The sequence below is a fragment of the Streptomyces sp. BBFR102 genome (genome assembly GCF_051397025.1).
Classification (GTDB): Bacteria; Actinomycetota; Actinomycetes; order Streptomycetales; family Streptomycetaceae; genus Streptomyces.
This window is the reverse complement of the sequence record NZ_CP195757.1, coordinates 2476826-2592168: the sequence shown is the minus strand read 5'-3', so window position 1 is coordinate 2592168 and position 115343 is coordinate 2476826. Positions and strand designations below refer to the sequence as shown.

General features: G+C 74.3%; 89 protein-coding genes, 1 tRNA gene and 3 pseudogenes (2 of these 93 running past the window's edge). 49 read left to right on the top strand and 44 right to left on the bottom strand.

The window, feature by feature from the left end:
• From ACSLIC_RS11500 to ACSLIC_RS11460, 9 genes are all read left to right on the top strand, one after another.
• A protein-coding gene (locus ACSLIC_RS11500; protein WP_436737580.1) for an ATP-binding protein crosses the window boundary here: on the top strand, nucleotides 1-356 show its 3' portion. Its footprint begins 73 nt before the window's first position; the window shows 356 of its 429 coding nt (coding positions 74-429); its start codon lies off the left edge, out of view; its stop codon occupies nucleotides 354-356.
• Nucleotides 357-603: 247 nt separating this feature from the next.
• Entirely contained in the window at nucleotides 604-1179 is a 576-nt protein-coding gene (locus ACSLIC_RS11495) for a small secreted protein (protein ID WP_436737579.1), read from the top strand.
• A 296-nt stretch (nucleotides 1180-1475) separates the two neighbouring features.
• Nucleotides 1476-3029, top strand: coding sequence for a DUF7059 domain-containing protein (locus tag ACSLIC_RS11490; RefSeq protein WP_436737578.1), 1554 nt, complete (start codon nucleotides 1476-1478; stop codon nucleotides 3027-3029).
• Nucleotides 3030-3874: 845 nt separating this feature from the next.
• Complete coding sequence (topA, locus tag ACSLIC_RS11485; protein ID WP_436737577.1) at nucleotides 3875-6727, top strand: type I DNA topoisomerase; 2853 nt, start codon at nucleotides 3875-3877, stop codon at nucleotides 6725-6727.
• Between the two features lie 509 nt (nucleotides 6728-7236).
• Nucleotides 7237-10584: a dTMP kinase gene (gene tmk / locus ACSLIC_RS11480; RefSeq protein WP_436737576.1), complete on the top strand. Its 3348-nt coding sequence runs from the start codon at nucleotides 7237-7239 to the stop codon at nucleotides 10582-10584.
• 233 nt (nucleotides 10585-10817) lie between these two features.
• Nucleotides 10818-12029: a DNA polymerase III subunit delta' gene (locus ACSLIC_RS11475; RefSeq protein ID WP_436740349.1), complete on the top strand. Its 1212-nt coding sequence runs from the start codon at nucleotides 10818-10820 to the stop codon at nucleotides 12027-12029.
• A 116-nt stretch (nucleotides 12030-12145) separates the two neighbouring features.
• Nucleotides 12146-13729, top strand: coding sequence for an alpha/beta hydrolase (locus ACSLIC_RS11470; protein ID WP_436737575.1), 1584 nt, complete (start codon nucleotides 12146-12148; stop codon nucleotides 13727-13729).
• Between the two features lie 138 nt (nucleotides 13730-13867).
• Nucleotides 13868-13941, top strand: a tRNA-Thr gene (locus ACSLIC_RS11465).
• A gap of 402 nt (nucleotides 13942-14343) precedes the next feature.
• The gene (locus ACSLIC_RS11460; RefSeq protein WP_436737574.1) at nucleotides 14344-15201 is read left to right on the top strand and encodes a DMT family transporter; all 858 of its coding nucleotides are present in this window, start codon (nucleotides 14344-14346) and stop codon (nucleotides 15199-15201) included.
• Nucleotides 15202-15225: 24 nt separating this feature from the next.
• On the opposite strand, the gene ACSLIC_RS11455 is transcribed toward ACSLIC_RS11460, so the two are convergent.
• The 3 genes from ACSLIC_RS11455 to ACSLIC_RS11445 all read right to left on the bottom strand — a co-directional run bounded on the left by ACSLIC_RS11455 (nucleotide 15226) and on the right by ACSLIC_RS11445 (nucleotide 17436).
• Nucleotides 15226-16185: a D-2-hydroxyacid dehydrogenase family protein gene (locus tag ACSLIC_RS11455; RefSeq protein ID WP_436737573.1), complete on the bottom strand. Its 960-nt coding sequence runs from the start codon at nucleotides 16183-16185 to the stop codon at nucleotides 15226-15228.
• A gap of 41 nt (nucleotides 16186-16226) precedes the next feature.
• Nucleotides 16227-16853 carry an RraA family protein gene (locus ACSLIC_RS11450; RefSeq protein ID WP_436737572.1) on the bottom strand — a complete coding sequence of 209 codons (627 nt, stop codon included), beginning with the start codon at nucleotides 16851-16853 and terminating at the stop codon, nucleotides 16227-16229.
• Nucleotides 16854-16962: 109 nt separating this feature from the next.
• Nucleotides 16963-17436: a VOC family protein gene (locus ACSLIC_RS11445; RefSeq protein ID WP_436737571.1), complete on the bottom strand. Its 474-nt coding sequence runs from the start codon at nucleotides 17434-17436 to the stop codon at nucleotides 16963-16965.
• A 151-nt stretch (nucleotides 17437-17587) separates the two neighbouring features.
• Here ACSLIC_RS11445 and ACSLIC_RS11440 point away from each other — a divergent pair, with 151 nt between their 5' ends.
• Nucleotides 17588-18085 carry an N-acetyltransferase family protein gene (locus tag ACSLIC_RS11440; RefSeq protein ID WP_436737570.1) on the top strand — a complete coding sequence of 166 codons (498 nt, stop codon included), beginning with the start codon at nucleotides 17588-17590 and terminating at the stop codon, nucleotides 18083-18085.
• 20 nt (nucleotides 18086-18105) lie between these two features.
• Nucleotides 18106-18318, top strand: coding sequence for a hypothetical protein (locus tag ACSLIC_RS11435; protein WP_436737569.1), 213 nt, complete (start codon nucleotides 18106-18108; stop codon nucleotides 18316-18318).
• A 62-nt stretch (nucleotides 18319-18380) separates the two neighbouring features.
• On the opposite strand, the gene ACSLIC_RS11430 is transcribed toward ACSLIC_RS11435, so the two are convergent.
• The 10 genes from ACSLIC_RS11430 to ACSLIC_RS11385 all read right to left on the bottom strand — a co-directional run bounded on the left by ACSLIC_RS11430 (nucleotide 18381) and on the right by ACSLIC_RS11385 (nucleotide 27760).
• On the bottom strand, nucleotides 18381-19745 hold the full coding sequence (locus ACSLIC_RS11430; protein WP_436737568.1) for a carboxyl transferase domain-containing protein: 1365 nt from the start codon (nucleotides 19743-19745) through the stop codon (nucleotides 18381-18383).
• The gene (locus ACSLIC_RS11425; RefSeq protein ID WP_436740348.1) at nucleotides 19738-21210 is read right to left on the bottom strand and encodes an acyl-CoA synthetase; all 1473 of its coding nucleotides are present in this window, start codon (nucleotides 21208-21210) and stop codon (nucleotides 19738-19740) included. The genes ACSLIC_RS11430 and ACSLIC_RS11425 overlap by 8 nt, the downstream gene beginning before the upstream one ends.
• A 648-nt stretch (nucleotides 21211-21858) precedes the next feature.
• Nucleotides 21859-22941, bottom strand: coding sequence for a DUF2776 family protein (locus ACSLIC_RS11420; protein ID WP_436737567.1), 1083 nt, complete (start codon nucleotides 22939-22941; stop codon nucleotides 21859-21861).
• 132 nt (nucleotides 22942-23073) lie between these two features.
• Entirely contained in the window at nucleotides 23074-23424 is a 351-nt protein-coding gene (locus tag ACSLIC_RS11415) for a PRC-barrel domain containing protein (protein WP_436737566.1), read from the bottom strand.
• 97 nt (nucleotides 23425-23521) lie between these two features.
• Nucleotides 23522-24202: a hypothetical protein gene (locus ACSLIC_RS11410; RefSeq protein WP_436737565.1), complete on the bottom strand. Its 681-nt coding sequence runs from the start codon at nucleotides 24200-24202 to the stop codon at nucleotides 23522-23524.
• Nucleotides 24199-24885 (bottom strand): hypothetical protein, encoded by a 687-nt coding sequence (locus ACSLIC_RS11405; RefSeq protein WP_436737564.1) that lies wholly within the window; start codon nucleotides 24883-24885, stop codon nucleotides 24199-24201. Before ACSLIC_RS11405 ends, ACSLIC_RS11410 begins: the two co-directional genes overlap by 4 nt.
• Nucleotides 24875-25243 (bottom strand): hypothetical protein, encoded by a 369-nt coding sequence (locus ACSLIC_RS11400; RefSeq protein ID WP_436737563.1) that lies wholly within the window; start codon nucleotides 25241-25243, stop codon nucleotides 24875-24877. Before ACSLIC_RS11400 ends, ACSLIC_RS11405 begins: the two co-directional genes overlap by 11 nt.
• Before the next feature lie 50 nt (nucleotides 25244-25293).
• Nucleotides 25294-26553 (bottom strand): hypothetical protein, encoded by a 1260-nt coding sequence (locus ACSLIC_RS11395; protein WP_436737562.1) that lies wholly within the window; start codon nucleotides 26551-26553, stop codon nucleotides 25294-25296.
• A gap of 117 nt (nucleotides 26554-26670) precedes the next feature.
• Nucleotides 26671-26958: a hypothetical protein gene (locus tag ACSLIC_RS11390; RefSeq protein WP_436737561.1), complete on the bottom strand. Its 288-nt coding sequence runs from the start codon at nucleotides 26956-26958 to the stop codon at nucleotides 26671-26673.
• A 115-nt stretch (nucleotides 26959-27073) separates the two neighbouring features.
• A complete protein-coding gene (locus tag ACSLIC_RS11385; protein WP_436740347.1) occupies nucleotides 27074-27760 on the bottom strand; it encodes a class I SAM-dependent methyltransferase in 687 nt (228 codons plus the stop codon).
• Between the two features lie 311 nt (nucleotides 27761-28071).
• Here ACSLIC_RS11385 and ACSLIC_RS11380 point away from each other — a divergent pair, with 311 nt between their 5' ends.
• Together ACSLIC_RS11380 and ACSLIC_RS11375 are read left to right on the top strand one after the other, a co-directional pair.
• Nucleotides 28072-29358: an NAD(P)/FAD-dependent oxidoreductase gene (locus ACSLIC_RS11380; protein WP_436737560.1), complete on the top strand. Its 1287-nt coding sequence runs from the start codon at nucleotides 28072-28074 to the stop codon at nucleotides 29356-29358.
• Between the two features lie 129 nt (nucleotides 29359-29487).
• Complete coding sequence (locus ACSLIC_RS11375; protein WP_436737559.1) at nucleotides 29488-30201, top strand: type 1 glutamine amidotransferase; 714 nt, start codon at nucleotides 29488-29490, stop codon at nucleotides 30199-30201.
• A 215-nt stretch (nucleotides 30202-30416) separates the two neighbouring features.
• On the opposite strand, the gene ACSLIC_RS11370 is transcribed toward ACSLIC_RS11375, so the two are convergent.
• The 3 genes from ACSLIC_RS11370 to ACSLIC_RS11360 all read right to left on the bottom strand — a co-directional run bounded on the left by ACSLIC_RS11370 (nucleotide 30417) and on the right by ACSLIC_RS11360 (nucleotide 33663).
• Nucleotides 30417-31250, bottom strand: coding sequence for a phosphotransferase enzyme family protein (locus tag ACSLIC_RS11370; RefSeq protein WP_436740346.1), 834 nt, complete (start codon nucleotides 31248-31250; stop codon nucleotides 30417-30419).
• 53 nt (nucleotides 31251-31303) lie between these two features.
• Complete coding sequence (hutU, locus tag ACSLIC_RS11365) at nucleotides 31304-32968, bottom strand: urocanate hydratase (protein ID WP_436737558.1); 1665 nt, start codon at nucleotides 32966-32968, stop codon at nucleotides 31304-31306.
• Nucleotides 32969-33084: 116 nt separating this feature from the next.
• Nucleotides 33085-33663: a TetR/AcrR family transcriptional regulator gene (locus ACSLIC_RS11360; protein ID WP_436737557.1), complete on the bottom strand. Its 579-nt coding sequence runs from the start codon at nucleotides 33661-33663 to the stop codon at nucleotides 33085-33087.
• 71 nt (nucleotides 33664-33734) lie between these two features.
• On the opposite strand from ACSLIC_RS11360, the gene ACSLIC_RS11355 reads away from it, so the two are divergent.
• The 3 genes and pseudogenes from ACSLIC_RS11355 (at nucleotide 33735) to ACSLIC_RS11345 (ending at nucleotide 36015) form a co-directional block, all read left to right on the top strand.
• A complete protein-coding gene (locus ACSLIC_RS11355; protein WP_436737556.1) occupies nucleotides 33735-34649 on the top strand; it encodes an NADP-dependent oxidoreductase in 915 nt (304 codons plus the stop codon).
• Between the two features lie 138 nt (nucleotides 34650-34787).
• A pseudogene (locus ACSLIC_RS11350) lies at nucleotides 34788-35078 on the top strand (diguanylate cyclase); the annotation flags it as partial.
• 127 nt (nucleotides 35079-35205) lie between these two features.
• Complete coding sequence (locus ACSLIC_RS11345; RefSeq protein ID WP_436737555.1) at nucleotides 35206-36015, top strand: SAM-dependent methyltransferase; 810 nt, start codon at nucleotides 35206-35208, stop codon at nucleotides 36013-36015.
• A 15-nt stretch (nucleotides 36016-36030) separates the two neighbouring features.
• Here ACSLIC_RS11345 and ACSLIC_RS11340 read toward each other — a convergent pair whose 3' ends face one another.
• Complete coding sequence (locus tag ACSLIC_RS11340) at nucleotides 36031-36831, bottom strand: IclR family transcriptional regulator (RefSeq protein ID WP_436737554.1); 801 nt, start codon at nucleotides 36829-36831, stop codon at nucleotides 36031-36033.
• A 321-nt stretch (nucleotides 36832-37152) separates the two neighbouring features.
• Between ACSLIC_RS11340 and ACSLIC_RS11335 the strand changes: the two genes are divergently transcribed.
• Nucleotides 37153-37710, top strand: a complete 558-nt coding sequence (locus ACSLIC_RS11335; protein WP_436737553.1) for a Dps family protein — start codon at nucleotides 37153-37155, stop codon at nucleotides 37708-37710.
• A gap of 56 nt (nucleotides 37711-37766) precedes the next feature.
• Entirely contained in the window at nucleotides 37767-38270 is a 504-nt protein-coding gene (locus tag ACSLIC_RS11330) for a TspO/MBR family protein (RefSeq protein WP_436737552.1), read from the top strand.
• 5 nt (nucleotides 38271-38275) lie between these two features.
• Here the strand turns inward: ACSLIC_RS11330 and ACSLIC_RS11325 are convergent, their stop codons facing one another.
• A complete protein-coding gene (locus ACSLIC_RS11325; protein WP_436737551.1) occupies nucleotides 38276-38728 on the bottom strand; it encodes a DNA-binding protein in 453 nt (150 codons plus the stop codon).
• 121 nt (nucleotides 38729-38849) lie between these two features.
• Entirely contained in the window at nucleotides 38850-39914 is a 1065-nt protein-coding gene (locus ACSLIC_RS11320; RefSeq protein ID WP_436737550.1) for a DUF2804 domain-containing protein, read from the bottom strand.
• Nucleotides 39915-40281: 367 nt separating this feature from the next.
• Here ACSLIC_RS11320 and ACSLIC_RS11315 point away from each other — a divergent pair.
• Nucleotides 40282-40485 (top strand): annotated as a pseudogene (locus ACSLIC_RS11315) (HAD family hydrolase); the annotation flags it as partial.
• 40 nt (nucleotides 40486-40525) lie between these two features.
• Here the strand turns inward: ACSLIC_RS11315 and ACSLIC_RS11310 are convergent.
• Nucleotides 40526-41674, bottom strand: a complete 1149-nt coding sequence (locus ACSLIC_RS11310; RefSeq protein WP_436737549.1) for an FAD-dependent oxidoreductase — start codon at nucleotides 41672-41674, stop codon at nucleotides 40526-40528.
• A 186-nt stretch (nucleotides 41675-41860) separates the two neighbouring features.
• On the opposite strand from ACSLIC_RS11310, the gene ACSLIC_RS11305 reads away from it, so the two are divergent.
• Nucleotides 41861-42502, top strand: coding sequence for a TetR/AcrR family transcriptional regulator (locus tag ACSLIC_RS11305; RefSeq protein ID WP_436737548.1), 642 nt, complete (start codon nucleotides 41861-41863; stop codon nucleotides 42500-42502).
• 233 nt (nucleotides 42503-42735) lie between these two features.
• Here the strand turns inward: ACSLIC_RS11305 and ACSLIC_RS11300 are convergent, their stop codons facing one another.
• From ACSLIC_RS11300 to ACSLIC_RS11280, 5 genes are all read right to left on the bottom strand, one after another.
• Entirely contained in the window at nucleotides 42736-43353 is a 618-nt protein-coding gene (locus ACSLIC_RS11300) for a DUF4232 domain-containing protein (RefSeq protein ID WP_436737547.1), read from the bottom strand.
• A gap of 464 nt (nucleotides 43354-43817) precedes the next feature.
• A complete protein-coding gene (locus tag ACSLIC_RS11295; protein ID WP_436737546.1) occupies nucleotides 43818-43976 on the bottom strand; it encodes a hypothetical protein in 159 nt (52 codons plus the stop codon).
• Nucleotides 43973-44419, bottom strand: coding sequence for a hypothetical protein (locus ACSLIC_RS11290; RefSeq protein WP_436737545.1), 447 nt, complete (start codon nucleotides 44417-44419; stop codon nucleotides 43973-43975). Before ACSLIC_RS11290 ends, ACSLIC_RS11295 begins: the two co-directional genes overlap by 4 nt.
• A complete protein-coding gene (locus ACSLIC_RS11285) occupies nucleotides 44416-44571 on the bottom strand; it encodes a hypothetical protein (protein WP_436737544.1) in 156 nt (51 codons plus the stop codon). Before ACSLIC_RS11285 ends, ACSLIC_RS11290 begins: the two co-directional genes overlap by 4 nt.
• Nucleotides 44568-44759, bottom strand: a complete 192-nt coding sequence (locus ACSLIC_RS11280; protein ID WP_436737543.1) for a hypothetical protein — start codon at nucleotides 44757-44759, stop codon at nucleotides 44568-44570. Before ACSLIC_RS11280 ends, ACSLIC_RS11285 begins: the two co-directional genes overlap by 4 nt.
• A gap of 105 nt (nucleotides 44760-44864) precedes the next feature.
• Between ACSLIC_RS11280 and ACSLIC_RS11275 the strand changes: the two genes are divergently transcribed.
• The 6 genes from ACSLIC_RS11275 to ACSLIC_RS11250 all read left to right on the top strand — a co-directional run bounded on the left by ACSLIC_RS11275 (nucleotide 44865) and on the right by ACSLIC_RS11250 (nucleotide 46917).
• On the top strand, nucleotides 44865-45701 hold the full coding sequence (locus tag ACSLIC_RS11275; RefSeq protein WP_436737542.1) for a helix-turn-helix domain-containing protein: 837 nt from the start codon (nucleotides 44865-44867) through the stop codon (nucleotides 45699-45701).
• A complete protein-coding gene (locus ACSLIC_RS11270) occupies nucleotides 45698-45907 on the top strand; it encodes a DUF397 domain-containing protein (RefSeq protein WP_436737541.1) in 210 nt (69 codons plus the stop codon). Before ACSLIC_RS11275 ends, ACSLIC_RS11270 begins: the two co-directional genes overlap by 4 nt.
• A gap of 161 nt (nucleotides 45908-46068) precedes the next feature.
• Nucleotides 46069-46263, top strand: coding sequence for a DUF397 domain-containing protein (locus ACSLIC_RS11265; RefSeq protein ID WP_436737540.1), 195 nt, complete (start codon nucleotides 46069-46071; stop codon nucleotides 46261-46263).
• Nucleotides 46264-46283: 20 nt separating this feature from the next.
• The gene (locus ACSLIC_RS11260; protein ID WP_436737539.1) at nucleotides 46284-46481 is read left to right on the top strand and encodes a DUF397 domain-containing protein; all 198 of its coding nucleotides are present in this window, start codon (nucleotides 46284-46286) and stop codon (nucleotides 46479-46481) included.
• A gap of 20 nt (nucleotides 46482-46501) precedes the next feature.
• Nucleotides 46502-46699: a DUF397 domain-containing protein gene (locus ACSLIC_RS11255; protein WP_436737538.1), complete on the top strand. Its 198-nt coding sequence runs from the start codon at nucleotides 46502-46504 to the stop codon at nucleotides 46697-46699.
• Nucleotides 46700-46719: 20 nt separating this feature from the next.
• Nucleotides 46720-46917, top strand: a complete 198-nt coding sequence (locus ACSLIC_RS11250; protein ID WP_436737537.1) for a DUF397 domain-containing protein — start codon at nucleotides 46720-46722, stop codon at nucleotides 46915-46917.
• A gap of 199 nt (nucleotides 46918-47116) precedes the next feature.
• On the opposite strand, the gene ACSLIC_RS11245 is transcribed toward ACSLIC_RS11250, so the two are convergent.
• From ACSLIC_RS11245 to ACSLIC_RS11235, 3 genes are all read right to left on the bottom strand, one after another.
• Nucleotides 47117-47782 carry a class I SAM-dependent methyltransferase gene (locus ACSLIC_RS11245; protein WP_436737536.1) on the bottom strand — a complete coding sequence of 222 codons (666 nt, stop codon included), beginning with the start codon at nucleotides 47780-47782 and terminating at the stop codon, nucleotides 47117-47119.
• Nucleotides 47783-48218: 436 nt separating this feature from the next.
• Complete coding sequence (locus tag ACSLIC_RS11240) at nucleotides 48219-48602, bottom strand: GNAT family N-acetyltransferase (protein ID WP_436737535.1); 384 nt, start codon at nucleotides 48600-48602, stop codon at nucleotides 48219-48221.
• Between the two features lie 387 nt (nucleotides 48603-48989).
• Nucleotides 48990-49625: a hypothetical protein gene (locus ACSLIC_RS11235; protein WP_436737534.1), complete on the bottom strand. Its 636-nt coding sequence runs from the start codon at nucleotides 49623-49625 to the stop codon at nucleotides 48990-48992.
• 284 nt (nucleotides 49626-49909) lie between these two features.
• Between ACSLIC_RS11235 and ACSLIC_RS11230 the strand changes: the two genes are divergently transcribed.
• A complete protein-coding gene (locus ACSLIC_RS11230; RefSeq protein WP_003948971.1) occupies nucleotides 49910-50305 on the top strand; it encodes a BlaI/MecI/CopY family transcriptional regulator in 396 nt (131 codons plus the stop codon).
• A 1-nt stretch (nucleotide 50306) separates the two neighbouring features.
• Nucleotides 50307-51239: a M56 family metallopeptidase gene (locus tag ACSLIC_RS11225; protein WP_436737533.1), complete on the top strand. Its 933-nt coding sequence runs from the start codon at nucleotides 50307-50309 to the stop codon at nucleotides 51237-51239.
• Nucleotides 51240-51736: 497 nt separating this feature from the next.
• Here ACSLIC_RS11225 and ACSLIC_RS11220 read toward each other — a convergent pair whose 3' ends face one another.
• The 4 genes from ACSLIC_RS11220 to ACSLIC_RS11205 form a co-directional block, all read right to left on the bottom strand.
• Nucleotides 51737-52963, bottom strand: coding sequence for a phthiocerol/phthiodiolone dimycocerosyl transferase family protein (locus ACSLIC_RS11220; RefSeq protein ID WP_436737532.1), 1227 nt, complete (start codon nucleotides 52961-52963; stop codon nucleotides 51737-51739).
• A gap of 473 nt (nucleotides 52964-53436) precedes the next feature.
• The gene (locus ACSLIC_RS11215) at nucleotides 53437-55122 is read right to left on the bottom strand and encodes a bifunctional 3'-5' exonuclease/DNA polymerase (RefSeq protein ID WP_436737531.1); all 1686 of its coding nucleotides are present in this window, start codon (nucleotides 55120-55122) and stop codon (nucleotides 53437-53439) included.
• Between the two features lie 502 nt (nucleotides 55123-55624).
• Nucleotides 55625-56776, bottom strand: a complete 1152-nt coding sequence (locus ACSLIC_RS11210; RefSeq protein WP_436737530.1) for a winged helix DNA-binding domain-containing protein — start codon at nucleotides 56774-56776, stop codon at nucleotides 55625-55627.
• A 134-nt stretch (nucleotides 56777-56910) separates the two neighbouring features.
• Nucleotides 56911-58170, bottom strand: a complete 1260-nt coding sequence (locus ACSLIC_RS11205; RefSeq protein ID WP_436737529.1) for an esterase/lipase family protein — start codon at nucleotides 58168-58170, stop codon at nucleotides 56911-56913.
• Nucleotides 58171-58448: 278 nt separating this feature from the next.
• Between ACSLIC_RS11205 and ACSLIC_RS11200 the strand changes: the two genes are divergently transcribed.
• Entirely contained in the window at nucleotides 58449-59687 is a 1239-nt protein-coding gene (locus ACSLIC_RS11200; RefSeq protein ID WP_436737528.1) for a DUF2786 domain-containing protein, read from the top strand.
• A 106-nt stretch (nucleotides 59688-59793) separates the two neighbouring features.
• Nucleotides 59794-62091 (top strand): FUSC family protein, encoded by a 2298-nt coding sequence (locus ACSLIC_RS11195; RefSeq protein ID WP_436737527.1) that lies wholly within the window; start codon nucleotides 59794-59796, stop codon nucleotides 62089-62091.
• Here the strand turns inward: ACSLIC_RS11195 and ACSLIC_RS11190 are convergent.
• Complete coding sequence (locus ACSLIC_RS11190) at nucleotides 62078-62626, bottom strand: hypothetical protein (RefSeq protein WP_436737526.1); 549 nt, start codon at nucleotides 62624-62626, stop codon at nucleotides 62078-62080. The two genes, ACSLIC_RS11195 and ACSLIC_RS11190, sit on opposite strands and share 14 nt — an antisense overlap.
• A 367-nt stretch (nucleotides 62627-62993) precedes the next feature.
• Here ACSLIC_RS11190 and ACSLIC_RS11185 point away from each other — a divergent pair, with 367 nt between their 5' ends.
• Complete coding sequence (locus tag ACSLIC_RS11185; protein WP_436737525.1) at nucleotides 62994-63236, top strand: DUF397 domain-containing protein; 243 nt, start codon at nucleotides 62994-62996, stop codon at nucleotides 63234-63236.
• Nucleotides 63237-63280: 44 nt separating this feature from the next.
• Here the strand turns inward: ACSLIC_RS11185 and ACSLIC_RS11180 are convergent, their stop codons facing one another.
• The gene (locus tag ACSLIC_RS11180; RefSeq protein WP_436737524.1) at nucleotides 63281-63760 is read right to left on the bottom strand and encodes an ATP-binding protein; all 480 of its coding nucleotides are present in this window, start codon (nucleotides 63758-63760) and stop codon (nucleotides 63281-63283) included.
• Nucleotides 63761-64032: 272 nt separating this feature from the next.
• Here ACSLIC_RS11180 and ACSLIC_RS11175 point away from each other — a divergent pair, with 272 nt between their 5' ends.
• From ACSLIC_RS11175 to ACSLIC_RS11150, 6 genes and pseudogenes are all read left to right on the top strand, one after another.
• Nucleotides 64033-64896 carry a helix-turn-helix domain-containing protein gene (locus ACSLIC_RS11175; protein ID WP_436737523.1) on the top strand — a complete coding sequence of 288 codons (864 nt, stop codon included), beginning with the start codon at nucleotides 64033-64035 and terminating at the stop codon, nucleotides 64894-64896.
• A gap of 126 nt (nucleotides 64897-65022) precedes the next feature.
• Nucleotides 65023-66528 (top strand): aldehyde dehydrogenase family protein, encoded by a 1506-nt coding sequence (locus tag ACSLIC_RS11170; RefSeq protein WP_436737522.1) that lies wholly within the window; start codon nucleotides 65023-65025, stop codon nucleotides 66526-66528.
• Nucleotides 66529-66694: 166 nt separating this feature from the next.
• Nucleotides 66695-67249 (top strand): DinB family protein, encoded by a 555-nt coding sequence (locus ACSLIC_RS11165; protein WP_436737521.1) that lies wholly within the window; start codon nucleotides 66695-66697, stop codon nucleotides 67247-67249.
• Nucleotides 67250-67354: 105 nt separating this feature from the next.
• Nucleotides 67355-67981 (top strand): PadR family transcriptional regulator, encoded by a 627-nt coding sequence (locus ACSLIC_RS11160; RefSeq protein WP_436737520.1) that lies wholly within the window; start codon nucleotides 67355-67357, stop codon nucleotides 67979-67981.
• A gap of 51 nt (nucleotides 67982-68032) precedes the next feature.
• Nucleotides 68033-68346 (top strand): annotated as a pseudogene (locus tag ACSLIC_RS11155) (MerR family transcriptional regulator); the annotation flags it as partial.
• Nucleotides 68347-68441: 95 nt separating this feature from the next.
• Complete coding sequence (locus ACSLIC_RS11150) at nucleotides 68442-69131, top strand: DedA family protein (protein ID WP_436737519.1); 690 nt, start codon at nucleotides 68442-68444, stop codon at nucleotides 69129-69131.
• A 63-nt stretch (nucleotides 69132-69194) separates the two neighbouring features.
• On the opposite strand, the gene ACSLIC_RS11145 is transcribed toward ACSLIC_RS11150, so the two are convergent.
• Both ACSLIC_RS11145 and ACSLIC_RS11140 read right to left on the bottom strand, forming a co-directional pair.
• Nucleotides 69195-70841: a threonine/serine exporter family protein gene (locus ACSLIC_RS11145; protein WP_436737518.1), complete on the bottom strand. Its 1647-nt coding sequence runs from the start codon at nucleotides 70839-70841 to the stop codon at nucleotides 69195-69197.
• 238 nt (nucleotides 70842-71079) lie between these two features.
• The gene (locus ACSLIC_RS11140) at nucleotides 71080-71568 is read right to left on the bottom strand and encodes an inorganic diphosphatase (RefSeq protein WP_436740345.1); all 489 of its coding nucleotides are present in this window, start codon (nucleotides 71566-71568) and stop codon (nucleotides 71080-71082) included.
• Nucleotides 71569-71704: 136 nt separating this feature from the next.
• On the opposite strand from ACSLIC_RS11140, the gene dacB reads away from it, so the two are divergent.
• The 6 genes from dacB (at nucleotide 71705) to folE (ending at nucleotide 80727) form a co-directional block, all read left to right on the top strand.
• Nucleotides 71705-73234 carry a D-alanyl-D-alanine carboxypeptidase/D-alanyl-D-alanine endopeptidase gene (gene dacB, locus ACSLIC_RS11135; protein ID WP_436737517.1) on the top strand — a complete coding sequence of 510 codons (1530 nt, stop codon included), beginning with the start codon at nucleotides 71705-71707 and terminating at the stop codon, nucleotides 73232-73234.
• 1152 nt (nucleotides 73235-74386) lie between these two features.
• On the top strand, nucleotides 74387-75586 hold the full coding sequence (locus ACSLIC_RS11130; protein ID WP_436737516.1) for a zinc-dependent metalloprotease: 1200 nt from the start codon (nucleotides 74387-74389) through the stop codon (nucleotides 75584-75586).
• A gap of 174 nt (nucleotides 75587-75760) precedes the next feature.
• Nucleotides 75761-76969, top strand: a complete 1209-nt coding sequence (gene tilS / locus ACSLIC_RS11125) for a tRNA lysidine(34) synthetase TilS (RefSeq protein WP_436737515.1) — start codon at nucleotides 75761-75763, stop codon at nucleotides 76967-76969.
• Between the two features lie 111 nt (nucleotides 76970-77080).
• Nucleotides 77081-77620, top strand: coding sequence for a hypoxanthine phosphoribosyltransferase (gene hpt / locus ACSLIC_RS11120; protein WP_436737514.1), 540 nt, complete (start codon nucleotides 77081-77083; stop codon nucleotides 77618-77620).
• A 325-nt stretch (nucleotides 77621-77945) separates the two neighbouring features.
• Nucleotides 77946-79976, top strand: coding sequence for an ATP-dependent zinc metalloprotease FtsH (gene ftsH, locus ACSLIC_RS11115; RefSeq protein WP_436740344.1), 2031 nt, complete (start codon nucleotides 77946-77948; stop codon nucleotides 79974-79976).
• Between the two features lie 145 nt (nucleotides 79977-80121).
• Nucleotides 80122-80727, top strand: coding sequence for a GTP cyclohydrolase I FolE (gene folE / locus ACSLIC_RS11110; RefSeq protein WP_436737513.1), 606 nt, complete (start codon nucleotides 80122-80124; stop codon nucleotides 80725-80727).
• 86 nt (nucleotides 80728-80813) lie between these two features.
• Here the strand turns inward: folE and ACSLIC_RS11105 are convergent, their stop codons facing one another.
• The 6 genes from ACSLIC_RS11105 to ACSLIC_RS11080 form a co-directional block, all read right to left on the bottom strand.
• Nucleotides 80814-81299 (bottom strand): DUF3180 domain-containing protein, encoded by a 486-nt coding sequence (locus tag ACSLIC_RS11105; RefSeq protein WP_436737512.1) that lies wholly within the window; start codon nucleotides 81297-81299, stop codon nucleotides 80814-80816.
• Between the two features lie 140 nt (nucleotides 81300-81439).
• Nucleotides 81440-82039 carry a 2-amino-4-hydroxy-6-hydroxymethyldihydropteridine diphosphokinase gene (folK, locus tag ACSLIC_RS11100; protein WP_436737511.1) on the bottom strand — a complete coding sequence of 200 codons (600 nt, stop codon included), beginning with the start codon at nucleotides 82037-82039 and terminating at the stop codon, nucleotides 81440-81442.
• Nucleotides 82036-82395, bottom strand: coding sequence for a dihydroneopterin aldolase (gene folB, locus ACSLIC_RS11095; protein ID WP_436737510.1), 360 nt, complete (start codon nucleotides 82393-82395; stop codon nucleotides 82036-82038). Before folB ends, folK begins: the two co-directional genes overlap by 4 nt.
• Before the next feature lie 249 nt (nucleotides 82396-82644).
• Nucleotides 82645-83109 (bottom strand): nuclear transport factor 2 family protein, encoded by a 465-nt coding sequence (locus ACSLIC_RS11090; protein WP_436737509.1) that lies wholly within the window; start codon nucleotides 83107-83109, stop codon nucleotides 82645-82647.
• A 71-nt stretch (nucleotides 83110-83180) separates the two neighbouring features.
• Nucleotides 83181-84041 (bottom strand): dihydropteroate synthase, encoded by an 861-nt coding sequence (folP, locus tag ACSLIC_RS11085; RefSeq protein WP_436737508.1) that lies wholly within the window; start codon nucleotides 84039-84041, stop codon nucleotides 83181-83183.
• A gap of 80 nt (nucleotides 84042-84121) precedes the next feature.
• Nucleotides 84122-85288 (bottom strand): ABC transporter ATP-binding protein, encoded by a 1167-nt coding sequence (locus ACSLIC_RS11080; RefSeq protein WP_436737507.1) that lies wholly within the window; start codon nucleotides 85286-85288, stop codon nucleotides 84122-84124.
• A 257-nt stretch (nucleotides 85289-85545) separates the two neighbouring features.
• Between ACSLIC_RS11080 and ACSLIC_RS11075 the strand changes: the two genes are divergently transcribed.
• From ACSLIC_RS11075 to ACSLIC_RS11050, 6 genes are all read left to right on the top strand, one after another.
• The gene (locus tag ACSLIC_RS11075) at nucleotides 85546-86262 is read left to right on the top strand and encodes an ABC transporter permease (protein ID WP_436737506.1); all 717 of its coding nucleotides are present in this window, start codon (nucleotides 85546-85548) and stop codon (nucleotides 86260-86262) included.
• Nucleotides 86259-87020 (top strand): ABC transporter permease, encoded by a 762-nt coding sequence (locus ACSLIC_RS11070; RefSeq protein WP_436737505.1) that lies wholly within the window; start codon nucleotides 86259-86261, stop codon nucleotides 87018-87020. Before ACSLIC_RS11075 ends, ACSLIC_RS11070 begins: the two co-directional genes overlap by 4 nt.
• A 78-nt stretch (nucleotides 87021-87098) precedes the next feature.
• Nucleotides 87099-88088 (top strand): ABC transporter substrate-binding protein, encoded by a 990-nt coding sequence (locus ACSLIC_RS11065; protein WP_436737504.1) that lies wholly within the window; start codon nucleotides 87099-87101, stop codon nucleotides 88086-88088.
• Between the two features lie 280 nt (nucleotides 88089-88368).
• Nucleotides 88369-89514, top strand: coding sequence for a hypothetical protein (locus ACSLIC_RS11060; RefSeq protein WP_436737503.1), 1146 nt, complete (start codon nucleotides 88369-88371; stop codon nucleotides 89512-89514).
• A gap of 280 nt (nucleotides 89515-89794) precedes the next feature.
• Entirely contained in the window at nucleotides 89795-91366 is a 1572-nt protein-coding gene (locus tag ACSLIC_RS11055) for an MFS transporter (protein WP_436737502.1), read from the top strand.
• Between the two features lie 91 nt (nucleotides 91367-91457).
• Entirely contained in the window at nucleotides 91458-91766 is a 309-nt protein-coding gene (locus ACSLIC_RS11050) for a hypothetical protein (protein WP_436740343.1), read from the top strand.
• Between the two features lie 507 nt (nucleotides 91767-92273).
• On the opposite strand, the gene ACSLIC_RS11045 is transcribed toward ACSLIC_RS11050, so the two are convergent.
• Together ACSLIC_RS11045 and ACSLIC_RS11040 are read right to left on the bottom strand one after the other, a co-directional pair.
• On the bottom strand, nucleotides 92274-104624 hold the full coding sequence (locus tag ACSLIC_RS11045; RefSeq protein ID WP_436737501.1) for an amino acid adenylation domain-containing protein: 12351 nt from the start codon (nucleotides 104622-104624) through the stop codon (nucleotides 92274-92276).
• A 56-nt stretch (nucleotides 104625-104680) separates the two neighbouring features.
• On the bottom strand, nucleotides 104681-115343 hold the end of the coding sequence (locus ACSLIC_RS11040) for a non-ribosomal peptide synthase/polyketide synthase (RefSeq protein WP_436737500.1). 12434 nt of this gene lie beyond the right edge of the window; the window shows 10663 of its 23097 coding nt (coding positions 12435-23097); the start codon falls outside the window, past its right edge; its stop codon occupies nucleotides 104681-104683.

Below are 115343 nucleotides of genomic sequence, written 5' to 3'. Positions count from 1 at the left end.
TGGCGCGCCGCGCCGGGGTGGCGGACGCGGCCCTCGACGAGGTGCGGCTCGCCGTCGGCGAGGCGTGCACCCGTGCCGTCGGGCTGCACCAGCTCCACGAGGTGGCCGAGCCGGTGCAGGTGCGGCTGATCGAGGACGGGAAGCAGTTCTCCATCGAGGTGGTGGACGAGGCGCCGCACGCGGTGCCCACCGACATCGAGGCCGGTACGGCGGGGCTGCCCGTCACCGAGGACCCCGAGGGCGAGGACGAGATGGGGCTCGCCGTCATCAGCGGCCTCGTCGACGACGTCCAGGTGAAGACGGGCGAGTCCGGCGGGATGATCCGGATGTCCTGGCCGACCGCCATCCTCGCCTGAGTCCGGCCCGCGCACCGTTGCGCACCCCCGCTGACCTGCGTGATCCTCCCGCCGCACGGTCAACCGCCTTCGTATGTGCGGAGTTTGACGGCGTGAGGGTTCCCGGTGGAGGAGTGCGGGGTTCGTGAGCCTTGTCTCTCTTGGGCCAAAGGGCTTCAAAAGGGCAGGTATCGGACGCTCGCGTGAGGGTTGGTGCCCGGGGGCCGTGTAAGTTCCGGGGCCGAGAGCCACGGAAGGGACCAATCCGGTGAACAAGAAGCTCGCAGCCGCACTGTCCGGCGGTGCGGTACTGGCGATGGCGCTGACGGGATGCGGCGACGACAAGGAAGAGAAGCTCGACGCGTGGGCCAAGCAGGTCTGCGACGACGTGCAGCCGCAGGCCAAGAAGATCTCGGACGCCAACGCCGCGATCCAGGAGCAGACCTCGGACAACAGCAGTCCTGAGGATGTCCAGAAGACGGACTCGAAGGCGTTCGGGGACATGTCGGCCGCCTACAAGGCGATCGGTTCCGCGGTGAAGAAGGCCGGAGCCCCGCCGGTCGACGACGGCGAGAAGACGAAGAACGACGCCGTGAAGGAGCTCAACGGTATCTCGGCCGCGTACGGCGACCTGAAGAAGCAGGTCGCCGACCTCGACACCGGCGACCAGGGCGAGTTCGCGGACGGCCTCAAGGACATCGCCGGCGAGCTGTCGAAGATCAGCAAGAACGGCAACGAGGCGCTGGAGAAGCTCCAGTCCGGCGAGGTCGGCGAGGCGATGAAGAACCAGGCGTCCTGCAAGAGCTCCACGGCGTCATCGGCTCCGTCGCCCTCGGGGGCCTGAGCGGACGCCACCGGGCGACGTCCTCGGGCGGTATCCGAGCGGCTTCCCCCAAGGCTTCGGGTCTTGGCGGAGTCGCTCGCCTCGCGCCGGACGGAGAGCCAGGTCCCGCCCCGTCATGACGCGTGGGGCAGACGGTGCTTGACGCCCTCGGGGGCAGGCGGGCCCCGGGCCGCTCGGGCACCGTCGGGCTGGGCGCACCGTTCTGACGGCGTCGGCCGCCGGGCCCCGGGACCGGTCTCCACCCCGCCCCGGCCCCCTTGCCGCAGCGGGCGCCCCCCAGCCCTCACAATGGACGGGTGAGTACCCCCAGTCTTCCCCTGACCGACCGCTCCGACCTGGCCCCGCGCCTGCGGACCGCCTTCCTCGACGCCGACTTCACCGCCGACGGGCTCCTGGAACGGCTGGGCGCCCCGGCGTACGCGGCGCTCGCGCGCGCGGAGGCGGTGCCCGCGCTGCGCGCGACCCGGGGCGGGACCCCGCTCGACACACTGGTCCGCCTCTTCCTCCTCCAGCGTCCCGTCACCCCGGCAGAGGCCGAGGCGGCGCTGCCCGGCGGACTGCTCGGCGACGCCGTGGACGGCCGGTGGCTGCGCAGGGAAGCGGCCGGGGAGGCCGGGGGCGAGGTGGTCCGCGCCGTGATCGACGTGCGGCCCTACGGTGGGCCCGACGGCCAGGACTGGTTCATCGCCTCGGACCTCGGCTGCGCGGTCGGCGGAGCGGGCGGCATCGGCAGCGCCGCCGAGGGTGTCGTCCTCGGTGTGGGCGGCGCCTCCACGACGCTGGCCGGGCTCACCGTGCGCGGCCCCGTGGGAGACGCCCTCGACCTGGGCACCGGCTCCGGAATCCAGGCGCTGCACGCCTCCGTCGACGCCACCCGGGTCACCGCGACCGACCTCAACCCGCGCGCCCTGCGCTTCACCGCGCTGACCCTCGCGCTCTCCGGCGCCCCCGAGGCGGAACTCCTCGAAGGCTCCCTGTTCGAGCCGGTCGCCGAACGCCGCTACGACCTGATCGTCTCCAACCCGCCCTTCGTCATCTCCCCGGGTGCCCGCCTCACCTACCGGGACGGCGGGATGGGCGGGGACGAACTGTGCCGCACGCTCGTCCAGCAGGCGGGGGACCGGCTCAACGAAGGGGGCTACGCGCACTTCCTGGCCAACTGGGAGCACGTCGACGGGGAGGAGTGGAGTGACCGGCTCCGCTCCTGGGTGCCCGCGGGCTGCGACGCCTGGATCGTGCAGCGCGAGGTGCAGGACATCACCCAGTACGCCGAACTGTGGCTGCGGGACGCCGGGGACCACCGCACCGACCCGGAGACCTACGCGGCCAGGTACGAGGCGTGGCTGGACGAGTTCGAGGCGCGGAACACCAAGGCGGTCGGCTTCGGCTGGATCACGCTCCGCCGCAGGGACGCGGCCGAGCCGTCGATCCTCGTGGAGGAGTGGCCGCACCCCGTCGAGCAGCCGCTCGGCGAGACCGTCCGCGCCCACTTCGCCCGCCAGGACTACCTGCGCGCGCACGACGACGCGGCCCTGCTCGCCGGGCACTTCACCCTCGCCCCGGAGGTCGTCCAGGAGCAGATCGGCCTGCCCGGCGCCGAGGACCCCGAGCACGTGGTGCTGCGCCAGCACCGCGGCATGCGCCGGGCCACCCAGGTCGACACGGTCGGCGCCGGCTTCGCCGGGGTCTGCGACGGCTCGCTGAGCGCCGGGCGCATCCTCGACGCCATCGCCCAGCTCATCGGCGAGGACCCGGTGCGCCTGCGCGACCAGACACCCGCGCAGATCCGGCTCCTCGTGGAGCAGGGCTTCCTGGTGCCGGTGGCCGAGGGGACGCGGGCCGGGGCGTAGCCGCCCGGTCCGTCCCGGGCGCACGGGCCGCTTCCGCCGGATGACGTACGCCCGTGTCGTACGTCCGGGGGGCCTGGCGTGCCGCGCGCTCGGGCGACACGCGGTACCGGCCGGGAGTTCACCTCGGCTGCCCCGGGCGTCGTACGCGGGTGTCGGCCTCCTGGTCCCGGCGCCGCTCCGACGGCCCGGTGGGACAAGGGGGAGCAGGTCACGGACGAGGCGGCCGGGGTGTCGCAGGGAGGCGTGGTCGGCGCTGCCGGGCGGGCCGCTCGCCACGCCCGGGGGCGGCGGTGGCGCCCAGCCGCTGGGGAACCTGGGCGAGGCGACCCCGGCCGCCTTCGCCGGAGCGGTGTTCGCGCTGTTCGCGGCTGGGGCTGCTGGCCCGGACAGCGGTTCGGGCGCGGGCGTCGCCGGCCCGCCTACGAGCGGGCCGCTCCCGGCGCCTCGGCGGCCGTCGCGGCGCCGGGAGCGGTGGCGGCGCCGGCACTCCGCTGCGGTGCCTCGGCCGGGTCTGGCCGCCCGGAACGCTCCGGCCCGGCGTCGTCGCCTCCCGGCTGGGTCCGGGGACGGCCCGTTCCGTAGCCCTCGGCCGTCGGCGCCCCGCCCTCGCGCCGGCCCGGAAGCATACCCGTCGGCCCCGTCCCGATCTGCGGCGAATGGCCAGGTCGGTACTCCGGGCGGCAGGAACGGACGGAGTCGGGTTACCGTTCCAGTGGCCGGGGTGGGCTTTTCCCGTGAGACACCGGGACGGGATGTACCGTCACACTCCGCAGAGCAAACCCGGCCCCCATCCCGGAACCACGGGCTCGGGAAGGATTCAGTGTCGACCGGAGAGAAGAGCCACGTTGTCCCCGACCAGCGAGACCGCAGAGGGCGGCCGCCGCCTCGTCATCGTCGAGTCGCCCGCCAAGGCGAAGACGATCAAGGGCTACCTCGGCCCCGGCTACACCGTCGAGGCGAGCGTCGGACACATCCGTGACCTTCCGAACGGCGCCGCCGAGGTGCCGGAGAAGTACACGGGCGAGGTCCGTCGGCTCGGCGTCGACGTCGAGCACGACTTCCAGCCCGTCTACGTGGTCAACGCGGACAAGAAGGCGCAGGTCAGGAAGCTCAAGGAGCTGATGGCCGAGTCGGACGAACTCTTCCTCGCCACCGATGAGGACCGCGAGGGCGAGGCCATCGCGTGGCACCTCCAGGAAGTGCTGAAGCCGAAGATCCCCGTCCACCGCATGGTCTTCCACGAGATCACCAAAGACGCGATCCGGGCCGCCGTCGCCAACCCCCGCGAGCTGAACAAGAAGCTGGTCGACGCCCAGGAGACCCGCCGCATCCTCGACCGCCTCTACGGCTACGAGGTCTCGCCGGTCCTGTGGAAGAAGGTCATGCCGCGCCTGTCGGCGGGGCGCGTCCAGTCGGTGGCCACCCGCCTCGTCGTCGAGCGGGAGCGCGAGCGCATCGCCTTCCGCACCGCCGAGTACTGGGACCTGACCGGCACCTTCGGCACCGGCCGGGGCGGTGGCAGCAGCGATCCCGCGCAGCTCGTCGCCCGCCTCAGCGCCGTCGACGGCAAGCGGATCGCGCAGGGCCGCGACTTCAACTCCGTCGGGCAGCTCAAGTCCGACACCCTCCACCTCGACGAGGCGGGCGCCCGCGCGCTGGCCGACTCCCTCGCCGACTCCTCCTTCGCGGTCCGCTCGGTCGAGTCGAAGCCGTACCGCCGTTCGCCGTACGCGCCGTTCCGGACGACGACGCTCCAGCAGGAGGCGAGCCGCAAGCTCGGCTTCGGCGCCAAGGCCACCATGCAGGTCGCCCAGAAGCTGTACGAGAACGGCTTCATCACCTACATGCGCACGGACTCCACGACGCTCTCCGAGACGGCGGTCGGCGCGGCCCGGGCGCAGGTCACGCAGTTGTACGGGGCGGACTACCTGCCCGACAAGCCGCGTACCTACGCCGGCAAGGTGAAGAACGCGCAGGAGGCGCACGAGGCGATCCGTCCTTCCGGCGACCGCTTCCGCACGCCCGCCGAAACGGGTCTGACCGGTGACCAGTTCCGGCTCTACGAGCTGATCTGGAAGCGGACCGTCGCCTCCCAGATGAAGGACGCCGTCGGCAACTCGGTCACCGTGAAGATCGGCGGGCGCTCCGCCGACGGGCGCGACGCCGAGTTCTCCGCCTCCGGAAAGACCCTCACCTTCCACGGCTTCCTCAAGGCGTACGTCGAGGGCGCCGACGACCCCAACGCCGAGCTGGACGACCGCGAGCGGCGGCTGCCGCAGGTCGGCGAGGGCGACCCGCTGGCCGCCGACGCGATGAGCGTCGACGGCCACGCCACCAAGCCGCCCGCCCGCTACACCGAGGCGTCGCTGGTCAAGGAGCTGGAGGAGCGCGAGATCGGCCGTCCGTCGACGTACGCGTCGATCCTCGGAACGATCCTCGACCGCGGGTACGTCTTCAAGAAGGGGACAGCGCTCGTCCCGTCCTTCCTCTCCTTCGCCGTGGTCAACCTGCTGGAGAAGCACTTCGGCCGGCTCGTCGACTACGACTTCACCGCCCGCATGGAGGACGACCTCGACCGCATCGCGCGCGGCGAGGCCCAGGCCGTGCCGTGGCTTCGCCGCTTCTACTTCGGTGAGGGCGACGCCGCCGCCGGTGCCGCCTCCGCCGCGGGCAACGGCGACGGCGACCACCTCGGTGGCCTCAAGGAACTCGTCACCGACCTCGGCGCCATCGACGCCCGGGAGATCTCGTCCTTCCCGGTCAGCGACGACATCAAGCTGCGCGTCGGCCGGTACGGGCCGTACATCGAGCGGGGCGAGAAGGACGCCGAGAACCACCAGCGCGCCGACATCCCCGAGGACCTCGCGCCCGACGAGCTGACCGTCGAGCTGGCCGAGGAACTGCTGGCCAAGCCCAGTGGCGACTTCGAGCTGGGCACCGACCCGGAGACGGGCCACCCGATCGTGGCCAAGGACGGGCGGTACGGGCCGTACGTCACCGAGGTGCTGCCCGAGGGCACGCCGAAGACCGGCAAGAACGCGGTCAAGCCGCGCACCGCCTCGCTCTTCAAGTCGATGAGCCTGGACACGGTGACGCTCGCGGACGCCTTGAAGCTGATGTCGCTGCCGCGCGTCGTCGGTACCGACACCGAGGGCGTCGAGATCACCGCGCAGAACGGCCGCTACGGCCCGTACCTGAAGAAGGGGACGGACTCGCGGTCGCTGGAGAGTGAGGAGCAGCTCTTCACCATCACGGTCGACGAGGCCCTCGCGATCTACGCCCAGCCCAAGCAGCGCGGTCGCGCCGCCGCCAAGCCGCCGCTGAAGGAACTGGGCGAGGACCCGGTCAGCAAGCGTCCCGTGGTGGTCAAGGACGGCCGCTTCGGCGCCTACGTCACCGACGGCGAGACCAACGCGACCCTGCGGGCCGCCGACAGCGTCGAGGAGATCACGCCCGAGCGCGGCTACGAGCTGCTGGCGGAGAAGCGGGCGCGCGGCCCGGTCAAGAAGACCGCCAAGAAGGCCCCGGCGAAGAAGACGACCGCCAAGAAGGCGCCCGCCAAGACCGCCGCCGCGAAGAAGACCGCGGGGACGGCCAAGGCGGCGGCGAAGAAGACGACGACGGCCAAGAAGACCGCCGCCAAGAAGACGACGGCGAAGAAGAGCACCGGAAGCGGGGCCGGCGCCGGCGAGGAGTGAGCCCCCGGGCCGGACGCGGGCGGGGTCCGGGTGACCTCGCTCCGGCCGCCCACGGGTGCGGAAACGTCCCGCCCCTTCCGCCGACCGGGCCGCGCCCGGCCCGACGGGAGACGCGTGAGGGGCGCGAACGGTTGTTCTATCAGGTGCGGTGTGCGCCTGTCCGGGTCGAATGCGCTCGTGCGCCGCCCCGCTCCGTGATCTTTCGGGGCGGGGCGGTTTTCGTTCAGGCGTGCGAGGGGCAGGTGTCCACCAGCGAGTGGTCACGGAGCGTGAGGGAGGGGGCTGGGCCCGTGTGAGGCGGTGGGGTGCGTCGAAGGCTGAGCGGTGAAGCGGGGAAGTGCGGTCGTGCGGGTGGATCACGGGTCCCCCGGAGTGCGGAGGTGTGCGCGGGTGGCGAGGAGTGCGAGGGTGGCGCCGATTGTCGGCATGGGGCGGTTTTGGACCAGGTCGGACGGTCGTATGTTCGGGCGGGCCGACCGGGTGGCGAACGAGCGGGCTAGGCTGGCGGGATGACGCGAGCCGAGCAGCCAACGGTCGTGAACCCGGCCCCCGACGACGCCCTGGTCGCAGATTCCCGAGAGCGCGCCGTGCGCGCCCTGCTGCGTTTCCGCCCCCTCAAGCAGCTGTGGAGCGCCCAGCTGGTGGGAGGCGCCGGCGATGTCCTTGCCCTCTTCGTGCTGGTGGTGCTGGCCTTCCACACCTCGCTGGCGCAAGGGGCGTTCGGCGGCGGTTACCAGGGCGCGGCCTTCACCGTCAGCGTCGTCCTGGGCGTCCGCGTCCTCGCGACCCTGCTCTTCGGTGCGGTCCTGCTCGGCCCGGTCAGCTCACTGACGGCGCCCGGCGGCCCGCTCGACCGCCGCTGGACGATGGTGGTCGCCGACGGCCTGCGGGCCGCCCTGCTGATCGTCGCGCCGCTCTGGATCGACTGGACCCCGGACACGGCGCTGGCCACCCTTCTGGTGACGGTCTTCGTCCTCGGCGTCGCCGAACGCTTCTGGACGGTCTGCCGGGAGGGCGCGGCCCCCGCGCTGCTGCCCGTCCCGGCCCTCGGCGCCGACGCCGTGCGCCCGCTGCCGGACCGCTCCGACGCCCTGCACCGGCTCTTCCTGCGCACCGCCTTCGTCGCGGTGCCGCTGGCCGCCGCCCTGCTGGTCGCGGTCACCCTGGTGGAGAACCTGCTGGCCACCGGCGTCGGCTGGTTCGCCACCCACCAGGTCGCCCTCGCCTCGTACGTCGCGGCCGGCCTGTTCGCCGCCTCCCTCTCCGTCGTGTACTTCCTGACGCTGCCCGGCACCCGGACGCCGCGCGCCCGCTCCCCGCTGGAGGGGCTGCGCCGTCCGAAGACGGGCAGCGGCGCCGACCGGGGCCGCACCGGCACCATCCGCCTGCTGGTCATCGGCTGCGCCGCGGTCACCGCCGCCATCTCCGGCGCCGTCGCCGTCGCCGTGATCCACGCCAAGGACCTCGACGGCGGGCCCGTCCTCTTCGGCCTCTTCGTCCTCGCCCTCACCGGCGGTACGGGGACCGGTGTCCGCGGCGCCGCGCGCGTGCTGCCGGCGCTCTCCCGGCGCCGGCTGCTGGCGCTCGCCGTCGCGCTGACCGGTGTCGCCCTGCTCGCCGCCGGGCTGGTGCCGGACGTCACGACCGTGCTGCTCCTGCTGCTGCTCGCCGGCTTCGCCGCCGGCGTCGCGGCCCACTGCGGGCACACCCTGATCGACCAGGAGACGGAGGAGTTCCGCAGGGCGCGCCAGGGCGAGCACCTCCAGGCCGTGGTCCGGCTGACCCTCGCCGTCTCCGTGCTCGCCGCCCCGCTCATCGCGGGCGGCATCGGCCGTCACCGGGTCGAGGCCGGGAAGTTCGTCTTCGCCCACGGCGGCGCCGCCTTCACGCTGATGCTGCTCGGCGCCCTGCTGCTGCCGGTCGCCGCCGTCCTCCTCGCCAAGGCCGACGACCGGCAGGGCGTCCCGCTCCGCCGCGACCTGCGGGACGCGTTGCGCGGCGACGACCCGGCCACCGCGCCCGCCGCCACCGGCTTCTTCGTCGCCCTGGAGGGCGGTGACGGCGCCGGCAAGTCCACCCAGGCCGAGGCGCTCGCCGAGTGGATCAGGGCCAAGGGCCACGAGGTCGTCGTGACGCGCGAGCCGGGGGCCACCCCGATCGGCAAGCGGCTGCGCGCGATCCTCCTCGACGTCTCCAGTGCCGGGCTCTCGCACCGTGCCGAGGCCCTGCTCTACGCGGCCGACCGCGCCGAGCACGTCGACACCGTCGTCCGTCCCGCGCTGGAGCGCGGTGCCGTCGTCATCTCCGACCGCTACATCGATTCCTCGGTCGCCTACCAGGGCGCCGGGCGCGACCTCGCGCCCACCGAGATCGCCCGGATCTCCCGTTGGGCCACCGGCGGCCTCGTCCCGCACCTCACGGTGCTGCTCGACGTCTCCCCGGAGACGGCCCGCGAGCGGTTCACCGAGGCGCCGGACCGGCTGGAGTCCGAGCCCGCCGCCTTCCACCAGCGGGTACGGGCCGGATTCCTCACCCTGGCCGCCGCCGACCAGGACCGCTACCTCGTGGTCGACGCCGGCCAGCAGCCCGAGGACGTCACCACCGTCATCCGGCACCGCCTGGACCAGCTGCTCCCTCTCTCCGAGGCCGAGGTCAAGGCCCAGGAGGAGGCCCGTCGCGCCGCCGAGGAGGAGGCCCGCCGCAAGGCGGAGGAGGAGGCCGCGCGCAAGGCCGAGGAGGAGCGCCTGGAGCGGGAGCGCCAGGAGCAGCTCGCCCGGCTGCGCGCCGAGGAGGAGGAACGCAAGAAGCGCGAGCTGGAGGAGGCCAAGCGGCTGGAGGCGGAGCGGCAGGCCGAGCGCCAGGCCGAGGAGGTCCGCCGCCGCGCCGAGGAGGCCGAGCGTCGCGCCGAGGAGGAGCGTGCCCGGCTCCGCGCCGAGGAGGAACTGCGCGCCGCCGAACAGGAGCGGCTGCGCCTGCGCAAGGTCGAGGAGGAGCGGCTCCGCAAGGAGGCCGAGGAGCGCCGCCGCGAGAAGCAGCGCGAGGCGGAGGAGGCACTGCTCCGCGCCGAGGAGGCCCGCCGCAGGGCCGAGGAGGAGGCCGCGCGCAGGGCCGAGGAGGAGGCCAGGGTCCGGGCCGAGGAAGCTCGTCGCCAGGCCGAGCGGGAAGCGGCGCTGCGCGCCGAAGCCTCCCAGGCCGACAACGAGATGACCGTCCCCACCCCCGTGCACTCCCTCCGCAAGCCGAAGGCGCCTGAGGAAGGGGAGCAGGGCCCGGCCCACTCCCTCACCAAGGACGACCGGAACGAGGAGCGTTCCGGCTACTCCTTCACCAAGGCCGATCGGGACGAGGAGCGTTCCGGCTACTCCTTCACCAAGGCCGATCGGGACGAAGAGCGTTCCGCCCACTCCCTCACCAAGGACGACGACCGGCGCCCCCGGCCGGCCGAGCCTTGGGACAACGAGGAGACGGCGGTCCTGCCGCAGGCCCCCGCCCCGTCCGACGCCGAGGAGACCGCCGTCATCCCCCAGGTCCCGGAGCCGGGCACCGGGGACGACGAGGAGACCAAGGTGTTCCCCCGCGTCTCCGAGAGCGGCCGGCCCGGTCCGGACGCGCCGACCGACCGCGTGCCCCCGGGCTACTTCCGGGACGACGCGACGGACACCGCCCGCAACGCCGCCCCCGGCGAGAACGAGCGCACCCGCGAGCTGCCCCAGATCGACCCGAACGCGCCTCGCCCGCGCCCCGACTGGGCGGAGGAGACCCCCCTCGACGACCTCCCCAGCCTGGCCGACGAACTCCTCGGCCCGCACGACGGCGGCGACGAGGACGACCTGCGCGGGGGGCGGGGCCGGAGGTAGGCCGGGTTCGTTCACGCGCTCGCCCCGCGGGAGCGGTGCCGGCGCGTGGCAGCCGGGCCGGCGGTCTGCCCGGTCCGGCTCCCCGGGGACGGCGCTCCGGCTCGTGGTCCGCCCAGGGCCCGTCCCGGCCGCGTTCCGGCATTTGGGCCCTGTCGGTCGTGTCGCGGAGAATGGGGCTGGCGAGCCCGGTGGTGGGCTCGTCCGGTGGGGCGGATGTGGATGGAGGCGTGCCGATGTCGGTGTGGGACGACCTGGTGGGCCAGGAGCGGGTGGTCGGGCAGCTCGACGCGGCCGCCCGTGACGCCGACGCCTACGTGACGGCGGCGGCCACGGGCAGTCCGCTGCCCGAGGCGTCCCGGATGACGCACGCCTGGCTGTTCACCGGGCCGCCCGGAGCGGGCAGGGCCGACGCGGCGCGGGCCTTCGCCGCCGCCCTCCAGTGCACCAGCCCGGACCGGGCCCTGCCGGGCGGCACCCCTGGCTGCGGCTTCTGCGACGGCTGCCACACCAGCCTCATCGGCACCCACGCCGATGTGGACGTCGTCCGCACCGACCTGCTCTCCATCGGCGTGAAGGAGACCCGCGACCTGGTCCGGCGCTCCCAGATGTCGCCGGCCGGAGGGCGTTGGCAGGTGATCGTCCTGGAGGACGCCGACCGCCTCACCGAAGGCGCGGGGAACGTCCTGCTCAAGGCCGTCGAGGAGCCGGCCTCGCGCACGGTCTGGCTGCTCTGCGCCCCCTCGCTGGAGGACGTGCTGCCGACGATCCGGTCGCGTTCGCGGCACCTCTCGCTGCGTACGCCGCCGGTGGAGGCCGTGGCCGACATCCTGGTCCGGCGCGACGGGGTCGACCCGGTGCTGGCCGCCTCCGTCGCGCGGGCCACGCAGGGACACATCGACCGCGCCCGCCGCCTGGCCACCGACGAGCGGGCCCGCGCGCGCCGGGCAGCCGTCCTCAAGCTGCCGCTGCGCGTCGGCGACGTGGGCGCGGGGCTGCGGGCCGCGCAGGAGCTGATCGACGCGGCGGGCGAGGACTCCAAGCAGGCGGCCACGGAGACCGACGAGAAGGAGACCGAGGCGCTGCGGACCGCCCTCGGCGGGCAGAGCGGCGGCCGGATGCCTCGCGGTACCGCCGGTGCCATGAAGGAGCTGGAGGAGAAGCAGAAGCGCCGACGCACCCGTTCCCAGCGCGACAGCCTCGATCTGGCCCTGGTGGACCTCACCGGCTTCTACCGCGATGTCCTGGCCCTCCAGTTCGGCTCCGCCCCGGAGGCGGTCGCCAACGTCGAGTTCCGCGACGCCCTGGAGCGGATCGCCGAGGACAGCACCCCCGTCGCCACCCTCCGCCGGATCGAGGCCATCGCCGCCTGCCGTGAGGCCCTCGACCGGAACGTGGCGCCCCTCTTGGCCGTCGAGGCGATGGCCATGGCGCTGAGGGCCGGGTAGCGCATCCCCTGAACGGGTGGTTTGGCTGACGGCCGGCCCGAGTTGAAGGGGTTCCGCCTCCCGCTCGCCCGTCACGCATAGTAGTCAAGTCTGTGCGTACCGTTAGAGTCGGATGCATGGAGAACCGCCGCGCCCGTCCCCCTGCCCGCCTCTCGTCGCGCCGCCCCCTGGTCGCCGCGTTCCTCGCCGCAGCCGTCGCCCTCGTGCCGGGGTGCAGCGCGGAGAGCACCACGGCAGACGCCTCCGGCGGCACCGTCCTCGCCGCCCTCCCCAAGGCGATCCCCGATGCCCTCGCCCCCTTCTACGGGCAGCGGCCGGCCTGGCGGAGCTGCGAGGGCGCCGGCATGGAAGAGTTCGAGTGCGCCCGGCTCAAGGCGCCCCTGGACTACGAGAACCCGACGGCCGGCACCCTCGACCTGGCGCTCTCCCGCAAGAAGGCGACCGGCCCCGGCGCCCGCCTCGGCTCCCTCCTCGTCAACCCGGGCGGCCCCGGCGGCTCCGCCATCGGATATCTCCAGTCGTACGCGGCCCTCGGCTATCCGGCACCGGTCCGTGCCCGGTACGACATGGTGGCCGTCGACCCGCGCGGCGTCGCCGACAGCGAGCCCGTCACCTGCCTCGACGGCCCCGCGATGGACGCGCACACCGCCACGGACGCCACCCCGGACACCCCGGCGGAGCGGCGGACGCTGGTCTCCGCCTTCCGGAAGTACGGCAAGGGGTGCCAGGCGGACTCGGGCAAGACCCTCGGCCACGTCTCCACCGTCGAGTCCGCCCGCGATCTGGACCTGGTCCGCTCGGCCCTCGGCGACGAGAAGCTGACCTACGTCGGCGCCTCGTACGGGACCTTCCTCGGCGCCACCTACGCCGGGCTGTACCCGCACCGCGTCGGCCGCCTGGTCCTCGACGGCGCCATGGACCCCACCCTCGACGCCCGCCGGCTCAACCTCGAACAGACCGCCGGGTTCGACACCGCCTTCACCGCCTTCGCCAAGGACTGCGCTCGGCGGAAGGACTGCCCCCTCGGCGCCGGCGACCCCCGGAGTGCCGGGCGGAACCTCACCGCGTTCTTCGACAAGCTCGACGCCGACCCGCTCCCCACCGGGGAGGGGCGAGCCCTCCCCGAGTCGCTCGCCACCATGGGCGTCGTCGCCGCCCTCTACGACGAGGCCGGCTGGCCTCAGCTGCGTACCGCGCTGACCAGTGCCATGAAGGACCGCGACGGCAACGCCCTGCTCGCCCTCTCCGACCTCTACTACGAACGCGATGCCGACGGCGGCTACCAGAACCTCATGTCCGCCAACGCCGCCGTCAACTGCCTCGACCTCCCCCCTGCCTTCGCCACCCCTCAGGAGGTCGAAGCGGCCCTGCCCGAGTTCCGCGAGGCGTCCCCCGTCTTCGGCGAGGGCTTCGCCTGGGCCTCGCTGAACTGCGCCCAGTGGCCCACCCCCGCCACCTCGGCCCCGCACCGCATCGAGGCGCCGGGCGCGGCGCCCATCGTGGTCGTCGGCACCACCCGCGACCCGGCCACCCCGTACCGCTGGGCCGAGGGACTCGCCTCCCAGCTCGACTCCGCCACCCTCCTCACCTACGACGGCGACGGCCACACCGCCTACGGCCGGGGCAGCGACTGCGTCGACACCGCCATCAACACCTACCTCCTGAAGGGCACCCCGCCCCGCGAAGGCACCCGCTGCTGACCTCAGGACCGGGCCACGGACCGGACCCCTCGGGGCCCGGTCCGTGGCACCCTCGGGAACCCTGTAGACTGAACGTCGCTGCAGATGCGAACCTCTTCCCCGGAGACGGGACCCGAAGGGGTTCTTCTTCCGTAGCTTGCCGCCTTAGCTCAGATGGCCAGAGCAACGCACTCGTAATGCGTAGGTCTCGGGTTCGAATCCCGAAGGCGGCTCCGGAGAACCCCAGGACTCACTCGCCGTGACCTGGGGTTCTTCCTTGTCTCCTTTCTCGCCTGGTGTCGCGGCGAGTTGCTTGGAGTTGGCCGCCGGTCGGGTGAGGGGCCGTAAGGCCGGGCGAGCGGGGGCTGCCCCGGGGTGTTGGGTGGGGTGTCTGACGTGTTCGGCGCGGGCTCGGGGCTCTCGCCGGTCATCTGCCCCGGCGCACTCGGTCCGCCGCGCGCACGCGGGGGAGAACCTGTCCGCGTCGGTGGGCCGACGGAGGCTCGTGGAAGGGGCCTGCCCGGTGGCCGAGCCCGGCTTCACAGCCGGGTGAGGCCGGGCTTGCCCCCTGCTCCGATCGGCGGCAATCCCCCGCGCCCGGGGAGGGGCCGTCCCGGGCAGGGCACGGATCACCCATGGTCGTCCTCGCTGTTCTCTTCGCCGTACTCGGTGCCGCCAGTAACGCCGCCGGTACCGCCTTCCAGCGGAAGGCCGCCGCGCGGGTGGCCTCCGGCGGGGGGTGGCGGCTCCTGCGTCAGCTGGCGCGGCAGCCGGTGTGGCTGCTGGGGATCGCGGGGGTCGTCGGGGCGGCGCTGTTCCAGGCGCTGGCGCTGTTCAACGGGCCGATGGCGCTGGTGCAGCCGGTGTTCGTGCTGGAGTTGCCGTTCGCGTTGCTGATCGGGGTGCCGTTGTTGCACCGGCGGCTGCCGCGTGAGGGGTGGTGGGCGGTGGCCGCGGTGGTGGCGGGGCTGGTCGTGGTGCTGGGTGCGGCGGCGCCGTCCGGGGCGCGTACCGACGCGCCGATGACGCGGTGGATTCCGGTGCTGGCGGGGTGTCTGGGGGCGATGGCGCTGGCGGTGGTGGCGTCGCGGGCGAGCCGGTCGCCGCTGTTCCGCGCGGCGGCGCTCGGGAGCGCGGCGGCCGTGGGCAACGCCCTGACGGCGGCGCTGCTGAAGTCCGCGACGGGCACCCTCGCCGACGACGGGCTCGTGGCGTTCCTCACCACCTGGCAGACGTACGGCTTCGCGCTGACCGGGGTGGCGGCGGTGCTGCTGCTGGAGAACGCCCTGCAGGCCGGGCCGCTCGCCGCCGCTCAGCCGGCGCTGACCATCGGGGACGCCTCGGTGAGTCTCCTGCTCGGCATCGTCGTCTTCGACGAGAGCGTGCGCGGCGGCTGGTGGGTGGTGCCGGAGCTGGCGGGGGCGGCGCTGATCGCCTGGGGCGTGTGGGAGCTGACCCGGGCCGTGCCCCACCTGCGGGACCTGACCGGGTGACAGGGGCACGGGCCGTGCGGGCCCTCAGCCGAGGAGGCGTACCGGGGCGCCGTCGAGGTGGGCGGCGATGTCCTCGACGGCCTCGCGGTAGTACGTGGCGTAGGTGTTCTCGGTGACGTAGCCGAGGTGCGGGGTGGCCAGGAGGCGGGGCGTGGTGCGGACCGGGTCGTCGGCCGGGAGGGGTTCGGTGGGGAAGACGTCGAGGCCGGCGCCGGCGATGCGGCCCGCGCGCAGGGCGGCGAGGAGGGCGTCGTGGTCGACCAGGGCGGCGCGGGAGGTGTTGACGACGTACGCGGTGGGCTTCAGGAGGGCCAGTTCGCGGGCGCCGATGAGGCCCCGGGTGCGCTCGCCCAGTTTCAGGTGGAGGGTGACCACGTCGCTCTCGGACAGCAGTTCGGGCAGGTCGGCGGCGAGGCGGACGCCGTGGGCGGCGGCGCGCTCCTCGGTGAGGTTCTGGCTCCAGGCGGCGACCTCCATGCCGAAGGCGGCGCCGATCCGGGCGACCTCGGAGCCGATCCGGCCCAGGCCCACCACGCCGAGGCGGCGCCCGCGCAGGTCGGTGCCGAGGGTGGACTGCCAGGGGCCGCCGGTGCGCAGGGCGGTGTTCTCCGCGACCAGGTTGCGGGCGAGTCCGAGGATCAGGGCCCAGGTCAGCTCGACCGGCGGGACCAGGGAGCTGGCGGTGCCGCAGACGGTGACGCCGTGGGCGCGGGCGGCCGCGAGGTCGATCACCGAGTTGCGCATGCCGGAGGCGACCAGCAGCCGCAGGCGGGGGAGGCGGGCGAAGAGCGAGGCGGGGAAGGGGACGCGTTCGCGCAGGGTGACGACGATGTCGAAGTCGGCTAGGGCCGCCGCGAGTTCGTCCTCGGTGGAGTGATGGGTGGGGAAGACGGTCAGTTCGACGCGGTCCAGGACGGGGGACCAGTCGGCGGCCGAGGTGGCGACCCCCTGGTAGTCGTCCAGCAGGGCACAGCGCAGTGGCATGAGGGGCTCCGTTCGGGCACGCGGGACTTCGGACCAGCCGCTCAGCCCGTGAAGCCCTGGGCGTCGAGGGCCTGCTGGATGCGGGCGCGGTGGTCGGCCTCCCAGGCGTCGAGGGACTGGGCCGCCTCCTTCGCCTCCTTGGCGCGGGCGGCTTGGAGCACCTCGTCCTGGCGGTCGGCGGGGACCACGACGACGCCCTCCTCGTCGGCGACGACCAGGTCGCCGCCGCGCACGGTCACGCCGCCGCAGCGCACTTCCCCGTTGAGCGGAGCCGCCGTCTTCTTGGTGCCGGGCTTGGGCACGACGCCCCGGGCGAAGACGGGGAAGCCCGAGGCGCGGATCTCGGCCAGGTCGCGGACGACCCCGTCCACCACGAAGGCGGCGATGCCCCGGCGCTGGGCGACGGCGCAGACGTTGCCGCCGGCCACCGCGTACTCGGTGCCGCCGCCCTCGACCACCACCACCGAACCGGGCGCCGCCCGGTAGATCGCCGCGTGCAGCATCAGCTGGTCGCCGGGGGCGCAGCGGACCGTGAAGGCGGGACCGGCGACCCTCGGCGGTGTCGGCCAGAGCGTCCGCACTCCGAAGTCCATGATCTGCTCGCGGCCGAGGAGGTCGGCGAGGGTGGTCGGGGAGACGTCGTTCAGGGGGCCGGGTGCGGCGGGCATGGCTTCCTCCAGGACGGGCGGGCATGTGCGGCGTGGCGAGGCAGGGCCGGGCCCGCGCCGGGCGCCAGCGTACGGAGCGCGGGCCGGGCTGTCACCGGGTTCGGGTCGGTCAGCGGGTCGCTCCGTCCGCTCCTCCCGCAGCGGCCAGGCGCTCCGCGATCTGCTCCGGGGTGAGGTCCTCCAGGTGTGTGAGGAAGATCCACAGGTGGCCGAAGGGGTCGCGGAGCAGCGCGGTGCGGTCGCCGTGGAACTGGTCGGCGGGGCCCTCCAGCAGCTCGGCCCCCGCGGCGGTGGCCCGCGCGGTGACGCCGTCCACGTCGGGGACGTAGACGTGCAGGATGACGGGGGTGGCGCCGAGCGCGGCCGGGGAGCGCAGGTCGCCGCGGGCGTCGCTCAGCATCAGGAGGGCGCCGCAGACGGTGAGTTCGGCGTGCACCACCTCCCCTTCGGCGCCGTCGAGGCGGAAGCGCGGCTCGGCGCCGAAGGCCCGCTCGTAGAAGGCGAGGGCCGCTTCGGCGTCGTCGACGAGGAGGTGCGGGACCACGGCGTGGCGGTAGGGGGCGGGGACGGCGGCGACGGGCATGGCGGGCTCCTCGTGGTGGGGACGGCTGGTGTCGTGTCCGGCCGACCGTAGGAACTCAAGCGGAGTCGAGGTCAAGGGCGGGGCGCGGCGCAGGGCCCGGCCCGGGGAAAAGCCGTGGACCGCCCGGGGGCGGGGAGGCGAGGATGGCCGGATGCTGATCCGTGAGGCCCGTACCGAGGACTGGGCCGCCGTCTGGCCGTTCTTCGAGCGCATCGTCCGCGCGGGCGAGACCTTCACCTACCCGCTCGACCTGTCCCGTGAGGACGCCGAGGGCTGGTGGCTGGTGCGGGCGCCGAGCCGCACCGTGGTCGCCGTGGACGACGCCGGGACCGTCCTCGGCACCGCCAAGATGAACCGCAACCACCTGGGAAACGGCGGCCACATCGCCAGCGCCAGCTACATGGTCGACCCCGCGCACGGCGGCCGTGGTGTGGGCCGTGCGCTCTGTGAGTACACGATCGACTGGGCGCGGGCGGAGGGGTACCGGGCGATGCAGTTCAACGCCGTGGTGGAGACCAACACCCGCGCGGTGAAGCTGTACGAGTCCCTCGGCTTCGAGGTGCTGGGCACGCTGCCCGAGGGGTTCCGGCATCCGGCCGAGGGCTATGTGGGGCTGCACATCATGCACCGCCCGCTGGTGGAGGACTGAAGCCCCCGCTGGACTCTCCCTTGTCCTCGGCCTCGGCCGTTCCGCGTCGAGCCGGGCCCGCCCGGCGGTGGATCACCGAGGCGGGAGGCGCGGCCCGCGCCGGCCCCCAGGCCCGGTCCCCGCAAGGGCGCGCCGAGACGCACGCGGGCACCACCGACGCCGACCGCGCGACGCCCCTGCGCGTGCTGATGCGGCTCACGCACAACGCAGTGGCCACCGTCCCCGTCCTCTGACGCCCGCCGAGGCAAGGGGTACGCGCGGGCCGCCCGCCCCGGGCGCCCGCGCGTACCCGTTCCTACGCCGACCCCGGTACGACCCCTCGTGCCACCCCCAGCTCCACCGCGTCCTGTGGCCGCAGCCGCAGCGCGTCGGCGGTGGCCGGGACCTCCTCGGGGGGCCGCTTGAGGATGGCGGCGGCCAGTTCGGGGGCGATGACCGAGAAGTAGCTGTCGGGGGTGACCCAGAGGTGGCCGGGGGCGGCCAGGGCGAGGGCGCCCCCGGAGCCGCCCTCGCCGATGAGCAGCGAGGTGACCGGGACCCCGGCCTCGGCGACGGCGGCGAAGAGGTCGGCGATGGCCGGGCCCGCGCCGCCCTGCTCGGCGGCGGCGTCGTTGGCGGCGCCCGGGGTGTCGAGGAGGGTGAGGACGGGGATGCCGAGCCGGTCGGCGGTGCGGACCAGGCGGGCGGCGGTGCGGAATCCGGCGGGCCGGGTGGCGGTGCCGCACTGGGCGGCGTAGGCGACGGTCCGGCCGTCACGGTGGCCGAAGCCGCAGCGCATGCCCGGGTCGGTGCCGCCGCTCCGGTCGCCCCGGATCTCCTCTCGCCAGTCGAAGTAGGCATCCAAGTAGGCGCCTGCGCGCGGGCGTTCGGGGGAGCGGGCGCGGCGGACGGCTTCGGTGCCGTCGGCCGGGAGGGGGCCGGCGGCCAGGGCGTGCGGTGGTGCGGCCCGGCGGGCGGGTGCGGGCGGGGCGGCGAGCAGGGCCAGCCACCGGCCGAGGGCGTTCGGCAGGTCGGCAGGTTCGGTGAGGGCGTCGAGGTGCCCGGCGGCGTACTGGCCCTCGGCGGTGTACGCCCAGGGCTCGGCGCCGGCGGGGCGGACCCGGGAGCCGGCGAAGCCGACCTGGGCGCCGGGCAGGGCGAGGACCACGTCGGCGCCGGCCGCCAGGGTGGCCCAGCCGCCACCGGTGGTGGGGTCGCGGACCACCGCGATCTGCGGGAGTCCGGCGCGCCGGGTGAGGACGGTCTGCCGGGCCACACGCTGGAGCTGGGTGAGTGCGCGCGTCCCCTCCTGCATGCGGCTGCCGCCGGTCGCCACCAGGGAGACGACGGGCAGGCGGTGGGCGCGGGCATGTGCGTACGCCGCCTCGATACGGTCGCCGGTCGCCTCGCCGAGCGATCCGCCGAGGAAGCCGAACTCGAAGGCGATCAGGACGGCTTCGCGGGCCGGCACGTCCGCTGCTCCCGCCCCCACCCGGGCGGTGGCGCAGACGACGGACTCGCGCTCGCCGGTGCGTTCGCGGGCCCGGCTCCGTGCGGCCCCGTAGCCGGGCCACTCCAGCGGCCCGTCCGTGAACTCCGGACCGAGGAAGCCCAGTTCGACGTAGTCCGGGTCCAGGGAGGCGAGCAGGGCGCGGGTGGTGAGGGCGTCGCGGTCAGCCATGCAGGGCCCGCTTCATGATCTTGCCCATGTCGTTGCGCGGCAGGGCGTCGAGGTAGCGGACGACGCGGGGGCGCTTGTGCGGGGCGAGCTGGCGGGCCACGTGGTCGGCGACCGCCTGTTCGTCCAGCGGGCCGCCGTCGGTGACCAGCCAGGCGACGACGCGTTCGCCGAGGTCCGGGTCGGGCTCCCCGGTGACGGCGGCCTCGCGGACGCCGGGGAAGCCGAGCAGGGCGTTCTCGATCTCGCCCGCGCCGATCTTGTAGCCGCCGGACTTGATGAGGTCGGTGGCGCGGCGGCCGACGATCCGCACGTATCCGTCGGGCTCGCGGACCGCCATGTCGCCGGTGCGGAACCAGTCGCCGTCGAACGCCTCGGCGGTGGCGTCGGGCCGGTTCAGGTACTCCGTGAAGAGGTTCGGGCCGCGCACCTGGATCTCGCCGACGCTCTCGCCGTCCCACCGCGCGATCTGCGTACCGTCGTCCTCGACCAGCCGCAGCGCGACCCCGGGCAGCGGCACACCGACGGTGCCGGGGCGGGGTTCGCCGTCGGCGCGGACGCTGGTGTTCATCAGGGTCTCGCTCATCCCGTACCGCTCGACGACCCGGCGGCCGGTGGCGGCGGCGATGCGCTCCTGGTCGTGGACGGGGAGCGCGGCCGAACCGGAGACCAGCAGCCGTGCCTTGGCGAGGGCGGCGGCGAGTGCCCGGTCGCCGGTGGCCTCCTCGGCGATCCGGTGGTACATCGTCGGGACGCCGAACAGCATCGTCGCCCCGTCCTCCAGTGCCCGGCGCACCCCGTCCGTGGAGAAGCGGACCAGGTGGACCAGGGAGCCGCCGCGCCGCAGCGGGCCGAGGACGCCCAGGATCAGGCCGTGCACGTGGAAGAGGGGCAGGCCGTGCACGAGGGTGTCGTCGGCCGTCCACTGCCAGGCGTCCGCGAGCGCGTCGAGCGTGCTGGTCAGGGCGCGCCGGGGCAGGACCACGCCCTTGGGCGGGCCGGTGGTGCCCGAGGTGTAGACGATCAGCGCGGGCGCCTCGGGGCCCGGCTCGGCCGGCAGCGCCACCGAGCGCGGTACGGCGTCGGGGTCGGTCGCCACGTCCCGGCGCGCCAGCCCCGCCAGCTCCCCGGGCAGCGTCTCGCCGGGCGCGGCCAGCACCAGCGCCGGGTCGCTGTCCGCGAGGATGTGCGCCAGCTCGCGCGCCCCCGCCTTCGGATTGAGCGGTACGGCGGCCACCCCGGCGAGCAGCGCCGCGACCACCGCCACCCCGGTCTCCAGGCTCGGCGTCGCCCAGACGGCGACCCGGCGGCCGTGCGGCAGTTCACGGGCGAGCGCCCCGGCGAGGCGGGCGACCTGGCCGTGGTCCAGCGCGCGGTCGCCGAAGCGCAGGGCGGGCTTCGGCGGGGCCGGCGGGGCGTGCAGCGCCGGGAAGAGGGTGGCCGTCTCGGGTGCGGCGGGCGAGGTCACGGTCACGGGCGGTTCTCCTCGGGGTCGGGTGCGGTGGGGCCGCGCCGGTCGGGGCGGGCGGGGACGCCCTGGCCGGGCGGCGCCTCCTGAGCAGGGTTACCCAGGGCGGAGGCCGGGCACCACCAGCACCGGCCAGAGCACGACCGGGGCCGGCACGGAGACGGCCCCGGTCGTACGGCGTCAGCGGGTGGAGGAAGCGCTCGCGGTCGGTCCCCCCGGCGGCGGCCGGCACGACGCGCCGTCGGCCGAGAAGGGCCGGTGTCGACCACGGCGGCCGACACCGGGAGCGCCGCCCACCATCCCGGGCCATCCCGGTCTCGTCCTGCTCAGGAAGGGCACGGCGAGCGGGGCGGGCGGGCCGGACCCCGCCCTCCGCAGTCTCCTCGTATCCCAGGTCCCGCCCGGGCGACCGCCAGTCCGACCGCCAGGCCGACCGCCAGTCCGACCAGAGCGACGAGCGGCAGCGCGGCGATGCGAGGTTGGCGAAGGGGTGGGCGAGGAGGAGGGTGGCCGGGCCGCACCGGACCACCGAGAGCACCGCGCATCCCTCCGCCGGGGCGGGCCCGTACGGGTGGTGGCGAGGGGGCGGTTGCCGGAGTGGGAGCCGGGGGAGCGCTGAGCGCGGCTCCCCGTCCCGCGCCGCGGTCTCTACGAGGCCGTGTCGCCCTCGTCCTGATCACCGCTCGTTCCGCTCTCCAGGATGGAGACGATGGAGAAGAGCGAGAAGCAGATGCAGCCGAGCCCGGTCAGGACGCGCGCTCCGACGAGCACCGCGCTGTCGGCCGACTCGAAGAGGAAGGCCATGAGGAACAGGCACAGCAGAGCCGTGCCCACCGGGATCAGCGGAACCCGGTTGGCCAGGGGAGCCGTGCGCCGCCAGACGAGGGCGAGCAGCAGGACCTTGCTGAGGATGCTCCAGCAGACGAGCCCCAGCCCGATGAGCACGAACCCCGCGGACAACTGGGAGGACCGGCTGTGCGTGGCGACGACGACCAGGCCGAAGACGATGCCGACGGCTCCCATGACGGCGGCGGAGACGGGCCAGAGCACGCGCTCCCGGGGCGCGTAGGTGTTCTGGATCTGTCGCAGGATGCTCGCCACCAGGCCGATCAGGCAGGTGCAGACGAGCGCCAGGCCCACCATCACGTGGCCCGCGGTGAAGCGGCCGTTCGCGGCCCCGCCACCCCCGCCGGCCAGCAGGGTGAAGGCCCACGCCCAGGTGGCCAGGGCCGCGAGGACGGGGAGCGCCAGCAGGACGCGGGCGGCGGACGCGCTGAACGGCGCCGGTGAGCGCGGCGGGGAGCCCTCGGGCAGCGCCGAGTTCTCGGTGATCAGGAGGAACCGGGTGGAGCTCGTGGCCACACTTGAGACGCACACGCAGATCATGGAGACGCCGAAGACGACGTGTCCGGCGACGAAGTCGGGCGGCGGCCTGGGGCTCTCGGTGAGCAGGGACAGGCTGTAGCCCATGGTGGCGCCGCTGACCGCGAAGCCGAACACGGGGTACAGCCAGCGGTCCGCCGTGGTGTACCGGCCGATGAGCTGCCTGATGATGGTGGCCGCCGTGGCGAACAGGCAGAGGCAGATCGCCGCCAGGGAGACGAGCACCAGACCCGCCACCCGGGCGGACGGCCCCGACGCGTGGGACAGCACGTACCCGCCCAGCCCCGCCGACACCCCGGCCATCAGTACGGGGATGGCACGGAAGAGGACACTGATTCTGTAGTCCATCGAGCCTCCAATATCGGCGCGGCGTCAGCTCATCATCGGACGGAGCCGACCAGGCCGCCACAGGAAGCCCGGCCGCGACGGCGGGCCCCCGTCCCCGGTACGTGACCTGAGCGGGCTGCCGGTCCCCGGTCCTCAGCGCCGGGCCAGCCGCCGGCTGTGGCCCACGCCGAACTCCAGGCCGTAGTGGTCGAAGATGCCCTGCTCCTGCTCGGCGAGGAGTTCGCCGTCGGTGCTGATGCCCGGGGCGTCCTTCACCAGCTGCTTGGGCCAGGCCAGCTTCACGTACGACGGGGAGACGACCGCCTTCTCCAGGGGCGCGAAGGTGATGCGCCTGCGGGTGGGCAGCCCGGTGACGATGCCGATGAAGAACGGGCGGTCGCTGACGGTGTCCACGTACACCGACTCCAGGGTGCCGATCTTGTGGCCCTCGGAGTCGACGACGCTGTGGTCCCGCCAGTCCCTGATGTTCTCCGCCTCGATCATGGGGGCACTCCTCGTCGTCCGGGTCGCGGTGCTGCCGACATCGTGCCCCGCCGGGACCGCTCGTTACCGGGATGCGCCCGGAAGGAGGACGGCGCGCTCACGGGACGAAGATCCGCAGCGCCCGGGCCAGTTCCTCCACGTCCTCGGCCGCGTCGAGCAGCTGGGCCGTGTCCTCGGTGACGGTCCACAGGACGACCGAGACGGGAGGTTCCTCGACCTGCCAGGCATAGCGCAGGCAGCCGAAGAGCCGGGTGGGGTGGTCCGGCTGGGGGATGTAGCGGAACGTGGACAGGCCGGCGCCGAGATGGGGAGAGGGGAAGGGGCTCACCACCGGGGGCTCCACCGCCTCCGGGTCGTCGGCCAGCGTCAGCGACCGCAGGGTCTCCTCGCGCGCGCCGGACGAGGGGCGGACCAGCGCGAGGAGGGGCAGCGGGATGTCGGCCGGGTGGGCCAGGCGCAGGAACAGCTCGTTGCCCGAGCCCACCGGGCAGAACGTGTCGGCGCACCGCTCCAGCGTCATCGCCGTGAACGCGACTCCGGCTCGGCCTGGGTCCAGGCCGCTGTCCTCCCACAGATCCCTGGCCTCCCGCCGGCACCAGGCCCCGATGTCCCGCCAGTCCTCGTACGTGTCAGGGTCACGAGGCGGGAGGTGCACCCACCGGTCCCAGTCGAGGTGCTCCGTGTCGAGGACGGCGTGGAAGCCGTGGTGGCCGTACTCGGCCGGGGCGCCGCCACCGCAGGAGCCGGCGGAGCCGGAAAGACCGCCGTACGTCGTCACGTGTACCTCCACCGGAAGGTCTCCATCAGGGCGTCGAACCAGGTGACGAGCGCCTCGGCCAGCTCGTCCCCGGGGTCGCCGGCGCCCACCGTGGAGAAGGCGGCGACGAACCAACGCGCCGGGTCTCCCGGCACGGAGGCGATGTACTCCACCCTGCGGGCGGCCGGGTCGGCCCCGCGCGCGGGATCGGCGGCGGCCACGTACTCCCTCCGTACGGCGAGGGCCCCGTCGATCTCACCCGAGCTGAGATCCGTCTCCCCGACCGCCGCGGGGGCGTCGCGGGCCAGTAACCGCACCGCGACCTCGGTCGGGGGGGCGGATGCGCCGCCGCCCTGCCGCCGGGGCCGGGGCAGCAGGGCCTCGGACACCACGACGGAGGCCCCCAGATTCGTCTCCCCGACCGGCCGCACCGGCAGGTACACGTCCAGCGCGCGCCCCCGCCGGGCCTCCGCGACCGCGGCGCGGAACCGCCGCTCCAGCTCCCGCTTGTACGGCCCCACCGTGTCGGGCGGCACCTCCGGCGAGATCCGCGCGAACGCCTCGCGCAGGATGCGCCGTACGGCTTCCTCGGTGCCTTGACGCAGGGGGACCTGCTCCCAGGGGGAGGGGAGAATCAGGCGGTAGCCGGTGGCGATCTCCCCGGGCTGCCGGGCCGCTGTCATGTCGGTACGGTCAGCGGACAACGCTGCGCTCCTTCAGGTACATGACCGAAAGGGTGAGCAGGCCGGTCGAGCCGGCTGCTGCGGCCACCCACAGAATCAGCTTTCCGGCGAAAATCGCCCCGATCAGACCGTATGTGAGATAGAACAGCATTCCTCCTCCCAGGATGATGACGTGGTGATTCAGCTCTCTTCTTTGTGTCGGATTTCTGGCGAGGAGTGGGGGGATTACTGACGTGATTGAGGCCACTGACCACTCCCAGGTCGGGAATGCGAGGATCTGGCGGTCCAAGAGGTCCTCGGTCATCATGGGAAAGGTCAGGCGCAATAGTGCGACGATCAGGCACCACTTGAAAATGAGCGCCCACCGGTCGATGTTCATCGTGTTCTTCTGTGAATGGGGTCTCACGGGCCACCTCTCCATTCTCGGGATTACCACTGGGACGTTCCAGGAATGGGGGACGTCGCCGTTTCCTTGACGCCTGGGTAGGCGTCTGTAGCGTTCTCTAGCGCCTTGTCTGAAAGGTCCAGCCCTGCGCTGCCGAGCCAGGCTCCCTGGTTCAGTAGTGCGTAACGCTCCGCCTTGCGGGCGTTTTCTTCGATTTGGGCGTTCCCGGGATGCGTGTTCCGCAGCCTCTCGATGTCTTTGAGCTGACTTCCCAACGTCTTGTCTCCGAGTGCGCGAAGCTCTTCTTTCCGCGTGATCTCGGGCAGCTCTGCTTCCTTCACCTCATTCGCCGCGTTCTTCCCTGCTCTGCGGTTTTCCTCTTCCATTCGGAGTCGGCGAGCGCGATTTTTCTTGCGCTGGTTTCCTGAGGTTCCGCCGCGTTTGCGCTCTCCCCGTGCGGCGGCTTGCCGGGCGCCCTTGTTCGCTTCCGAAGCCGCGCTGGAAGCCCTTCCCTTGGCCAAGCCGGCAGCCGTGTTCCGGGAGTTCTTCTGTAGGCCGGCGATGGCCTTTGCCGCCTTGGTGCCCACCCTGGCCAGTTTGAGGGCGCCCAGATCCATGACCACGTTGAGCCAAGAACCGTTCCCTGTGGCGGCCTGGAGGATGTTGATCAGCATGATCGCGCCCGTGAGGGCGATGACGATCCCGCCGACGAACGGAAGGGCGAGGGCAACGAAGCTCAAGGCGGTGCACGCCCAGCTGGCGATCTCCGCGAACTTGCTCAACCACTCCGCGTCCGCGACCCAGCCCTTGATGTCGTTCCACCAGCTGTCCTTCATGTCGTCGTCGATGGAGGAGCGGATCTTGCGGGCGTAGTGGGCGGCGCGTTCCTGGTAGTCGGATTCGGCCGATTCCAGGCGGGTGTGGGCGTCTTGGAGGTCCTCCTCGGCCTGCGTGAGGCGGGGGTCCTCCTTCGGGGGGTCGGCGGGCTTCTCGGCCGACTTGCCGGTGGAGGGGCGGGGCGGGGCGTCGGCGCGTGACGTGTGGGCGTCGATGGCGCGTTGGGCTTCCCTGGCGTCGCGGAGGGCGCGGTCGGCACGCTTCTGGAACTCTTCGAGGTCCTCGGCCCAGCCGCCGAGGTGGCCTTTGACCTCGCGGTAGCGGTCTTCGGCGAGGTCGAGTTTGCGGCCGAGGCCGCGGGCGTTGTCGGCCAGTTCGTCGGCGTACTTGCCCTTGAGGTTGTCGGCGTCCGCCATGGCGGCGAGGGAGGCCGCCTGGGTGCGCAGGTACTCGGCGATCTTCTTCATGTGCTTGACCTGGCGGCGCACGCCGTCCGGATCACCGGGGACGGGGTCGCCCTCGCGGAGCGGGGTCCAGTCGCGGGGCCTAGCCACGGGAACCTCCCGTGCTGGTCGGCGCGGGCATCACTTCCCGCCCCTCCCCGCCTTGGCCAGTTCGTCATCCAGGTTCTTGAAGGCGTCCCGGGTGCCCTTGACCATCTTGCCGACCTCGGTGAGGGATTCGAGGAGTCGTTTCCGGTTGTCGTCCCAGTTGTCGATGAACTCGCCCATCGCCTTCTGGAGATCGGCGGCACCGACATCGGCGCGGATGTCCTCCTTCCACTCGCCCAGGCCCTCGAATTCGTCGCGTAACGCGCGCAGTTGCCTGTTGGACTGGCTGAGCAGACGGAAATCGACCGTCAGGTCCGGCATGTGCTCCTCCTTCGCTACTCCGCCCCGGACGGGCCGACGCAGAGTAGCGGAGGGTGCACGCCGTGTGTCAACGCCCCTGCGGGAGGAGGAGTTTCCGTGACGAAGGGGGCGAGGTCTACTCCGGCTTCGCCGGTAGCGCCCGTACCCAGATCCGGTCCTCCGTCAGGTAGGCGTCGACTTCGAGGCCGACCTCGGCGAGGGCGTCCTCGAACTGCCGGCGGGTCATCGGGCGGGAGAGGAAGGTCTGGGTCCACTCGGCGTCGGGGAAGACGTACTCGCAGCGGACCTGGTGGACGCCGTCGCCGATCGGCTCGTCGGCGGTGATGCGGACGGTGAAGCCCGCCGGGTCGACCCGCTCGCGGGGGACGTCGGTGTGGTAGTCCTCGCCCTCCCGCTGGATGAGGACCATCCCGCCGGGTGCGAGGTGGCGCAGGCAGGTGCGGAGCAGGCCGCGCCGCACCTCGGCGTCGCCCGCGTGCACCAGGAACGAGGCGAGGAGGACGACGTCGAAGGTCTCGCCGAGGTCCAGCCGCTCGATGGGGCTGCACACCGCGCGCGCCCCTCGGATGTGGTCGGTCATCTCAGCCGACTCGTCCACCGCCGTCACCGTGAACCCGCGCTCCAGCAGCGGATGCGTCATCCGCCCCACGCCGCACCCCAGTTCCAGGATGCGCGCCCCGGCGGGCACTGCTGCTGCGATGATGTCCGGCTCCGCGCCGACCGGCAGCCGGGTGTACAGCTCGACGGCGCACCCGTCAGGCGTGATCGCGCCCGGTCCGGTCCCCTGATAGCCCTTGCGCATCTTGGTTTCCATGGTTCTCGAACGCCTAACGCTCAGGGGGGAGTTCCCCGCTGGACGGGCGAGCGGCGGCACGGTGGACAGGCCGTGGTGAGCGGCCGGTGAGTGCTAGGGGCCGGCCCCGCCGCCCGCGCGGATCTCGCACGATTGTTCGATAGCGTGCGGAGCTCATGGAGTGGCACTGGCGTCAGGCACGGCCCGGCGGGGACCGCTCCGTGGGGGCTGGTGCCCGGTCCCCGATGGCGTGGAGGGTGGAGTCACCCTCCGAAGCCGCCCGGAATGCACCCCCGGGGGAGCGGGCATAGCGTTGAGGTATGGCAGAGACGTACGAGGTCATCGTCGTGGGAGGCGGCTTCGCGGGAATCGAAGCCGCCAAGAAGCTCGGCCGTGCGGGGGTGCGGACCCTCCTGGTGGATGTGCACGGGTACCACCAGTTCCAGCCCTTGCTGTACCAGTTGGCCACCGCCCAGATCGGGGTGTCCGAGCTGGCCCGGCCGCTGCGGTCGATCTTCCGCAACCAGCCGTCGGTCCGGGTGCTCACCGCCAGGGTGACCGCCGTCGACCCACGCCGCCGCGCCGTCACCGTCACCGACGGGACCGTGTACGAGGCCGACGACGCGCTGATCGTCGCCTGCGGTGCCGAGGCCAACTTCTTCGACACCCCGGGCGCCCGCGAGAACGCCTACCCCCTGTACTCCGCCACCGACGCCACCCGGCTCGGCTCCGAGCTGGTGGCCCTGCTGGACCAGGCCGACAAGGACACCGAGCAGAAGTCGATGAGCGTGGCCGTGGTCGGGGCCGGCCCCACCGGGGTGGAGACCGCCGGGGCCATCGCCGACGCCATCAACTACGTCGTCCCCAAGCTCTTCGCGGGCGGTCTCGCCAAGCGGTGCTCGGTCGCCCTGGTGGACATGGTCGACCGGACCCTCGGCGGCTTCAGCGAGAAGTCCCAGGCGTACGCGGCCAGTCGCCTGGTCGAGCGCGGGGTGCGGCTCAAGCTCGGCTCCGCCGTCACCGAGGTCCGCGAGGACGGGATCAGCTTCGCCGACGGCGCCTCCCTCGACACCGACCTGGTCATCTGGGCCGGCGGCCTGAAGGCCGGGCCGCTGCTCCGCGACTCGGGGATGCCGCAGGGGCGCGGCGGGCGCATCGACGTCGCCAAGGACCTCACCGTGCCGGGCTACGAAGGGGTGTACGTCCTCGGCGACGCCGCCAACATCACCGACGACCGGGACGAGCGGCTGCCCCAGCTCGGCTCCGTCGCCAAGCAGTCCGGAGCCTGGGCGGCCCGCAACATCCTCGCCCAGCGGGCCGGACGGCCGACCGAGCCGTTCGGGTACAAGGACCGCGGCTACATGGCGATGATCGGGCGCGGCTCGGCCGTCGCCGAACTCGGGCGCTCCCGGCGGCTGGTGCGCGGGCCCGCCGCCTTCCTGGTCTGGCTCGCCGTCCACCTGACGTTGCTCTCCGGCGCCAGCCAGAAGGCGCGCGCCCTGGTGTCGTGGATCTTCGCCTACCTGAGCCACAGCCGGCAGCACGTCTTCGTCGGCAGCCCCGAACAGGCGGCCGTCCAGGAAAGCGCCGACCGGCCCGCCGCCTGAGCGGACCGCCCTGAACCGGCCCGCCCTGTGACGGTGGCGGGTACCGGGGCGCACGCGGCCGGGGGTGGACTCCTCCGGCCGCGCCGCTGTGTACTGGGCGGCCGGGCAGCGGCGAAGGGGTACGCGGGCGTGACGACGACGGCGACGGCACTGGTCATCCAGAACTTCCCGCGCGGCGGGCCCGGCCGGTGGGAGCCCTGGCTGACGGCGGCCGGGGTCACCCCGGTCCTCGTGCGGGCGTACGACGGGGAGCCCGTGCCCCGGCGGCTGGAGCACGCCGCCCTCGTCGTCCTCGGCGGGGGCTACCTCCCCGACGAGGACGAGCGCGCGCCCTGGCTCCCCGCCACCCGCGCGCTGGCCCGGCAGGCCCTGGACGGCGGTGTGCCGTACTTCGGGATCTGCCTCGGCGGGCAGCTCCTGGCCCAGGTCGCGGGCGGCGAGGTGCGCGGCGAGCACGGGACGCCCGAATTCGGCTCGACCCGGCTGCGGCTGCGCCCCGAGGCCGCCGGGGACCCGCTCTTCGCCGGACTTCCGCCTTCGCCCACCGCGATCCAGAACCACGTGGACGCCGTCACCCGCCTGCCCGACGGCGCTCACTGGCTGGCCGAGAGCGGGAACTGCCCGTACCAGGCGTTCCGGGTGGGCGAGCGGGCCTGGGGCGTCCAGTTCCACCCCGAGGCGGAGGCGTCCGGCCTCCTGCGCTGGAACGAGGAGCGGCTGCGACGGTACGGCTACGAGCGGGAGGCCCTGCACCGGGCCGCGCTGGCGGACGAGGCGGGGGCGGTGGGGGTGTGGGGTGAGGTGGCGGCGCGGTTCGCGGGGGTGGTCCGGGGGCGCGGGTGAAGGGGCGGCCCTGGACGGGCTGGAGGCCGGCTCCCTCCCATCCCGGCCGACGAGTTCGGGCCCGCGGGAAGGCGGGGCGTGGCGAAGGGCCCGGCCGCGGTGCTCGTGCCCCGCGGTGCCCGCGCGCTGCGCTGCCCGTACCCGGCGGCGGCCCGCCCGGGTGGAGGGGCCGCCAGTCATCAGGTGTCCGTTTACGCGACTGACGAAGAGCCGGGTCAATTCTCCGTGGCCGCCGCCCTGATCCGGCCGAGCTGTTCCAGGCCCAGCCGGTGGCCGTCCGGGAAGAGGTCCTCGCGGTCCCAGCGCCACACCGTCACGATCGCCAGCACGAGGAGTCGGCAACGGCGCAGCAACTCCGCGTCCACGCCCGGGTAATGGGCCCCAACCCCCTCGGGGGCGTGGGCGAGGTCGAACTCGACCGGGCCCCGGCAGCAGGTCTCCCAGTCGATGAAGAGCGGTCCGGCCTCGGTGGCGAGCACGTTGCCCGGGTGCGGTTCGCCGTGCAGCAGCTGTTCGGGGGCGCCGCGTGCGGCGATCCACTCCGCCGTGCCGCCCAGCGTCTCCTGGAGCAGGGCCCGGTCCGCGGGGGTGAGGCCGGGGGTGCGGCCGTGGTCGGCCAGGAAGCGCCGCGCCCGCTCGACCCGCTCGGTGAACCGGGGTGCGGGGGCGTCCACGTGGCGCATCCCGGCGTGCAGCCGGGCCAGCGCGCGGGCGAACCCGGCCGGCCGGACCTCGTACGGCGCCACCGGCGCGTAGAAGGTCCACAGGGTGATGACGAAGCCGTCCCGCTCGTGGGCGCGCGGCTCCACCCGGGGGTCCGGCGCGCCCACCGGGCAGCCGGCCGCGGCGAGCCGCCGCGCGAGGCCCACCTCGAACGCGGCGACCTGGTCGGCCACGGGAGCCACCCGCGCCACGGTGTCGGCGGGCAGCAGCCGCAGGGTCAGCTTGTTCGAGTCGTGCAGCACCGCCGCCTCGTCGGCGGGCAGGCCGAGCGAAGCGGCGAGCGACGTGGCCGCGGCCACCGCGCGTACGGCCTCGGGCTCCCGCACCGGCTCCGCCCCCTCTCCTTCGACGCGTCCACTCTGCCCGCCGGCGAGGTGGGTCACTCCTCGTTCATCGGCACCCGTACCCCGCGCTCCCGCGCCACCTCGCTCGCGTGCGGGTAGCCCGCGTCGGTGTGGCGCAGGACGCCCATGGCGGGGTCGTTGGTGAGGACCCGCTCCAGCTTGGCGGCGGCCAGTTCGGTGCCGTCGGCGACGCAGACCTGCCCGGCGTGGATCGAGCGGCCCATGCCGACGCCGCCGCCGTGGTGCAGGGAGACCCAGGTGGCGCCGGAGGCGGTGTTGACCAGGGCGTTGAGCAGGGGCCAGTCGGCGATGGCGTCGGAGCCGTCGAGCATGGACTCGGTCTCGCGGTACGGCGAGGCGACCGAACCGGAGTCGAGGTGGTCGCGGCCCAGCACGATCGGGGCGGAGAGTTCGCCGGAGGCGACCATCTCGTTGAAGCGCAGTCCCGCGCGGTGGCGTTCGCCGTAGCCGAGCCAGCAGATGCGGGCGGGCAGGCCCTCGTAGGTGACGCGTTCGCCGGCCAGCTTCAGCCAGCGGTGCAGGTGGGTGTTGTCGGGGAAGAGCTCGACGAGCGCGCGGTCGGTCGCCTCGATGTCCTTCGGGTCGCCGGAGAGCGCCGCCCAGCGGAACGGGCCGCGCCCCTCCTCGAAGAGCGGCCGGATGTAGGCGGGGACGAAGCCGGGGAAGGCGAACGCCCGGTCGTAGCCGCCCTTGCGGGCCTCGTCGCGGATCGAGTTGCCGTAGTCGAAGACCTCGGCGCCCGCGTCCTGGAAGCCGACCATCGCCGCCACGTGCCGCGCCATGGAGGCGCGGGCCCGCTCGGTGAAGGCGGCCGGTTCGGCGGCGGCCAGCGCGCGCCACTCCTCGACCGTGACGCCCTCGGGCAGGTAGGCGAGCGGGTCGTGGGCCGAGGTCTGGTCGGTGACGACGTCGACGGGGGCGCCCCGGCGCAGCAGTTCGGGGAAGACCTCGGCGGCGTTCCCGGCCAGGCCGACCGAGAGCGGGCGGCGGGCGTCGCGGGCCTCGGTGGCCAGGCGCAGGGCGTGGTCCAGGTCGTCGGCGACCACGTCCAGGTAGCGGCGTTCCAGGCGGCGGGCGATGCGGGTGGGGTCGGCCTCGACGCAGAGGGCGGCGCCGTCGTTCATGGTGACGGCGAGCGGCTGGGCGCCGCCCATGCCGCCGAGCCCGGCGGTGAGGGTGAGGGTTCCGGCGAGCGTCCCGCCGAACCGCTTGCGGGCGACGGCGCCGAAGGTCTCGAAGGTGCCCTGGAGGATGCCCTGGCTGCCGATGTAGATCCACGAACCGGCCGTCATCTGGCCGTACATGATCAGCCCGCGCTGCTCCAGGCTGCGGAACTCCTCCCAGTTGGCCCAGTCGCCGACCAGGTGCGAGTTGGCGATGAGCACACGCGGCGCCCACGGGCTGGTGCGCAGCACCCCGACGGGCTTGCCGGACTGCACGAGCAGCGTCTCGTCGTCCTTCAGCGTGCGCAGGGTGCGCACGATCGCGTGGTACGCCTCCCAGCTCCGGGCCGCCTTGCCGGTACCGCCGTAGACCACCAGTTCCTCGGGGTGCTCGGCCACCTCCGGGTCGAGGTTGTTCATCAGCATCCTGAGCGCGCCCTCCTGCTCCCAGCCCAGGCAGCTGAGCGTGGTGCCGCGGGCGGCGCGGACGGGGGAGTACGGGGGAACGGTGCTCACTGCTGCCTCCTGGGGTGGGCCGGGCGGACCGGGCCTCCCCATGACAGGGCGCGGCGGCGGACCGGACCAGAGGGCGCGCCGCGAAATCTCGGATACGAGACGGGTGCCCCCGGCGGCTACGGCCGGCCCGCTCCCGCCGCCGCCCAGGCCGCCCCGATCATCGCGAAGAGCTCGTCCAGCGCGGCCCCGGGCTCGCCCGCGTCGCGGGCCAGTGCGTAGGCGTCGACGGTGAAGGCGGCCAGGGCGCGGCAGGCGGTCGCGCTCCCGGCCCGGGCCTCGGTGAGGGCGGTGGCCAGCGCGTCGGCGTGGCGCTGCCGCATGGCCGCCTCGTACTGGCGCAGGGCGGGGGTGGTGTCGATCAGGTGGTACACGGGGGCGGCCTCGTCCGAGGAGCAGTGCCGGACCAGCGCCTCGACCTCGCAGCGCAGGGCGGGGACGAGCGGGGTGTCCGGGGACATCCCGGTGACGGCCCCGGTGAGGCGGCGCGCGAAGCCGGCGTCCTCCGCGAAGACCAGGGCCTCCTTGGCCGGGAAGTGCGAGAAGAGCGTGGTGACGGCGACGTCCGCCTCGGCGGCCACCTCGCGGATGCCCACCTCCTCGTAGCCGCGCTCCAGGAAGAGCCGCCGGGCGGCGTCGGCGATCTTCTGGCGGGTCGCGGCCTTCTTGCGTTCGCGGCGTCCGGTCGGCTCGGGCATGGACCGTACGCTATCAGCCATGAAAACGTAGCGGCTCCATAAAGCTATCCGTTAGTGTTACGTTCCCCGGCATGAGAAAAGTGAGCTTCGCCGCGTACGGCGGCCCCGAGGTGCTGCGCCTGACCGAGGCCGAGGAGCCCCACGCGGGCCCCGGCCGGATACGGATCGCCGTGCGGGCGGCCGGGGTGAACCCGGTCGACTGGCGCATCCGCGAGGGCCAGAAGTTGGGCGCGCACCCGCCCGCCCCGCTGCCCGCCGGGCTCGGACTGGACGCCGCAGGTGTCGTGGACGAGGTGGGCGAGGGCGTCGAAGGGGTACGGCCCGGGGACCGGGTGTTCGGCGAAGGCGAAGAGACCTACGCGGAGTTCGCCGTGCTGTCGGCCTGGGCCCTGATGCCCGAGGGGCTCTCCTTCGCCGAGGCGGCCGGCTACCCCTCGGTCATGGAGACCGCCCTGCGCGTCCTCGGCGAGGTCGGGGTCCGCCCCGGGCAGCGGCTGCTGGTGAGCGGTGCCGCGGGCGGGGTCGGGTCGGCGGTGCTCCAGGTCGCCCGCGCCCGGGGCATCGCCGTGACCGGCACCGCCGGGCCCGCCAACCAGGAGTACCTGCGGAGCCTGGGCGCCGACGCCACGACGTACGGCCCGGGGTGGGCCGGGCGGGTGCGGCGACTCGGCCCCGTGGACGCGGCCCTGGACGTGGCCGGGGCCGGAGTGGTCCGGGAGTTGGTCGGGCTGACCGGGGAGGCGGGCCGGGTCGTCTCCATCGCGGACCTGACGGCGCCGGAGCAGGGGGTGCGGTTCTCCGGGGCGGCGGGCGACGTGTGGGCCGCGCTCGACACGACCGCGGCCATGCTCCGCCGGGGTGAGCTGCACATTCCGGTGACCCGGGCGTATGCGCTCGCCGAGGCCGCCCGGGCCCACGCCGACAGCCAGGCCGGGCACACGCGGGGGCGCCGGGTCCTGCTGGTCGGGGCGGGGAGCCCCGGCTGAGGCGCCGGCCCCGCGCATGCCCAGATGGGCCGGGGCGGGTGACTCCGGCGTCGCGGAGGAGCGGCTTCCTCCTGCGTGCCGCCGGGAGGAACTCTGCCGCGGCCCGGTCGGCGGTGCCGCAGGGCGAAGGAGGCAGCGGTGACCGCCAGCGACCGCCTCCTGAGGCGGTACGAGGCGCTTCTCGGTGCCGTGCCGCAGCCCGTCTGGACGCCCTCCGCCGACGGGGTCGCCACCGCACTGGTCTGCGGTGAGGTGCAGGAGAAGCTGTGGCACCCCGGCGAGGACGGCTCGTGGAACGACGCCGTCCATCCCGAGGACCGGGACGGGCTGCGACGCGAGTGGCTCCGGGCCACCCGGGAGCGGACCCCCCTTGGCGGAACTGGTCAAGAGGCTGCTGCCGCCGGTGCGGAGCCGCCTCGACGACATCGCCGTCATCGCCCTCCAGGTACAGGAGGAACGGTGAACTCCGGCCAACCGGCGCGTACATGCTGCCACGCTCCGGGGAGAGGCAGGGGAAGATGACCCCACGCACGTGTTCGACCGAAAGGGACGCCACATGAACACCTCGGACCCGCGCCCGAGCGGACTGGTGACCTCCCGAGCCCACTCCGCCCGCGTCTACGACTACATCCTCGGCGGCAAGGACCACTACCCGGTCGACGCCGAAGCCGGCGAGGCGATGCGCCGGCACTGGCCCGCGCTCCCCGTCCACATGCGGGAGAACCGCCGGTTCATGCACCGCGCGGGCCGGTACCTCGCCGAGGAGCACGGCGTCCGCCAGTTCCTCGACATCGGCACCGGCCTGCCGACCTCGCCCAACCTCCACGAGGTGGTGCAAGAGGTCGCCCCCGAGTCGCACGTGGTCTACGTCGACAACGACCCCATCGTGCTGGCCCACGCCCGCGCCCTGCTCCGCAGCTCGCCCGAGGGCGCCACGGCGTACGTGGACGCCGACATGCACGACCCGGACGCCGTCCTCGACAGCCCCGAGTTCCGCGACCTCATCGACCTGGACGAGCCGGTCGGCCTGATGATCATCGGCGTCATGCACTTCATCCTGCCCCCGGAGGACCGCCGCCTGGTCGCCCGGCTCCTTGAGCCGCTGCCCTCCGGCAGCTACCTGGCCATGACCATCGGCACCGCCGACTTCGCCCCCGAGGAGGTGGGCCGGGTCGCCGAGGAGTACCAGCAGCAGAGCATGCCCATGGCCCTGCGCGACCTGGCCACCGCCACCTCCTTCTTCGACGGCATGGAGCTGCTCGACCCGGGCGTCACCCAGGTCCACACCTGGCGCCCCGGCCCCGAGCAGGAGGGCGTCGAGGGCCGCGACATCGCCATGTACGGGGCCGTCGCCCGCAAGCCCTAGAACAGGGCCCGCCCCTCACCCCGCCCCGGGCGCCCGCCCCGACACCGCCGAGGTCAGCCGCGCCGCCGCCCGGCCCAGTTCCTCCCGTACCCGCTCGGGGTCGTGCGGCGCGTAATGGCGGCGCCAGGTGGTGGAGAGGGCGGCGACCGGGTGGCCGTGGTGGTCGAAGACGGCCGTGCCCAGCGAGCGCAGCCCCTCCGAGACGAGTTCGGTCTCCTCCGACCAGCCGCGGGCCCGGTCGGCGGCGAGCAGGTCGAGGAGTTCGGCGAGCGAGCGCGGGCCCCGGCCGGTCCGGGTGATGAGGTCGCCGGGGCGCGGGTAGAGGGCGCGGACCTGCGCCTCGGGGAGGTGGGCGAGGACCGCCCGGCCGCTCGCGGTCAGGTGGGCGGGCAGGCGGACGCCGATGTCGGTGACGAGCGCGGTGCCGGCGGCGGAGGCGCGCGGCGGGCGCTCCTTGAGCAGGTAGACCGTCTCGGCGCCGTAGACCACCCCGAGGTGCACGGTCTGCCCGAGCCGCCCCGCCAGCCGCCGCACCACCGGCCGGGCCAGCCGCTCCAGCGGCTCGTGCCGCAGAGAGGCCGACCCGATCTCGAACGCCGCCGCCCCGAGGCCGTACGCCCGCTCCCCGGGCAGATAGGTCACGAACCCGCGCTCCGCCAGCACCGCGAGAATGTGATACGCCGACGACCGGGGCATCCCCAACTCCCGTGCCAGCGTGGCCGCCCGCACCGGACCGGTACGCCCGGCGAGGTGCGACAGGATGTCGAGGGCGCGGCCGACGGCGGGGGAGGCGCTGGAGGCGGGGGACGGGGTCAAGGCGGGCTCCGGAGCTGGGTGGTCGGGGACCAGCATGGCCGCCCCGGGGCCGGAACGCACGGGCTCGGTGGCAAGGTCCCTTCCGCCCCGCCCCGCCCCGCCCCGTCCCGGGCGAGGACGGTCGCCCCGCCCCGCCCGGCACTCCGGCGCCTCCCCCGCATGGCGTCAACGCCGTGTCTTCGCTGTCACTCCGTCGAGTGGGCGTGCGGTGGGCCGGGGGCGCACGGGGAACAGAGAGAGACCACCAGCTCACCTCCGCCGGCCGCCCCCGAGGGCCCGGTGGCGCCTCTTCCCATCCCTCAGACGGACGGACGACACCCGATGGCGACCGACACCACCCCCCGCTCCACCGCCCCCGGCCTGACGGCCGAGCAGGGCCGCAGACTCATCGACCTGCTGCGCCTCAGGCTCTACGCGCTCAACGACCTCCACCTGACGCTGAAACACATCCACTGGAACGTGGTCGGTCCGCACTTCGTCGCCGTCCACGAGTTGCTCGAACCGCAGGTCGACCGGGTCCGCGAGATGGCCGACGACGTGGCCGAGCGGATCGCGGCGCTCGGCGGCGTCGCCAAGGGCACGCCCGGCGCGCTGGTCTCCGCCCGCACCGGGGAGGACCGCAGCATCGGCCGCGGCGAGGCCCTCGCCCACCTCGGCGCCCTGGACGGCGTCTACACCGGCGTCGTCGAGGACGTCCGCGAGGCCGTCGCGCGAGCAGGAGAAATCGACCCGGCCACCGCGGAGCTGCTCGGCGAGCAGCTTTGCGGCCTGGAGCGGTTCCAGTGGTTCGTCCGCGCCCACCTGGAGGCCTCCGGCGGCTCGCCGCGTACCTCCGGGGCCGCCGACGGGAGGTCGGCCGCCGAGCGCGCCACCGACTGACAGCCCGGCCGGGCGCAGACCGCGCGCCGTGACGCTCCCGCAGACAGGAGGCCCCTGTGGCAGCCAGCTCCCGCCGCCCCCCGCCGGCCGACCGCGCGGGCGGCTGGCCGCTCCTGCTGGGGTTCCTGATCCTCTGCTACGCCGTGGCGGCCGTCGGCGGCCTCGTCTCCAGCGACGCCGACCAGGTCTACGCCGCTCTCGACCGCCCGGCCTGGGCCCCGCCCTCCTGGCTCTTCGGCCCGGTCTGGACGGTGCTCTACGCCACCGTCGCCGTCGCCGGCTGGCTCGTCGCCCGCACCAGCCGCCCCGGCCGCCGCCGCGCCATGACGGCCTGGTCGCTCCAGCTCGCCCTCAACCTCGCCTGGACGCCCCTCTTCTTCAACGCCGGCCGGTACGGCCTCGCCTTCGCCGACATCGCCCTGCTGACGGCGGCCGTCCTCGCGACGGTCCTGCTCTTCCTCCGCGTCGACCGCCGCGCCGCCACCCTGCTCCTGCCCTACCTGTGCTGGGTGGCGTTCGCGGGGGCGCTGAACTGGTCGATCTGGGTGAAGAACGGGTGAGGGGCCTACTCCTCCTCTCCGGCCGCCCGCCCCATCAGCCGCTCGTACCGCTGCCGGGCCGCCTGCGGGGTGCCGAGGCCGAGGCCGAAGGCGATCTCCTGCCAGGTCATGCCACGGCCTCGGGCCATGCGGATGAGGCCGGTCTCCAGGTCGTCCAGGTCGGCGCGGGCGCTGGGGACGAGGGTGAGGGCGGCGGTGACGTCGGCCTGGTCCACCTCCGGCTCGTCCCCCTCCGGCAGGGCGGTGCCGCTGAGCAGGTAGGAGACGAGGCGGACGGCCTCGTGCGGGCCGATCACCGAGGGGTGCACCTGGCGGCGCCGCTGCTCGTCGGTGGCGGCGTGCCGTTCGGCGACGCGGAAGAGCGCGGCGTGCACGCGGCGCGAGCGCGCCAGCTCGGCGTTGGGGGCGGTGAAGGGGGCGTCGGGGTCGGGCTGCGGGGAATCCGGGTTCTCTGCCATGAGGTCAGGGTGCGACACGCATTTCGTGTTGTCAACTATCCGTGTTGAACGGAGTGTTCACAACGCTGGTCGCGGGCGTCCACCCCTGTACCCGATGCCGGGCCCGCCCCCGGGTCGCCCGTCACCAGCGCATGCGTACGTCCTCCGCCCAGCCCAGGAGCCGCTGGACGGAGACCCGCTCGCCCGCGTCCGTGCGGACGGTGCCGTTCCAGTGGCCGAAGCACTGGTCGGTGTGGTTCGACAGCGGGCCCGCGTCGGTCCGGGTGACCCGGTCGTGGAGCGGGGTGAAGGTGAGGTCGACCTGGTCCGAGCCGGGGGTGCGGACCCGCCAGGGGGCCAGCGGCTCCGCCAGGTCGTAGGACCAGGTCAGCTCCTCTCCGAGTTTGGAGAGCCGGCCGTCCACGCAGAGGGCGTTCTCGGTGGCGCCGGTCCCGGCGGTCCACCGTCCGCCGAACTGGAGCCCCACCGTCCGCCCGTCGGTACGTCCCGAGCCCGCCCCCCAGTTCCAGTGCGCCACCCGCGGCCAGCGCCCGCGCCCGTGGTCCAGGACCGCCCAGGAGTCGCCGGCCGCGAACGGCAGCACCCGCCCCCCGACGCGGACGTGGCCGTGGGCCGGGAGCGCCGTCTGCTTCGAGGTGTACTGGAAGCGGTCCGCGCCCCAGGGCACCACCACCGACAGGGTCTCGTGCCCCTCGGGCAGCGCCGCGTACACGTCCACCTCCACCTGTTCCCCGGTGCCGGGGGCCAGGCAGCGGGCGGTCAGCCGGGTGCCGGCGCCCTCACGCCGGATGCCGACGCGGACCTGGTCGCGTACCGGCCGCGCCGGGCCGACGGTGACGTCGTGGCCGCCGAAGGGGCCGGGGGCGCCCGCGATGGCCTCGGGCAGCGGGGTGCCGGGGCCGCCCGGCCGCAGCGCGGTCCGCTCGATCTCCCGCCCGCCCGGGCCGAGTTCGAGGACGTACACGGTGTCCAGGCGCAGGAAGTCCAGGTCGCTGACGGTCAGCGCCACCAGGTGGGTGGGGGTGGTGACGCACCAGTACTCCCAGCGCTTGGTCCGCCCCCAGCCGCGCAGGTTGGCCCGGTGCAGTGGCCGCCGCGACCAGCCGACCGCCTCCGGCGCCAACGTGCCGTCGGGACGGCACAGGTCGACAGGTCCATGGGTGAGTTCGCGTTCGTGGGTCGTCATGAGGCGCAGGGTACGGGCCGAGCGCGGCCTGAGACGCCGAAGCCTGCCGCTGAACAGGGGAGTTGGACCATGGCCGAGCCGACCGAGTGGGTGGCCGGGGCGACGAGCGCGACCGGGTGACCGGGTGGTGGAACACGGTGCGGCCGTCCGCACCGGAGTGCGGTCACCGTCTGTCACCGCGCCGACGGCCGTCGCCTCCGGCGAGAGCTACGGCGCGGAGCAAGGGGGTGTGCACGATGGCCTCCGATCAGGGTGGGGGTGCGGGGCTCGGGCCAGAGGACGGGGGCGGATGCGGCCTGGCCGGGCTGCCGGGGTGGGCCGGGTCGTGGGTGAGCCGCTGTCAGGGATGCGTCGGTATGGTCGGCGGATGATCCATACCTTCGCGTTCGACGTGGGCGAGACCCTGGTACGGGACGACCGCTACCGGGGGGCGTGGGCCGACTGGCTGGGCGTACCCCGGCACACCGTGTCGGCGCTCGTCGGCGCAGTCGTCGCGTGTGGACAGGACAATGCGAAGGCGCTGCGGCTCATCCGGCCCGGCATCGACCTGGGCGCCGCCTACCGGGCGAGGGGACGTACGTAGGTCTGAGCCGACGGCCCAGGCTCCGGTCTCAGTCACTCGGCCCGCCTGTGCGTCCTCCGCTCCCAGCGGCACCGTGCGGCTCGTCGGACACCAGCCCGTCCGCAGCCCCGTCGAGAAGGGACTGCATGGCGTGGGAGCGGGGGAACATCGCCTGCTCGTAGGCGTGGACGGCGGCGGCGAGCGTGGGGTGGCGGGTGACGGCGAGAGCGAGTTCGGCGGCGTCGAGGAGGGCGAGGTTGACGCCGACGCCGAGCGGGGGCATGAGGTGGGCGGCGTCTCCCAGGAGGGTGACGGTGGGGGAGGGGGCCCAGGTGTGGGGGACGGGGAGGGCGTGGAGGGGGCGGTCGACGTACGGGCCGTCGTTGTCGGTGAGGACGCGGCGCAGGTGGGGGGACCAGGCGCGGTAGCGGTCCAGGAGGAGGGCGCGGAGGCCGTCGGTGTCCTGGGGACTGAGGCCGGCCTCGGTCAGCCAGTCGGCGGGGACGCGCTGGACGAGGTACACGCGGATGTGGTCGCCGCCGTTGCGCTGGGCGAACATGCCGCGGGCGCCGTCGGCCGCGGCGGCGCTGCCCTGGCCGACGAGTGCGGCGATCTTCGGGTGCCGCCGGTCCACGTCGTGGAACCAGGCTTCGAGGAAGCTGACGCCGGTGTACTGCGGGACGGCCTGCGAGACGGCGCGGCGGACTGTGGACCAGGCGCCGTCGGCGCCGATGACGAGGTCGGCCTCGGCGGTGGTGCCGTCGGCGAAGTGCAGGGTGCGGGGGCCCTGTTCGGGTCCGGACACGGACCGCAGGGTGTGGCCCCAGCGGACGGTACCCGGCCGGAGGGAGCTGAGGAGGAGGCCGCGCAGGAGGCCGCGGTCGATCTCGGGTCGGTGCCGGTCGTGCTCCTCGGGGACGGCATGGAAGCGGATCGTGCCGTCGGCCGCGTCGAGCTGGCGCATCTCCTGGCCTTCGGGGCGCGAGAGCCGGTGGAACTCTCCCAGCAGACCGGCTTCCTTGAGGGCGAACTGGCCGTCGTCCTCGTGGAGATCGAGTGTGCCGCCCTGGTCTCGGGCGTCGGGCCCGGTGTCGCGGTCGTGGACCGTGACGGGGATGCCGTGCCGCTGGAGGATGCGGGCGCAGGTCAGGCCGCCGGGGCCGGCGCCGATGACGGCGATGCGGGGGGTGGGGTTCATGGGCGGGTGTCCTTCTCGTCACGCGACCGGCCGGTCGCGGGCATGGCCGACCACGCCATCGGCGGAGTCGAGGAGGGGCGGGGCCGAGCAGAGCCGTACGGCCGCTGCCTCAGAAAAGCACACCGGATAAATAAGTGCAACGACTCAACTTTTGAAGTTGGGCAACCTGGGGGGTAGGTTGCTGATATGCCTGAGCCCGAGCCTCACTCCCGCGACGCCGCCGACTCGCCCGCTGGCGCCCCCGCCCCCGCGGTGCCGGGGCGCCGGGAACGCAAGAAGGCCGCCACCCGGCGGGCCATCGCCGACGCCGCGTTGCGCCTGTTCCTGGAGCGGGGCTACGACGACGTCGGCATCAGGGAGATCGCGGACGCCGCCGACGTCTCCACCACCACGCTCTTCAAGCACTTCCCCGTGAAGGAGGCCCTGGTCTTCGACGAGGAGGCGGACCTGGAGGCCGGCCTGATCGCCGCCGTACGCGAGCGGGCCCCCGGGCAGTCCATCCCCGCCGCACTGCGTGAGCACGCCCTGCGCCACCGCCGGGCGGTCGGCGGCGATCCGCGGTTTTCGTCCTTCCTCGACCTGGTCGACAGCACCCCGGCCCTGCGCGACTACCACCAGGCCATGTGGCTGCGCCACGCGGAGGCCCTGGCGCGGGCCGTCGCCGAGGAGAGCGGACTGCCCGCCGGCGACCCGGCCTGCGCCGCCCTCGCTCACTTCGCCCTCGAAGCCCCCCACGCCGCCCGTGGGCACGAGGACCCCGGCGCCGTCCTCGACCGAGCCTTCGACCTGCTCGACAGTGGCTGGCGGGGCCTGGGGCGCGGCGCCTGATCCGACGCGTACGGCCTGCGCGCGGGGCACTGCCCGCCGCCCGGTCAAGGGCTCCTTCACCGACGCCGGCAGGGGCGGCGACACGTGCCGGGTCGAGCGGTTCGGCGAGGGGCTGGGGCATGTGGCCGACTGCGAGCAGCGTCCCTGACGTGGGCGGCGCGGGGCGGACCCGTACTTCTCCGGAAGCCGCCGGCCCGAGGCGGCGGGTGAACGGGTCCGCTTCCCGCCCGGCCTCACTGCTTTCCGGTTCCGACCGGGTCGATCACGACCTCGTCCGAGCTGGAGTGGTCGGTGACGGGCACGTTGATCTTGGTCGGGATGGTCTTGGAGTGGGTCTCGTTGGGCGGGGTGACGACGAGCTGGGTGATGTCGACGCCGGAGCCGCCGGAGTTGTTGGCCGGGTAGTGGAGGGTGGCGCGGGTCGACTCGCCGGTCTTGAGGACGACGGACGGGGCGGCCAGGTCGCTGCGGTTGGCGTTGACGCCGCCCGGGCCGCTGTCGACCTTGAGGTCGACGCCCGGGAAGCCCTTGAGGGAGCAGGCGTCGCCGGTGTTCTTGAAGGCGATCTGCAGGGTGCCCTCGCCCATGCCGGGGGCGCTGGAGATGTCGAGGTTGTCGGTCTTGCAGGGGCCGGTGTTGATCTGGCCGCCGCCGCTGCCCTCGTCGGCGCCGGTGTCGTCACCGGGCGCCTCCTTGCCCGCGTCCCCGGACGAACCGCCCTTGGCCCCGTCCGGGGAGGCCGGGGTGGCGGCGCCGTTGGCACCCGCCGCGATGTCGTCGCCCTGGCAGGCGGTGAGGCTGAGCCCGGCGACGAGGGCCAGAGCGGCGAGGGTGATCTTCTGAGCGCGCATCGGTCGATCCTTGGGGGTCGTGGCGTGCTCGCCGTGAGCGAGCCTTCCTGATCACGTAGACCCACCGCGCGCCCCGAGCCGTTCCACCCGACGGCTTCTTCGCACGTGGCTGTTACACGCACACAGTTCCTGTTACGGGGTCACGGGCGGCGCGCCGGGTGGCGCGCGTCCCGTGTGCGGGCTGCGCGGGGTGACCGTGGGCGGGGGGCATGGCGAACCAGTGCCGGAGCGGGGGCTCCTTCGTCGGGGCCGTGGTCCTGACCGATATCCGGGCGCGGATGGTCGACCAGGGCGTCGGCGTCGTGAGCCGGTGGTTCCCCGGCGGGAAGTGCGGTGGCTGATGCCCCTGTGGGCGGTCATCTATGCCGTGTGCCCCTGGCGTGTCGCCGGGTTCGTCGTGGCGCTGGCCGCGATCGTGTGCGGGTACGAGGTGGGGGAGCGGTGGGCTCGGCGGCCTCGCGGTCTCAGAGTTCGGTGATCTCGTGGAGTCTGCCGCAGGCGAGCATGGGGCAGCGGACGTAGCGAGGGGTGGTCGGGGTGTCGGGTTCGGGGGCGGGGAGGGGCTCGGGCTCGTCGGGCTGGTCGGGCTGGTTGTTGTCGGGGGTGGGGTTCGGCTGGGTCATGGGTGGCTCCTGGGGGTGGGTGGGGCCGTCCGGCCGCCGCCGTCACGCGGGCGGCCGGACGGGGTGGAGGGGGTGTGCAGGGGGCGGGCGGTGAGCTGGTACCAGGTCGGGCCTTGGCGGGCGGTGAAGTGGTAGGGGTAGTCGGTGGTCAGGCGGTCGGTGGCTTCCTCGGCGTAGTCGGGGTCGGCTGCCCAGAAGCGGAGTTGGGTGGGGGCGTGTTCGGTGGTGGGGGGTGCCGGGCGCAGGGCGCCGGTGGGTAGGCGGGTGGTGTGGGGGTCGGGGTCGAGGGCGTCGGCGAGGCGGTGGGCCTGGTGGCGCAGCCAGCGCAGGGCGAGGCGGCGGTTGGGGGTGACGGTCCCGCGGAGGAACACGGAGGAGGCGGCTGCGCCGCCGTGGACCTCGACGAGGTATGCGACGCCCGTCGGTGTGCGGGTGTCGGTCATATGGCGCGGCGGAGCCAGCGGCGCAGGCGGTTCTCCTCGGTGACGCGGGCGCGCAGGCTCCGCATCTGAGGGGATTCCTCGTCGGGTTCGCCGGGTTCGCCGGGCTCGTCCGGTTCGCCGGGGGAGGGGTCCGGCGGGGTGGGGGTGGTCACCGGGGCTCCGGGGCCACGCAATCGGCTGAGTCCTGGTGGTGTCTGAGCAGGACGCGGCAGTCGGTCGCCCTGCTCCAGTCCCGTTCGGCGTTGGCCGCCGCCTCGCCGTGCCGGTACTCCTCGCAGGTGCGGCAGACGAGGCGGGCAGTTGCCGCGTTCCCGTCCGGGGCAACGCTGTTTCCAGGCATGCTTGTTCCTCTCTGTAGCTGTTCCGCTACCGGGAGCACTCAGGCTGACCCAGTGTCGCCGTGCGATCAACGTGACAGTTGGGAACGGAAGGTTGGTGATGCTCCTTGAACCGCAAGGAGCTGGCTCCGGAAAGCAGCCCGCAGGCTGCCTATGGCGCGCATTTGCGCAAGGTGAGAGAGGGTTTTGCCTGGACACAGCAGGAAGTGGCCGACAAGGTCGAATATGCCAGCTCGCATATGTCGGCCGTGGAAACCGGTCGGAAGTCTCCGACCTTGCGTCTATCGCGCCGTTTGGATCGCGCCTTCGGCATATCGGAGCGCGGGGAGTCCTTCGAGCGCATGTGGCGCGAGATGAAGCGGGGCAGCCTGCTGGAGGGCTTCCCGGAGTACGTGGGGTACGAGGCGCGGGCGGTGGAGCTTCGCCTCTATGAGATCGGGATCATCCCCGGCCTGCTCCAGACCCCCGAGTACGCGAAGGTGCTGGCCGACAGCGCTGTCCGGCGGGGCACCATCACGCCCGAACAAGGCGCCGAACGCGTCCAGTTCCTGGCCGAGCGGCAAGCGGCGTTGGCCAGGGAGCGTCCTCCCATGGTGTTCGTGACCATGGATGAGAGCTGCATCCGCCGCAACGTCGGAGGGCGAGATGTCATGGACGCCCAGTTGGAGAGTCTTGTGGCGTTCGCGGAGCTGCCGAACACGTTGTTGCAGGTGGCTCCGTTCGATATAGGGGAACGGCGGCCCTTCAACCTCCCGGTCTACATCCTGACCATGCCTGATCGGTCACTGATGTCCTATGCGGAGTCGCAGGCGCAAGGGCATTTCGAGCGTGAAGGAACGAGCGTCATAAGCATGCTGACGGAGTACCATCAGCTACAGGCCGAGGCGCTGTGTCAGGCAGCCTCCGTGGCCATGATCAAGCAGCTCAGAAAGGGCACCCTGTGACGTCCGCATCCCCCCGCTGGTTCAAGTCCTCGTACAGCGACAACGGCGGCGCCTGCGTGGAGGTCGCCACGAACCTCGTTGCCTCGCGCGGTACCGTCCCCGTCCGTGATTCGAAGGTCGTGAGTGGCCCGGTGCTGGACGTTCGGGCCGCCGCGTTCTCCTCCTTCGTGGCGGGCGTCAAGGCGGGCGAGTTCCGCTCGGCCTGACCTCGGCGAACAGCGCTCAAGGAAGCCCCGTCCACCTCCCGTTGCGGGAGGAGTGGCGGGGCTCCTCGCTGTTTCGGCCATGGTGCGGAGGCGCCCTCGCGCGGGGCGGAGGTGCGGCTTACGCTCGGCGGACGAGCAGCCGTCTGCGAAGGGGTACCTCCATGGCGCACACGTCCCCGCGTTGGTTCACGTCCTCGTACAGCAACAACGGCGGCGCCTGTGTGGAGGTGGCTACCAACTTGGCCGCGTCGCAGGGCGTCGTCCCCGTCCGGGATTCGAAGGACCGGGGTGGTCCGGTGCTGGAGGTGCCGGTCGCGGCGTTCGCTGCGTTCGTGTCCATGGTTCGGCAGCCGTGACGACGGAAAGGCAGAAGCCTGTGACGACGACCGCATCCCCCCGCTGGTTCACGTCCTCGTACAGCAACAACGGCGGCGACTGCGTGGAGGTGGCCGCCAACTTGGCCGCCTCGCAGGGCGTCGTCCCCGTCCGGGACTCGAAGGACCGGGGCGGTCCGGTATTGGAGGTGCCGGTCGCCGCGTTCGCGGCGTTCGTGTCCATGGTTCGGCAGCCGTGACGACGGAAGGGCAGCAGCCTGTGACGACGACCGCGTCCCCCCGCTGGTTCACGTCCTCGTACAGCAACAACGGTGGCAACTGTGTGGAGGTGGCCGCCAACTTGGCCGCCTCGCAGGGCGTCGTCCCCGTCCGGGACTCGAAGGACCGGGGCGGTCCGGTATTGGCGGTGCCGGTCGCAGCGTTCGCGGCGTTCGTGTCCATGGTCCGGCAGCCGTGACGACGGAAAGGCAGAAGCCTGTGACGACGACCGCATCCCCCCGCTGGTTCACGTCCTCGTACAGCAACAACGGCGGCGACTGCGTGGAGGTGGCTACCAACTTGGCCGCCTCGCAGGGCGTCGTCCCCGTCCGGGACTCGAAGGACCGGGGCGGTCCGGTGCTGGAGGTGCCGGTCGCGGCGTTCGCGGCGTTCGTGTCCATGGTCCGGCGGTCGTGAGGGCGAAGGGGCGCCCGTGACGGCCGGACGCCACCCCGCGTACGGGGCGGACCCGGTCGCCATCCCGAATTCCGTGGGCGCTTGCTGACCACCCGCACCCGGGGGCCCGCGACTCCGCCCGGCTCCGGGGCCTGGACCTGCTGGCATCGGCCGACCAGGTCGACGGGTTCGTATCGAGGAGTGTCCGGCGCGAGTGCGGTCAGGCGTCGTCGACCGGGGTCTTCCGCGCCAGCAGGTGGACCTCGCGGAACGGGCGGCGGTCGGTGGGCAGGGGCTCGCGGATCATGCGGGCCGTCTCGGTCAGGCCCCTCTCGCGGAGCAGGGCCGAGAGGTGGTCGGGGCACCAGCGGTAGGCGGGGGCGACCGCGTGGTCGAAGAGCTGGGTGCGGTGGTCGGGGGACTCGCTGGCCCAGAAGCCGACCAGGAGATGGCCGCCGGGAGCGAGCACCCGCGCGAACTCGTCCAGTACGGCCGGGAGTTCGTTCGGCGGGGTGTGGATGACCGACCAGCGCGAGAGGACGCCGGACAGGGTGGCGTCCGGAAGGTCCAGGGCGGCCATCGAGCCGACGTCGAACCGGAGTTCCGGATGGTCCGCGCGGGCCAGGCCGATCATCGCCGGGGAGGCGTCGACACCGCGTACCACCAGGTCCAGGCTCGCGAGGTGGGCGGTGACGTGGCCGGGCCCGCACCCCAGGTCCGCCACCTCGGCGCCCCCGCCCTCCCCGCGTACGGCTTCGGCGAAGGCGGCCAGCATGGCGCGGTCCAGGGGGGCGTCGCGCAGGGAGTCGTGGAAGAGCCGGGCGTAGGTGTCGGCGGCGGCGTCGTAGGCGGCGCGGGTGGCGGTGAGGGAGTCGGAGGCGGTCATGCCGGGGAGCGTAGTGCGGGGGCGCTTCCCGGGGGGGTGCGTGCCGGAAGCCGGAGGTCCCGGTGGGGCGGGCGGCCCCAGGGGTCCGGCGGGGGCGATCGTCGGCCGGCAGGTGTCCGAGACGCGGCAACGGCCGTGCGTAGTAATGGGTTTGGGGGCGATGCGCGTGGCCGGTCGGGTGTCGGAACGCGGGCCGAGTGGCCTCGCGCAGAGGGTGGTCCGACGCTGTTCGCGCCGTGCGGTCGCGGAGCGCGGCGCGGGCCACGTACCGGCGCCGTCAGGCGGCACCTCGCAGTGGGGTCCGGCGGCGGAGATGCGGCGGGGAGGAACTCCGTCGGGCCGTCCGGCCCGGACTCGGCGGGCAGGCGGCGCGATCGCCAGGGCCGGAGGCCGTCCGGCACGGCTCATGGACGGCGACCCCTCGGCGCGGCGCCGTTCAGCCCTCGTCCCGCAGGTGTGCGCACCCCGGCCGGGCCGCCGGGAAGTCGATGCCCGTCTCCTCCGTGGCCGCGGCGAAGAAGGCGCGGCCCTGGCCGGTCTGGCGGGAGGTGGTCCAGGCAAGGGCGAGGTCGTCCGGGAGGATGCGGTGCAGGGCCTCACGGGCCAGGCCCTGGCCCTGCCAGGACGGGGCGACGGTGACCGATGCGACGTGGCCGGTGCCGCAGGCCCGGCAGAGGCGGAACTCGATCTTTCCGATCTCGCGGTCCGCGCCGTCCCGGATGACGAGTTCGCGCGGGCCCGCCGGGTCGTCGGCGGGGGTTGCCCGGAAGGCCGGGGCGGCGCCCGACTCGGGTCTGGTGGAGCGGGGGTGTCGCGTCACGGACGGCTCCCGGCCTCGGCCCGGAGGGTCCCGTCTCCGGGGAATGCGGCGGCCCCTTGCCGGCCGACGTGAGTTCTACACTACTGTAGAGACTTACGTCGGCACAGGACCGCGATCCGGACCTGTGCCCCCTCGGCGCTGCCCCGGCACCGCCGACCCCGGCTTCGGACCGACGGAGCGCGTCCGGCACCGCACGGCCCGGACGCCGCCCCCCGGTCCGCGACCCGGCGCCAGGGACCTTCTGACGGCGGCCACCCGGCCGTGGTCCCCGGCGCCTCCAGGTCCCGCACCCCGTCCGCGGGACCACCGGCGGGGACCTCGTTCACGACCAGGACGAGGTCCCCGCCGGCCTTTTCCCGCCCGGTCGCCCCGCCGGCCCGGTTCCGCTCAGACGAGGTCCGGCACGGTCTCGGAGGGGTTGGTCGACCAGTTGGTGACGATCGGCTTGTCCACGTCGGCCGGCTCCGGAAGCTTCAGCTGCTCGGGGTTGGGGTCGTCGTCGCTGACCGAGATGATGACGTGGTCGAACTCGATGCCCGATTCCGCGTTGGTCGTCTTGGGGCTGATCCCGGTGTACGCCACGGCGGAGCCCGACAGCTTGATCGGGTCCTCCCCGCCCTGGCCGACCGGGGAGGCGACGCCCTCGGGGTTGGACCCGAAGGCGACGGCCGGGGTGTTGACGGTCAGCAGGCAGGTGATGCCCGACTTGGCCTTGGCGGTGACCTGGTAGTAACCGCCCGCCTGGGTCTTGGTGGTGATGCCGAAGTCCAGGTCGTTGGTGCCGCAGGACTGCATGACGCCCCCCTTGCCGGCGCCGGACCCCTCGCCGCCCGCTTCCGAACCCCCCTTGTCGCCCGCTTCGGAACCGCCCTTGCCGGAGTCCGCGCCGGTCGAGGCGGCGTCGGTGGGCGGGAGCGCGCCGTTGTCCTCGGGGCCGCAGGCGGCGGTCGTCGCGGCGAGGGCGGTCACTGCGGTCACGGCCAGGACGAGGCGGACGGAACGGGTGGCGAGGCGTGAACGCATGGTGGTCTCCAGCGGCTTGCGGGTGCGGTGTCTCTGCTGACTCCCAGGACACTACGGGCGGGGCGGTGCCGGAACGATCCCGTACATGTCCTGGTCTTGTTGCAACACGAAGGTTGCGCCTCCGGGTGTGTTGATCACGTGAACGTGCCCCGCCGGGCCGGAGGCCGAAGTCTCCTCCCGGGCCGCCGTCGAGGCGCGGTCGCCCGACACGTACCCGTCACGCCCGCCCATCCTGGAGAATGGGGACCGACGGTCCGACGGGCCGGACAACGGGAGGTGGCCGCATGGCCGAGGTGAACGCACAGGGCGGTCGGCGCCGAGGCCAGGGCGAACTGGAGGCGCAGGTCCTCGCCGTGCTGCACACGGCGGACGAGCCCGTCTCGGCCGCCTGGGTCCGCGAACGCCTCGGCGGCGACCTCGCGTACACCACGGTCATGACCATCCTGTCGCGGCTCGGCGCCAAGAACGCCGTCACCCGTGAACGCTCCGGCCGCGCCTTCCTGTGGACCGCCGCCGCCGACGAGGCCGGGCTCGCCGCGCTGCGCATGCGCCGCGTCCTGGACGGCGAACGCGACCGCGACGCCGTTCTCACCAGCTTCGTCTCCTCGCTCTCCGGTGACGACGAGCGACTTCTGCGGGCCCTGCTGGAGAGCGCCCGGGGCGACACCGACGGCGGCTGACATGGGGCTCTTCGTCTTCCTCCCGCTGATCCTGCCGCTCACCGCGCACCCCATAGCCCGCCTCGCCGAGCAGCACCTCCACCCGCGCACCGGCACCCGGCTGCTCGCCGCGCTGAGCCTGGTCCTCGCCGTGTGCAGCACCCTCTGCCTCGCCCTGCTCGTCGTCGCCGGAACGGCCCGCCTCCCCGGCAACCCGCTGCCCGACGCCTGGGCCGCCCCCGAGGTCCGCGCCGTCGTCCCCTACGACGAGGTGACCGGCAGCGCCGCCCTGGTCGCCCTCCTCGCCGCGCTCACCGCCTGCGCCCTCGCCCTCGTCCGCGAGGCCCGGCTGCGGTTGCGCACCCGCCGCGCCCTGGCGGGGCTGCCCGGCGAGCGCCCCGCCGTCCTGCCCGACCCCGAGCCGTACGCCTACGCGCTGCCCGGCAGGCCCGGTCGCATCGTGGTCTCCCGGGCCATGCTGGAGAGCCTCGACGCGGACGAGCGGTACGCCCTGCTCGCCCACGAACAGGCCCACCTCGACGGCCGCCACCACCGGCTGCTGCTCGCCGTCCGCCTCGCCGCCTGCCTCAACCCGCTGCTGCGCCCGCTGCGTTCCGCCGTCGCCTACGGGGCCGAGCGCTGGGCCGACGAGGAGGCCGCCCTCGCCGTCGGCGACCGCCGCCTCACCGCCCGCGCCGTCGGCCGGGCCGCGCTCAGCACGCGTTCCGGCCCCGCCTTCGGGCTGGCCTTCGCCGAGGCCGTCCCCGGACCCGTACCGCGCCGGGTCGCCGCACTGCTGGGCCCCGCCCCCTCGCCCCGGCGCCTGCCGCCCGCCATGACCCGGCCGGGGCTCGCCTTCCTCATGGCCACCACGGGGGCGGCGGCCTCCGCCGCCTCCTCGGCCAACGCGGCGCTGACCCTGCTGCTCGTCCTCAAAGCGGCGACGCCGCTGTAGAGCCGCCCCCCGCCGACCCCGGCTCGTCGGCCGGGCGCTGTCTTCGGCCGCGCCGGTCCCGACCTCCGCCGCCCCCGGGAGCGCCCGCCGGAGCCGCGTGCGCGCGTGCGGGGTACGTGCCCCCGCACGGCAGCCCCGGCAGGCCGAGGGCGACGTCGGTGAACGGGACGACGTGCTCGCCGCGGGGGAGCGCAACGGGCCGGCCCGACCGCCGCGCGGCACGAGCCGACCCGTCCCAGGCGCCCGGGTTCGTCGACGAGCACCACACCGCCGCGCACAGCAGGAACCGGGCGAACGGAACGCCGGGCCGCCGAGCCGGCCGGGAGGACCCGGCAGATCCATGAGGACTCCGAGGGACTACGGCCCGCCGCGCGGGCACGCCGTTCCCCCGAGTGCGCAACACGTCGGCCGCGAGAGAGCCGGGCGGCCGAGGCCCGAGACCGGCCCGGTCACGTCGCACCGGCCCGGGCTTCCCCCGCCGCGGCCCGGCCGCCGCGCTACCCGGCCAGGTGGCGGAGGGAGGCGGACACCTGGTCGCGCAGTTCCTCGATCTGGGCGTCGGTGTACCAGGCCCTGCTGTAGGTGAGGTCGACGGCCAGTCGTGCCCGGTAGCGGCTGACGACGGCGAAGACCATCGGTACGTGGCCGAGCGGGGCCAGGCGCACGTCGGTGATCCGCAGGCCCTCGGGCAGGACGGGTTCGGCGATGGCGCCCACGTTGGTGATGACGAGGCTGGGCGGGTGCTGGTCGAGCATGTAGGGGAAGGCCGCCAGTTCCATCGCCGCGGCACCACTGTCCAGATCGGCCCGCAGCTGGGCGGCGAGACCCCGCCCGACCACGGCGGGCTGGTCCCGCTCGCCGACCTCCAGGCGGATGGAGGTGGTGGTCGCCGCGGACTGGAGGACCTCGGCCGGCAAGGGCGGGACGAGCCGTCGGCGCATGTCGACCGCGGTGGTGCACAGCAGGCGCGCCGGGCCTGCCCCCGCCGGCAGCAGGGAGCGCAGACTGGTCAGCAGGACGCCCGAGACCAGGGAGTTGACCGAGAGCGAGGCATCCCGCGCGCACCGCACCAGGCTCCCGCAGCGGTCCTCGTCGAGCTCGACGCCGAGGACGCGGAAACTCAGGTCCTCCCCGGGGCCCCCGTCGGCGGCGGCGAGGGCGGGTACGAGCGCGGGAGGGCTCTCGGTGTCCAGCCGCGCGCGCTCCGCGACGAAGTCCCGGACCTGCGCCGGGGTGAAGCGAGCGGCGAGCAGGTCGTCCAGGGAGGGCCCCAGTGCCGGCTGGATCAGGCCGGTGAGGAAGGGACGGCCGGTGGCCAGGGCGGCGTACGTCTCCCACAGCCGGTGGTGGAGGGACAGGTAGCTCATCCCGTCGACGAAGGCCCGTGGCAGGGTCATCACCACCCGGGTACGTTCCCGCCCGCGTACGACGGTCGTCCGCAGGAGCGGCCCCCGGTCCCAGGCGAGAGGCGCGTTGATCTCCTCGTCGACATCGCTACCGTGCCCCAGGACCGGCCCTGGGTCCGCGTCGCGGACCTGGACCAGAGGCTGGCCCCCGGGGCCCTGGGTGATCTTTCCGGCGAGCAGCGGGGTACGGTCCCGCAGGTGGGTCAGGGCCTGTGCGAGGACGGCCTCGTCCAGCTCGCCCTCCACCTCGCAGGACAGGACGACCCGGACCCCGGCCGCGGCGATGGCCGCCTCGTGCGGCGCGAGCAAGCGTTCCATGACGCTCCCTTCGTAGGACCGCTGCACCATCGCGCGGCAGCGCGGCGCTGCGAAGCCGAAGAGCCGAACTCCCCCCGGACGGATGAACCACCCGGAAGAAGGACACCGGCCCACCCACACCGGCCACCCCGCTACGGGGCGCCCTACAGGCCCGACGGCCGACCGCCCCGGACTCCGGCCACAGACAGCCCGGCCGGCCATAGCGACAACCCGGTCGGCCACAGAGCAGCCTGGTCGGCCACTGCGACAACTCGGTCGGCCACAGAGACAGCCTGATCGGCCACTGACAGCCCGGCCGGCGTTTGAGGCCAGTCGGTGACCGTGGCGGTCGTAGCGGGCCCTGGCCACTGACAGCCCGGCCGGCGTTTGAGGCCAGTCGGTGACCGTGGCGGTCGTAGCGGACCCTGGCCACTGACAGCCCGGCCGGCGCTTGAGGCCAACGAGCCGGGCCGGCAAGTGAGGCCAGACCCCCCTTACTTGGCGTCGGCGTAGCAGCCGACCACGGCCGTGGTGAAGGGGAAGCGGACCGGGACGTCACCGAAGCAGACCGCGGTGGCCCGGTGCGAGGCGTCGGCGATGGCGGAGACCACCGAGGGAGCCTCCTCCTGGGGGCAGTGCACGATCACCTCGTCGTGCTGGAAGAAGACCAGCTCGGCCCGGAGCGGGGCGAGGGAGCCGCGAAGGGCGGCGAGCAGGAGCAGGGCCCAGTCGGCGGCGCTGCCCTGCACCACGAAGTTCCGGGTGAAGCGGCCCCGGGCGCGGGCGCCGGACGAGGCCCCAGGGACGGACCCGACCGGGTCCCCCTCGGGCAGCGCGTCGGGGATACCGGCCTCCTCGGCGGGGTCGCCCGGCGCGGTGGCGGGCGGGCAGGTCCGGCCGAGCCAGGTGCGGACGAGGCGGCCCTCCTCCCCGGCGCGGGCCGCCTCGTCCACATAACCGACGGCGGTGGGGAAGCGGCGGCGCAGAGCGGCCAGGTTCTTCAGACCGTCGCCGGAGGTCTGGCCGTAGACCGCGCCGAGCACGGCCAGTTTGGCGAGGTCGCGGTCGCCCTGGAAGGCCCGGTCGGAGACGGCCTGGTAGAGGTCGTCCGGCCGGGAGGCCACCTCCATCAGGGCGCGGTCGCCGGAGACGGCGGCGAGGACGCGCGGCTCCAGTTGGTCGGCGTCGGCGACGACGAGCCGCCAGCCCGGGTCCGCGACGACGGCCCTGCGGATCACCTTCGGGATCTGCAGGGCGCCGCCGCCGTTGGTCGCCCAGCGGCCGCTGACGGTGCCGCCCGGCAGGTAGGAGGGGCGGAACCGGCCGTCCCGCACCCAGTCGGCCAGCCACTGCCAGCCGTGCGCCACCCAGATCCGGTACAGCCTCTTGTGGGCCAGGAGCGGGGCGACCGCCGGGTGGTCGATCTTCTCCAGCTCCCAGCGGCGGGTGGAGGCGACCTTGATCCCGGCGCGGGCGAAGGCCCGCACCACGTCGGCCGGCAGCTCGGGCCGCACCCGGTGGCCGAAGGCCGCCGAGACCTCGTCGGCCAGCTCGGCCAGCCGCCGGGGCTCACCCGAGCCGCCGTACCGCTCGCCGAGCAGTTCGCGCAGGACCTCGCGGTGGGTCTCCTCCTGCCAGGGCAGGCCCGCCGCCGCCATCTCGGCCGCGACCAGGGCCCCCGCCGACTCGCTCGCGGTCAGCAGCCGCATCCGGCCGGGGTGGACCGCCTGTTCGTGGCGGCGGAGCTGCCCGGCGTAGACCTCGGCGAGGTCGGCGAGGCGCACCGGTACCGGCTGCGGCTCGAAGAGGGAGGACTGCGCACCGGCGCCGGGCTCGGCCGCGCGGGGCGGCGGGTCGGGCGGCACCGGCGTGCCCCGCAGCCGGGCGAGGCCGGCCGCCGCCGAGTGCGGCTCGCCGAGCCGGCCCTCGTGGCCGAGCAGGAGGGTCTCGGCGGCCTCCACGTCGTAACACCGCTCGACGCGGACGCCCGCGCGGAGCAGCTGCGGATAGATCCCGGCCGTGGCCCGCCAGACCCAGCGGGCGGCGCCGGGCCGGGAGCGGACCGCCTCGGCGGGCGCCTCCTCCCGGACGACCGGGCCCGCGAGCGTGCCGTCGGGGGCGAGCGGCGCCACCTCCGCACCGCCGCCCTCGGTCTCGGCCACCATCCATCGCTCGCTCATGCGTGCGATTCTCGCACCGGGGGCCGACAGAGCCTCGTGGCGCGCCGACGGGCCGTGGCAGTGGACCTTGAGGGTAGGCCCTCGCAGGGTTCGCGCGGAGGGTCGGCGAGGCGGGAAGAGTGGCCGGAGCGAGGGCCGGGTGCCGGAGGCCGGGGAGGAAGTCGTGGCGCGGGACCGTATCGGAGCGGCTGCGCTGTCGGCGGCGGGCGCCTCGCCGGTCGAGTCCTCGATGTGGTCGCGCGGGACCTGCGCGGCCGGGTCGACGCCCGGAACATTTGCTTCCTCTTCCGCGACGCCGTCGGCCGGCACGGTGCGGGTCGCCGAGGAGACCGTCGCCGGGTCCTGGTCACCGCCGCCGAGCACCGCGCCAGGTGCTCCGCACCCCGACACCGCCGCGGTCGACGAGGCCGGCGGCGGCCGGCTCGCCGGCGACGCCACCGTGCTGTGTCCGGACTGGCACGGCCCCGCCCGGGAGCCGTCGCCCGGACGGGACCCGGCGAGGTCACAGCCGCCGCACCTCCCCGCCCTCGGGCAGCTTCGCCCACCAGTGGCCGTAGCGCCGGTACGCGGTCGTGTCGCGGGCCGCGAGGAGGGCGGTCAGGGAGTGGGCCTCGGTGGTGAGGGCGTCCCAGGTGGCGGAGGAGAGGGGGTGGAAGGCGGTGGCCTCGACGCCGGTGCCGTCCTCCGCCGGGCGCCAGACGCCCGCGACCTCGCCGTCGACCAGAAGCGTGGGCAGCACGTCGCCGTTGCGGCGGATCACCAGCGGGCGGTAGGCCGGGGGGATCACCCGGGAGCGGTCGGCGTAGGCCAGCAGAAGGCTGTCCCACATGCCGAGGAGGCGTGGCGGGGCCGGAGTGCCGGCGGGCGGGCGGGGGGCGCCCGGCAGGTCGAAGTACGGGGTTCCGCCCGGGCCCGGGAGCTGTTCGACGGCCTCGCCGAGGGCGGCCAGGGCCTGGCGTACGGCGGTTCTGCGGACCAGGGCGAACTGGGCCACGTCGGCCACACAGGCGGGGCCGAAGCCGGAGAGGTAGCGCAGGATCAGGGCGCGAAGGGCCTCCTGGACATGGGGGTCGGTGTCGGCCCGGGTGGGGAGCGAGTCGACCCCGGCGGCGACGAAGGAGGGGCGCTGCCCGAAGGTCCAGGGTGATTCGGTGGGGGCGTGGTGGAGCGGTGCGTACCCTTTCAGCCCCCACCAGGCGCCGTCCCGCTTCTCGGCCCCGACCTGGGCTTCGACCCAGGCCCGCAGCTCGGCGGAGGTGCGCGGGGTACGGGCGAACTCCAGCAGCGCCGGGAGCAGGCGGGCCGCGTCCGCCGGGGTCAGGCCGGCGTCGGCGAACCGCGCGCCGAGCCGGGCGCCGTACAGCGTCGGCTGCATCGCCGCGCGGAAGGGCGCGTAGTCCTCGGCGTGCACGGCGTGCAGGGTGATCCGCATCAGCGTCGCCTTGACGACCGTCCGGCCGGCGAACGCGGCGTCGAGCCCGGCCGGGTCGAAGCCGCTGAGCCGGTTCCACAGGGCGACGTACGGGGAGGCCGGGTGCTGGGCCTGGAGCGCCACCACCTGCCGGATGCCGTCGGCTACGGACAAGGGGCGCCGGGCCAGGAGGAGTTGGCGGCTCAGGCTGGCGCGGTTGAGGTCTCGCGTGGTGAGGGGCACGAGGCGGATTGTGCCGGTCGGGACTGACAGACCCGCCCCCTCGCGGGGGTCGCGGGGGCGCGGGCCGTCGGGCGGCGGGAGGGGTCGCGTCGTCCCGCCGCCCCCCTGCTGCCGCCCCGAGGCTCGGCCCGCGCTCAGAACCGGTCGATCAGCCAGGCGCCCAGCTCCTCGGTGATCCTGGTGTGCGGCTCGTTCTCCGAAGCGCAGCGGTAGTCGTCGAAGTCGCTCTCCTGGGGGTCGGTCTTGTCGATGGCGGTGTGGAGCAGCTCCGTGGTGTCGAGGTCGCGGACCGAGACGGCGCTGACGGCGGGGACGAAGCAGACGGCGGGGACGGGTGCTTCGGCGCCGGCCAGGGGAAGGGCGTTCAGCGCGGCGGCGGCGACGGAGAAGGAGGCGAGGGTGGAGCCGGGGGCACCGTCGCACTCGGGGAGGTCGTCCGTGGTGGCCGTCTCGTCCTCGCCGAGCAGGGCGCGGAGTTCGGCGACCACGGCGCCCGCGCCCTCCCGCTGGGTGTGCAGCACGGTGCGCGGCAGGACCGGGCCCGTGGAGCGGAGGGCGGGGACGCCCGCCTCGACGCCGTTCCCGCTGCCGTCGCCGCGGCCGTTGGCGACGGCGAGCAGACGGGGCCTGCGCGGCCAGCCGCCGACCCGCTCCAGCTCGGCGAGGAACTCCTCGCGCTCCGTCGTCACCTCGGCGGGTGCCCGCACGGATTCGAGGTGGCGCCAGAGCATCTGCTTGGCGGCGGGGCTGTTGATCAGGTCCGAGAGGGCCCTGTTGTACGGGTCGAGCTGCTTGAGGTAGTGGGCGAACGCCTGGAGACCGATCGGCACCCAGGCCCCGCGGTGCGGGGTGTCCCAGGAGAAGTAGGTGGCCGTCTGATGGTCGATCCGCTGGTGCTCCAGTTTGGCCAGGGCGTACCGGGTGACGAGGCCGCCCATGCCGAAGCCGCCGACCACCAGGGGCGTGCCGCCCACCCGCTGGGCGATGGCGCGCAGGACCGCCTCGCCGGCGAAGCGGGCGTTCTGCGTGATGGAGGCGCTGCGGTCGCCCCAGCCGAGCACGATCACGTCCCGGCCGCGCCGGCGCAGCTCGCCGAGGAAGGGGTACGCGCCCCTCTCCAGGTCGTCGTGGAGTCCGTCGAGCGAGCTGTGGCCAAAGTCGAAGCCGTCGGCCAGCAGGACGGGGCGGACCAGGCTTCGGTTGCCCTCGCCGTAGTAGATCCAGGCGGTCGCCTCGTGGACCGGGTGGCCGTCGGCGTCCTCCTTCACGACCCGGCCGAAGTGCCAGGTCTCGTCCGGTGCGGGCGCGGCCGGCGGGACGGCCGCGCCCAGGGAGCGCACCAGGCCGATGGTGCCGACGGCCTGCTCCGACTGCTCGGCGCTCTGCTCGCTCACGGGGACTCCTCTCCGCGCGCCCGGTCGTGCGACCGGTTCGCACGGTTGTGCGGTGATCGTTCGGGGAGATCCTGTGCGGCCCCGGCGCCCCTCATCCCTCTTCGGTCCCCGGTCCACCGGATGGGGGGAAACCGGGGTGTTCGGGTTTGGCGGCGCGCGCCCCGAGCGGGAGCGGTGCGCGCCCGGAGCCCGGGGCGGGGCGGGGTGGCCGCTCTGGGACCATGGACCCGTACGCCCCCGACCGGCGGGAGAGCGCGCGGACGAGGTGGAGCGGAGCCATGGGCGGCAACGGACGGGGCGGGAGCGGCGCGCGGGACGGCGGTCGCACCGCTGCCGAGTCGGACACCCCCGTTTCCCGCGCCCTGGGCGCCGCCCTCTACAGCGACGCCGACGACGACGCCGCCCTCGACACCGGTGCCTCCCTGCTGGCCGCCGCCGACCCCGACGCGGCCGGGCGGGAGCTGCTGCGGCGCGGCGAGGAGTACGTCCGCCTGGCCTGGGAGCGGGGCTGGCTCCCCGCCGACCTCGACCGGGAGGCCCGCCGCCAGGGACTCGACGAGGCCGCCCGCACCGCCCTGGCCGAGTTGGCCGCCGCCGAACTGGCCCGCTACGGCAACGGCCTCACCCCCCTCTGGCGCCGCCAGCTCGACGCCCTCTCCGCCCCCGCCTGGGCCGGGACCGGCGGCCGGGACCGGTTCGCCCGTGCCACCGCCGTGCTCCAGGCGCTGCGCATGCTGCTCCGGCTGCCCGCCCTCGAACCCCTCGGCCCGCCGCCGGGCACCCGCCCGGCCGCCGCGCCGCCCCCCGCCCCCGGCGGCGCCCCCGGGGACCGCATGCTCGGCCGTATCCGGGCCCTGCTGGCCAAGGCGGAGGCGACCGGCTACCCGCCGGAGGCGGAGGCGCTGACCGCCAAGGCACAGGAACTGATGGCCCGGCACAGCGTCGACGAGGCCCAGCTGTCGGCGGGCCGGGCCGGGGGCGCGGACGCGCCGGGCGCGCGCCGGATCTCGGTCGACCCGCCGTACGAGACGGCCAAGGCGATCCTGCTGGACGCGGTCGCCCGGGCCAACCGCTGCCAGGCCGTGTGGAACGAGGAGCTGGCCTTCTCCACCGTGGTCGGCCACGAGGCGGACCTGGAGCCGGCCGAACTGCTCTACACCTCGCTGCTGGTGCAGGCGGCCACCGCGATGAGCCGCGCCGAGGCCGCGCAGCGGGCCGGGGGACGCAAGCGGACCAAGACGTTCCGCCAGTCGTTCATGCTGGCCTACGCCCACCGCCTCGGCGACCGGCTCGCCGAGACCGCCCGCACCGCCACCGAGACCCTGGCCGCCGCCGACCTGCTGCCCGTCCTCGCCACCCGCGACCTCGCCGTCACCGAGGAGACCCGCCGCCTCTTCCCCCGGACCACCACCACCCGCGTACGCGGCGCCGACGACCGGGCCGGCTGGGACGACGGCACCCGCGCCGCCGACCGGGCGGGCGTCGACGGACACCGGGGCCGCATCGACCGGGGCTGAACGGGTACGCGCCGGACGTGAGCGCCTCAGCCCGACCCGGCGTACGCCTCCGGTGCCCCCGCGCCGTTCCGCGCGGACGGGACCGCCTGCGCCTACGCTCGGACGCATGAGCTGGCTCTCGGCGCTGGGCCACACCGCGCGGGCGGGGTTCGCGGTGGAGCGGCCCAGGCTGGAGCCGCTGGGCGCGCTGCGCGGCGCCGCCGGGCTCGCCTTCGTCATCGGGATCAGCCTCTGGCTCTTCTCCCCGGCCGTCGCCGCCAGCTCCGCCTTCGGCGCCTACCAGGCCGCCGTCGCCACCTACCAGCGCAGCTGGCGACCGCGCCCGCAGCTCGCCCTGATCTCCGGCGCCACCCTCGGCGTCAGCACCTTCCTCGGCTACCTGTCCGCCTCCCACCTGGTCCTCTTCCTCGCCCTGCTGGCCACCTGGGCGTTCCTGGCGGGGATGAGCTGGGCGGCCGGGCCGACCGTCGGCGTGATGGCCTCCTCCAACCTGGCGATCACGCTCATCACCATCACGCTGCCCAGCTCCGTCGCCGAGGCGGCCGGGCACGCGGCGATGAGCCTCTTCGGCGGCCTCGTGCAGGCCGCGCTGCTCGTGCTGTTCCCGTTCCGCCGCTGGCGGCCGCACCGCGACGCCCTCGCCGACGCGCTCGCCGCCGAGGCCGACTACGCCCGCAGGCTCCGTCACGACCCGCACGCCGACTTCGACCCCGAACCCCTCATGGAGGCCCGCGAGGCCGCCCAGCTGACCGCCCGCCAGCACCGCCGCCGCCCCGCCCAGCTCTCCGGCGCCCGCGGGCTCGCCGAACGCCTCCGACCCGTCCTCGCCTCCCTCGCCGACCCGGCGCTCGGCGCCCCCGCCGAGGGGCCCGAACGCGACCGGGTCCGCGAACTGCTCGCCGCCGCCGCGGCCGTGCTGGACGCCGCCGCCCGCGCCGTGCGCCGGGGCACGCCGCTGGCCCTGGACGCTCCCTCGGTGGCGGCCCTGCGCACCCCGGACACGGGGGACGTCCTCACCGGGCCCGCCCGGCGCGCCGCGCTCCGGCTCAAGGCGCTGCTCGGCGACGTCATCGAGACGGCCGACCCGGCCGGCCGCTCCACCGCCGCCCCCGACGCGCCCGCGCAGGCCGCCGCCCGCGCCGACGCCGTCCGCGAGGAGGCCACCCTCGCCACCCTCGCCCGTACCCAGGAGCCCGCCGCCGTCCAGCGGCCACCGGCCCCGGGCGCGCACGCGGCCCCGCCCGGCCCGGACGAGCCGCCGTACCCCGTCGAACCGGCCGAACCTCCCACCCCCGCCGTGCTGCACAGGCCCGGCCTGATCGGCCTGGTCCCGGTGGTGGTCCGCAGCATGCGGGACGAGCTGCGGCCGGACTCGGCCATCCTGCGGCACGCGATCCGGGTCACCGCCGTCGCGCTCCTCGGCTACCTGATCGGCTCCCTGGTCGGCTCCCTGCTGTCCTTCGGCCACGGCTACTGGGCGCCGCTGGCCGCCGTCATGGTGATGCGGCCCGACTTCTCCCGTACGTACTCCCGGGCCGTGGCCCGCTTCGGCGGCACCCTGCTCGGAGTCTTCGCCGCCACCGGCATCGTCCAGCTGACCGAGCCGAGCGTGCGTGTCTCGGCGCTGCTCGCGGTGGTCTGCGCGGCGCTGATGTACCTGCTGATGCGGACCGGCTACGCGGTCGGCCAGTTCTTCGTCTCCGGCTACGTGGTCTTCCTGCTCGGCATGGGCGGCGAGGAGTGGACCCAGACCGTGCCCGAGCGGGTCGTGCTGACCCTGATCGGCGGCATCCTCGCGATGGCCTCGTACGCCGTCTTCCCGGCCTGGGAGACACCCCGGCTGCGGACCCTGCTCGCCGACTGGCTGACCGCCGCCGGGCGTTACGCCGCCGAGGTGGTCGAGCGGTACGCCACCCCGTCCGGGCCCGACGACGCGCGGGTGCGCCAGGCGCTCCTGGAGGCCCGGGCGGCGCACACGGCCTGGCAGGAGGCGCTGGCCCGGGCCGCGCACGAGCCGGTGCGCAGCCGGGGCCTGTCGCGGACCTCGGCCGACGACGCCGAGGAGGCGATCGGGGCGTTCTCCCGGGCCGCGATGCTGATGGAGGCCCACCTGCCGGAGCGCGGCGCCGTTCCCGTACCGGCCGCCCAGCGGCTCGCGCACGCCCTGCGGGCCACCACCGAGCGGGGCGCACGGGACCTCAGGGACCGCCGGGTGCCGCAGTGGGACGAGGTCCGCGCGGCGCTCGCGGCGTGGGACGGCGAGGGCGTGCCGGACCGGGTGGTGCGCCGGGGCGCGGGCATGCTGCTGGCCGCGCTGGAGCAGGTCTCCGAGGCGGCCGAGGAGTCCCCGCCGTTCACCGGGCCCCGCCCGGGGGAGGGCCCGCCGGTCGCTACTGGGTCGTGACGTCGCCCGTCGGCAGGTCCGAGGGCAGTTCGGTGGGCAGGCCCGAGGGCAGCTCGGTGGGCAGGCCCGAGGGCAGCCCCTCGGGCAGGGTGCCCGGGTCGACGCGGCGGAAGGTGTCCTCGCCCGCCGCCGTCCAGGAGACGGTCAGCGTGTCGCCACCGGCGCCCAGTTCGGCCTTGCCCTGGGCGCGGTCGGTGCTGCCGTCGGCGCACTTCAGGCTGATCGCCCCGGCCTGGTAGGTGCCCGCGCAGCTGCCCTGGCCGATGGTGGCGGCCTGGTTCCCGGCGATCGTGAGGACGAGCGCCTTGCCGCCGACGGTGGCCTGCCAGGCGCCCTCGGCGGAGCCGGGCGCGGGGGTGGCGCCGCCGGCGTCGGAGCCGCCCGTGCCGCCGCCGGCGTCGGAGTCCGAGCCGTGGCTGTCGCCCTTGTGCTTGCCGGTGCCGCCGCCGGAGCTGCCACCGTCGCTGCCGCAGCCGGTGAGCAGGAGCAGGGCGGTCGCCGAGGCGGCGACGGAGACCCGGAGCAACTTGCGCATGACATTTCCCCCTGGAAAGAAGCCGTGGTGACACCCCGTCGAAGTGGAGTCCCACAGGGTGCCGGACACCGGGGAGGGTCCACCGGCGCCCGGCGCGGCGTCAAGCCGGGGGCGCCGCGCCCGGAGGTTCACGCCCGAGCAGGGACGGTTCCGTAACCGTGGGACCACCCCTCGTGCACGTGCATCTGCCCATGCATCCGCAGGTGAACCCCGCTATGATCCGAAGCAGTTCAGACTCATGAGGACACGTCGCGAGCCGCCCTTCCCGACCGGCCACCCCGCGTCCGCGACGGCGTACCCGACCAGTTCACGACCCGCCTCACCGCCCGGTCCGGGCCGAGCCGAGGCGCCACGGGGGAGCGATCCAGTGCACCACGTGTACAACGGCATGGCGGCCAGCGAACTCCACGGCGCGGCCTGGCAGAAGAGCAGACACAGCAATTCGCAGGGCTCGTGCGTCGAGTTCGCGAAGCTGCCCGGCGGCGGCGTCGCCGTCCGCAACTCCCGGCATCCCGAAGGCCCGGCGCTGGTCTACACGCGCGCGGAGATCGAGGCGATGCTGCTCGGCGTCAAGGACGGGGAGTTCGACCACCTGATCGCCGGGGGCTGACGGGCTGGGGCCGATCCGCCCGACAGGACCTAGGGGTCCGGCGCTCACACCTCGAAGAGCGCCCAGACGACCTTCCCGTCGAGCTGCCCCGCCAGCGGGTGCCAGCCCCAGGCGTCGCTGAAGGAGTCGACGAGGAACAGGCCGCGGCCCGACTCCGCGTCGAAGTCCTCCGGCGGGCGGGCCGCCGGCGTCCCCGTGCTGGGGTCGCGCACGGCGCACACCAGGCGGCTCTCGCAGGCCATCAGGTGGAGCCGGACCGGAGGGTCGTCGGGGCGCGGGGTGTCCGCGGGCAGCGCGTGCCGCAGGGCGTTGGTGACGAGTTCGGAGACGACCAGGGCGATGTCGTCGAAGCGCTTGTCGTTCTCCCACTCCGCGAGGGTCCGCCGGGTGAACGCCCGTGCGCCGCCCACCGCTTCGTAACGGGCCGGGAGCGCGCAGGAGGCGGCGTACCGGACGTTCGAGGGGTCGAGTGGGGGAAGCCCCTGCCTCAACGGCGCGAGCATGGTCGATCCATCCGTCCCCATGCGAGGCACTCCCCGGTTTCGCGGTGCGTAGCGATATGGCGGTGGTGCGCGAGCCATCGTGGCGAATGCGGGGAGCAGATGCAAGGGCAGATGCACGTGCACGCGCCGGATTCGGGGCTCCTGCGGGCGTTGCCCACGATTTCTTCCCGTGGCTGTTTCGCGCCCCTCGTGTGGAGCCGCCCCGCTCCTGTCTGTTTCCGTAACCGAACGCGTACACCCCGGAGGTTTTAGTGGCAGACTGCGGAACCCTGAACGATGGGGAGGGCTGAGAGGTGACCGCAGGCGAGTCCGGAGGCTCGGTGGTGCGGCGCATCCTGCTCGGGTCGCAGCTCAGGCGGCTACGAGAGGGACGCGGCATCACACGGGAGGCGGCCGGCTACTCGATCCGCGCCTCCGAATCGAAGATCAGCCGCATGGAGTTGGGACGGGTGAGCTTCAAGGCGAGGGACGTCGAGGACCTGCTGACCCTGTACGGGGTCGCCGACGGCGCCGAGCGCGCCGCCCTGCTCGATCTGGCCCGGGAGGCCAACGTCGCGGGCTGGTGGCACAGTTACTCCGACGTCCTGCCCGGCTGGTTCCAGACATACGTGGGCCTGGAGGGCGCCGCGTCGCTGATCCGGGTCTACGAGGTGCAGTTCGTCCACGGCCTGCTCCAGACCGAGGCGTACGCGCACGCGGTGGTCGAGCGCGGTATGCCCGGGGCGAGCGCCGCCGAGATCGACCGGCGGGTCGCGCTCCGCCTGGAGCGGCAGAAGCTGCTCGTCTCCGAGCGTGCCCCCGGCTTCCACGTCGTCCTCGACGAGGCCGCGCTGCGCCGCCCGTACGGCGACCGGGCCGTGATGCGCGAGCAGTTGGAGCACCTGATAGAGATCAGCGAGCGGCCCAACGTCACCCTCCAGGTGATGCCGTTCAGCTTCGGCGGCCACGCCGGGGAGTCCGGCGCCTTCGCCCTGCTGCGCTTCCCCGAGTCGGACCTCTCCGACGTCGTCTACCTGGAACAGCTGACCAGCGCCCTCTACCTCGACAAGCGCGAGGAGGTCGCCCAGTACGAGAAGGCCATGGAGCGGCTCCAGCGGGACAGCCCGGACCCCGACCGCACCCGGGATCTGCTGCGCGGACTGGTCCAACTCACTTGACACGGCCGTACGATGACCGCGTGCGAGGGTGGGCGGGGCCCGGCCGCGCACACCGGCACTGGGCACGACCGGCGCCCGCGCTGCGGCACGGGCCCGGTGAACTTCGCGTCAGCGGATAGGGATCACATGTCCGACTCCACCGTCCCCGCAGGGGCCGCAGCACCCGGCCCCGGCTTCGCCGACTTCGGCCGGCTCGCCCACCAGTACATCGACGGGCGGTGGCGGACCGGCACCGGCTCCTGGGACATCATCGACTTCAACCCGTACAACGGGGAGAAGCTGGCCGCCGTCACCGTGGCCACCGTCTCCGAGGTCGACGAGGCGTACCGCGCCGCCGAGCGCGCGCAGAAGTCGTGGGCCGCCGCCGGGCCGCACGTCCGCCGGGCGGTGCTGGAGAAGGCGCTGCGCATCACCGAGGAGCACACCGGGGACATCGTCGAGGCGATGTGCGAGGAGCAGGGCGCGACCCGCTCCAAGGCACGCCACGAGGTCGAGACGGCGGTCGAGTTCCTGCGGGAGGCGATCCGGCTGACGGTGCGCCCCGAGGGCGTCATCGTGCCGGCTTCGCAGCGCAGCCGGGAGAACCGCGTCTACCGGCTGCCCGTCGGCGTGGTGGGGGTCATCAGCCCGTTCAACTTCCCGTTCCTGGTCGCGCTGAAGTCCGTCGCCCCCGCGCTGGCGCTGGGCAACGCGGTGGTCGTCAAGCCCAACCAGAACACCCCGGTGGTCGGCGGCGGGCTCATCGCCCGCATCTTCGAGGAGGCCGGGCTGCCGGCCGGGCTCCTCAACATCGTGGTCACCGACATCGCCGAGATCGGTGACGCCCTCATCGCCCACCCCGTGCCCCGGGTCATCTCCTTCTCCGGCTCCGAACGGGTCGGGCGGCACGTCGCCGCGGTCGCCGCGAGCCACCTCAAGCGGACCGTGCTGGAACTGAGCGGCAACAGCGCGCTGGTCGTCCTCGCCGACGCCGACGTGGACTACGCGGTCGACGCCGCCGTCTTCAGCCGCTTCGTCTACCAGGGACAGGTCTGCATGGCGGCCAACCGCGTCCTGGTCGACCGGGCGGTGGAGGCCGAGTTCACCGAGAAGTTCACCGCCCGGGTACAGGCGCTGCGCACCGGCGACCCACGCGAGACGGAGACCGATCTCGGCCCGGTCATCAGCGACTTCCAGGCCGACGCGCTGAGCGCCACCGTCGAGCGGGCACTGGCCGAGGGCGCCACCGCCCTGGTCCGCGGCCGCACCCTCGGCAACCTGGTCGAGCCGACCGTGCTGACCGGGGTGCCCGCCGACTCGGCCCTGCTCCACCAGGAGATCTTCGGCCCCGTCGTCGTCCTGGTCCCCTTCGACGGCGACGACGAGGCGGTCCGCATCGCCAACGACACGCCCTACGGGCTGAGCGGCGCCGTGCACACCGCCGACGCCGAGCGCGGGGTGGACTTCGCCCACCGCGTCGAGACCGGGATGATCCACGTCAACGACTCGACCGTGCAGGACGACCCGCAGGTCGCCTTCGGCGGCGAGAAGGCCAGCGGCTCCGGCCGGCTCAACGGCGAGGCGGCCGTGGAGGTGTTCACCACCCAGAAGTGGATCTCCGTGCAGCACGGCCGGAGCGTCTTCCCCTTCTGATCCCCGCCGGGCCGCTCCTGATCCCGTCGGGGTCGGCCCTTCGGGGGGTTTACGCACGGCCTGTGCCCCGACGCGGACCGCCGCTGTCCGCGTTCCCCGCCACGATGGAGGTGTCCGCAGGAGCCCCGTACGAGGCGGGGCCGGGCACTTCGAAAGGCGGCTGCTCATGGTGGTGCACGTGGACCCCGAGGCGCGGGGCGACGAGCGGGGCGCGCTGCTGGCATTCCTCGACGCGGAGCGGGGCGGCGTCCGGCGGGCCCTGCTCGGGCTGAGCGACGAGGCCGCCGCGACGCGGCCGAGCGCCAGTGAGCTGTCCCTCGCCGGGCTGCTCAAGCACGTCCGGCTGACCGAGCAGGGCTGGCTCGCCCTGGCTGCGGGGAGCACCCCGGCACCGGCCGAGGGCGGGACGTACGCGGACGAGGAGCACGGCTTCGAGCTGGCCGGCGAGGAGACGGTCGCCTCCGAACTGGCCGCCTGGGACGCGGTGGCCCGCCGGACCGAGGAGTTCATCCGCGGCGCCGAGTTGCTGGACGCCACCTTCCCGCTTCCCGAGGCGCCCTGGTTCCCGCCGGGCCAGCAGGTCTCGCTGCGCTGGCTGCTGCTGCGCCTGATCACCGAGATGTCCCGGCACGCGGGCCACGCCGACATCATCCGGGAGAGCCTGGACGGGGCGACCGCCTTCGCGCTGGTGGCCCGGGAGCGGGGCGAGGAATGGGGGTAGCTGGCACAGGGGCGCCGCTCTGCCCTCCCGGACCGGGCTCCCGTACCCTGGTCGAGATCGGCCAGGTCGGGCCCGGTCCGGGCTCCGCGAGAGGGGGTGCGGCGCATGTCGGCGATCCGGATGCTGGTGCTGGGCGCGGTGCGCCAGCACGGGCGCGCCCACGGCTACCAGGTCCGCAACGACCTGGAGTACTGGGGCGCCCACGAGTGGTCCAACGCCAAGCCCGGCTCGATCTACCACGCGCTCAAACAGATGGCCAAGCAAGGGCTGCTGACCGCCCACGAGACGGAGCCGTCCACGGCGGGCGGCCCGCCGCGCACCGAGTACTCGGTCACCGGCGAGGGCGAGCAGGAATTCTTCCGCCTGCTGCGGGCCGCGCTCACCGGCTACGACCAGAAGCCCGACCTGCTCTCCGCCGCGCTCGGCTTCCTCGTCGACCTGGAGCGGGACGAGGCGGCCCGGCTGCTGAGGGAGCGGCTGCGCTCCATCGAGGAGTGGCGCCGCTCGGTGGCCGAGTACTGGACGCCCGAGGACGGGCCCGAGTCGATCGGCCACATCGGCGAGATCATGAACCTCTGGGTGCACTCCGCCGACTCCGGCGCCGAGTGGACCCGCGGCCTCATCGGCCGCATCGAGGCCGGGGCGTACACCTTCGCCGGGGAGGGCGAGCCGTTCCGCGGCGTCCTCGCCGAGGGGCAGCCCAACCCGTACGCGACCGAGGGCGATCCGTAGGGCCCGCCGCCCGCCCCGGGGGAGCGGCGGGGTGGGGCGCCGGCCGGAGACGTGGGCTTCCCGCTGGACGAGATCGCCGCCATGCTCGACGACCCCGACGCCGACTCCCGATGCCCACCTGCGGCGTCAGCACGCCCTGCTCACCGATGGCCGAGGCCGACGCCCCCGAGGCGCTGGACGCCGCCGAGGACCACCGCCGGTACATCGACAGCGCCCACTACCCGGGCGACGCCCGGGCACACACCTGCCTGGCCGACATGTACGTGGCCGACCCGCGCTCCACCGCCACGTACGAGGCCGTCCACCCCGGCCTCGCCCTGTACCTGCACGACGCGATCCACGCCCACGCCCGCCGTACGGAGTAAAGGAAGGGTAAGGGCGCGGCACGGGCCGGGGGCGGGGCGTTGGTAGTTTGGTCGGCTGTACCGTCCCGCCCCGCCCACCCCAGGAGTCCGGAACAGTGAATACGCTTGCGCTCGGCCCGAGCTGGCTGGACCCGGACTACCTGCTCAACCAGTTCGGCATCTACGGCCTGCTGCTCATCGTCTTCGCCGAGTCCGGCCTGCTCATCGGCTTCTTCCTGCCCGGCGACTCGCTGCTCTTCACCACCGGGCTGCTCATCACCACCAGCCAGCTGAAGTTCCCGCTCTGGCTCGCCATCGTGCTGATCTGTGTCGCCGCCATCGTCGGCGACCAGGCCGGCTACCTCTTCGGCAAGAAGGTCGGGCCCGCGCTCTTCAAGCGGCCCGACTCGCGCCTGTTCAAGCAGGAGAACGTCACCAAGGCCAGCGAGTTCTTCGAGAAGCACGGCCCGAAGTCGCTGGTCCTGGCCCGCTTCGTGCCGATCGTGCGGACCTTCACGCCGATCATCGCGGGCGTCAGCTCCATGCGGTACCGCTCGTTCATCACCTTCAACATCATCGGCGGCGTCCTCTGGGGCGCCGGTGTGACGCTGCTCGGGGCGTGGCTCGGCCGGATCGCGTTCGTCCGCGAGAACATCGAGGCCATGCTGATCCTGATCGTGCTCATCTCGGTCGTGCCGATCATCATCGAGTTCGTCAAGGCGCGCGGCCAGAACAAGCGCGCCGCCGCGGCCGGCCCGGACGCCGACCCGACGCCGCCGCAGCGCGGCCGTCACGCCAAGCGCTGACCGGCGGCCGGAGACGAAAGGGGGCGCCCCCAGGCCCGGGGCGCCCCCTTTCGGCGTACCGGATCAGAAGCCGCGGGTCCGCTTGGCCGCGCGGCGGGTGGCCGCCTCGGGACCGCCGGGCACCCGCAGGAAGAGCCGGGCCGTCTCACCGCCGAGGTTCACCCCGATGGCGATGGCCATGGCCAGCGCGATGGCGGTGCTCAGCGAGGAGAGGCCGGTGCTGACGTCGCCCTGGACGATGCCGAGCAGCCCGTAGTAGGTCGCCGAACCGGGCAGCAGCGGCCCGATCGCCGCCGTCACGTACGGCAGCGCCGAGGCGAACTGGATGCGCGAGAGCAACTGGCCGAAGAGGCCGACCAGGCCGGCGGCGACCGCGGTCGAGGCGACGGGGGAGATGTCCCCGGCGAAGTGCATCGCACCGTAGACCGTCCAGGCGACGCCGCCGTTGAGCGTCACCAGCAGCACCGTCGAACGCTCCTGCTGGAGCAGGACGGCGAAGGCCAGGGTCAGCGCCATCGCCGCGACGATCTGGAGCGGCGGCCGTTCCACCGACAGCAGCGCCTCCCGCGGCTGGAGCTGCGCGCCGAGCTGCACGCCCACGTAGAGCATCACCAGGACGCCGACCACGATGCCGACGAAGAGGTACATGACCTCCAGGAGGCGGGCGGCGGCGGTGATGTAGTAGCCGGTCAGGCCGTCCTGCACACCCGCGACCAGGGCGCGTCCGGGCAGCAGGGCGAAGAGGCCACCGGTGATGACGGCGGAGGCGCGTACCTCCACGTGGGCGAGCTGGAGGGCGATCCCTATCGCGGCGGGCGGCATCGCGGCCACCGCGAACTGGTAGAACTCCGGCAGCCCGCGCCCGGCGAAGACCCACGCCATCCGGTCACCGAGGATGGCGCCGAGCGCAGCCGCCACGAAGACCACGAGGCCGCCGCCGACCAGCATCGAGGCACCACCGGCCAGCAGCCCGGCCGCCAGCGTCAGCGCCCAGGTGTCGAACGGGTGCCGGTTCCTGCGGATCTCCGCCAGCCGCCGGTACGCCTCCTCCAGCGAGACCTCGGCGTCGTCCGAGCTGAGGTCGTCCACCAGTTGGAAGACCGCCGCCAGCCGCGTGTAGTCCGTCCCGCGCCGGCGCACCGTCCGGGAAGCCGTCAGCGGGTCGTCGACCAGCGAGGGCTGGTACGAGATGGAGAGCAGGGTGAAGGTGACGTTCGGCTCGCAGCGGTCCAGGCCGTAGCTCCGGCAGACCGCGAACATGGCCGCCTCGACGTCCTCGGCGCCCTCGCCGCCGGCCAGCAGCAGCTCGCCGATACGCAGCGTCAGGTCCAGCACGCGCGGGACGGCCGGGCTGGAGTCGTCGGACTTCTGGGCGAGGTCGGGCGCCGGACGCTCGGCGACGGGCAGCCGGATCATCGCCCGCATCCGGTCCTGCCAGGGGCTGTTCTTGGTCAGCCGCACCATCGGTATGCCCTGCGCGGGCGTGAAGGCGGGGGGCGCGCTGCGCGCGTCGTAGGTGGCCGGCGGGGTGAACGCCGAACGCTCGGTGTCGGCGGCGGGCAGCGCCGTCAGCCCCTCGGGCAGGGCGAACTCCGAGGTGATCTGCGACTCGCTCTCGGGGCCCTGCGACTGCGGAACCCCCTGGGGAGGGGTGAAGGCGCTGCGTGCCTCGTCCGACTGCGCCTTGCGGTCGTCCGCGTCCTCCGTCACCTGCTCCGCCTCGCTCCTCGCGTCCTGCCCGGACGGCCCACCGCGCCCGCCCGCACGGTGCCCGTGATGCCCAGTATGCGCACCGTGAAGCGGCGCGCACCCACGGCCCTCCTACCTTGGCCCGCGGCCGTGAAACCCGCGACCGCGCGATGCCCGCGCACACGGCGACGGGCGGCGCCCTCCCGAGGGGGAGTGTGCCGCCCGTCGCTCACCGGGCCGCCGGCGCGGCCCGCGCGGTTCAGTGACCGGCTTCCTTGGCCCGCTGGTACGAGCGCTCGATCTCGGCCTCGGCCTCGGCGCGGCCGACCCAGTCGGCGCCCTCGACGGACTTGCCGGGCTCCAGGTCCTTGTAGACCTCGAAGAAGTGCTGGATCTCCAGGCGGTCGAACTCCGAGACGTCCTGGATGTCCTGGAGGTGGTCCACCCGGGGGTCGCCCGCGGGGACGCAGAGCAGCTTGTCGTCGCCGCCGGCCTCGTCGGTCATGCGGAACATGCCGATGACGCGGCAGGAGATGAGGCAGCCCGGGAAGGTCGGGTCGTCCAGCAGGACCAGCGCGTCCAGCGGGTCGCCGTCCTCGCCGAGGGTGTCCTCGACGAAGCCGTAGTCGGCCGGGTAGCTGGTCGAGGTGAAGAGGCGACGGTCCAGGCGAATCCGGCCGGTCTCGTGGTCGACCTCGTACTTGTTCCGCGAACCCTTCGGAATCTCGATCGTGACGTCGAACTCCACCGGTGGCTCCTCCATGCTCATACAACGAGTGATCTGCGGTCCTCCCCCGGGCAGACGGGCTGCCATGCTCGCGGCAAGACGCAGTGGTTAAGTGTCCCTCACGCAGGTGGGTGATCGCGAAAGGGGCTGGTGCGGGGTGTCCGGGCGCGGTGGGTGGCGGCTCAAGACCTGGCAGTTCACGGCGGCAGCCGCCGTGGGGGGCCTGGCCCTGGCGAGCGCGGCCGCGGCCGCCGCAGGTCCCTGGGACTCCGGCGGTCAGCGTACGGCCGAGAGCCGCCGGGCCGGCCTTCCTCCGGGCACGGGTGACGGGGATCACCGTACGGAGGCGAGGGGTCCGCTTCCCTCCGGTTCCGACCCGGTCACGCCCGAGGCCGCCGAGGTGCTGGCCCCGCTGGAGACGGGCGCCCTCGCGCCGCGCTCGGGACAGGGCGCCCGCGAGGCGGCAGCCGGACGGGCCCCGGCGCCCACCGCCGCCTCGCTCAAGGGGGTCCTGGAACCGCTGCTGAAGGCCCGGGGGCTCGGCCCCGGCGCCACCGCCTCCGTGGTGGACGCCGCGACCGGCAAGGAGGTCTACGGACACGCCGCGAAGACCGCCATGGTCCCCGCCTCCACCGTCAAGATCGCCACCGGCACCGCGGCCCTCAGCGTCCTCGGCCCCGACCACCGCATCCGCACCACCGTGGTCGCCGAACCCGGGCCCGGCTACGAGGACGGAGCCCCGCCCGAGCGGATCGTCCTGGTCGGCGGCGGCGACCCGACGCTCACCGCCCGCGCCGAGGCCGAGGGCAACGCCTCCCTGCGCACGCTCGCCGACCGCACCGCCACCGCCCTCAAGAAGCGCGGCGCCCGCACCATCCGGCTCGCCTACGACACCTCCGCCTACAGCGGACCCGCTCTGCACCCCATCGGCCCCAACGAGAACATCGCGCCGGTCAGCGCCCTGATGGCCGACGAGGGGCGGCTCGACGACTCCAGCAGCGGCCCCGCGCCCCGCACCGCCCGGCCGGCCCCCGACGCCGCCGACGCCTTCGCCGGGTTCCTCGCCGACCGGGGGGTGAAGGTCGAGGGCGCCGTGGGCCAGGCCGTCGCCACCGACCAGGCCGAGGAACTGGCCGACGTCCGCTCGGCCACCCTCTCCGCCCTGGTCGAACGGATGCTGACGCACTCCGACAACGACATCGCCGAGGCCCTGGCCCGTCAGACGGCCCTCGCCGCCGGCGCCAAGGCCGACTTCGCCGGTGCCGAACGCGAGACCCGCCGTGCGCTGGGCCGGCTCGGCCTGCCGCTCGACGGGGCCCGCTTCGCCGACGGCAGCGGACTCGACCGCGCGGACCGCGTCACCGCCCGCCTCCTCACCTCCCTGCTCACCCGCGCCGCCCACACCGACCACCCCGAACTCCGCCCGGTCCTCACCGGCCTGCCCGTGGCCGGTTTCAGCGGGACCCTCGCGGGGCGTTACTCCGGTGCCGACGCGGCCGACGGCATCGGCGTCGTCCGCGCCAAGACCGGCACCCTCACCGGCGTCAACACCCTCGCCGGAACCGTCGTCGACGCCGACGGGCGCCTCCTCGCCTTCTCCTTCCTCGCCGGCACCACTGCGGACCCCGCCGCCGCCCAGACCACCCTCGACCGCCTCGCGTCCGCCCTGGCCCGCTGCGGCTGCTGACCCGCCTCCCGGCTCAGGGGCACTCCACGACCCCGGCCGCCCGCCACCGGGCCGCTCCGCCCACCCCCGACCCCGCCCGACCCCGCAAGCCCGGCCGGGCCCCGGCCGGGCCGTCCTCGGCCGAGCCCCGCCCCGATCTACCGCTCCTTGCCCGTGCCGACCCACGCTGGCCTCAAGCGCCGGCCGGGCTGCCTTCAACTGGGCTCCGCCCCGACTGTGCCGCCTTCTGCCCGTGCCGGTCACTGATTGGCCTCAAGCGCCGGCCGGGCTGGGGTGGCCGGGGTGTGGCTGGGCTGTCGTCCACCCGCGCCTCCTTGCCCGTGGCGGTCACTGATTGGCCTCAAGCGCCGGCCGGGCTGTGGGGGTTCGCGGTTCGTTCGTCGTGTTGGTCGGGCGTGGCCGTGCCGGGGTACCTCCTCACAAACTGCCGGGTGCGGGGACAGTCGCTTCAAGACGGGCTCGGGGCAGTTTGCTGCGGGGGCACCCCGGCACGACCCCGCCCTTGCGTTTCGTCGGCGTCGTCCCGCCGGTGGGAGGAGAAAAGACAGACCGTCCCCGAGGAGTCTTTGTGGCCTGCCGAGGGGAGGACGGTGGTCACCGTGGCGAACAGAACAATCGGGGACGGCCTCCTCCGCCCACCGGCGGTTGGCCGCGTACGAGACCGTGGGGTGGGGTCGTGTCGGGGTGCCCCCGCAGCAAACTGCCGCCAACCCGTCATGCTCCAACTGTCCCCGCACCTGGCAGTTTGTGAGGAGGTACCGCGGCGCGGCGCCGCCCCACCCACGTACCGGAGGAACCGCGAACCCCTATAGCCCGGCCGGCGTTTGAGGCCATCGGTGACCGGCACGGTCAAGGAGGCGCGGGTGGACGACAGCCCAGCCACACCCCGGCCACCCCAGCCCGGCCGGCGCTTGAGGCCATCGGTGACCGGAACGGTCAGAAGGCGGCAGATCGGGGCGGAGCCCAGCCGAGTCCCAGCCCGGCCGGCGCTGAGGCCAGTCGGCGACCGGCACGGGCGACCCGGAGCCCGGCCAAGGACGGCCCAGCCGGGCCAGAACCCCGTCCCGCCGAGGGACGACAGGACGGCCCAGCCGGGCCAAACCCCCGCCCCACCGGGGGCCGCCAGGCCCCCTGAGCACGTACGGTTGACCCATGACGAGCATCGGTGGTGCGGAGATGGTCGACTGGAAGCTCGCGGTCGCGACGGGGAGCAGGCTCGCCCGCCCGGGGCCGGAGATCAGCCGCGACGAGGCTCGTGAGGTCGTCGCGGAGCTGCGCGGGCACGCGATCGCGGCCGAGGCGCACGTGCGCGCGTTCACCGGGATGGCCACGGCGGAGGGGCACGACACCCCGGTGCTGGTGGTGGACCGACCGGGGTGGATCGAGGCCAACGTGGCCGGGTTCCGCTCACTGCTCAAGCCGCTGATGGCGAAGATGCGCGCCCGCCGGGGCAACGGCCCGGGCGGCGTGATCGCGGGAGCGGTCGGCGGCAAGGTCACCGGTGTGGAGCTGGGCGTGCTGCTGTCGTTCCTGTCCTCGCGGGTGCTGGGCCAGTACGAGACGTTCGCCCCGGCCTCCCGGGAGCTGCCCGGCGCCCCGGACGGCGGTGGCCGCCTGCTCCTGGTGGCGCCCAACATCGTCCACGTCGAGCGGGAGCTGGGCGTGGACCCGCACGACTTCCGGCTCTGGGTCTGCCTGCACGAGGAGACGCACCGCACCCAGTTCACCGCCGTCCCCTGGCTCCGGGACCACCTGGAGGCGGAGATCCAGGCGTTCCTGGCGGAGACCGACGTCGACGCCGGCACGCTGCTGGAGCGGCTCTCGGACGCCGTCCAGGCATTCACGGGGGGCCGTCGCGAGGAGACCGGGACCGCAGGGACCACCGCCACCACCGGTACGGAGACCGACCCCGGCGCGCGCTCCGGCGCGCACGCCCCGGACGGGGGCACCGAAGGCCGCAGCCTGGTCGACCTCGTCCAGACCCCGGCCCAGCGCGAGATCCTGGCCCGGGTCACCGCCGTGATGTCCCTCCTGGAGGGGCACGCCGACTACGTGATGGACGGCGTCGGCCCGCAGATCGTGCCCTCGGTCGTGGAGATCCGCGAGAAGTTCCAGCGCCGCCGCGCCGCCGGGGCCAACCGCCTCGACCAGATCCTGCGCAGGCTCCTGGGGCTGGACGCCAAGCTCCGCCAGTACCGGGACGGCGAGCGGTTCGTGCGCGCGGTCGTCGAGGAGGTCGGCATGGAGGGCTTCAACCGGGTCTGGACCTCGCCCAACACCCTCCCCACGGCCAACGAGATCACTCACCCCGCCGAGTGGATCGCCCGCGTGCACCGCACCCCGGAAGCGTGACCCGGCGCGACCGTGTGACAGGCGTACGCCCCCGTAATCACCCGTCCGAGGGACCGTGGGGTGGCTCACGGGCGTGCGATGCTCAGGGAATGCCCGGCTTCTGTCACCATCTACGCACGCTGAGTGACGGCAGCTGAGCCCCCGCCCCCGAAAACTTCATGAAGGGAACCGGACATGGGTCCCCATCCAGCGGTCGCGGCGATACGCCTCGCGGTCCGCCGCGTCCTGAACGACCTCCTCACCGAACACCCCCAGCCCCTCACGGGGCAGCCGGGCCGCCCGCCCCGCGCCGAACTGCTCGAACGGGTCGGCCGTGCCACCCGCGCCGGCCGCGCCCGCCAGATCCGCGCCCGCGCCGCCTCCGGAGCCCCCGCCCAGGTGCCCGCGCCCGGCGAGGCCCGGGGCACCGCCCCACCCGCCGAGGGCCCGCTCGTGCTGGTCGCCTGCTCCGGCGGCGCCGACTCGATGGCACTCGCCTCCGCCCTCGCCTTCGAAGCCCCCCGGCTCGGCATCCGGGCCGGCGGCATCACCGTCGACCACGGCCTCCAGTACGGCTCGGACGCCCGCGCCGCCGACGTCGTCGCCCGGCTCACCGCGCTCGGCCTGGACCCGGTCGAGACGGCCGCCGTCCGCGTGGCCGCCGCCTCCGACCGGACCGCGCACGGCGTCCCCTACGCCGGCGGTGCCCGTCGGGTCGGCCCCGAGGCCGCCGCCAGGGACGCCCGGTACGCCGCCCTCGATGAGGCCGCCGAACGGCTCGGCGCCGCCGCCGTCCTGCTCGGCCACACCCGCGACGACCAGGCCGAGACCGTCCTGCTGGGCCTCGCCCGCGGGTCCGGCATCCGCTCGCTCTCCGGCATGGCCGCCGTCTCCGGCGACTCGGGTCGCTACCGCAGGCCCTTCCTCCAGCTGGACCGGCAGACCGCCCGTACCGCCTGCCTCGCCCAGTCCTTGTCCGTCTGGGACGATCCGCACAACACCGACCCCGCCTACACCCGCTCCCGGTTGCGCCACGAGGGGCTGCCCGCACTGGAGAAGGCGCTCGGCAAGGGAGTGGTCGAGGCCCTGGCCCGTACCGCCCAGCTCTCCCGGGACGACGCGGACGCCCTGGACGCCTGGGCCGCCCGCGAGGAGGCCGCCGTCCGCGACGAGACGGGCGGGCTGGACTGCGTCCGGCTGTACGCGCTGCCCGCCGCCGTGCGCCGCCGCATCCTGCGCCGGGCGCTGGTCGCGGCCGGGGCTCCGGGCGGCTCCCTGTTCGCCCGGCACGTCGAGGAGGTCGACCGGCTCATCACCGGCTGGCGGGGCCAGCGGGCCATCAACCTCCCGGGCAAGGTGGAGGCACGGCGGCAGGGTGGCAGACTTGTCCTCCGGCAAGGCTGACGCCGACCGCAGGGTTCGGACGACGGCTCGGACGACGGCCGTCGGCCCGGGGAGCACCTCCCCGGGGCCGCGGCCGAGGACGAAAGTGATGTGCGGGTGGACGCGAAAGACATGGGTGCCGACCTCGAGTCGGTGCTGCTGACCAAGGAAGAGATCGACGCCAAGCTGGTGGAGCTGGCGGAGCAGATCGACCAGGAGTACGCGGGCAAGGACCTGCTCATCGTCGGTGTCCTCAAGGGTGCCGTCATGGTCATGGCCGACCTGGCCCGGACGCTCTCCACCCCCGTCACCATGGACTGGATGGCGGTCTCCTCCTACGGTTCGGGCACCCAGTCCTCCGGCGTGGTCCGCATCCTCAAGGACCTCGACACCGACATCCAGGGCAAGCACGTCCTGATCGTCGAGGACATCATCGACTCCGGTCTGACCCTCTCCTGGCTGATCTCCAACCTCGGTTCGCGCGGCCCGGCCTCCCTGAAGGTCTGCACCCTGCTGCGCAAGCCGGAGGCGGCCAAGGTCGCGATCGACGTCGAGTGGGTCGGCTTCGACATCCCCAACGAGTTCGTCGTCGGCTACGGCCTGGACTTCGCCGAGAAGTACCGCAACCTGCCCTTCGTCGGCACTCTCGCCCCCCACGTCTACGGCGGCTGACGCCCGACCCGGACCACCGGTCGAAGCTCCTCGACGACGCGGGGCGGCGGGGGAACCCTCGTACGCCGCGCGCCGTTGGAGAGGGGAAGACGGTTTCCGGGCCGTCCCCTGCGGCCGCGGGTGACAATGCTGGGGTACCGTCCGAAGAACAATCGTCAGAACTGTTCTACGGCGCACGGCTCCTGGACACGCGGCTCACCGCGGCCCCGGGAGTGTCGGGCGCGGGCACGTGGCCCAGCCGCAGAGCACTCCCGAGTACAGCCTTAGTACAGCCTTTATCAATCTCGCGATGGCAGGAGGGACGGGGCGGCACCGCTCCGTATGGATGGACGTGAAGCGATACTTCCGTGGGCCCGTCATGTGGATCGTGCTGGCCGTCCTCGCCGTGGTCGTGTTGATGCAGGTCGTCGGTTCGTCCGGCGGGCACAAGACGGTCGACACCGGCCAGGTCGTCCAGGCGATCAACGACAAGAAGGTACAGTCGGCCAGTCTCACCACCGGTGACGACCAGATGATCAAGGTCGATCTGAAGGACGGCCAGAAGATCGACGGCAGTTCGAAGATCCAGGCCAGCTACATCGGCGACATGGGCTTCGACCTCGCCCAGAAGCTCCAGGTGGGCTACGAGGACAAGAGCATCCCCGAGGGCTACACGGTCTCGCCCTCGAAGCAGAGCCCGTTCCTCAGCATCCTGTTCTCGCTGCTGCCCTTCGTCCTGATCGTCCTGGTCTTCCTCTTCCTGATGAACCAGATGCAGGGCGGCGGCTCCCGCGTCATGCAGTTCGGGAAGTCCAAGGCCAAGCTGATCACCAAGGACACCCCGAAGACGACCTTCGCCGACGTGGCGGGGTCGGACGAGGCGGTCGAGGAGCTCCACGAGATCAAGGAGTTCCTCCAGGAGCCGGCCAAGTTCCAGGCCGTCGGCGCCAAGATCCCCAAGGGCGTACTGCTCTACGGCCCGCCCGGAACGGGTAAGACCCTGCTGGCCCGCGCCGTCGCGGGGGAGGCGGGCGTGCCGTTCTACTCGATCTCCGGCTCCGACTTCGTCGAGATGTTCGTCGGTGTGGGCGCCTCCCGCGTCCGCGACCTCTTCGAGCAGGCCAAGGCGAACGCCCCGGCGATCGTCTTCGTCGACGAGATCGACGCCGTCGGCCGCCACCGCGGCGCCGGCATGGGCGGCGGTCACGACGAGCGCGAGCAGACCCTCAACCAGCTCCTGGTCGAGATGGACGGCTTCGACGTGCAGGGCGGCGTGATCCTGATCGCCGCCACCAACCGCCCGGACATCCTCGACCCCGCGCTGCTGCGCCCGGGTCGTTTCGACCGGCAGATCGCCGTGGACCGGCCCGACATGCAGGGCCGCCTGGAGATCCTCAAGGTCCATGTGAAGGGCAAGCCGGTCGCCCCGGACGTCGACCTCTCGGCCGTCGCCCGCCGCACCCCCGGCTTCACCGGCGCCGACCTCGCCAACGTGCTGAACGAGGCCGCGCTGCTGACCGCCCGCAGCAACCAGAAGCTGATCGACAACCACATGCTGGACGAGGCGATCGACCGCGTGGTGGCGGGCCCGCAGAAGCGGACCCGGATCATGTCCGACAAGGAGAAGAAGATCACCGCGTACCACGAGGGCGGACACGCCCTGGTCGCGGCGGCCTCCCCGAACTCCGACCCGGTGCACAAGATCACGATCCTCTCCCGTGGCCGCGCCCTCGGTTACACGATGGTGCTGCCGGAGGAGGACAAGTACTCCACCACGCGCAACGAGATGCTCGACCAGCTCGCCTACATGCTGGGCGGGCGGGCCGCCGAGGAACTGGTCTTCCACGACCCGACCACCGGCGCCGCCAACGACATCGAGAAGGCCACCGGTACGGCCCGCGCGATGGTCACCCAGTACGGCATGACCGAGCGGCTCGGCGCCATCAAGTTCGGCGGCGACAACACCGAGCCCTTCCTCGGCCGCGACATGGCGCACCAGCGCGACTACTCCGAGGAGGTCGCGGCGCTCGTCGACGAGGAGGTCAAGAAGCTCATCGAGACGGCGCACAACGAAGCCTGGGAGATCCTGGTCGAGAACCGCGACGTCCTCGACAACCTGGTCCTCGAACTGCTGGAGAAGGAGACGCTGGGCAAGGAGGAGATCGCCGAGATCTTCGCCCCGATCGTCAAGCGCCCGGCCCGCCCGGCGTGGACCGGCTCCACCCGGCGTACGCCTTCGACGAGGCCGCCGGTCCTCTCGCCCAAGGAGCTGAGCCTCACCAACGGCGCCAACGGCTCCCCGGCCGCCCTCGGCACCGGCCCCTCGAACGGTTCCACCCCGGACCTGACGAAGCCGCCGGCCTCCCCCGAGGAGTGACGCACGACGCGTGACGGCCCCCACACCGCCGGACGGCGGACGGGGCAGGAATGCGGGCCGCGCCCCCCAGGTTCTAGCCTGGGGGGCGCGGCCGTTTCGTATGCCCGCAGGTGACACGCGTAATTCGCACAGGAACGAGGCAGAGATGACCGACCCGGTGACGCTGGACGGGCTGGGCGCGATCGGCGAGTTCGACGAGCAGCGGGCAGAGCACGCGGTGCGCGAGCTGCTCCTCGCCGTCGGCGAGGACCCGGACCGCGAGGGCCTGCGCGAGACGCCGGCCCGGGTGGCGCGGGCGTACCGCGAGATATTCGCCGGGCTGTGGCAGCGGCCCGAGGACGTGCTGACCACCACCTTCGACCTGGGTCACGACGAGATGGTGCTGGTCAAGGACATCGAGGTGCAGAGCAGCTGCGAGCACCACCTGGTGCCGTTCGTCGGTGTCGCCCACGTCGGCTACATCCCCTCGGCCGACGGCAAGATCACCGGCCTCTCCAAGCTGGCTAGGCTGGTCGACGTCTACGCCCGCCGCCCGCAGGTCCAGGAGCGGCTGACCACGCAGATCGCCGATTCGCTGATGGAGATCCTGGAGCCGCGCGGCGTCATCGTCGTCGTGGAGTGCGAGCACATGTGCATGACGATGCGCGGGGTCCGCAAGCCGGGCGCCAAGACGATCACCTCGGCCGTCCGCGGCCAGCTCCGCGACGCGGCCACCCGCAACGAGGCGATGAGCCTGATCATGGCCCGCTGACCGGGCCGGGACACGACGGACGAAGGCCGGGCGCCCCCTGAGCGGGGTGCGCCCGGCCTTTCGCGTTCCCGCGCGCCGGGAACCGGTCAGACGGTGGGGGCCGCGCCCGGGGTGTCGTCGCCGTCCTCGGGGAGCTTGCAGACCCGCTCCAGGAAGAGCCCGGCGGCGATCACGCCGATGCCCGCGACGAGCGAGGCGCCCGCGTAGAGCGCCTGGTCCGCGCGGGCCGGGACGTCCAGGTAGCCGAGGAGGAAGACCGCCACGCCGCCGTACAACCCGGCGACCAGCGCGGCCACCAGGGCGCTCGCCTGGCCGAAGACCAGGGCGCGGGCGGCCACCAGCGGGTCGACGCCCTTCGCCTCGGGGCGCCGCTCGCGCTGCGCGCGCAGCCGGGAGCGGAAGGCCAGCGCCGTCGCCAGCAGTACGGCGGCGATGGCCCCCAGCACGATCGGGGCGAACAGCGGGACCGCGGGCAGGGTGCCGAGGGCGTCCCACAGCCGGGCACCCGCCCAGGACAGTACGGCGGCGACCACGAGAAGGCCGGCCAGTGTCCTGATGCGGAGCTGCTTCACGGGGGTCAGGTCCTTTCGCACGCGTGGCGGGCGGCTCCCGCGACGTCACTGGGGGCGGCTGGGCTCAGGCGGGCCGGGCCCCTTCCTCCAGCTTGCCCCGGGCGCCGGGCGCACGCCCGGCCGGTCCACCGGGGCAACGTCTACTCGGGGAGCCGGAGTTCCAGGTCCTCGCGGCGGGTCAGGCCGTCCCCGGCCAGGCCCGACAGCAGTTCGTCCACCGAGCCGTGCCCCGGCAGCTGGGCCTCGGGGTCCACGTCGTGCCAGGGGGCGAGGACGAAGGCCCGCTCGTGGGCGTGCGGGTGGGGGAGGGTGAGCTCGGGGTCGGCCGAGACGACACCGGCGTAGGCAACGATGTCGACGTCCAGGGTGCGCGGGCCCCAGCGCTCGTCGCGGACCCGGTGGAACGCCTCCTCGACGGCCTGGGCGCGCTCCAGCAGGGAGCCGGGGGGCAGCGTCGTGCGGATCACCGCGACCGCGTTGAAGTAGGAGGGCTGGGAGCCCGGCTGGACGCCCCACGGCTCCGTCTCGTAGACCGGGGAGACGGCTTTGACCCGCAGGCCGGGGGTGTCCTCCAGGGCGTCGACGGCGCCCTGGAGGGTCTCCAGGCGGTTGCCGAGGTTGCTGCCGAGGGAGATCACGGCGGTCTTCGGGTTGGAGAGGGTCACGTCGGCGGCGTCCACCTGCTCGACGACGGAGGCCGGGACCGGCTGCACGGTGGGATCGCTGGTGTTCGGGTTCATACACGGCTCCGGGTGATGGTGACGGTCACGTCGTCGAACGGGACGGTGATCGGGGCGTCCGGCTTGTGGACGGTGACCTCGACCTCCTGGACCACGTCCGTCTTCAGGCAGGTCCGGGCGATGCGCTCGGCCAGTGTCTCGATGAGGTCCACCGGCTCGCCCTCGACCACGGCCACGACCTCCTCGGCGACGAGGCCGTAGTGGACGGTCCGGGTCAGGTCGTCGCTCTCGGCCGCGGGCCGGGTGTCCAGACCGAGGACGAGATCGACGATGAAGGTCTGGCCCTCCTCGCGCTCCTTGGGAAAGACACCGTGGTGCCCTCGGCCCTTGAGGCCGCGCAGCGCGACACGATCCACGCGAATCACTCCTGCTCTTGTCGTTGTCGGCGGGCGGTGCGCGCGTGCGGACGGCCCACCGGCCTCAGCCGAGGCTACCGCTGGCCCCCGACACGGTTCGCCCACGGGGTCGGGGCAGCACGGGGAAGAAGAACCGGGGAACCCGCACGACGCGCACACGGCCGCACCCGCCCCGGAGCCGGTCCCCCACCCCCCGGGCAGGGACGGCGAAAGGGCCCCTACCCAGAACACCCGCGAATCAGCCCGCCTTCAGGCAGGGGATTCCTCACCCGGCCCGCCGTCCCCGTCCTCCCCGTCCAGCTCGGCGAGGACCGGGGAGGCGTGGTGCGACCAGAGCTTCCACCCCTCGGTGGTGCGGCGGAAGACGTTGGTGGCGACGACGAGCTGCCCCACCAGCGGGCCCAGCTCGCCCTCCTCGGGCGGCGGGCCCCCGCTGAGGATGTTCTCCGTACAGGTCACGACCGCCGTCGCGCCGAGCAGGGCGGTTTGCACGTCGGTCAGGATGAACTGGATGTAGTCGGTGTTCGCCATGATCACGGCGTACGAGCGGAGCACCTCACCCCGGCCGCTGAGGACCGGCCAGCCGGGGTGGACGCAGGAGAGGGACTCCTCGTCCAGCCAGAGCGCGGCCAGCTCGGCGTAGTCCCCGCGTTCCACGATGTCGTAGTACTCGGCGTTGGCACGCTCGACCTGCTCGATCTCGGTGGGGGTCACCGGGCTCCGTTCGTCGGGGGCGCGCGAGGGGCGCGCGGGGGAGAGCTTGTGGGGGTGGAACGGGCCGGGGGTCAGCGGGCGGCCTCGACCGCGCGGGCCACGCGTACGGCGTCGGCGCTCGGCCGGACGTCGTGGACGCGGACGGCCCAGGCGCCGGCCCGCGCGGCGAGCGCGGAGATCGCGGCGGTGGCCGCGTCGCGCTCACGGGCGGGCGGCGGGGTGGCGTCGGGGCCGGCCAGCACCCGGCCGAGGAACCGCTTGCGGGAGGCGGCGACCAGCAGCGGATGGCCCAGCGCCCGCAGCCGGTCCAGGTGGGCCATGAGAGCCAGGTCGTGCGGGGCCTGTTTGGCGAAGCCGAGGCCCGGGTCGACGACGATCCGGTCCGGGGCGATACCGCCGGCGACGGCCGCGTCGATCCGGGTCCGCAGCTCGTCGGTGACCTCGCCGACCACGTCGGTGTAGACGGCGCGGCCGTTCATCGCGTCGCTGAAGCCGCGCCAGTGCATCACCACGAACGGCGCCCCGGCGGCGGCCACCACCGGGATCATCGCGGGGTCGGCGAGGCCGCCGCTGACGTCGTTGACCAGGTGCGCGCCGGCGGCGAGCGACTGCTCGGCGACGGCGGCGCGCATCGTGTCGACCGAGACCGCCAGGCCCTCGGCGGCCAGCGCCCGCACCACGGGCACCACCCGGCGCAGCTCCTCCGCCTCGTCCACCCGGGGCGCGCCGGGGCGGGTCGACTCGCCGCCCACGTCGATCAGGTCGGCGCCGCACGAGGCCAGGTCGAGGCCGTGCTTGACCGCCCGCTCGGTGTCGAACCAGCGGCCGCCGTCGGAGAACGAGTCCGGGGTCACGTTGACCACGCCCATGACCGCGCAGCGGTCCCATTCCGGAAGCCCTGCGACGCGCCCGCGCCCAAACGACGTACTCATGTCTCCCAGCCTAGAGGCGCGCCCGGGGCTCACCACCCCACGGACCCCCTGGAACCGGCAGGTGAGGGCGGGCGCCGGGGTCAGACGGCGTGCACCGTCTCCAGGTCGACGTCCTCGCGGGGTACGTCGCGCGCATCGGCGGCCGTGGAGCGGCGCAGTGCCTCGTGGAGGGCGGCCGGGGTGAGCACGCCGAGGAAGCGGTGGCCCGCGTCGGGGTCGAGGACGGCGATCCAGCCGGCGTCGTGCTGGAGCATCGTGGCGAAGGCGCGCTTGAGGGGGGCGCCGACCGGAAGCCACGCCTCCATCCGGCGGGCCCGCTCGCCGACGGTCCCCGAGGCGCCCTCGGCCCGGGCCGCCGAGATCCAGCCGTGCAGCTTCTCCTCGCCGTCCAGCACCACCGCCCAGCGGGCGCCCTCGGCGCGCAGCCGCTCACCGGCTCCGGCCAGCGGGTCGCCGAGGTGGACGACGGGCGGACGGACCAGGTCGCCCGGCTCGATCGGGGTGACCGAGAGCCGCTTCAGGCCCCGGTCGGCGCCGACGAAGTCCGCCACGTAAGGAGTGGCGGGGGCGCCGAGGACGGCGGCGGGGGTGTCGAACTGCTCGATGCGGCCGTGGCCGTAGACGGCGATGCGGTCGCCGAGGCGGACCGCCTCCTCGATGTCGTGGGTGACGAACAGCACGGTCTTGTGCACCTCGGCCTGGAGTTTCAGGAACTCGTTCTGCAGGTGCTCGCGGACCACCGGGTCGACGGCGCCGAACGGCTCGTCCATGAGCAGCACGGGCGGGTCGGCGGCGAGGGCGCGGGCCACCCCGACGCGCTGACGCTGGCCGCCGGAGAGCTGCTCCGGGTAGCGGGCGCCGTGGGTGGACGGGTCGAGGCCGACCAGTTCCAGCAGCTCGGCGGCGCGGGCGCGGGCCTTCTCACGCTTCCAGCCGAGCAGGTGCGGGACGGTGGCGGTGTTCTCCAGGACCGTCTTGTGCGGGAAGAGGCCGACCTGCTGGATGACGTAGCCGATGCGGCGGCGGAGCTGGACCGGGTCGACGCCGGATATGTCCTCGCCGTCCAGGAGGACGCGGCCGGAGGTCGGCTCGATGAGCCGGTTGACCATCTTCATCGTGGTCGTCTTGCCGCACCCCGAGGGGCCGACCAGCGTGACGAGTTCCCCCGCGGCGACCTCGAAGGTGAGGTCGTCCACCGCGGTCGTCCCGTCCGCGTACACCTTGCTGACCTGCTCGAAGCGGATCATGGGTCCCCCATGTCGTGGCGGTGGGTGGTGGGCGTGTGAAGCCGGTGTCGCGGGTTCTCCCCCGGATAAGGGGGCGAACCCCGGCGATTGTCGGTGTCCGGCGCTAGGGTCGCAGAAAGTCGTGGACACCTGTTCGGTGCGGCGGGTTCGCGGCGGTTCCGGCGGCCCTGACCGGAAGGGCCGCGCGGGCGGTTCCTGTCGCACACGGGTCCGCCGGGCAGGGGTGTGAACGGCGGGATGCGGGGGAGACGGGCGGGGTGAGCGCAGCGAACTGTCTGGTGGCCAACGACTGGATCTGCGGTGAGTACGTCCGCACGCGCGGCCAGGACCTGGTCGACGCGACCCTCCAGCACGTCGGGATCACCGCCGCCGCCGTCGTCATCGGCGTGCTGATCGCCTTCCCGCTGGCCGTCCTGGCCCACCGCAGGCGCGCCTTCGCGGCGCCGGTCCTCGCGGTCACCACGCTCTTCTACACGATTCCCTCGCTCGCCATGTTCTCGCTGCTGCTGCCCCTCTTCGGGCTCTCGGCGGCCCTGGTGGTCACCGGCCTGGTGCTGTACTCGCTGACGATCCTGGTGCGGAACACCCTCGCGGGGCTCGACGCCGTGCCCGAGGAGGCCCGCGAGGCGGCCACCGGCATGGGGTACGGGCGGTGGCGGCTGCTCTGGGAGGTCGAGGTGCCGCTCGCGCTGCCCGCGCTGCTCGCCGGGGTGCGCATCACCACCGTCTCCACCGTCGCCCTCACCACCGTCGGCGCCATCGTCGACCACGGCGGCCTCGGCTCCCTCATCCTCGACGGCCTCGACACCGACTTCCGTGCGCAGGTGCTCACCGCCTCGGTGCTCTGCGTGGTCCTGGCGGTCACCGCCGACCTGCTCCTCCTCGGCCTGCAACGGCTCTGCACGCCCTGGACGCGCCCGGGAGCCGCCGCGCCCGGCCCGGCCCCCGCGAGGAAGGCGGCCCCGACACCGTGAACGACCTCATCGGCGCCTGGACCTGGCTCACCACCGCCGCCCACTGGCAGGGCGAGAAGGGCGTGGGGAACCGCCTCGGCGAACACCTCTACTACAGCGGTGCCTGCCTGGTGGTCGCCTGCCTGATCGCCCTCCCGCTCGCCCTGTGGCTCGGCCACCTCGGCAAGGGCGGCGCGCTCGCGGTCAACCTCTCCAACATCGGCCGCGCCGTCCCCACTCTCGCCGTGCTGATCCTGCTCTCCCTCACCCCGCTCGGCGCCCACGAGGGCCTGCCGACGCTGATCGCCCTGGTGCTCTTCGCGGTGCCGCCCCTGCTGACCAACGCCTACCTCGGCATGCGCGAGGTGGACAGGTCCGTGGTGGAGGCAGCCCGGGGCATGGGGATGAGCGGCTGGCAGCTCTTTCGCCGGGTCGAACTGCCGCTGGCCCAGCCGCTGCTGATGGCCGGGCTGCGTACGGCCGGCGTCCAGGTCGTCGCCACGGCCACGCTCGCCGCGATGGCCGGTCAGGGCGGGCTCGGCCGGATCATCACCGCCGGGTTCGGGCTGAGCGACACCCCGCAGGTGATCGCGGGGGCCTTCCTCGTCGCCCTGCTGGCGGTGCTGGTCGAAGGGGTCCTCGTCCTGGTCACCCGGCTGACGGCGCCCGGCCGGGGCGCGGGGAGGGCCGCGCGGGCGGCGGGGCGCGGGCCGGAGCGGTCCGCCCCGGCCTCCTCCGGCGGCGCGCCCCAGGCCGTCCCCGCCGACGCCGCGCCCTGACCGGTGTCCCGGCTCCTCCGCGGTGCCCGGCAGGCAGCAGTACCTCCTGTTCCTGATCTGACGAATGGTGGTCATCCCATGAACAGCAACACACGACGGACCTCGCGCAGGGGCCGGAACTCCGCGGCGGCGCTCGCCGTGGCCGCGCTCGCCGCCTCCCTCGCCGCCTGCGGCGGGCAGAGCCTGGAGGACCAGGGGAAGGGGGAGGAGGCCGGTGCGGGCGGGGGCGGCAAGGGTTCACTCGTCGTCGGCGCCGCCCGCTTCACCGAGGCCAAGGTGCTCGGCGAGCTGTACGCGCAGATCCTGCGCGACGGCGGCTACGACACGGACGTCAAGACCGTGCAGAACCGCGAGGTCTACGCGAGGGAACTGGAGAAGGGAACGATCGACGTCGTCCCCGAATACGCGGCGACGCTCACCGAATTCTTCAATCTGCAGAAGAACGGGCCCGACGCCGAGCCGGTCGCCTCCGGTGATGTGGAGGCCACCGTGGCCGAGTTGAGGAAGTTCGCCGAGCCGAGGGGCCTCACCGTGCTGGCGCACGGCGGGGCCGTCGACCAGAACGCCTTCGCGGTCAGCGAGGAATTCGCCGAGAAGCACCACCTGAAGACCCTTTCGGATCTCGGGAGGTCCGGCGAGAAGGTCAGGGTCGCGGCGGGCGACGAATGCGAGACCCGCCCGTTCTGCGCGCCGGGCCTGAAGAAGACGTACGGCATCGACGTCACCGGGGTCGACCCGAAGGGCGTCGGCACTCCCCAGGCCAAGCAGGCGGTGAAGAACGGCACCGACCAGCTCGTGCTGACCACCACCACCGACGCCACCCTCGCCAACTACGGCCTGGTACTGCTGGAGGACGACAAGAACCTCCAGAACGCCGACAACGTCCTCCCGGTCGTCCACACCGAGGACGCCGGGGACAAGGAGATAGCCGACATCCTCGGCAAGCTCACCAAGACCCTCACGACCGAGGACTTGGCCGAGCTGAACCGCCGGGTGGACGAGGAGCGCCAGAAGGAGGCCGACGTCGCCGGGGCCTACCTCAAGGAGAAGGGGCTGCTGGGGTCCTGACGCTTCACCGGTCCGGTCCGGGCGGTTCCGAGGGGGTTCCGGGAGGTGCGGACACCGTCCGTAAATGATCTTGAAATATGCGGCGCCGCACCCCTCGGTGGAACCTTCGATTCCGTCGGCCGGTACGGGGGGCGAACGGCCTTGAGGCATGTCCGGAGGCCGGAACCCTTTCCTCCTGGGGGAGTTCCCGGGCGGCGGGGCCCGGCGCCTCGTCGTACCAGCGGAGGAGATTTCCGGGCGGGGCTCCATTCGCGCGCCTACGCGCGGTAAGTTTCTGGCCATGCCACGTGGACGTCATCGCCATACCCCACCGCTGCACCGGCTGCTGCCGCCGACGGTCCTCGCCGCGCTTGCTCTGGCCAGCGCCGCGCTGGCCTGGTTCTTCCCCGATCCGCTGGTGCTGCGGCTGCTCGTGGCCGCCGCCGCGCTGGCCGCCGTGGCCTGCGCCGTGCTCCTGCGGGGCTGGGACCGCCAGGCGGGCAAGCGGGTCGCCGAACTGACCCGCTCGCGGGCCGGGGCCCAGTGGCGCCACGAGGAGCGCGTCGCCGAACTGGAGGCGGACCTGGAGGAGTCCCGGGACCTGCGCGCCAAGCTGGAGCAGAAGATCCGGGCCAAGCGGACCGAGATCGCGGGTCTGCGCGGCGAGCACGCCGCCCTGCTGCGCCGGTACGCCAACGCCGAGACCCAGCGGGCCAGCGCCCTCGAAGGCCGCCGTCGACTCGCCATCGAGGCGGGCGCCCCGGCCCCCGCCCTGGCCGCCGCCCCGGTCCCGGCCGGCGGCCTCGCTCCCGTACCGGCGCCCGGGCGGACCGGGGCGGCGGCGCCCGGCGCCCACCGGGTGCCGCGGCAGGCCACCCCGGAGCTCTACCGCCAGGCCGGTGCCGCGCTGGAGCGCCTCGCGCGCGGACCCGCCCCGCGAACCACCACCGCGGAGGGGGACCCGGCGACGGGGAAGCCCGGGGCGGCCGCCTCGCGGAACCCCGCGCGAGGCCCGGTCGCCGGCACCATCGGGACCGGGCGACCCTCGGTGCCCGTCGCGGCGACCGTCGTCGACCCCGCCCGCGCCCGGGCGCCGCGCGCCGTCGGCGGCTTCGACTTCTTCGGCACCTCCGGCCAGTCGGCCGCCGAGGCGCTGGAGGGCCAGGACCTCGCCGACGTCGTCGGCGAGGAGGCGCTCGCCGCGCACCGGCAGGTCGCCGCCCGCCCCGGTTCCGCGCCCCAGGGCGTGGCAGGCGGCCAGGCGGGCCACGGCCGCGAGCCGTCCTCCCCGCCGTCCCCCGGCGCGGACGACGCCGAGGAGGACCGGGCCGCCCCGGAGCGCCCGGCGCACGGCCCTGACGAGGTCGGCCACGTCATCGACCTGACCGAACACGACGAGACCGAACAGCTCGACGTCGGCACCCTGCGCACGGCACTGCGGGCCTGAGGGGCACGCACACCAGAACAGTCCCCGTACCGGAACGTGGCCCGGTACGGGGACTGTTGCGTGTGCCGGGCGGCCACCGCCCTCACCGGTGCCGACGGCCGGGGGCCTGGTGCCTGGGGCCGCCCAGGCTTTGGGCAGTGCGGAAACTTCTTGTCCGGTGCGGTGAGGTCGGTGAGGGTGGGCGGAATGCCGTGAGTGCGGCGACCGTGGCGCTTCTCCGGTCCTGCCGGCACGACGGTCCCCCCCCGTCAGGACAGACGTGAACGAAGGGCAGGAACCCATGGCGGCCACGACCACTGACGCCGGTACCGCACCGACGGGCCATCCACAGCGTTGGCTCATCCTCGGCGTCATCTGTCTGGCCCAGTTGACGGTGCTGCTCGACAACACGGTGCTGAACGTCGCGATCCCCTCACTCACCCGCGAGCTGGACGCCTCGGCCGCCGACGTCCAGTGGATGATCAACGCCTACTCGCTGGTGCAGTCGGGACTGCTGCTCACCGCGGGCAGCTCCGCCGACCGGTACGGGCGGAAGAAGCTGCTGGTCGTGGGGCTCGCGGTGTTCGGCGTGGGCTCGCTGGTGGCCGGGCTCGCCCAGTCCTCCGCCCAGCTGATCGCGGCCCGCGCGGGGATGGGCGTCGGTGGCGCGCTGCTGATCACCACCACCCTCGCCGTGGTCGTCCAGATCTTCGACGAGCGGGAGCGGGTCCGCGCGATCGGCCTGTGGGCCACGGTCAACGCCCTGGGTGTCGCGATCGGCCCGCTGGTCGGCGGCCTCATCCTCAACCACTTCTCGTGGGGCGTCATCTTCCTGATCAACATCCCGGTCGCCCTGCTGGGCCTGGTCGCGGTGGTCGCGCTCGTCCCCGAGTCGAAGAGCAAGGACGGCGAACGCCCCGACCTGCCCGGCGCGCTGCTCTCCACCGTCGGCATGACCGGCGTGGTCTACGCGATCATCTCCGGACCGGAGCACGGCTGGCTCTCCGGGTACGTCGCCGCCTCCGGGGCGATCGGCCTCGCCGTGCTCGCCGTCTTCGTCCTCTGGGAGCTGCACGCCCCGCACCCCATGCTCGACATGCGGTTCTTCCGCGACCGCCGGTTCACCGGCGCGGTGGCGGGCGCGGTGCTGATCGCCTTCGGCATGGGCGGCTCGCTCTTCCTGCTCACCCAGCACCTCCAGTTCGTCCTCGGGTACGGGCCGCTGGAGGCGGGGCTGCGGATCGCCCCGCTCGCGATCAGCGTGGTCGTCCTCAACCTCGTCGGCATCGGCGCCTGGGTCCTGCCGAAGATCGGCACACCGCTCACCATCGCGATCGGCATGGGGCTGCTGTCGGTGGGCCTCGCCGTGATCGCCCTCTTCGGCAGCGGGGCGTACGCCGGGATGGTGTCCGGGCTCGTCGTGATGGGCATCGGTATCGCCCTGGCCACGCCCGCCATGGCCAACGCGCTGATGAGCGCGATCCCCCGGGAGAAGGCCGGCGTCGGGGCCGCGGTCAACGGCACCCTCGGCGAGTTCGGCAACGGACTCGGCGTGGCGACCCTGGGCGCCGTCCTCAACTCCCGCTTCGCCGCCCTCGTGCCGGGCGCGGTGGGCGCCGCCTCGCTGCCCAGCGTCCTGGCCGAGGCCGACACCGCCGCCGAACGCCGCGTCGTCGCCGAGGGTTTCGCCACCGGCCTGGAGACCAGCCAGCTCTTCGGCGCCGTGGCCGTCCTGTTCGGCGGAGCCGTCGCCGCCCTCCTGCTGCGGCGCGCGGAGCGGGTCCTGGCGGCGGACGTGCCAAAGGCGGCGCAGGAGGCGCAGGCGGCGGACGGGGTACCGGAGAAGGACAAGCCCGAGGCTGCGGGCGTGTGACATCCCCTCCGCGTAGGGAGAGTTGACCTCGACTCGGGTTGAGCTTTCAGCGCCGCGTGCGCGGATGCCGACGTGGCCGGGAGGCATGACCGTGAAGCCGCCGGTGCCGGGAAGGCCGCCCGCCAGGGTGCGGGAGGTACTGGCCACGCCGCGCGAGGACGGCTTCGCCGCGGAGGGCGTGAGCGCCGACGAGGAGGTTCGCGGGCTCCTGGCGTCCGGAGAGTTCGGGGTGCTGATCGTCGGCGGCGGGGAGGGGCCGGAGTCCCGCGCCGCCATGGAGGAATTCGCCGCCGGGCACGGGGTGCGCGAGGTGATCGACGGCGGCCTCACCGAACCGGTCGACGCTTATGTGCGGCGGGAGTTCGAGCCGCTGATCCGCACGGCGCCCGCGGAGGGCTGACGGCGGGCCGTCGGCCACCGGTCAACCAGCGGTCGACGCTGTCTACGCGGCCCTGGTGGACCGTCCCCATGGACGGGAAGAAGGCTCTGCGGGAGCGACTGGTCGACGCCGGTGCGGAGTCGGTGCTGGAAGGCGGCACCAGCTCGGTCGGGCTGCGGGAGATCGCGGGGCGGGCGGGGGCGTCGCCCTCGCGGCCGGCGCGCCCAACGTCTCCACGCCGAACACCCTGCTGCTCCTGGCCGACCTCACGGGCCTCGGCCCGGCCCCCGCCCTCCTGCCGCCTTCGGTGCGGGGGGAGGCGGCGGGGGCGGGGCGTGAGCGGGTGTCCTTCGCTGGTCACCCCGGTCGTCTCCACGGACTGCGCCCGTCCGGTGCACGCCGCGCCCCGTCAGGGCATCGGCCCGCCCGTCCCGGGTCGCTCCCCCCGGCGGAGGCGGACGATCAGCGCGTCCAGCCAGGCCGGAGAGCCCGCCCGCGTACGGCACCGCCCAGTCCCCGGCACCCTCCTCACGTCACCAGGCAAGCAGTCGCGATCTCCTCCAGGGCTCGGTTGTAGGCGGTGGACAGGCGGGTCAGGGTGGGGGTGTCGTACTGGGCGCGGGAGTAGGACCAGGTGGTGGTCAGGTGGCCCTGCTGGACCAGGGCGGCCACGTCGATGAGGTGGGGGCGGGTCTCGGTGAGGGCGTAGTCGCGGCCGGGGAGGTCGAGTTCGGTGCGGAGGAGGCCCGAGCCGGGGGTGTCGGTGGTGAGGTCGAGGCGGCCCAGGTAGTTGAAGCTGAGCTGGGGGGCGGGGGTGTCCAGGAGGGCGCGGGCGGGGTGGTCGGGTGCGCTGAGGTGGCGGAGGGCGCCGTAGCCCACGCCGTGGTCGGGGACGGTGCGCAGGTGGCGCTTGACGGCGCGGATGGTGGCGGGCCAGCCGGTGGTGGCGGGGGCCGCCAGGGCGACGGGGTGGATGGCGGTGAACCAGCCGACGGTGCCGGAGAGGTCGACGGTGTCGAAGAGGTCCTCGCGGCCGTGGCTCTCCAGGGCGACGGCCGTGCGGGGGCGGCCGGTCCAGTCGGCGAGGACCCGGGCGAGGGCGGCGAGGAGGATGTCGTTGATCTGGGTGCGGTAGTGGCCGGGGGCGAGGTTGAGCAGGGCGTGGGTGTGCTCGGTCGAGAGGGTGGTGGCGGTGCCGGTCAGTTCCGCGCCGGTGTTGGGAGCGCCGGGGTGGTCGACGGGCAGCGGTGCGGTGGCCGCCTGGCCTGCCTCCCGCCAGTGGTCGAGCTGGTCGTCGAAGCCGCCCTCGGCGACGTGCCGGGCGAGGAGTTCGGCCCACTGGCGGACCGAGGAGGTCCGCTCGCGCGGGGTGACGGGGCCGGTGGCGGAGGCGGCCTGGGCGTAGGCCGCCTCCAGGTCGTCCAGGAGGATGCGCCAGGAGACGCCGTCGATGACGAGGTGGTGGGCGACCAGGCTCAGCCAGGGGGCCTGGCCGGCGTCCCGCTCGCCGTACAGGACGCGGAAGAGCGGGCCCGCGTCGAGGCGGAAGCCGGACTGGACCTCGGTGAGCAGGGTGTTCCAGGCCGCCTCCTGGTCGGGGGCGGAGGTGAGGTCGTGGACGGTGAGGACGGCGTCGGGGGAGAGCTCGGGCAGGATGCGGCCCGTCCAGCGGCCCGTGCCCGCCTTTCGGGCGTAGACGGCGCGCAGCATGCCGTGGCGGTCGAGGAGGGCGCCGACGGCGGCACGCAGGGCGGCGGGGTCGGCGCCGGGGGCGAGGGTGAAGGACATCGTCATGTCGAAGTGGGCGGGCGCCTCCGGGTGGGTGGCGAAGAACCACTCGGCGACCGGGACCGGCGGCAGCGGGCCGGCCTCGGACTCCTCCCCGGCCGGGGTGTCGTCGGCCTCGGCGGCGTCGGCCTCGGCGGCGAGGCCGGCCACGGTCTGGCCGACGAAGACGTCCCGGGTGTACATGTGCAGGCCCGCCTGGCGGGCCCGGGAGACCACCTGGATGGAGAGGATCGAGTCGCCGCCGAGGGCGAAGAAGCTGTCGTGCACGCCGACCCGTTCGACCCCCAGCACCTCCGACCAGATCTGGCACAGGGTGTGTTCGGCCGCGGTGCGCGGCGCCACGTAGGTGGTGGCGCGGTCGCCCTCGTCGTCGGGGGCGGGCAGGGCGCGGCGGTCGGTCTTGCCGCTGGCGTTGACCGGGAGCGCGGGGAGGGGGACGAAGGCGGCGGGGAGCATGTAGGCGGGCAGGGAGCCGCCCGCGAACGTGCGCAGGGTCTCGGCGTCCGGCGCCTCGGTACCGGGGTGGGGGACCACGTAGGCGACGAGGCGGCGGCTGCCGGGGCGGTCCTCGCGGACGGTGACGGCGCTCTGGCGGACGGCGGGGTGGCGGGTGAGGGCCGCCTCGATCTCGCCGAGTTCGATCCGCAGGCCCCGGAGCTTCACCTGGTCGTCGGCGCGGCCCACGTACGCCAGTTCGCCGTCGGCGCGCCGGCGGACGAGGTCGCCGGTGCGGTACAGGCGGCCACCGCCTCCCTCCGGGTCCGCGACGAAGCGGGTGGCGGTCAGGGCGGGCTGCCCGAGGTAGCCGCGGGCGAGGACGGCGCCGGCCACGTACAGCTCGCCGGGGACGCCGGCCGGGACGGGGCGGAGCCGGGTGTCGAGGACGCGGACGGCGGCGCCGGTGACGGGGAGGCCGATGGGCGGGGGAGCGTCGGTGGTGCCGGGGTCGAGGCGCCCGCTCATCGTGGCGACCACGGTGGTCTCGGTGGGGCCGTAGGCGTTGACCAGGGTGCGGCCCGCCGACCAGAGGCGGACCAGTTCGGGGCCGCACGCCTCGCCGCCGGTGAACAGCGTGGTGAGGCCCGGCATCCGGCCGGGCGGGACGCTGGCGAGGACGGTCGGCGGGATCAGGGCGTGCGTCACCCGCTCCTCCTCCACCACCCGGGCCAGCTCCTCGCCCGCCAACGGGCCCTCGGCGGGGGGCAGGACGAGGGTGCCGCCGGTCGCGAAGGCCAGCAGGAGTTCGAGGACGGAGGCGTCGAAGCCGGGCGAGGCCAGCTGGAGCACCCGGCCCGGGGCGCCGCCCACTCCACCGCCCGCGCCGGTCAGGGAGGCGGCCAGCGAGGTCAGCCCCCGGTGCGGGACGACGACGCCCTTGGGGCGGCCGGTGGAGCCCGAGGTGTGGATGACGTACGCGGCCGATGCCGGGGGTACGGCGATCTCGGGGGCGCCGGCGGGGAGTTCCGCCAGTTCGGCCAGGACCGCCGGGTCGTCCAGGGTGAGGAGGGGCGGGCCGCCGGTGCCGTGGGCCGCGGCGTGCGCGGTGTCGGTGACCAGCAGGGCGGCGCCGCAGTCGTCGAGGACGTACCGGAGCCGGTCGGCGGGCCACGCCGGGTCGACGGGGACGTGCACGCCGCCCGCCCGGGCCACGCCGAGGACGGCCGGAGCCCACGCGGCCGACCTGGGCAGCAGCACCGCCACCCGCGTCTCGGCGCCGATCCCGCGCCCGCGCAGCAGCCGGGCCAGCCGGTCGGCGCGGGCGTCCACCTCGGCGTAGGACAGCCGCGTGGCTCCCACCGAGACGGCGGGTGCGTCCGGGCGGGCCGCCGCCTGCCGGGCGAACCAGGTGCCGAGCGGCACGGGCGGCTCGGCGGCCGGGCCGGTGCCCCGGCGCAGGGCCTCGCGCGCCTCGTCGGCGGAGAGGGCCGGGACCTCGCCGAGGGTGCGGTCCGGGTCGGCGCAGACCTCCTCGACCAGGCGGGCCAGGTCGGCCGCGAGGCGGCCGGCGGTGGGGGCGTCGAACAGCTCCGGGTCGTAGGCGAGGGTGAGGCTGAGGCCGGTGCTCCCGGGGGCGTCTGCGGGGGCCGTGCCCGCGATCAGGGTGAGCGGGTAGTTGGTCGCCTCGACCGCCTTGGGATCGAGGAGCCGGACGCCGTGCCGGGCGGCGCCCTCGGCGTCCACCGGGTAGTTCTCGAAGACCAGCAGGGTGTCGAAGAGGGCGGTGCCCGAAGGCAGTTCGGTGGCGATGTCGCGCAGCGCGACGTACTCGTGGCGGCCCGCCTCGGCGGCGTCCCGCTGGATCGTGGCGAGCCACTCGCCGACCCGCAGTCCTGGCGAGGTGTCGACGCGGACGGGCAGCGTGTTGATGAAGAGGCCCAGGATCTCCTCGGCGCCGGGCAGTTCGGCGGGGCGGCCGGAGACCGTCGCGCCGAACACCACGTCACGGGTGGACCCGTGGTGGCTGAGCAGCAGCGACCAGGCGCCCTGCACCAGGGCGTTGGGGGTGACGCGCAGGCGCCGGGCGAACGCGGTCGCGACGCTCCCCGCCGCCGGGGTGAGCGGGACCTCGACGCGGGCCGTGGAGCGGCCTCGGTGCGCCCGCGGCGCCGGGCGGTCGGTGGGCAGCGCCACCGGTTCGGTGAAGCCGGCCAGCCGACCCTGCCAGTAGGCGCGGCCCTCGGCGTGGTCGCGGCCGGCCAGCCAGTCGAGGTAGTCGCGGAACGGGCCGCGCGGGGCCGCGCCCGGCCCGCCGCCGGTCAGGGCCGCGTACTCGGCGACCACGTCGGTGAGGAGGGCGGCGCTGCTCCAGCCGTCCAGCAGCAGGTGGTGGAAGGTCCAGACGAGCTGGACGCGGTCGTCGTCGAGGCGGGCCAGCAGCACCCGGCTGAGCGGCGCCGCGGTGAGGTCGAGACCGCGCCGCCGCTCCTCGGCGAGGACGCCGGCGAGGGCGGTCGCGCGCTCGTCCTCGGTGCGGCCGGTCCAGTCCGCCACCTCCAGCGGCAGCACCACCTCGCGGTGGACGACCCGCACCGGCCGGCCAACGGCCTCCCAGACGACCGAGGAGCGCAGCGCGTCGGACCGCTCCACCACCCGCTGCCAGGCGCGGGCGAGGGCGCCGGTGTCGCGCACCCCGTCGAGGACGCAGGTGAACTGCTCCAGGTACGCCTCGGTGCCCGGCCCGTCGAGGGTGTGGAAGAGCATGCCCGCCTGGAGGGGGGTGAGCGGGCAGAGGTCGGCGACGTTCCGCCCGTCGCCCGCCAGCAGGTCCACCTCGGCCTGGCCGAGCGGGACCAGCGGGAAGTCGGCGGGCGAGCAGCCGCCCGCGCCGGGGTCGGCGCAGTGCGCGACGAACGCCTCCAGCTCGGCGAAGAACCGGTCGGCCAGTGCGCGGACCGTCTCCTCGCGGTGCAGACCCGGCGAGTAGGTCCAGGCGAAGGTGAGGCGGCCGTCCTCGATGCCGCCGACCACGTCCAGGAGGTGGGTGCGCCGCTCGCCGCCGCTCCGGTCGCCGCCCGCGTCGGGCAGCTCGGCGGCGTACAGCCCGTCCACGGCGGTGGCCGCTCCCTCGCCGGAGGGCACCACCACGTCGAACCGGCCGTGGTAGTTGAACGAGATCTGCGGTTCGGGGAGGCCCCGCAGGGCGTCGGCGGCGGTGCCGGGCGCGCCGAGGTGGCGCAGGGCGCCGTGGCCGAGGCCCCGGTCGGGGACGGCGCGAAGCTGCTCCTTGACCGCCGTCACCGACTCCCTCCACCCCTCGCCCGCCGGCAGGGCGGGGGCGAACGGGTACAGCGAGGTGAACCAGCCCACGGTTCGGGTCAGGTCGACGTCGGCGAAGAGTTCCTCCCGGCCGTGGCCCTCCAGGGCGACGGCCACCCGGTCCTGGCCCGTCCAGCCGCGCAGGGCGCGGGCCAGCGCGGTCAGGAGCACCTCGTCGGTGCGGGTCCGGTAGACGGCCGGGACACGGCGGAGCAGGGCGGTGGTCCGCTCGGCGCTCAGGGAGCCGAGCAGGGTCCGCTCCTCGCCGACGGTGTGGGAGCCGCCGGGGGTGTCCACCGGCAGCTCGGTCGTGGCGCCCTCCAGCGCGGTACGCCAGTAGGCGGCCTGCGCGTCGAAGCCGCCGGCCGCCACGTGGGCCGTGAGCCGGTCGGCCCACTGGGCGACGGAGGTGGTCTTCGGGCCCAGGTCGGGCTCCTGCCCGGCGGCCAGCTGCCGGCAGGCGGTCTCCAGGTCGGCGAGGAGGATTCGCCACGAGACGCCGTCGACCACGAGGTGGTGGGCGGTGAACTGGGCCCGCAGCGGCTGCCCGTCCCCGGCCACGCCGATCAGCACGCGGAACAGCGGCCCGCCGAGGGTGATCCCGGCCGGGACGGCGGCTGCCTGCTCCCGCCAGGCGGACGCCGTGCCCTCGGCGTCCTGGGCGCCGCTCAGGTCGCAGGTACGCAGGACGGCGTCCAGGTCGGCGTCCGGGAGGATGGTCGCGGTGGCGGGGCCACCCGGGCCGGGAGCGGTGAAGACGGTACGCAGGGCGTCGTGGTGGGCGAGGAGGGCGGCGAGGGCCGCGCGGAGGTGGCCGAGGGAGGTTCCGGCGCGCAGCTCGAACGCCATCGACATGGCGAAGTGGTGCGGGGCCGTGGGGTGGTGGGCGAAGAACCACTCGCGGATCGGGGTGCTGGCGACCGGCCCGGTCACCGCGGACTGCTGGGCCGTCACCCGCGTCGCCGTCTCCGCGCCGGACGGCTGGGCGACGGCGGCCAGGGCGGCGACGGTCTGTTGGGCGAAGACGTCCCGCGAGGAGAGGTCGAGCCCGGCCCGGCGGGCCTTCGCCACCAGCTGGATGGAGAGGATCGAGTCGCCGCCCAGGTCGAAGAAGTTGTCGTGCGCGCCGACCCGTTCGACGCCCAGCACCTCGGCCCAGATCCCCGCGAGGGCCGCTTCCGCGCCCGGCCTGGGCGCGGTGTACGCGCCGTCGTGGGCGGCGTCCGGAGCGGGCAGCGCGGCCCGGTCGGTCTTGCCGTGGGCGTTGAGCGGCAGCCGGTCCAGCACCACGAAGGCCGAGGGGACCATGTACTCCGGCAGCGCCGCCGCCGCGTGCTCCCGCAGCGCCGCCGGGTCGGCCGTGCCGGGCGCCACCGGGACGACGTACGCCACCAGCCGGGTCGCACCGGGGGCGGAACCGGCCGGGCGGGCGTCCACCACGACCTGCGCCACCGAGGCGTGCCGCGCGAGGACGTTCTCGATCTCGCGGGGCTCGACCCGGAAGCCGCGCACCTTCAGCTGGTCGTCGCGGCGGGCCAGGTACTCCAGTTCGCCGTCGGCGCGCCGGCGCACCACGTCACCGGTCCGGTACAGGCGCCCGCCGCTGCCGAAGGGGTCGGCGACGAAGGCGCCCGAGGTGAGCCCGGGCCGGTCCAGGTAGCCACGCGCCAGCCCGCTGCCGGCCACGTACAGCTCACCGGGAACCCCCACCGGGACCGGCCGCAGCCAGGCGTCCAGGACGTACGTCCCGGCGGCGGTCACCGGGGTGCCGATGGGCGGCGTGCCGGGGCCGGGGGCGAGCGGGGCGCTCAGGGTGGCGCAGACGGAGGTCTCGGTCGGGCCGTAGGCGTTGACCAGGGTGCGGCCCGGCGCGTACCGCTGCACCGTCTCCGGCGGGCACGCCTCGCCGGCCACCACCAGCACCGGCGGCAGGGCGGCCGGGTCGAGGGCGGCCACCAGGGCGGGCGGCAGCGTCGCGTGGGTGACCCCGGTGGCCGCGACGACGGGGCCGAGCCTGCTGCCCCAGTCGGTGGTGGCCGCGCCCGGCTCCGGGGGGTCGACGACCAGGGCCGCACCCGTCAGCAGCGCCATCGACAGCTCCCACCAGGAGGCGTCGAAACCGGGTGAGGCGAACTGGAGGACCCGGGAGCCGGGACCCGCACCGAGCCGGGCCGCCTGGGTGGCGGCGAGCGCGGAGAGCCCGGCGTGGGTGACGGTCACGCCCTTGGGGAGGCCGGTCGAGCCCGAGGTGTAGATGACGTACGCCCCGGCGGTGAGCGGGACGTCGGGCAGCGGGGGCAGGCCGACGGCGGATGCCGAGGGGGCCTCGGGGGTGTCCGGTGCGTCGAGGAGGAGGACGGAGAGGCCGGGCCGCTCCGGGAGGCGGCCGGCCTCGCGGAGCTTTCGGGCCTGCTCCCGGTGGGTGAGCAGGAGGCGGGCCCCGCAGTCGGCGAGGACGTAGCCGGTGCGGTCCGCCGGGTAGGACGGGTCGACCGGAACGAAGGCCGCGCCCGCCTTGAGCACCGCGAGGACCGAGACGACCTGGTCGGCCGAACGGGGCAGCAGCAGCGCCACCCGCTGCTCGGGGCCGGCGCCCGCCCGGACCAGGCGGCGGGCGAGGCGGTCGGCCCGCTCGTCCAGCTCGCGGTAGGTGAGGGCGGTGCCGTCGGTGCGGATCAGGGCGGGCGCGTCCGGGGTGGCCGCGACCCGGCGGGCGAAGAGGGCGGGGGCGCTGAGCGGGGGTACCTCGGGGTGCGGCGCGGGCGCGGCCGGGGCCACCGGCTCGTCGGGGAGGGCGGACAGTGCCAGCAGCGGGGTGCCGGGCGCGGCCAGGACGCCCTCGGCCAGCCGGAGCCACCAGCGGGAGAGCCGGTCCACGGTGGCCGCGTCGAAGAGGCCGGTGTGGTACTCGACGCCCGCCAGCAGCGCGCCGCCCTCCTCGCGGAAGCCGAAGGTGAGGTCGAACTGGGCGGTGTCCCGCGCCACCTCGACCGGCGCCACGTCCAGCCCCGGCAGGGCGAGCGGCTCTTCGTCCGGGGTGTTCTGGAGGCTCACCATCGCCTGCACCAGCGGGGTGCGGCTGGTGTCGCGGTCCGGGGCGAGCCGGTCCACCAGGAGGCTGAACGGCACGCTCTGGTGGGCGAAGGCGTCCAGCACGTTCCCGCGCACCCCGGCGAGCAGCCCGGTGAACGGCAGCCGCTCGTCGATCCGGGACCGCAGCACCAGGGTGTTGACGAAGAAGCCGACCAGCCCTTCGAGTTCGGCCCGGTCGCGGCCGGAGACGGCCGTGCCCACGGCCACGTCCCGCTGCCCGGTCCACCGGGAGAGCAGCAGCTGGGTGACGGCGGTCAGCACCATGAACAGGCTCGCGCCCTCGCTCCGCCCGGCCGCGGCGAGGCGGGCCGCGAGGGCGTCGGGGACCTCGAAGGTGTGCAGGGCTCCGTCGCTGGTACGGACGGCGGGGCGGGGCCGGTCGGTGGGCAGGGCCAGCGGTTCGAGGCCGGCCAGGGCCTCCGCCCAGTACGCCACCTCGTCCTCGGCCACGGAGCGGGCCCGCTGCCAGGCGGCGTAGTCCGGGTACTGGAGGGGCAGGGCGGGCAGTGCCGCGTCCCGGCCCTCGACGGCGGCCGTGTAGAGGGCGCCCAGTTCGCGGGTGAGGACGCCCATCGACCAGCCGTCGGTGACGATGTGGTGCAGCGCCAGCACGAGCACGTGCTCCCGCGCGGTCCGGCGCAGCAGCAGCACCCGCAGCAGTGGCCCGGTCCGCAGGTCGAAGGGCCGGCCCGCCTCCTGGCGTATCGCCTCGGCGAGCCGCGCCGCACCGTCCTCGCCCGCGCCCACCTCGGCGGTGCGGAACTCCACCGGCTGCCCGGCCCCGTGCACGACCTGGACGCCCCGGCCCTCGACGGATTCGAAGGTGGTGCGCAGCGCCTCGTGCCGGGCGACCAGGGCGGCGAAGGCGGCGCGGAGCGCGCCGGTGTCGAGCGGGCCGGTCAGCCGCAGGGCCTCGACCACGTTGTACTCGACGGTGGAACCCGCGAACTCCTCCAGGAACCACAGGCGTTCCTGGGCGAAGGAGAGCGGCAGGTCGCCGTCGCGCGGGGCCGGGGTGATGGCGTCCGCGTCGGCACCGGCGGCCTCGGCCACGGTGGCGGCGAGCCCGGCGACGGTCGGCTGCTCGAAGAGGGCGCGCGGCGACAGCTCCACCGCACAGGCCGCCCGGATGCGCGAGACGACCTGGAGGCTGGTGATGGAGTCGCCGCCGAGGGTGAAGAAGTTGTCGTGGACGCCGACGCGTTCGGCGCCCAGGACCTCGGCCCAGATGGCGGCGAGGGTCTCTTCGGTGGGCGTGGCGGGCGCGGTGTAGGCGGTGGCCGCCGTGAGGTGCGGGTCGGGCAGCGCGCGGTGGTCGGTCTTGCCGTTGGCGGTCAGCGGGATCGCCTCGACCGGCACGAAGGCGTTCGGCACCAGGTAGTCGGGGAGCGTCGCGGCGAGGTGGGCGCGCAGCTCCGCCTCGGGCAGCGGGCGCGCGGTGACGACGTAGGCCACGAGGTGGCGCCCGCCGGAGGGGAGGGGGCGGGCCAGGACACAGGCCCGGGTGACCTCGGGGTGGGTCAGGAGGACCGCTTCGGTCTCGGCGGGTTCGATGCGGTGGCCGCGGATCTTGATCTGGGTGTCGGTGCGGCCGAGGAAGTGGAGGCGGCCGTCGGGGTGGCGGGTGACGAGGTCGCCGGTGCGGTAGAGGCGGGTGCCGGGGTGGTGGGGGTCGGGGATGAAGCGGGTGGCGGTGAGGGCGGGTTGGGCGTCGTAGCCGCGGGCGAGGCCGGTGCCGCCGAGGTACAGCTCGCCGGGGACGCCTGCGGGGACGGGGGCCAGGGAGGCGTCCAGGACATAAGCCTGCGTGTTGTCCATGGGCAGGCCGAGCGGGACCGGGCTGTGGGTGGTGTCGGCGGGGGTCAGGGGGCCGCTGATGGCGAAGGTGGTCGTCTCGGTGGGGCCGTAGACGTGGACCACGGTGAGGTTCGGGTTGGTGGACTGGACCTTGTTCATCGCCGTCGGGGAGGCGGCCTCGCCGCCGGTCCATACCTCGTGGAGGCCGGTGAAGCAGCCCGGGTCCTCCTCGGCGAGGAGGTCGAAGAGGGCCTTGGTGAGGAAGACCGCCGTGACCCCGGAGGCCACGGCCTCGCGGACCACGGGCGCGGTGATCTCGCGTTCGGCGAGGGTGAGGGTGTGGCCGTTGAGGAGGGCGGTCCAGATCTCGTAGGTGGCGGCGTCGAAGGAGTGGGGGGAGTGGAAGAGGAGGTGGCGGTGGGCGCCGTTGCGCCAGCGGGAGTCGGTGGCCAGCGCGGTGATGTCGGCGTGGGTGATCGCGACGCCCTTGGGCTTGCCGGTGGAGCCCGAGGTGTACATGACGTACGCCAGGGAGTCCGGGTGCGGGGTGGGGCTGGGCCGGCTGTCCGAGGCGGGCGTGGTGTCGACCCGCACGGCGGGGACGCCGGCGACGGAGGGCAGGTCGCGGTCGGTGAGGACGAGGGTGGTGCGGCTGCGGGCGAGGAGGGAACGGGTGCGCTCCTCGGGGCTGGCGGCGTGCAGAGGGACGTACGCGCCGCCCGCCTTCAGGACGGCGAGCAGGGCGGTGACCAGGTCCGCCGACCGCTCCAGGAGCACGCCCACCCGGGACTCGGCGGTGACACCCCGTTCGGCCAGGACGCGGGCCAGCCGCTCGGCACGCGCGTCCAGCTCGGCGTAGGTCAGCTTCTCGGTACCGCAGGCGACGGCTATGGCGTCCGGCGTCTCCGTCACGCGGGCGGTGAAGGTCCCGGTGACGGAAGCGGGGGGCGCGTCGGTCGTGGTGCCCTCGGCGGCGGCCAGGGCTTCGGCGTGCTCCTCGGGGCTGAGCATCGGCACCTCGCGCAGGGGCCGTCCGGAGTCCCCGGCGGCGAGGCCGACGGCCAGTTCCCGCCAGTGCGCGGCGAGGCGGGTCACCGTCTCCGGTTCGTACAGGTCGGTGCTGTACTCGACGGCGCCGACCAGCGTCCCGTCCGCCGCCTCCTCGAACTCGAACATGAGGTCGAAGGGGAGGGAGTCCCGGGAGACGCTGAGCGGTTCCGTCTCCAGGCCGGGGAAGGCGGGGGCCGGGCCCGTGGCCCCCTGGAGCACCACCATGGCCTGGACGAGAGGCATCCGGCCCGGGTCGCGTTCGGGCGCGACCGCGTCCACCACCCGGTCGAAGGGGACCTCCTGGTGGTCGAAGGCGTCCAGGACCGTGGCTCTGGTCGCCGCGAGGAAGTCGCCGACCGTGGCGGCGCCGTCCACATCCGCGCGGAGCACCAGGGTGTGGACGAAGAAGCCGATCAGGTCGTCGAGTTCGGGCCGGTCACGGCCGGCGGTGACCGTGCCCAGGGCCACGTCCCGCTGCCCGCTCCAGCGGCCGAGCAGCAGCTGGGTGGCGGCGGTCAGCAGCATGAAGAGGCTGACGCCGTGCTCCCGGCCCACCCGGGCCAGCCCGGTGGCGGTCGCGGCCGGGACGGCGAAGGTGTGGACCGCGCCCCTCCCGGTCCGCACCGCCGGACGCGGCCGGTCGGCCGGCAGCTCCAGCGGCTCCAGACCGGCCAGCCGCTCCTCCCAGTACGCCAGCCCCTCGTCCGAAGCGGCGCCGGCGGACCGGTCGTGCTGCCAGGCGGCGAAGTCGGCGTACTGGACGGGGAGCGGGGGCAACGCGGGCTCGGCGCCGGCCAGTTCGGCGGCGTAGCAGGTGGCGAGTTCACCGGTGAGGACGTCCAGGGAGCGGCCGTCGCTGACGATGTGGTGCATCGACAGCAGCAGGGCGTGCCGGTCGTCGGCCAGCCGCAGCAGCAGGACCCGCAGGAGCGGGCCCTTCCGCAGGTCGAACGGGGTCAGCAGCCGGGCCCGCAGGAAGGCGTCCGCCTCGTGCTCCGGAGCTCCCGCCGGCAGCTCCGCCCGCTCCACCGGGACCTCCAGGGCCGGGTGGACGACCTGCGTGACCCGCCCGTCCACCGCGTCGAAGGTGGTCCGCAGCGCTTCGTGCCGGGCCACCACCCGCGCCACCGCCCGCTCCAGCGCCGCCACGTCCAGCGCCCCCGTCAGCCGCAGCGCGAGCCCGGAGTTGTACGCGGTGCCGCCCGGGCTGTACTCCTCCAGGAACCACAGCCGCTGCTGGGCGAACGAGGCGCGCAGCTCACCGGTGCGGTCGGCGGGGCGGACGGCGTGCGGGTCGGCGACCACCGCCTGCCCGGACATCCGGGCGCGCAGCAGCGCCTGGAGGTCCGTCGGCAGTGCGCTGATCCGGCTCTCCCGCGACGAGGGCGTGGTCATCTTGGTATCTCCCTGTGAGGCATGGACGAGGTGGGGCGGGAAGCGGGGGACAGGCTCTAGCTGCGGCAGGCGCTGCGCAGGGCGGCGGTGAAGCCCTCGGCGAGGGCCGCGACGGTGGCCTCGTGGTGGACGGCGGCCGAGTAGTACCAGGTGACGGTGAACCGGCCGCCGTCCACGGCCGCGACGACGTCGATCAGGTGGTTCCGCTCCTGCCGCAGCCCGTGCTCCGGCCCGGCCGGGGGCAGCGCCGTGGAGAGCAGGCCCCTCTCGCCCTGCTCGCCGCCGAACTGGCCGAGGTAGTTGAAGCTGATCCGCGGGTCGGGGTCACCGGCCAGTTCGCCGGTGAGGTACCGCAGCGCGCCGTAGCCGACGCCGCGGTCCGGGACGGCCCGCAGCTGGCGCTTGACGGCGCGCATGGTGGCGGCCCACTCCCCGGCGCCGTCGTCGCCGGGCTCGGGGAGGGCGAGGGCGACCGGGTAGATCGAGGTGAACCAGCCGACGGTGCGCGTCAGGTCCACGTCCTCGAACAGCTCCTCGCGGCCGTGGCCCTCCAGGTTGACGGCGACCTGGTCGTGCCCGGTCCACTCCCGCAGGGTGCGGGCGAGCGCGGCGAGCAGCACGTCGTTGATCTGGGTGCGGAACCTGCCCGGCACCTGGTGGAGCAGGGCGTGCGTCTCGTCCGCGTCCAGCCGGGCCTGGACCGCGGCCTGGTCGGCGACGAGGTTGGTGCCGTCCGAGGTGTCGAGCGGCACGGCGAACTCGGCCGCCCCGGTGACCGACCGCCAGTAGGCCACCTGGCCGGCGAAGCCGCCCTCCTGGGCGTGGTGGCCGAGCCGGTCGGCCCAGTACCGCACCGAGCTGGACTTCGGCCCCAGGTCGCTCGCGCCGACGGAGAGGGCCTGTTCGTAGGCGGTCGCCAGGTCGCCGAGGATGATCCGCCAGGAGACTCCGTCGATGACCAGGTGATGGGCGGTGACCAGCAGCCTGAGCGGCGGATCGGCGGCGTCCGGCCCGGTCCCCGGCGCGGGCCGGGCGACGACGACGCGGAAGAGCGGGCCCCGCTCCAGGTCCAGCCCCGCCTTGGTCCGGGTCGCCAGGTCGAGCCAGGAGTCCTCCTCCGGAACTCCCGCGGGCAGCTCGTGCACCGTGAAGACCTCGTCGGGGCCTGCGGCGGCGATCCGCCCGGACCAGGTGCCGGCGGCGGCGCGGGTGAAGGTGGAGCGCAGCGCGTCGTGCTGGGTCAGCAGGGCCTCGACGGCGGCGCGCAGCGCACCGAGGTCGGTGCCGGGCTCCAGCGCGAAGGAGGTGGACATCGTGTAGTGCCCGGGGTCCACCGGGTGGGTGTCGAAGAACCACTCCCGTACGGGGGTGGGGGCCACCACGCCGAGGACCGTGCCCTGCTGGGCGCCGCCGTCGTCGGCCACCTGGCCGTTCTCGTCCACGGCCGCGGCAAGGGTGGCGACGGTCGGGTGGAGGAAGACGTCCCGGGAGGTGACGGCGAGTCCGGCGCGACGGGCCCGGGAGACCACCTGGAGGCTGATGATCGAGTCGCCGCCCAGGTCGAAGAAGTCGTCCTCCACACCGACCTGGCCGAGCCCCAGCACCTGGGCCCACACCTCGCACAGCACGCGCTCGGTCTCGGTGCGGGGTGCCGTGTAGACGTGGCCGGTCGTCTCGAAGCAGGGAGCGGGCAGGGCACGCCGGTCGAGCTTGCCGGCCGCGTTCAGCGGCAGCGCGTCCAGCGTCACGAAGGCCGCCGGGACCATGTGGTCCGGCAGGGTCCGGGCGAGGTGGGCCCGCACGCCGGCCTGGTCGGCCTGGTCCGGGCCGGTGGTGACGGTGACCAGGTAGGCCGCCAGGAACTTGACGCCCGGCTGGTCCTCGCGGGCGACGACGGCGGCCTGGGCGATCCCGGGGTGGGTGAGCAGCGCCGTCTCGATCTCGCCCGTCTCGATGCGGTGGCCGCGGATCTTGATCTGGTGGTCGTTGCGGCCCGCGTACTCCAGAGTGCCGTCGGGGCGGCGGCGGACCAGGTCGCCGGTGCGGTAGAGGCGGGCTCCCGGGGCGTAGGGGTGGGCGACGAAGCGTTCGGAGGTGAGGTGGGGCTGCCCGTGGTAGCCGCGGGCGAGGCTGCCCGCGAGGTACAGCTCGCCCCAGGCGCCGTCCGGGACCGGGTTGAGCGTCGCGTCCAGGACGTAGGCGCTCTTGCCCGCCAGGGGGCGGCCGATCGGGACGGTGGCCGCTCCGGGCTCCGGGTTCTCGTGCGAGAACCAGCCGGTGGCGTAGACGGTGGCCTCGGTGGGGCCGTAGATGTTGGCGACGGTGGTGCGCGGGAGGGCGCGGCGCGTCTGGTCGAGGAGGGTGGTGGGGAAGGCCTCGCCGGCCAGGACGAGGAGCTTGGGGTCGAGCCGGGTCGTCGGGTCGGCCACCAGGGCCTGGAAGGCGGAGGGGACGCCGGAGACGAGGGTGCCGTCCCAGGCAGGGCGGTCGGTGAGGCTGAGGATGTTGTGGGCGATCTCCAGGGTGCCGCCGGTGGCGAGGGTGCCGAAGAGTTCGAAGACGGAGACGTCGAAGTTGAGGCTGGTGGAGAAGAAGGTGTGGCGGAAGGTCTCCTCGCCGAGTGCCGTCGCCCAGGTGACCAGGCGGCTCATGGCCTCGTGCGCGATGACGACGCCCTTGGGCTTTCCGGTCGAGCCCGAGGTGTAGATGACGTACGCCGCGTTCGCCGGGGAGAGGGCGGGGTGCGGGACGGGGCGGTCGTCGGCGGTGAGGGCCTCGGTGACGAGGGCCGTGTCCACGGTGAGGTGGACGCCGCTGTCCTGTCGCATGTGGCGGAGGCGGTCGGCGGGGTACTCGGGGTCGAGCGGGACGTAGGCCGCGCCGGTCTTGAGGACGGCGAGGGCGGCGATCACCAGGTCCGGGGTGCGGGGCAGTGAGATGCCGATCCGGCGTTCCGGTCCGGCGCCGAGGTGCAGCAGGTGCCGGGCGAGCTGGTCCGAGCGGCGGCCCAGCTGTGCGTAGGTCAGCGTGGTGGACTCGTGCAGCAGGGCCACCGCCTGCGGGTTCCGGGCGACCTGCTCGGCGATCATCGCGACGACGGACCGGAACGCCTGCGGCGCCTCGGTGCCGACCGCCGGCCGCAGCGCGGCGCGTTCGCCGGCGTCCGTCATGGTGAGCTGGGCCAGCGGGAGGGCGGGCGTGGCCGCGGCCTCCCCGGCGAGGACCAGCCAGTGGCGGCAGAGCCGCGCGACGGTGGCCGCGTCGAAGAGGTCGGTGTTGAACTCGGCGACTGCCGCGAGCCCGCCGTCCCCGCTCTGCTGGAAGTGCAGGCTGAGCTCGAACTGCGCGGCCTCGCGCGGTATCGGCTGGTCCGTCACCCGCAGGCCGGGCAGGTCGAAGCTGCCGCCGGGCGCGTTCTGCAGCGCCACCAGGGCCTGCACCAGCGGGGTGCGGCTGGTGTCGCGCTCGGGGGCCAGCTCCTCGATGAGGCGGCTGAACGGCACGTCCTGGTGGGCGAAGGCGTCCAGCGTCGTCGTCCGTACGTCGTCCAGCAGCTGCCCGAAGGAGGCGGTGGCGTCGATCCGGGTCCGCAGGACCAGGGTGTTGACGAAGAAGCCGACCAGGTTCTCCAGTTCGGTGCGCTCACGGCCCGAGACGACCGTGCCCACCGCGACGTCGCGCTGGCCGGTGTAGCGGGAGAGGACCAGCTGGGTCACGGCCGTCAGCACCATGAAGAGACTGGCGCCACCGTCCCGGGCGACCTCCGCGAGCCGGCCCGCGAGAGCGGCCGGCACCTCGAAGGGGTGCACCGCGCCCGCCGAGGTCCGCACGGCCGGCCGGGGCCGGTCCGTGGGCAGCTCCAGCGGCTGGATGCCGTCCAGCTTCTCCCGCCAGTGGGCGAGCTGCCGGTCGAGCCCCTCGCCTTCGAGACGGTCGCGCTGCCAGACGGCGAAGTCCGGGTACTGGACGGGTAGCGGCGGCAGCGCCGGTGCGGTGCCGTGTACGGCGGAGGCGTACAGCTCGCTCAGTTCGCGGGTGATGATCCCCATCGACCAGCCGTCGGTGACGATGTGGTGCATCGCCAGGACCAGGACGTGCTCCGGCTCCGTGCCGTGCGCGGCGCCGGTCCTCGGCACCCCGGCGAGCAGGACGCGGACCAGCGGCCCGGCCGTCAGGTCGAAGGGCTCGGCGGCCTCGGCGCGCAGCAGCGCGTCCAGCGCCACCGCGTCGGCGGGGGCGGCGGTGCGCACCGGCACGGCCATGCGGTCGTGCACCACCTGCACGCCGCGCCCCGCGACGGAGGCGAAGGTGGTCCGCAGCGACTCGTGCCGGTCCACCAGCCCCGCCACCGCCGTGCGCAGCGCGCCGAGGTCGACGGTGCCGGTCAGCCGCAGCGCGCCGGTGACGGTGTACTCCACGCCGCCCGGCGTGAAGTCCTCCAGGAACCACAGGCGTTCCTGGGCGAAGGAGAGCGGCAGCAGGCCGTCGCGCGGCGCCGGGGTGACGGCCGCCTCGGCGGCCTCCTCCCGGGCGTCGATCTCGGCGGCGAGGCGGGCCACCGTCGGGTGGTCGAAGAGGGCGCGCGGGGTCAGGTGGGTGCGCAGCGCCGTGCGGATGCGGGAGGTGACCTTGAGGCTGGTGATCGAGTCGCCGCCCAGGGCGAAGAAGTCGTCGTGCGCGCCGATCCGTTCGGTGCCCAGCACCTCGCTCCAGAGGGCGGCCAGCGCCTGCTCGGTGGGGGTGGTCGGCGCGGTGTACGCCTCGGCGCCGCCGGTCAGGACGGGTGCGGGCAGGGCGCGCCGGTCGACCTTGCCGTTGACGGTCAGCGGGATCGCGTCGACCGCGGTGTAGGCGGCCGGGACCATGTACTCGGGCAGGTTTCCGGCCAGGTGGGCGCGGAGTTCGCCGGCCAGGTCCGGTGTGCCGGCCGCCTCCTGGTCCAGGACCACGTACGCGGCCAGGTACTTGGTGCCGGGCCGGTCCTCGCGGGCGAGGACGCAGCTGTGGGTGACGGCCGGGTGGGTCAGGAGCGCGGTCTCGATCTCCGCCGTCTCGATGCGGTAGCCGCGGATCTTCACCTGGGTGTCGGTACGCCCGAGGAAGTCGAGCCGGCCGTCGGGGCGGCGCCGGGTCAGGTCGCCGGTGCGGTACAGGCGCCGGCCCGGGTGGTGCGGGTCGGCCACGAACCGCTCGGCGGTGAGCCGGGCCCGGCCGTGGTAGCCGCGGGCCAGCCCGCTGCCGCCGAGGTACAGCTCACCGGGGACACCGACCGGGACCGGGCGCAGCGCCCCGTCCAGGACGTACGCGAGGGTGTCGTCCATCGGGGTGCCGAGCGGGGCGGGGCCGGTGGCGACGTCGTCTGCGGTGAGTGGTCCGCTGATGGCGAAGGTGGTGGTTTCGGTGGGGCCGTAGCCGTTGACCAGGGTGAGGTCGGGGTGGTGGGTGAGGAGGGTGTGGGCGGCGTGGTGGGGGACCGCGTCCCCGCCGGTCCAGATCTCCCTGAGTCCGGTGAAGCACTCCGGGTCCTCCTCGACGAGGACGCCGAAGAGGGCGGCGGTGATCCACAGGGCGGTGACGCCGTCGGCGGTGGCCTCGCGGATGGTGGTGGTGGTCAGGTCGCCGGTGGCGACGGTGAGGGTGTGGCCGTTGAGCAGGGGTACCCACACTTCGTAGGTGGCGGCGTCGAAGGAGTGCGGGGAGTGGAACAGCACCCGCTCGTGGGCGCCGTTCCTGAATCGCTGGTCGGCGGCGAGCGCCACGATGTCGGCGTGGGTCACCCCGACGCCCTTGGGGACGCCGGTCGAGCCCGAGGTGAACATGACGTACGCCAACGACTCCGGGCGGGCCGCCGCCGGAACCGGGGCGGCCTGGGCGGGGGCGGTGCCGGTCTCGGCCACCGGCAGGCCGGTGAGGGCCGCGCGGTCACGCAGGGCGGCGTCGGTGATGATCACCGTCGCCCCGCTGGACTCGACGGCCTGGCGAATCCGCTCGTCCGGGTAGCCGGCGAAGAGCGGCACGTAAGCGCCACCCGCCCTCAGCACGGCGAGCATCGCCACCACCACGTCGGCGGAGCGCTCCAGCAGCAGCGCCACCCGGCTCTCCGCGGCCGGGTCCACCCCGTGCCCGGCGAGGACCTGGGCCAGGCGCGTGGCACGGGCGTCCAGTTCGGCGTAGGTGAGCCGGTGGCCGTCGCACTCCACGGCGGTCGCGTCCGGCGTGGCCGCCACCCGCTCGGCGAAGGCGGCGGGCACGGTGCGGGGGACGGCGGCAGGGTCGAGGGTGCCGGCGTACGCCTCGACGGCCCGGTGCTCCTCCTCGGCCAGCAACGGCAGTCGGCCCACCGGCAGCCCTTCGGAGCCGGCCAGCGCGGTGACCGCCTGCCGCAGCCGGCCGGCGAGCCGCTCGGCCGTACCGGCGTCGAACAGCTCCGGGTCGTAGGCGAGGACCATCTCCAGGCTGTCCCCGGCGGCCGAGGCGACCAGCGTCAGCGCGTAGTTGGTGGACTCCACGGCGCTCAGGCCGCGGACCCCGAGGCCGTGCCCGCCGGTCCTCTCCTTGTCGACCGGGTAGTTCTCGAAGACCACCAGGCTCTCGAAGAGCGAGGTGCCCGGCGCGACGTCCGCAGTGATGTCGGAGAGCGCCACGTACTCGTGGCCGCGTGCCTCGGCCAGCTCCGCCTGGATGCCGGCCAGCCAGTCGGCGGCGGGCCGGGCCGGGTCCACCGTGACGCGGACCGGCAGGGTGTTGATGAAGAGGCCGAGGACGGACTCGGCGCCCGGCAGATCGGCGGGGCGGCCGGAGACGGTGGTGCCGAACACCACGTCCGTCACGCCCGCCTGCTGCCCGAGGACCAGTGCCCAGGCGCCCTGGACCAGGGCGTTGAGGGTCAGGCGGTGACGGCGGGCGAAGGCCCCGGCGCGGGTGGCCGCCCCCGGGTCGAGGGCGACCTCGACGCGGGCGGTCGACGCCCCCGTGCGGGAGTGCCCGGGCGCCCGGTCGTACGGCAGGGCCACCGGCTCCTCGAAGCCGGCCAGCGCCCGGCGCCAGTAGGCGCGTCCGGCCTCCTGGTCCCGGCCCGCCAGCCAGCGCAGGTAGTCGCCGAAGGAGCCGCGGACCGCCGGCGCGGCGGCGGGCTCCCCGCCGAGGGCGGCGTACTCGGCGACCACGTCGCCCAGTAGCGCCGCGTTGCTCCAGCCGTCCAGGAGCAGGTGGTGGAAGGTCCACACGACCTGCACGTCCCCGGCGCCGAGCCCGATCAGGGCCACGCGCAGCAGCGGGCCCTCGGCGAGGTCGACGCCCCTGGCACGGTCCTCGGCGAGGAAGTCGGCGAGCAGCAGCGCCCGTTCGGACTCGGCCGCGGCCGACCAGTCGGCGAGGTGCACCGGGGCGTCCAGTTGTCGGCGCACCACCTGGACGGGCTCCGGTACGCCTTCCCAGACCAGCGAGACGCGCAGCGCGTCGGCGCGCTCCAGGACCCGCCGCCAGGCGGTGGCGAGCCGTTCGACGTCGGTGACGCCCTCCAGGGTGAAGGTCAGCTGCTCCAGGTAGGCGCCGGAGGCGGGGTCGGCCAGGGCGTGGAAGAGCATGCCGGACTGGAGCGGGGTCAGCGGGTAGATGTCCTCGACCGTGCGGCCGTCCCCGGCGATCCGGTCCACCTCGGCCTGGCCGAGGGTGACCAGCGGGAAGTCCGAGGGGGTGCAGCCGCCCGCGCCGGGGTGGGCGCAGTGCTCGGCGAAGGCGGCCAGTTCGGCGGCGAAGCTCTCGGCGAGGCCGCGCACCGTCTCCTCGCGGTAGGTGTCGGCCGAGTACAGCCAGGAGAAGACCAGCTGTCCGTCCTGGACGGCGCCGACCACGTCCAGCAGGTGGGTACGGCGCTCGGCGGGGGCGTGCTCGCCGCCGGCCGACGGCAGGGCCGCGCCGAACAGGCCGGCCTCGTCCTCGTCGCCGGAGACGTCGAACTGACCGTGGTAGTTGAAGCTGACCAGCGGGTCGAGGCGGCCCACCGGGGCGTCGGCGAGGTGGCGCAGGGCGCCGTAGCCGATGCCGCGCCGCGGGACGGCCCGCAGCTGTTCCTTGACGCTCTTGACCGCGTCGGCCCAGCCGCTGTCCGAGTCGTCCCCGGCCGGCTCGGGCAGGGCGAGGGCGATCGGGTGCAGCGAGGTGAACCAGCCGACGGTACGGGTGAGGTCGGTGTCGGCGAACAGCTCCTCGCGGCCGTGGCCTTCCAGGGTGACGGCGACCCGGTCGTGCCCCGTCCAGGTGCGCAGGGTGCGGGCGAGGGCGGTGAGCAGGACGTCGTTGGCCTGGGTGCGGTAGAGGGCGGAGGCCTGCTGGAGCACGGCCTCGGTCTGTGCGGCGGTGAGGGCGAGGGAGACGGACGCCTGGGTGGCGACGGTGTTGCGGCCGTCCGGCAGGTCGACCGGGAGTGCGGTCACGGCCTGCTCGCTGACGGCCCGCCAGTACGGGATCTGGTCGTCGAAGCCTCCGGCGGCGGTGTGCGCGGCCAGCCGCTCGGCCCACTGCCGCACCGAGGTGCCCTTCGGGCCCAGCTCCGCCCGGCCGTCCGCGCTGATCTGCTCGTAGGCGGCGGCCAGGTCCTCCATGAGGACGCGCAGGGAGACGCCGTCCATCACCAGGTGGTGGGCGACCACGGCCAGCCGGGCGGGCCGCCCGGTGCCCTGCCGCCCGACGACGAAGCGGATCAGCGGGCCTCCGGCCAGGTCGAAGCCGGCGTTCGCGGCGAGGACGGCGGCGCGCCAGCGGGCGTCCGGGGTGTCCGCCGGATCGTCTCCGGCGGTCAGGTCGTGGACGTCGAGGACCGCGTCGGCGCATACGGCGCCGAGGTAGGCGGCGGCCGGGCGCGGCCCGGCGGTGGTGTCGAAGGTGAGGCGCAGGGCGTCGTGGTGGGCGAGCACGGCGGTCACGGCGGCGTGTAGCGCCGCCGCGTCGTACGCGGGGGTGAGGGCGACGGCGACCGAGAAGTTGAAGTGCCCGGGCGCGGCCGGATGCGTCTCGAAGAACCAGGCGCTCGCCGGGAGCAGGGGCACCGGCCCCGCGAGCGCGCCCTGCTCGGACAGGGTCTGGGCCGCGTCCTCGGAGGGCCGCACCGCCTGGGCGAGGGCGGCGACGGTCGGGTGGAGGAAGACGTCGCGGGAGGTGAGGGTGAGTCCGGTGCGGCGGGCGCGGGAGACCACTTGGAGGCTGATGATCGAGTCGCCGCCCAGGTCGAAGAAGTTGTCGTCGGCGCCGACGCGTTCGGCGCCGAGGATTTCGGCCCAGATGTCGGCGAGTAGTCGTTCGGTCTCGGTTCGGGGTGCGGTGTACGTGGTGGTGTCGGTGGTGAGGCGGGGTGTGGGCAGGGCGGCCCGGTCGAGCTTGCCGGCGGCGTTGAGCGGCAGCGCGTCGAGGGTGACGAAGGCCGCCGGGACCATGTACTCCGGCAGTGTCGCCGCGAGCAGCTCGCGCAGCTCGGCGTCGGGCACCTCGCCGGTGGCGACGACGTAGCCCACCAGATGCCGAGCGTCGGGGGTGTCCTCGCGGAGGACGACGGCGGCCCGGGTGACCAGGGGGTGGGCGAGCAGGGCGGTCTCGATCTCGCCGGTCTCCACGCGGTGGCCGCGGATCTTGATCTGGTGGTCGTTGCGGCCGGCGTACTCCAGGGTGCCGTCGGGGCGGCGGCGGACCAGGTCGCCGGTGCGGTAGAGCCGCTGTCCCGCGTGGTACGGGTGGGCGACGAAGCGGGCGGCCGTCAGGCCGGGCTGTCCGTGGTAGCCGCGGGCGAGGCTTCCCGCGAGGTACAGCTCGCCCCGAACGCCGTCGGGGACCGGGTTGAGCGTCGCGTCCAGAACGTACGCCGTCTTCCCGGCGAGGGCGCGGCCGATGGGCACGGCGGTGCCCTCCGGGGCCGGGTCCGTGTCGGAGAACCAGCCGGTGGCGTACACCGTGGCCTCGGTGGGGCCGTAGATGTTGGCGACGTCGGTCTGGGGCAGGGTGCGGCGGACGGTGTCGAGGAGGGTGGTGGGGAACGCCTCGCCGGCGAGGACCAGCAGGCTCGGGTCGAGGTGGGTGGTGGGGTCGTCGAGGACGGCGGTGACGGCGGAGGGGACGGCGGAGACGAGGGTGCCGTTCCAGGCCGGATGGTCGGTGAGGCTGAGGATGTTGTGGGCGATCTCCAGGGTGCCGCCGGTGGCGAGGGTGCCGAAGAGTTCGAAGACGGAGACGTCGAAGTTGAGGCTGGTGGAGAAGAAGGTGTGGCGGAAGGTCTCCTCGCCCAGCGTGGTGGCCCAGGTGACCAGGCGCGTCAGGGCGTGGTGCGGGATGACGACGCCCTTGGGCTTTCCGGTCGAGCCGGAGGTGTAGATGGTGTACGCCGCGTTCGCCGGGGAGAGGGCCGGGTGCGGCACCGGGCGGTCGTCGGCGGTCAGGGCCTCGGTGACGAGGGCCGTGTCCACGGTGAGGTGGACGCCGCTGTCCTGTCGCATGTGGCGGAGGCGGTCGGCCGGGTACTCGGGGTCGAGCGGGACGTAGGCCGCGCCGGTCTTGAGGACGGCGAGGGCGGCGATCACCAGGTCCGGGGTACGCGGCAGTGAGATGCCGATCCGGCGTTCCGGTCCGGCGCCGAGGTGCAGCAGGTGCCGGGCGAGCTGGTCCGAGCGGCGGCCCAGCTCCGCGTAGGTGAGCGAGGTCGCGCCGTGCAGCACGGCGAGGGCCTCGGGGCGC

What these genes read in the sequence shown, in the direction of transcription:
- ACSLIC_RS11360 (WP_436737557.1), bottom strand. Translation starts at nt 33,663, where the DNA reads ATGCCCGAGCCGACCGGACGCCGCGAACGCAAGAAGGCCGCGACCCGC.
- ACSLIC_RS11060 (WP_436737503.1), top strand. Translation starts at nt 88,369, where the DNA reads ATGCCACGTGGACGTCATCGCCATACCCCACCGCTGCACCGGCTGCTG.
- ACSLIC_RS11440 (WP_436737570.1), top strand. Translation starts at nt 17,588, where the DNA reads ATGCTGATCCGTGAGGCCCGTACCGAGGACTGGGCCGCCGTCTGGCCG.
- ACSLIC_RS11200 (WP_436737528.1), top strand. Translation starts at nt 58,449, where the DNA reads ATGGGCGGCAACGGACGGGGCGGGAGCGGCGCGCGGGACGGCGGTCGC.
- ACSLIC_RS11130 (WP_436737516.1), top strand. Translation starts at nt 74,387, where the DNA reads ATGACGAGCATCGGTGGTGCGGAGATGGTCGACTGGAAGCTCGCGGTC.
- ACSLIC_RS11215 (WP_436737531.1), bottom strand. Translation starts at nt 55,122, where the DNA reads ATGAGCGAGCGATGGATGGTGGCCGAGACCGAGGGCGGCGGTGCGGAG.
- ACSLIC_RS11180 (WP_436737524.1), bottom strand. Translation starts at nt 63,760, where the DNA reads ATGGGGACGGATGGATCGACCATGCTCGCGCCGTTGAGGCAGGGGCTT.
- ACSLIC_RS11225 (WP_436737533.1), top strand. Translation starts at nt 50,307, where the DNA reads ATGGGGCTCTTCGTCTTCCTCCCGCTGATCCTGCCGCTCACCGCGCAC.
- ACSLIC_RS11320 (WP_436737550.1), bottom strand. Translation starts at nt 39,914, where the DNA reads ATGACGACCCACGAACGCGAACTCACCCATGGACCTGTCGACCTGTGC.
- ACSLIC_RS11390 (WP_436737561.1), bottom strand. Translation starts at nt 26,958, where the DNA reads ATGCCGGACCTGACGGTCGATTTCCGTCTGCTCAGCCAGTCCAACAGG.
- ACSLIC_RS11190 (WP_436737526.1), bottom strand. Translation starts at nt 62,626, where the DNA reads ATGCGCAAGTTGCTCCGGGTCTCCGTCGCCGCCTCGGCGACCGCCCTG.
- ACSLIC_RS11045 (WP_436737501.1), bottom strand. Translation starts at nt 104,624, where the DNA reads ATGACCACGCCCTCGTCGCGGGAGAGCCGGATCAGCGCACTGCCGACG.
- ACSLIC_RS11195 (WP_436737527.1), top strand. Translation starts at nt 59,794, where the DNA reads ATGAGCTGGCTCTCGGCGCTGGGCCACACCGCGCGGGCGGGGTTCGCG.
- ACSLIC_RS11450 (WP_436737572.1), bottom strand. Translation starts at nt 16,853, where the DNA reads ATGCCCGCCGCACCCGGCCCCCTGAACGACGTCTCCCCGACCACCCTC.
- ACSLIC_RS11170 (WP_436737522.1), top strand. Translation starts at nt 65,023, where the DNA reads ATGTCCGACTCCACCGTCCCCGCAGGGGCCGCAGCACCCGGCCCCGGC.
- ACSLIC_RS11220 (WP_436737532.1), bottom strand. Translation starts at nt 52,963, where the DNA reads ATGGAACGCTTGCTCGCGCCGCACGAGGCGGCCATCGCCGCGGCCGGG.
- ACSLIC_RS11400 (WP_436737563.1), bottom strand. Translation starts at nt 25,243, where the DNA reads ATGAACATCGACCGGTGGGCGCTCATTTTCAAGTGGTGCCTGATCGTC.
- ACSLIC_RS11395 (WP_436737562.1), bottom strand. Translation starts at nt 26,553, where the DNA reads ATGAAGAAGATCGCCGAGTACCTGCGCACCCAGGCGGCCTCCCTCGCC.
- ACSLIC_RS11235 (WP_436737534.1), bottom strand. Translation starts at nt 49,625, where the DNA reads ATGCGTTCACGCCTCGCCACCCGTTCCGTCCGCCTCGTCCTGGCCGTG.
- ACSLIC_RS11080 (WP_436737507.1), bottom strand. Translation starts at nt 85,288, where the DNA reads ATGATCCGCTTCGAGCAGGTCAGCAAGGTGTACGCGGACGGGACGACC.
- ACSLIC_RS11245 (WP_436737536.1), bottom strand. Translation starts at nt 47,782, where the DNA reads ATGACCGCCTCCGACTCCCTCACCGCCACCCGCGCCGCCTACGACGCC.
- folP (WP_436737508.1), bottom strand. Translation starts at nt 84,041, where the DNA reads ATGAGTACGTCGTTTGGGCGCGGGCGCGTCGCAGGGCTTCCGGAATGG.
- ACSLIC_RS11325 (WP_436737551.1), bottom strand. Translation starts at nt 38,728, where the DNA reads ATGGCAGAGAACCCGGATTCCCCGCAGCCCGACCCCGACGCCCCCTTC.
- ACSLIC_RS11165 (WP_436737521.1), top strand. Translation starts at nt 66,695, where the DNA reads ATGGTGGTGCACGTGGACCCCGAGGCGCGGGGCGACGAGCGGGGCGCG.
- ACSLIC_RS11460 (WP_436737574.1), top strand. Translation starts at nt 14,344, where the DNA reads ATGGTCGTCCTCGCTGTTCTCTTCGCCGTACTCGGTGCCGCCAGTAAC.
- folK (WP_436737511.1), bottom strand. Translation starts at nt 82,039, where the DNA reads ATGAACCCGAACACCAGCGATCCCACCGTGCAGCCGGTCCCGGCCTCC.
- ACSLIC_RS11345 (WP_436737555.1), top strand. Translation starts at nt 35,206, where the DNA reads ATGAACACCTCGGACCCGCGCCCGAGCGGACTGGTGACCTCCCGAGCC.
- ACSLIC_RS11065 (WP_436737504.1), top strand. Translation starts at nt 87,099, where the DNA reads ATGAACAGCAACACACGACGGACCTCGCGCAGGGGCCGGAACTCCGCG.
- ACSLIC_RS11280 (WP_436737543.1), bottom strand. Translation starts at nt 44,759, where the DNA reads ATGCCTGGAAACAGCGTTGCCCCGGACGGGAACGCGGCAACTGCCCGC.
- ACSLIC_RS11420 (WP_436737567.1), bottom strand. Translation starts at nt 22,941, where the DNA reads ATGGACTACAGAATCAGTGTCCTCTTCCGTGCCATCCCCGTACTGATG.
- ACSLIC_RS11415 (WP_436737566.1), bottom strand. Translation starts at nt 23,424, where the DNA reads ATGATCGAGGCGGAGAACATCAGGGACTGGCGGGACCACAGCGTCGTC.
- hpt (WP_436737514.1), top strand. Translation starts at nt 77,081, where the DNA reads ATGGGTGCCGACCTCGAGTCGGTGCTGCTGACCAAGGAAGAGATCGAC.
- ACSLIC_RS11475 (WP_436740349.1), top strand. Translation starts at nt 10,818, where the DNA reads ATGTCGGTGTGGGACGACCTGGTGGGCCAGGAGCGGGTGGTCGGGCAG.
- ftsH (WP_436740344.1), top strand. Translation starts at nt 77,946, where the DNA reads ATGGACGTGAAGCGATACTTCCGTGGGCCCGTCATGTGGATCGTGCTG.
- ACSLIC_RS11355 (WP_436737556.1), top strand. Translation starts at nt 33,735, where the DNA reads ATGAGAAAAGTGAGCTTCGCCGCGTACGGCGGCCCCGAGGTGCTGCGC.
- ACSLIC_RS11230 (WP_003948971.1), top strand. Translation starts at nt 49,910, where the DNA reads ATGGCCGAGGTGAACGCACAGGGCGGTCGGCGCCGAGGCCAGGGCGAA.
- ACSLIC_RS11380 (WP_436737560.1), top strand. Translation starts at nt 28,072, where the DNA reads ATGGCAGAGACGTACGAGGTCATCGTCGTGGGAGGCGGCTTCGCGGGA.
- ACSLIC_RS11385 (WP_436740347.1), bottom strand. Translation starts at nt 27,760, where the DNA reads ATGCGCAAGGGCTATCAGGGGACCGGACCGGGCGCGATCACGCCTGAC.
- ACSLIC_RS11160 (WP_436737520.1), top strand. Translation starts at nt 67,355, where the DNA reads ATGTCGGCGATCCGGATGCTGGTGCTGGGCGCGGTGCGCCAGCACGGG.
- ACSLIC_RS11335 (WP_436737553.1), top strand. Translation starts at nt 37,153, where the DNA reads ATGGCGACCGACACCACCCCCCGCTCCACCGCCCCCGGCCTGACGGCC.
- ACSLIC_RS11265 (WP_436737540.1), top strand. Translation starts at nt 46,069, where the DNA reads ATGGCGCACACGTCCCCGCGTTGGTTCACGTCCTCGTACAGCAACAAC.
- tmk (WP_436737576.1), top strand. Translation starts at nt 7,237, where the DNA reads ATGACGCGAGCCGAGCAGCCAACGGTCGTGAACCCGGCCCCCGACGAC.
- tilS (WP_436737515.1), top strand. Translation starts at nt 75,761, where the DNA reads ATGGGTCCCCATCCAGCGGTCGCGGCGATACGCCTCGCGGTCCGCCGC.
- ACSLIC_RS11055 (WP_436737502.1), top strand. Translation starts at nt 89,795, where the DNA reads ATGGCGGCCACGACCACTGACGCCGGTACCGCACCGACGGGCCATCCA.
- ACSLIC_RS11295 (WP_436737546.1), bottom strand. Translation starts at nt 43,976, where the DNA reads ATGACCCAGCCGAACCCCACCCCCGACAACAACCAGCCCGACCAGCCC.
- ACSLIC_RS11455 (WP_436737573.1), bottom strand. Translation starts at nt 16,185, where the DNA reads ATGCCACTGCGCTGTGCCCTGCTGGACGACTACCAGGGGGTCGCCACC.
- folE (WP_436737513.1), top strand. Translation starts at nt 80,122, where the DNA reads ATGACCGACCCGGTGACGCTGGACGGGCTGGGCGCGATCGGCGAGTTC.
- ACSLIC_RS11290 (WP_436737545.1), bottom strand. Translation starts at nt 44,419, where the DNA reads ATGACCGACACCCGCACACCGACGGGCGTCGCATACCTCGTCGAGGTC.
- ACSLIC_RS11305 (WP_436737548.1), top strand. Translation starts at nt 41,861, where the DNA reads ATGCCTGAGCCCGAGCCTCACTCCCGCGACGCCGCCGACTCGCCCGCT.
- ACSLIC_RS11445 (WP_436737571.1), bottom strand. Translation starts at nt 17,436, where the DNA reads ATGCCCGTCGCCGCCGTCCCCGCCCCCTACCGCCACGCCGTGGTCCCG.
- ACSLIC_RS11470 (WP_436737575.1), top strand. Translation starts at nt 12,146, where the DNA reads ATGGAGAACCGCCGCGCCCGTCCCCCTGCCCGCCTCTCGTCGCGCCGC.
- ACSLIC_RS11430 (WP_436737568.1), bottom strand. Translation starts at nt 19,745, where the DNA reads ATGGCTGACCGCGACGCCCTCACCACCCGCGCCCTGCTCGCCTCCCTG.
- ACSLIC_RS11300 (WP_436737547.1), bottom strand. Translation starts at nt 43,353, where the DNA reads ATGCGCGCTCAGAAGATCACCCTCGCCGCTCTGGCCCTCGTCGCCGGG.
- ACSLIC_RS11310 (WP_436737549.1), bottom strand. Translation starts at nt 41,674, where the DNA reads ATGAACCCCACCCCCCGCATCGCCGTCATCGGCGCCGGCCCCGGCGGC.